This is a genomic window from Candidatus Magnetaquiglobus chichijimensis (genome assembly GCF_045865675.1).
GTDB lineage: Bacteria > Pseudomonadota > Magnetococcia > Magnetococcales > Magnetaquicoccaceae > Magnetaquiglobus > Magnetaquiglobus chichijimensis.
Map to the genome: position 1 here is coordinate 288,358 of NZ_BAAFGK010000002.1, position 115,343 is coordinate 403,700.

Here is a 115,343-nt window from a genome sequence, read left to right on the forward strand (position 1 = left end):
TGGCGGAACACCCAGGCCAGAAACAGGGCGCTCAAGGTGATGCCGAAGATGACCCGGTTTTTGTGGGCATTGGTGATCTTGTCCAGGAACTGGTCCTCGTGGATCACCAGCAGCCGGGCCACGTCCCGCTCCCGGATGTCACGGAGCGGCAGGGTGAAGTGATGCAGATGATTCACCCCCTCGTTGTCGGTCAAAACGGTCTCCAACAGGCCGTCTTTCCACTGGTTGGCGCGCACCTGCCTGGCCATTTCCGGCGGGAGGGTGTGTTTGGATCCCATCGAACGCACCACATCCGGAAAGTGATCCCACTCTTCGGCGGCGGTCGGATAATCGGTGCGCTCCTTCCAGGCGTTCATGTCAAGATATGTTTTGTTCAGGAACAGATACAGATCCGCATGCAGGGTTTTGCGCAAGGTGGGGAGCATGCCGGCCAGATCCTTGCCCATCTCCAGCAGCCCGATCAACTCCCCATCGACCTTCCAGGGCAGCACCACCCGCAGACTCAACTCCCCGTTCAGACCGATCTCCAGACCATGGGCGGTTTGCAGGGATTCGATGGCCAGACGGGTGGAGAGTCGCTGGATGCGATCCCCGTGCAGGGTGGGGTTGTGGACGCGCAGAATGTTGGTACCGGCGTTGTCGTGGAAATAGAGATGGGAGATCGCCTGTTCGCGTTGCCAGTGTTGCAGCATGGGCAGGCTCTTGCGCAGCAGGGCATCGCGCTGACGGGCGCGAAAGAGCGCCTGGATTTCCGGATTGTGGGTGAGTCCGAGCAGTTGACCTTCCATGGCGCGGCGACTCTCTTCGAGCATCAGCCGCAGGGAGGATTCGACCTCCTGGTGGAAGCGGTTGTTGAACCCCTGGTCCTGTTCGGCGAGCATCCAGTTCAAGGAGAGCAGGAACAGCCCCAACAGCGACCCGTAGGCCAACAGAAACGACGCGATGATCGGCTTCTGGATTCGCCAGATGCTGTTGTCTGGAGGTGACGCCATGTCCTGGGATTCCGGTGCGCGGCTGGTGGATTGAATGGAGTGATGGGCGGTCTTGCCATGACCCAACATTATATCATGACAAATTTCTCTAGCTTTGGCCAGAGGGTGTTACAATGTGATACATGGAAGCGTTTGGGGTGCGTGGCCTTTGGGCGGGCGGTTCGGCCAGGATCGGACCGGTGGGGTGACGTCGGTAAACGGCTGATGGGATTGGGGGATGACCAAAAAAATCTTCACTCTGGACGCATGAACCGGATATACTGGCGCTTTGGCGCCGGATTCAGCAAGGAGAGTGAGGCATGACGCGCGGCAAATTATCGCCGAGGCCCGAAGCGGGTCGGGAGTATCCCTTCGAGCTGGTCTCCGATTTTCCGCCGCGCGGGGATCAGCCGGGGGCGATACGGGCGTTGGCCGACGGGTGGCGGGCCGGCAAGCGCGATCAGACCCTGCTCGGGGTCACGGGGTCCGGCAAGACCTTCACCATGGCCCATGTGATCCGCGAGTTGGGCAAGCCGGCCCTGATCCTGGCCCACAACAAAACCCTGGCCGGGCAACTCTACGGCGAGATGAAGGCCTTTTTTCCCGACAACGCCGTCGAATTCTTCGTCTCCTACTACGACTATTACCAGCCCGAAGCCTACGTGCCGCGCACCGATACCTTCATCGAGAAGGATTCGGCCATCAACGACCGCATCGACCGGTTGCGACACGGGGCCACCCGCTCCCTGCTGTCACGCCGCGACGTGATCATCGTCGCCTCGGTCTCCTGCATCTACGGCATCGGTTCTCCCGAGTCCTATCAGGAGATGTCCCTCGAGGTGGCGGTCGGCCAGGAGATCGACCAGCGCACCCTGTTGCGCAAGCTGGTCGAGATGCAATACACCCGCAACGACATCGAATTCGCCCGTGGCGCCTTCCGGGTGCGCGGGGATACCCTGGAACTCTTTCCGCCCCACGAGGAGAATCGCGCCGTGCGGCTGGAGTTCTTCGGCGATCTTCTGGAACGGGTGCGCGCCATCGATGCCCTCACCGGCACGCCGATCCGCGATCTGGAGCGGTTCGACATCTTTCCGGCCAGCCACTACGTCACCCGGCGCGAGGTGGTGTTGCGCGCCATGGAGGAGATCAAACGCGATCTGGCGGCGCGTTTGAAGACGTTCCGTGATCAGGGCAAGCTTCTGGAGGCGCAACGCCTCGAAACCCGCACCGCCCACGATCTGGAGATGATGCGCGAGGTGGGTTACTGCACCGGCATCGAGAATTACAGCCGCTATCTCACCGGACGGGCGCCTGGTGAGGCGCCGCCGACCCTGTTCGAATATCTCCCCGACGATGCCATCCTGTTCGTGGACGAAAGCCATGTGACCCTGCCGCAGGTGCGCGGCATGGCGCGTGGGGATCGCAGTCGCAAGGAGACCCTGGTCGAATACGGCTTTCGTCTGCCGGCGGCCCTCGACAACCGACCGTTGACCTTCGAGGAGTTCGATCGCATGCGACCGCGGACGATCTATGTTTCCGCGACGCCGGGCGAGTATGAACTCGAGCGCAGTCACCGGGTGGTGGTCGAGCAGATCAACCGTCCGACCGGACTGTTGGAACCGGAGTGCGTGGTGGTTCCGGCCTCCGGGCAGGTGGATCATCTGCTGGCCGAGATCCGCATCGTGGTGGAGCGCGGCCAGCGGGTGTTGGCCACCACCCTGACCAAGCGCATGGCCGAGGATCTGACCGAGTATCTGGAGGGGTTGTCGATCCGGGTGCGCTATCTCCATTCCGACATCGACACCCTGGAGCGGTTGGAGATCATTCGTGATCTGCGGTTGGGGGTGTTCGACGTGCTGGTGGGGATCAACCTGTTGCGCGAGGGGTTGGACATTCCGGAGACGGCGCTGGTGGCGATTCTGGATGCCGACAAGGAGGGGTTTTTGCGTTCCGAGACCTCGCTGATCCAGACCATCGGGCGGGCGGCGCGCAACGTCGATGGTCGGGTGATTCTTTATGGCGATCAGATGACCGGCTCCATGGAGGCGGCGTTGCGCGAGACCCGGCGCCGGCGTGCCCTGCAGGAGGCGTTCAACCGGGAACATGGCATCCAGCCGGCATCGGTGCGAAAGCGGGTGATGGATACGCCGGGCGATGTCTTTGGAACGCGCGCGCCCGCCGCGCCGGCGCGTGCGCGCGTTGCCGAGGCGGGGGAGGGGTATCGGATTCCGGCGGTCGATCCGGCCCGCGAGATCAAGCAACTGGAGAAAAAAATGAAGGACGCCGCGGCCAATCTCGATTTCGAGTTGGCCGCGCTCTATCGGGACCGGCTGATCGCTCTGGAAGAGGAGCTGTTTCTTCCTGGGTTGTCGTTGGCCGATGACCCCAGTTTGCCGGACAAACGAGAACGCGCGGGGAAAACCCTTCCGAAGAGATGATATTTTGTTATAATGCGTCCCGCCAGGGGCGCGATGACTGTTGGGGCATGGCGTCGTGGTTCGGCCTGTTCGCGGCTGGAGCGACAATCGGGAACGTTTGCATGGGGAGTGTTCGGGATGAGTGGCGGGTTGGAGAAGATCGTGGTGCGCATCGATGCGGACTTGGCCGAGATCGCGCCGGGATACCTGGAGAATCGCCGCAAGGATCTGGAGCAGTTGCCTTTGGCGCTGGCGAGCGGGGATTTCAATCTGTTGCGCACGCTGGGTCACCGCATGAAGGGTTCCGGGGCCGGCTACGGCTTTGATGCGATCAGCGAGATCGGACGGGCCATCGAGGAGGCTGCCAAGCGTGAGGATCGACCGGGCGTGGAACACGGCATCGCCGAGTTGGTCGCCTATCTGGAGCGATTGGAAGTGGTGTATGCCTAGTTCTCGTCCAGGGATCTTGGACGTTCAACCTTGGGAGGAACCGTGAGATGTCAACTCCGGATCATGTCCTGGTGGTGGACGACGACCCCGACATTCGCACCCTCGTGGGACGGCTGTTGGAAAAGAACGGCTTTCGCGTCAGCAAGGTCGCCGATGGCAAGGGGCTGCGGCAACTGCTCGAAAAGAGTCAACCCGACCTGATCGTCCTGGATCTGATGCTGCCCGACGAGGATGGTCTGGTGTTGTGTCGCAATCTGCGCTCCCGCTCCAACATTCCGGTGATCATCCTGAGCGCCCGCGGCGAGGACATGGATCGGATCATCGGTCTGGAGATGGGCGCGGACGACTATCTGGGCAAGCCGTTCCACCCCCGCGAGTTGCTGGCGCGGGTCAAGAGCGTGCTGCGTCGCGCCCGTTCCCTGCCCGGCGACACCCAGGAAGAGGACGCCAACACCACCTATCGGTTCGCCGGTTGGGTGTTGGACGTGCCCACCCGTCAGCTCTACTCCCCCAAGTCGAAAAAAATCTTCCTGAGCGGCGGCGAATTCTCTTTGTTGCGGGTTTTTTTGAACCATCCCAATCGGGTGTTGAGTCGCGACCAACTCCTGGACTTCTCTCATGGTCGCGAAATCGAACCCTTCGACCGCACCATCGACATGCAGGTCAGTCGCCTGCGACGTCGTTTGGGCGACGATCCCAAAAAACCAGCGTTGATCAAGACCGTGCGCAGCTCCGGGTATGTCCTGGCGGTGCGTGTGGAGCGGGGAGGGGAACAGCACCATGTCGCGGACGATTCAAGTCCTGTTGATTGACAGCGACCGCTTGCGGCACGCCTTGTTGCGTTCCATTCTGGAAGGAGTGGGACTCGAGGTGTTGGGCGCGCCGGTCGAGGGGTTGGGGTGGCGGGTGTTGCGCGCCGCGCCCTGCGATCTGGTGATCACCGATCTGCCGTTGACCGACGCGGAAGGACTGGAAATCCTGCGAGAACTGCCCAGCGCCTATCCCGAAACCCACATCATCGCCTTGATGGATGGCATCGATGCCCACCTCGAAGCCCGCGAGCTGGCCGACGAACGGTTGCGCGATCGGGTGCGGGTGCTGCTCAAACCGGTGTTCCGGGGGCAGTTGTTGACCTCGATCCGGGCGCTGTTCCCGGACTGGCATCCCGACGAGGTGGATTGGAACGAGGATGGGTTGTGATCCGGTTTTTCGGAGGGGTTCGGTGGCTCCGGGATGCCGGAGCGGCGTGAGAAACGGTTGAAAGCGCGATGAAAGCGGTGGTGCAGCGGGTCAGCGAGGCGGGGGTGACGGTCGCCGGCGAGGAGATCGGCGCGATCGGTGCGGGTCTGGTGGTGCTGTTGGCCGTGGAACACGGCGACGGGGAGCGCGAGGTGACCCTCATGGCCCGCAAGATCGCCGGGTTGCGCATCTTTCCCGACGAACGGGGGAGGATGCACCACGCGGTGCGGGATATTCACGGCGGGGTGCTGGCCATTTCGCAATTCACCCTGGCGGCCAATCTCGACAAGGGGTTCCGGCCCTCCTTCGACCGCGCCGAGGAGCCCAATCGCGCCCGGATGCTTTTCGATTCCTTTTGTCAACGCCTGCATGCCGAAGGGGTCGAGGTGGCCACCGGTCGTTTCGGCGCCGACATGCGGGTCCGGCTGATCAACGACGGGCCGGTCACCTTCACGCTCTCCTTCACGCCGGGTGGCGCGGACCGGCATTCGTAACGCGGCCTATCGCGACTCCAGAGGTTTGGAGAGATGGCGCTCCGTGATCAGGGTCGGAGCGAAATGGAGTTCGCCGGATGTGGAGGCATTCCCGCTGGCTTGGGACAGGGTCGGCTTGGGGGGTGGTTCGGCGCGGGCCAGATGGCGTGAGGCGGAGGAGGGGCGGGTGCCGATTTGATCGAGCAGCGCCACCCACTGGATGCTCTTCTCCTTGAAGAGCCGTTCGTGGTGCTCGGCGGTCCAGGAGAGGAACGGCGCCGGGTTGAGATACTGATGGATGAAGCGCACTTCGTAATGCAGGTGGGGCGCGGTGACGATTCCGCTTTGACCGGTCAGACCGATCAGATCCCCTTTGCGGACGAAATCCCCGGCCTTGACGTGAATCTTGTTCAGATGGCTGAAGGTGGTGCGGAAACCGAAATTGTGGTGCAGACTCACCACCTGCCCCAGTCCGTTGAGCCCGAGTCGTCCGTTGTCCACCCCGGCAAACTCCACCACGCCGTCCGCCGTGGCGGTGATCGGCGTGTTCATCGGCGCCTTCAGATCCACGCCGGGATGAAAGCGGGTCTCCTGATGGGTGGGATGCATGCGGAAACCGAACGGACTGTTGATTCCCTGAAAGGGAACCGGATAGCCGGTGGGAATGGCCGAGGCGAAAACCGTCAACTGTTCGCGGTTCATCAGATAAGGGTCGAGGGACTCGAGCAGGGTTTCGTTGACATGCACCTCCATCGGGGAGAGCGCCTTGCCATCGGTGTTGGTGACCGGCAGACCATCGGGTTCGGGTTCCTGGGTGTCGGTCAGGTGACTGGCGAACAGCTCTTCGAGCGACTCCACGGCGGGTGCGAAGGTGGGATCCCCCGCGATCACCTGGAGCGGACGTTGCGTCTCCATTGCGGCTCCGGCGCCTGGTTTCAACCCGCGCGGCGCCTCGCTTGTCACCACCTCAGCCGGCATGGGCGCACCCCGGCTGGTCAACCAGATGATCACCGCCGTGCTGGCCACCAGCGACGGAATGAGCAGGGTCACCAATCTCGGGAAGATCGCGCGCCAGAAGAGATCTGCCATTTTCGCGCTGTTTTTTATCCATGGATGGCGTGAATGGTTGCGCAAGAACGCCGGAATCGGATATATGGATAGCATGCGAAAAACTCCTGAACTCGGAATGATCGTGCCCTCGTACCCATATCGGGCGACAAGAGTTCCGGGTGAAAGATTTTCGCATCACGGTTGAAAATCTTTGTTCCATTCATCATTACCGAAATCAAGGGCTACCGTGAAAATCCTGATTGCCGATGACGATGTCAACAGCCGGGTGATTCTCAATACGATTCTGGCCGAGTATGGGGCCTGCCATGAGGTCGGCAACGGTGTCGAGGCCGTGGAGGCTTTCAAGGTCGCCCTGGAAAAACGGGAACCCTTCCAACTGGTGTGCATGGACATCATGATGCCGGAAATGGACGGTCAGGAGGCGGTTCTGGCCATCCGGGCGCTGGAAAAGACCCATCGGGTCTCTTCCAACGACGAGGCGGTGGTGATCATGACCTCGGCATTGGATACCCTGGATTCGATCATTCGTTCCTTTGACCAGGGCGGTTGCAACGCGTATCTCGGCAAACCGATCCGTCGGGCCTCGTTGTTGGAAAAGATTCGCAATTACGGTTTGATATGAACAGAACCGGCTATTCCAAGACTGCGGTCAAGATCCTGGAGGCATCCCTGCCGTTGTTTGCCGCGCGCGGATACAACGGCGTGGCCATGCGGGACATCGCCCAGACCGTCGGCATCACCGCCGCCGCGCTCTACAACCACTTCTCCGGCAAGGAGACCCTCTACTTCAAGGCCTTGGAGTACGCCTTCGCCGACAAGGTGGATACCCTTTCCGAGTCCTTGCGCGCCGAGGATCATCCCGAGGAACGGTTGCGACAGCTGATCACCTTCTGGATCGAGATCTTCGGTGGGGATGTGATTTTGCGCTCCCTGTTGCAGCGTGAACTCTCCGATGCCGACGAGCAGCGTTTGCGGTTGTTGTTGGATCGGGTTTTTCTGCCGGTTTACGAAGGAAGCACAGACACCCTGGTGTTGCTCTCCCGTGGTGGCACGGACATGGTTCTGCTCTTTTTCACCATCCTGGGCGTGGTTCTCTCCCATTTCCAGCTGGCTCCGATCCGCAGGCGACTGCCGGGTGCCCTGCCCGAGCATGAGGATGTCGAGCGGATTGCCACCCATCTCACCACGCTGCTCTATCACGGACTGTCGCCGGTCGTCGCGGCGCATTGATTCCGATGAGCGGTTCGCAAGCGTCGTTTTCCGGGGAGACCCTCCTGAAGGCGGCCCTGGTCCGTTATCTGGAGCAGGTTTCGGTTCACAAATCCCCCATCCAGCATGCCCGTGAGCGGCGCAAGGCTGGTCAGATCGCCGCCCGTCTGGGGGAACATCCCCTTGGAGAGATCACCGCCCTGGATGTGAGCGGCTATCGTGATGCCCGTTTGCGCGAGGCTTCCGCCGCGATCGTGCAGGGCGATCTGGACCTGTTGCGTGAATTGTTCGAGGTGGCGGTCGAGCGTTGGGGGGTTGCGCTGGAGGGCAATCCGGTGGGTGGGGTGGCGCCGACGCGGGCGGCATCGGATCGCGAGCGCGCGTTCAAACCCGGTGAGTTGGCCCGTTTGTTGGCCGCCTGTGACCGGCGTCCCACGCCGATGTTGGGGTGGATCGCGAGGATCGCCTTGCAGACCGGGATGAGCAAGGAGGAGATCTTGCGGTTGCGGATCGCGGATGTGGATTTGGCGGCGCGGATCGTCACCGTTCCCAGGGTGTTGAGTCGTCCGATGCGGCAGGTGCCGTTGACGCGCGTTCTGGTTGGGGTGTTCCGGGAGGTGTTGGACTATCCGGAGCGTCCGGAAGGGGAGACGTTGTTGTTTTTCGGCTCCATGGGCGCGTTGGGGATCCGGCGTCCGCTGGCGATCGACAAGGCGTTTCGCTCGGCGGTGGTGCAGGCGCGGTTGAAGGGGTGCGCGTTTGGGGATCTGCGGCATGAGGCGGTGACACGCATGGCCGAGGCGGGATTGAGCGAGGTGGAGGTGCATGCGATTGCCGGGATGCCGATGCCGCGTGGGGGGCGGGTGGTGAAACCGACGGTGGTGCAATTGGTGGCGCGGTTGGATGCGGTCGGGTTTGGGGTGGAGGCGGCGCGGCGCGGGGCGGGCAGGCGTGGGCTGGGTTGAGGTGCGTGTCAAGAATGAAGATCCTCGTCATCCTCGGTCCGACCGCCTCCGGCAAAACCCGTCTGGCGGTACGCCTGGCCCAGCGTTTCGACGGTGAAATCCTCTCCGCCGACTCCCGTCAGGTCTACCGCGGCCTGGATATCGGCACGGGCAAGGATCTCGACGAATACGGCGCCATTCCCTACCATCTGATCGATGTGGCCGATCCGGGCGACGGGTTCAACCTGTTCCGCTTTCAACAACTGTGTCTGGCGCGCATCCCGGAGATCCGCGCCCGCGGTCGCCTGCCGATTCTCGCCGGCGGAACCGGCCTCTACCTGGAATCGATCCTGCGCGGCTACCGTCTGACCCCGGCGCGCGTCGATCCTCGTCAACGGGCCGAATGGCACGCACTCCCGGACGACGAACTCATCGCGCGCCTGCTCGCCCTGAAACCGGAGCAACACAACACCACCGACCTGGAAACCCGCGACCGGACGATACGCGCCATCGAGATCGCCCTGGCGAGCCGAAACGACACGGCGCCCGTGGTCACCACGCCCGAGGCGGATTTTCTGGTGCTCGGTCTGCGCTGGGAACGGTCGGTCCTGCGCGAACGGATCGCCGAACGGTTGCATCGGAGATTGCAAGAGGGGATGATCGAAGAGGTGGAAGGGTTGCTGGCGGCGGGCGTCCCGGAGGAGACCCTGGACGGCATGGGATTGGAGTACCGTTTCGTCACCCGGTTCGTGCGCGGCACCCTGACCCGCGAGGCGTGCGAAACGCACCTGGTACAGGCGATCCGCCAGTTCGCCAAACGCCAGGAGACCTGGTTCCGGCGCATGGAACGCCAGGGAGTCCGCATCCACTGGCTCGACGCGACGGCAGATCCGGAAGGGGAGGCCGAGGAACGCGTCGGCTCGTTTCTGGCGTCGGGCGTCCGTCCGTGAGTGGCTGTTTTGGCACATGCCAACCAGCCTCTGAAGATTGGCCAGGCCGGGAGCGGTAGCCGTTCCGCTGCGTGTGAACGAAAGTGCAGAGAGGGGATTGTCAATCCCGCGTGTAACGAAGCGTATACCTGGGCGGGTGAAGTGGTATATAGTGACGGAAACCCGACCGGACCAAAGCCCGGTCAACGCACGGAGCATGGCCTCCGATGCTCTCTCCCGCGCCTCGGCAAGGGGGTGAGGGGCTGAATCCCATCCATCAGAACGGATCGAAAGCACGACATGGCCAAATTCATCTTTGTTACCGGTGGCGTGGTCTCCTCCCTGGGCAAGGGATTGGCCGCCGCCTCCCTCGGCAGCCTGCTCCAGGCGCGTGGCTACTCGGTGACCATCCAGAAACTCGACCCTTACATCAACGTCGATCCGGGCACCATGAGCCCGTTCCAGCACGGCGAGGTGTTCGTCACCGATGACGGCGCGGAGACCGATCTGGATCTCGGCCACTACGAACGGTTCCTCGATATCCCGATGAGCCAGGCCAACAACTTCACCACCGGTCGCATTTACCAGCAGGTGATCCGCAAGGAGCGGCGCGGCGACTACCTGGGTTCGACGGTGCAGGTGATCCCGCACATCACCGATGCCATCAAGGAGGTGATCCTGGATGTGGCGCGCGGCAACAACATCGCCATCATCGAGATCGGCGGCACGGTGGGTGACATCGAATCCCTGCCGTTTCTCGAGGCGATCCGTCAGTTGCGCATCGATCTGGGACGGGAGAACACCCTGTTCATCCACCTGACGCTCCTGCCCTACATCCCCACCTCCGGCGAACTCAAAACCAAGCCCACGCAACACTCGGTGAAGGAGTTGCGGGCCATCGGCATCCAGCCGGACATCCTGATCTGTCGCACCGATCGGGAGATCAACGCCTCGGTGCGCAAGAAGATCGGCCTGTTCTGCAACGTCGATCCGGACGCGGTGATCAACTGTCAGGATCAGGAGTCGATCTACCGGGTTCCGTTCGCGCTCCATCTGGAAGGGTTGGCCCGCAAGACGCTCCAGTTCTTGAACCTGCGCGGTTCGGAACACCGCATGGACGACTGGGAGGTGGTGCTGGAGAAGATCGTCAACCCGAGCCACAAGACCACCATCGGCATCGTCGGCAAGTACGTGGAACTCAAGGATGCCTACAAATCCCTGGTCGAGGCGCTCACCCACGGTGGCATCGCCAACGACTGCCGCGTCTCGCTGCGCTGGGTCAACGCCGACGAGATCTCCCAGGACGATCCGAGCGCGCAATTGAGCGGATTGGATGGGATTCTGGTGCCGGGCGGCTTCGGCGAACGGGGTGCCGAGGGGAAGATCCGCGCGGTGCGCTACGCCCGTGAACGCAAGGTTCCCTATTTCGGCATATGCCTGGGCATGCAGATGGCGGTGGTGGAGTTCGCCCGCAACGTCGCCGGACTGGAAGGGGCCTACTCCTCGGAGTTCTCGGATCACACCCCGCATCCGGTGATCGCCCTGCTCACCGAATGGAAGAGCGGGGTTGAGGTGCAACGTCGCGACTCGGAGGTGGACAAGGGGGGCAGCATGCGTCTCGGCGCCTATCCCTGCCGGCTGGTGTCGGGCAGTCGGGCGGCGCAGGCCTATGGTGGCCACCTGGAGATCTCCGAACGGCATCGGCACCGCTACGAGTTCAACAACAACTACCGGGAACGGCTCGTCGAGGCCGGTCTGCTGATCTCCGGCACCAGCCCCGACGGGGAGTTGGTCGAGGTGATCGAAATGGCCGATCATCCCTATTTCGTCGCCTGCCAATACCATCCGGAGTTCAAGTCGCGTCCGCGTTCGCCCCATCCGCTTTTCGCGGCCTTCATCAAGGCGTCGCTGGCCAACCGGAAGGGGTGAGGCCATGTCCACCCCCGCGCGTGACGTCCAGGTGGGCCACCTTACCCTCGGCAATCGACGGCCCCTGGGGGTGATCGCCGGACCCTGCGTGATCGAGGGCGGGGATTTCGCCGCACGACGGGAGTTTGCCTTCGCCACCGCGCGCGCGATCCAGGCGATCGTGAATCGGGTCGGGGTGCCGTGGATCTACAAGGCCTCCTTCGACAAGGCCAACCGCACCTCTTCCGACGGGTTTCGGGGGCCGGGTCTGGAAGAGGGGTTGCGGGTTCTGGAGGCGGTGCGGATGGAGTTCGGCGTGCCGGTGGTCACCGACATCCACACCCCGGAGCAGGCCGAACCGGTCGCCGCCGTGGTGGACATGCTCCAGACCCCGGCCTTTCTGTGCCGTCAGACCGATCTGATCCAGGCCGCAGCCCGTGCCGGACGTCCGGTGAACATCAAGAAGGGGCAGTTCCTGGCCCCCGCCGACATGGCGCGGGTGGTGGAGAAGGCGCGGGCCACAGGCAACGACCGGATACTGGTGTGCGAACGGGGCTTTGCCTTTGGATACGGCGATCTGGTGGTGGACATGCGCGCCCTGGAGATTCTCGGCGAGGCGGGCGCCCCGGTGGTTTTCGATGCCACCCATTCGGTGCAGAAACCGGGTGGCAAGGGTGACTCCTCGGGCGGGGAACGCCGTTTCGTGGCCGCCTTGGCCAGGGCCGCCGTGGCGGTCGGGGTGGCGGCGCTTTTCCTGGAGACCCATCCGGATCCGGACCGCGCTCCGTGCGACGGACCCAACATGGTTCCGTTTGGCCAGCTCGAAGCTTTATTGCGGCAACTCAAGCGACTCGACGAGGTGAGTAAAGATGCATAAGACCATCCTGCACGATCGACACGTTGGGCTGGCGGCGCGTATGGCGCCTTTCGCCGGCTGGGAAATGCCCCTGGACTACGGCTCGCAGATCGCCGAGCACCACGCGGTGCGTCGCGCCTGCGGGGTGTTCGACGTATCGCACATGGGGGTGGTGGATCTGACCGGCGGCGACGTGGCGGGGTTGACCAGCTGGCTGCTGGCCTGTGATCCGGGCCGTCTGACCGATGGGGCGGGTCAATACGGTCTGCTGCTCAACGAACGGGGCGGGGTGACCGATGATCTGATCGCCTATCGGTTGCGTCCGGATCACTTCATGCTGGTGATCAATGCCGGCAACCGTGAGAAGGATCTGGCCTGGATCCGCATCCACGCGCCGGCCCACAACGTCACGGTGACCGAGCGGATCGATCTGGCCATTCTGGCGCTGCAAGGTCCGGAGGCGGTCCGGCATCTGGCGGATGCGCTCCCTTCGGAGATGGCCGAACGGGCCGCCGCGTTGCCGTCGTTCCACATTCTCGAGGAGGGGGGGCGGCGCGTGGCGCGTACCGGCTACACCGGCGAGGATGGCTTCGAGTTGATTCTGCCGCTGGGCGAGGCGGGCGCCGCGTGGGATCGGCTGCTGGCCGCGGGCGTGGCGCCGGTGGGACTCGGCGCCCGCGACACCCTGCGTCTGGAGGCGGGCCTGAATCTGCACGGACACGACATGGACAGCAAGAGCAATCCTCTGGAGCGTGGTCTCGGCTGGACCATCGCCTGGGAGCCGGAGAGCCGGATCTTCTCCGGTCGGCAGGTGCTCGAGCCGTTTCGGCACGATCCGACGTTGCGCAAACGGATCGGCATCCTGTTGATCGACAAGGGGGTGTTGCGCGACCATCTGCCGGTTTTTGTCGATGGCGATGTGGTCGGCGAGATCACCAGCGGCGGTTATTCGCCGACTCTGGAGCGCGGGATCGCTTTGGCGGTGGTGGATTCCCGTCTGCAACCCGGCGCGGCCTGCCAGGTGGAGGTGCGCGGACGGCGCCTGAATGCCCGCGCCGTGCGTCCGCCCTTCGTGAAGTTCGGCCAGTCGGCGCTGCGGGATTGAGGGCCATCCCGGTGTGGCGGGATTCCGTATGACCTAAGGCTTCCTGGTGACTTGCCTGAGGCGGATCTCCCCATCATGCAAGTCACCGGCGCTCTTTGGAAATGACATCCGCGGGGGGATGTGGTAACGTGATCCCCGGCTGGTCGTTCGGATGCCCGCCCGGATCACCGGCGCTCCCCCGGCCAACCTCTGCGAACGCTTGCCTGGAAGTGACTAAGGTGCCAGGAGGGTGCGTCGATCGTTCGGATTCCGGAACATCGACTCGAGCCGTTTGGTTTCGAGGCCCCCGTCTAGACCCGCCTCTCGATCCTTGGAGTTCGATGGAACTGTTCATCCTGCTGTCGATGGTTCTCCTCAACGGCTTGTTCTCCCTGGCAGAGATGGCCGTGATCTCTTCTCGCAAGGTCCGCCTGCAACAGTTGGCCGATGCCGGATCCAGCGGCGCGCGTATCGCGTTGTCGCTTGGCAACGATCCCAGCCGTTTCCTGGCCACCATTCAGGTGGGCATCACCACCATCGGCATCCTCAGCGGCGCCTACGGCGAGGCGGTTTTTCTCAAGATCCTGATCCCGTGGCTGGAGCCGTTGCCCTTGATCGGCGTCCACGCCACCGAGGCGGGACTGGTGATCATCGTCGTGTCGATCACCTTCGTTTCCCTGATCCTGGGGGAGTTGCTGCCCAAACGCCTGGCCCAGCACCATCCCGAATCCCTGGCCATTTTCGTGGCCAAACCCATGTACTGGCTCTCCCGCGTCGCCGCGCCGTTCATCCGTCTGCTTTCCATGACCACCGAAGGTCTGCTGCGCCTGTTGAAGCTTCATCACCACAATGACCCGCCGGTGACCGAGGAGGAGATCCAGGTCCTGATGCGCCAGGGGGCCGAGGCCGGCGTCTTCGAGGAGCACGAGCAGTTGTTGGTCAAGCGGGTGCTCCAGATGGACTCCCGGCGCATCTCGGACATCATGACCCCGCGCATGGAGATCGATCTGCTGAATTTGCAGGATGATCTGGACGTGAATCTGCGCCGGATCGCCGAAAGCCGTCACAACCGGTTTCCGGTCTGCATCGGGGGGTTGGACGAGGTGGTCGGCGTCCTGGACAGCACCAGCCTGCTCAAGAAGACCCTCATGAACGAGCCCATCGACCTGGCGGCGCTGGTCCGACCACCGGTTTTCGTGCCCGCCACCATCGGCATCACCCATCTTTTGGAGTATTTCCGCCGCAACCGGATGGGCATGGTGCTGGTGGTGGATGAGTTCGGTGGCGTGGCCGGTGCGGTGACCCTGACCGATCTGCTGCAAGAGATGGTCGGCGAGCTGGAGGACTGCGCCACCGCCGAGGATCAATCCGTGGTGCTGCGGGAGGATGGATCCATGCTGCTGGATGGGATGCTGGATCTGGAACGTCTGCGCGAATTGACCGGCATCTCGACCCGTTTTCCCTTCGAAGACGAGGGGGGGTATCATACCCTGGCCGGCCTGGCGATGACCATGCTCGAACGCATTCCGCGCGTCGGGGACTGTTTCACCTGGGAGGGCTACCGCTTCGAGGTGGTGGACATGGATCGCAATCGGGTGGATCGGCTCAGCGTCCAGCATATCGGCAGTGGTCATCAGGCCGGCTACAATACCCAGGATCCGGAGAATCTGCTGCCATCCCCGTGAATCCGCCCTGGCTGGGCGTGCCGGGGCTCTGAATCGGGCCCGTGGCGGCACGGTCCGGGAACTGAAACGGAGTTGGAGAGGAGATTCAGCCGCGGGGATCTGCTCACCGCCTTTCAGAAGGATGGCGACCGGTTGTCATCGTCGATGAGTTCGGCGGGTGCGAGGGGATGGACAGCCTGGAAGACATTCTGGAGTGCGTGGTCGGCGACATGCGCGGCGACCCGAACGAATCCACTGTAGGATGAAACCGGGTTCTCGCAGGAATCATGACTCAGGAATGGAGCGTGCGATGTTACCGGAAAATCAGAGAAACAAGACGAACAGGATGCTGTTCGCCATGCTGCTTGCGATGTGCGCCCCATGGCTTTTTCCCGAGGCGTCATGGGCTGGAGGCGTCGTCACGGACGACAAGATCGATCTGACCGGACACTGGGTCGGGATCGCCTCTCTGCTGCTGTTCGTCGGCGCCTATGCGCTGGTCATGGCCGAAGAGGTGACCCATCTGCGCAAATCGAAACCGGTGATCCTGGCCGCGGGCGTCATCTGGATTTTCATCGCGGTAGCCTATAAAGAGGCGGGATCGCCTGCCGTCGCCGAGGTGGCCATCCGCCACAACATCCTCGAATTCGCCGAACTCTGCCTGTTCCTGCTGGTCGCCATGACCTACATCAACGCGCTGGAGGAGCGGCGCGTTTTCGAGGCCTTGCGCTCCTGGCTGGTGCGGTCCGGGTTCTCGTATACCCGGCTCTTCTGGTTGACCGGCGTGCTGGCCTTCTTCATCTCTCCGGTGGCGGACAATTTGACCACCGCCCTGCTGATGTGTGCCGTGGTGCTGGCCGTGGGCAGAAGCGAACCGGTTTTCGTCTCCCTCTCTTGCATCAGCACCGTGGTGGCCGCCAATGCCGGCGGTGCGTTCAGTCCGTTTGGCGACATCACCACCTTGATGGTCTGGCAGAAGGGGATCGTGGAGTTCTGGACCTTTTTTTTGCTGTTCATTCCCTCGGTCGTCAACTGGCTCGTGCCTGCCGCGATCATGAGTTTTTATGTTCCCAAGGGCAAACCGGCTGCCAGTCGTGAGGTCATCACGATGAAGCCGGGCGCGAAACGGATGATCCTGCTGTTTCTTCTGACGATCGTGACTGCGGTATCCTTTCACAATTTCCTGCATCTGCCGCCCATGGCTGGCATGATGACCGGACTCGGATACCTGATGGTGTTCGGCTATCATCTGAAAAAATCGAGCCACAAGAACGCGCATGCGTCAACCAGGTCCGAAGATGACGCATGCCCGGAAGATCCGTTCGACATCTTCCGCAGCATCAGTCGCGCCGAATGGGATACCCTGATGTTCTTCTATGGGGTCATCCTCTGCGTGGGTGGATTGGGGGTGATCGGCTATCTGGGCAACGTCTCCCAGATCCTCTATGAGGGATGGGGACATACGCCGGCCAATGTCATGGTCGGTTTGCTCTCCGCCGTTGTGGACAACATCCCGGTGATGTTCGCCGTGTTGAGCATGGAACCCGGCATGTCGCTGGGACAGTGGTTGCTGGTCACCTTGACCGCTGGTGTGGGTGGCAGTCTTTTGTCCATCGGTTCCGCCGCCGGTGTTGCGCTCATGGGGCAGGCGCGCGGGGTGTATACCTTTGGCAGCCATCTGAAATGGACGCCTGTCATTGCCTTGGGTTACGCAGCCAGCATCTGGGTCCATTTTCTGATCAACTCCGAAACTTTTGGCGTCTTCGGGGCCAGAATGCCCTGATCGACCGCCTTTTTCCATCTCGGTGTGCTGTTTTGCCCGGTCCGAAACCATTCAGACCGGGCATTTTTGTCCGGCTGTCTTTCGAATGCGGGGTGGCCTGGACCTGCCGGTCCCTTCCTGGATCCGTTGCCATCCGTTCCGTAGCGCATGAAAAATGACCTGAATGCGTCCGGAACGCATCACAATGCGTTCCATCGGACGCGATAATCTGCGATACTACGACAGTCGGGTGATCGTTCAAAATGTCATCTTTCTATCCAACTCATTGAATTTAAAATAAAAAATGCCATTCATTCCCCACACTCCCAGCGATGTCGAGGCGATGCTCGGGGCCATCGGCGTCGCGCACCTGGAGACCCTGTTCGAGGAAATTCCGTCCGAACTGCGCGCTCCACCCCTGGAACTTCCCCCCGCGCTCGGAGAGATGGCGGTCGGGCGACTGATGCGCGAACGGGCCGAAGGCGACGGCTCGGGCCTGTGTTTCATAGGCGCCGGCGCCTACGAACACCACATCCCCGCCGCGGTGTGGGAGATCGCCGGACGCGGCGAGTTCATGACCGCCTACACCCCCTATCAGGCCGAGGCCAGTCAGGGCACCTTGCGACTGCTCTACGAGTTTCAGACCATGATGGCCGGTCTGACCGGCATGGACGCGGGCAATGCCTCGATGTACGACGGGGCCACCAGTCTGGCCGAGGCGGTGCTCATGGCCGCCCGCGCCACCACCAACCAGGGCGGGAAGATTCTCTTGCCCGAGACCGTCCATCCCCACCACCGCGCCGTGGTGCGCGCCATGACGCGGGATCTGGATCTGGAGGTGGTGGAGATCCCCTTTGATCCGGTCGAGGGGCGCGTTTCGCTCAAGGCGCTCAACCGCTTCCATGGTCAGAAGGTGGCCGCGCTGGTCATTCCGCAACCCAACTTCTTCGGCATGCTCGAGGAGGTCGATACCCTCACCGACTGGGCCCGGCACGAAGGGGCGATCGTCGTGGGGCAGGTCAATCCGGTGGCCCTCGGACTCCTCAAACCGCCGGGTCAGTGGGGCGCCTCGGGCGCGGATATCGCCTGCGGAGACGGACAACCGTTGGGCATTCCCCTCTCCTCGGGCGGACCGTACTTTGGATTTTTGTGCTGCAAGCAGGCGCTGATCCGTCAGATGCCAGGTCGCATCGTCGGCAAGACCACCGATCCGGAAGGTCGCACCGGCTACATCCTCACCTTGCAGGCCCGTGAACAACACATCCGTCGCGCCAAGGCCACCTCCAACATCTGCACCAACCAGGGGTTGATGACCGTCGCCGCGTCGATCCATCTCTCCCTGCTCGGACCCGATGGCTTGGCGCGCACCGCCGCCACCTGTCACGCCCGGACCCGCGCCCTGGTGGAGAAACTCACCACCATCCCCGGCGTGACCCGCGTGTTCCAGGGACCGTTCTTCCACGAGGCGGTGCTGCGACTGCCCAAGCCGATCGCTCCGGCCCTGGCCCGTCTGGCCCGTCTGGGCATCAACGGCGGTTACCGTTTGGGCGAGAGCTACCCGGAGTTGGATCAGACCATTCTGGTGTGCGCCACGGAGACCCGTACCGAGGCCGATCTGGACCGTTATGCCGACACCCTGTCCTGGGTGCTCAATGTCAAGGAGGGGTGATGAACCAGACCATCTTCGATGCTTCGCGACCGGAGCGGCGCAACATCCAACACATCCCGGAACTCCCGGAAGGGGGTTCGGATCTGCCGGAGCGTTTCCTGCGCGTCGCGCCACCCCCCTTGCCGCGCGTCTCGGAACTCCAGGTGGTGCGCCACTATACCCGGTTGTCGCAGTTGAACTACTCGGTGGATACCCATTTCTATCCGCTCGGTTCCTGCACCATGAAATACAACCCGCGCGCCTGCCATGTGCTCGCCTCGCTGCCGGGTTTCCTGAATCGCCATCCGTTGGCGCCGGTGGAGAGCGGGCAGGGGGTGTTGCGCTGCCTGCATGAGTTGCAGGAGATGCTCGGCGAGATCGCCGGCATGCGCGCGGTGTCGCTGGTGCCCATGGCCGGCGCGCATGGCGAGTTCGCCGGTGTCGCGATGATCCGCGCCTATCACCGCGCTCGTGGCGACGAGGCGCGGCGCGAAATGCTGGTGCCCGACGCCGCCCATGGCACCAACCCGGCCACCGCCGCCATGTGTGGCCTGTCGGTGCGCGAGATTCCCACCACCGCCGCAGGCGATGTGGATATCGAAGCCCTGCGCGCCGCGGTCGGCCCCCATACCGCCGGACTGATGCTCACCAACCCCTCCACGCTCGGGGTGTTCGAGCGCCGGGTCGGGGAGATCGCGGCGATCGTGCACGAGGCCGGCGGGCTGCTCTACTACGATGGCGCCAACCTCAACGCCGTGGCGGGACGGGTCCGTCCCGGCGACATGGGGTTCGACGCGGTACACTTCAACGTCCACAAAACCTTCGCCACTCCCCACGGCGGCGGTGGTCCGGGCGCGGGACCGGTGGCGGTCTCGGAACGTCTCGCCCCCTACCTGCCGGTGCCGGTGGTGAAAAAAAGCCTCGACGACAAGGGGCGCGAGTGGTTCTCCTGGCAAACCGAGGCCGACCTGCCGGAGAGCATCGGTCGTCTGGCCGGCTTCTCGGGCAACATCGGCATCCTGCTGCGCGCCCACATCTACCTGCGCATGCTCGGCGCCGAGGGGGTGCGGCGGGTGTCGGCGTTCGCCACCCTGAATGCCAACTACCTCATGGCACGGCTCATGGCCGAGGGATTCACCGTCGCCTATCCCGATCGGCGCGCCACCCATGAGTTCATCCTGTCGCTCGAGCCGGAACGGAAACGGCTCGGCATCACCGCCCTGGATGTCTCCAAACGTCTGCTGGAGTTCGGCATCCACGCACCGACCATGTATTTCCCCTCTCTGGTCCCGGAGTGTCTCCTGATCGAACCCACGGAGACCGAAACCAGGGAGACCCTGGACCATTTCGTGGACGCGTTGGTCGCCATCCGCCAGGAAGCGGAGAACGATGCGCGTCGTGTGACCTCGGCACCTCACGCCATCCCGGTGCCGGGCGGCGGGGTTGGGCGTCTCGACGCCACCCTGGCGGCCCGTAAGCCGGATCTGATCTGGAAGGAGCGTTCGTAAAGATGTCCATCAGCATTTCCCATGTTCATGCCCGTGAGATCCTCGATTCGCGCGGCAATCCCACCGTCGAGGTGGAGGTGACCACCTCCACCGGCCTCATCGGACGGGCTGCGGTCCCCTCGGGAGCCTCGACCGGCGCCCGCGAGGCCCTGGAGTTGCGCGACGGCGATGCCAAACGCTATCTGGGCAAGGGGGTGAAGAAGGCGGTCACCGCGGTCAACCAATCCATCGCCCCGGCGATTCGCGGCATGGACATCTTCGGTCAGCGCGCCCTGGATGCCCGCATGATCGCCCTCGACGGCACCGCAGATAAATCCGCCCTGGGCGCCAACGCCATCCTCGGCGTGTCGCTCGCCGCCGCCAAGGCCGGCGCCCTGGTTTGCGGTCAACCCCTGTTCCGCTATCTGGGCGGGGTCAATGCCCATCTGCTGCCCACGCCGATGATGAATATCCTGAATGGCGGCGCCCATGCCGACAACAACGTCGATATTCAGGAGTTCATGATCCTGCCGGTGTCCGCCGCCTCGGTGGCCGAGGCGGTCCGCATGGGCGCCGAGGTGTTCCATCAACTCAAGAAGGTGCTCTCCAAACGGGGACTCAACACCGCCGTCGGCGACGAGGGGGGCTTCGCTCCGAATCTGGCCTCCAACGAAGAGGCGCTCCAGGTGATCCTCCAGGCGATCGAAAACGCCGGCTACGCGCCGGGCGAGGATATTTATCTCGGCCTGGATTGCGCTTCGTCCGAGTTCTTCGTGGCCGATACCGGTCGCTACGACCTCAAAGGCGAGGGGCGGGTGATGAGCCGCGAGGAGTTGATCGCCTATTATCAGGGACTCTGTGCGCGCTATCCGATCCTCTCCATCGAGGATGGCTGCGCCGAGGGGGATTGGGAAGGGTGGCGTCTGCTCACCCAGGCTCTGGGCGACAAGGTGCAACTGGTGGGGGATGATCTCTTCGTCACCAATCCGGCGATTCTCGCCGAGGGGGTGCGCAACGGCATCGCCAATGCCATCCTGGTCAAGGTGAATCAAATCGGCACCCTCACCGAAACCCTGGATGCCGTGGAACTGGCCCGTCAATCCGGGTATCCGTCGGTGATTTCGCATCGCTCGGGCGAGACCGAGGATGTGACCATCGCCGATCTGGCGGTGGCCGTGAATGCCGGACAGATCAAGACCGGTTCGCTCAACCGTTCGGACCGCATCGCCAAATACAATCAATTGTTGCGCATCGAGGAGTCCCTGGGCTCGGCGGCGCGTTATGCCGGGAAACGGGCCTTTTTTAACCTGTTCCCGGGCGTTGTTTGATCGACAGGCTGAAACTGAAAAAAAAGGGGGGGGAGACATGAATCTGAGCACGAATTTCATGCCTGCGGAGAACATGGAAACCGCGGGCATGGTCAAGATCGGCGTGGTGGCCAAGCGATTGGGCATTTCGATTCGCACCATTCACATGTACGAACGGGAGCGGTTGTTCATCTCCCACAAGAACCGCGCCGGCACGCGCCTGTTCAATGAGGATGACATCGCCTGGCTCGTCGAGATCCGGCGCATGATCAAATCGAGCATCAGCATCGCCGGCATCCGTTCGCTGATGACGCTGATCCCCTGCTGGGACGTGACCAAGTGTCAATACGCCTCCCGGAACTCCTGTCCCTCCCTCAAGGATAACAACTATCCCTGCTGGAGCAACAAGGAGAGCCAATGCTTCCAGTCGGCGGATATCTGTCGAGCCTGCAAGGTGTACGCGATGCGGTTTCATGTGAGTGACCTCAAGGAGGTGACCGAAATCCGCATGCGACCCGAACTCCTGCTGCAAGCCTGATCAACCTTTAGCCAAGGGTGAGCCCCCTTGCTCTTCGATCGTGGATCCCTTCCCGGGGTCCGCGGTCGAGTGCGCCGCTCGAGCGACCATGGACAAGAACGAACCGAGTTTTGCCGAGGATCCACCCCTGGTCTCCCCGTCGGAAGAGCATGCGGGCGGGGGCTGGATGCGTCAACTGGAAGCCAACCGCGTCCGCGAACGCGAGGTGTTGGAACGGCTGCTGCTGGCCAACCTCAACGAACAGAAGAGAACCCGCCGGGGGCGCAACTGGTTTCGTTTTTTTATCGCCGCCTACCTGATGGCGTTGTTGTGGATGAGCCATCCGGGCAAGGAGATTCCGCATCTGGATGGGTTGTCGGCCAAACGCAAGCATGTGGCGGTGGTCCATCTGCGCGGCATGATCGTCGATGAACTGCCGGGCTCCGCAGACAACATCATCAAAGGGTTGCGCGAGGCATTCGAACATCCGGATACCGAAGCGGTGATCCTGCGCATCAACAGTCCGGGCGGCACGCCGGTGCAGGCGGGTCGGATCTACGATGAGTTCCTGGGTTTGCAGAAACAGCACGCCGAGATGCCGGTCTATGCCGCGCTCGAGGATCTGTGCGCCTCGGGAGGGTATTGGGTGGCTTCCGCCGCCCCGAAGATCTATGCCGACAAGGCGACCCTGGTGGGATCGATCGGCGTGATCATGCAGGGGTTCGGCTTTCAGCAGACCTTGGAAAAATTGGGCATGGAGAGCCGTCTGCTGACGGCCGGGAAGCACAAGGCGCTGCTCGATCCGTTCACGCCGGTGGAGCCGAACCAGAAGCAGCATGTGCAGAATCTGCTTAACCGCATCCACGAGCAGTTCATCAAGGCGGTCGAGGTCGGGCGCGGGGACCGTCTGAAGGCGGGTCGCGAGGAGTTGTTCCAGGGGTTGATCTGGACCGGCGAGGAGGCGGTGAAACTCGGCCTGGTGGATGGTTTGGGCTCGGTGTCGTTCATCAGTCGGCAGTTGATCCGCAACGAACGGTTGGTGGATTTCACCATCGAGGAGGACGTTCTGACTCGCTTCTCCAAGAAGGTCGCCGGCGCGGCACTGGGCGCCCTGCCGCTGGGCGAGGCTTCCAGGAACGCCCTTTCCGTCGGCGATTCCTCCTGGCGTTGGCAGTGAGGATCACGTCCCGGCTCGGATCCAGGCCGCCGCGCGTCCCTTCACGGGGGTGAGGCCGCTTTCGGACCTGGGCAGGTTCCGATTCGGGATCAATGCGGTCTGGAGGCGGAACCGGGCGGGGCGAAGATCTCTTCGGGCGAGCGGGCATCGAGAAGCCGTTCGCTCCAGATCTCCAGGGAGGCGTGATCCGCCTCCTCCAACCTGGCCTTGACCCAGGCCGGGGGATGCCCGAATTTCTTTTGGAACAGTCGCAGCAGAACGTTGCACTCCCCCTTGCTGATTCCGCGCGCCTCTCCGCGCGCCTCTCCGCGCGCCTCGCCTTCTGCCAACAGTTCCCGCACATAAATGGACAGCATGTCGTGGTCCTCCTCGGGATTGACCCATTCAATAAACTCATGCACCTTCTCTTCCCGCAACAGGTGGAAGGTGGTCATGAGATACAAAACAACCGGTACCAGCAGTTCCGGCGCGTCACGCACTGCCTCGGCGATTTGACCGATGGTGGTCATCTGTTCCGAAGGTGAGCGGGTGCCGTATTTGAGTGCCAACAGTCCGGCCTTCAGGCGGGCATGGCGTGACAACTGGGGGTCGGCGGTGGTGCTCAGATCGACGAGACTATATTGCACGTTCAGCAGCCAGGTATGCAAGTCCGCGTCGGCATCGCACAGGGAGACCAGATCGCATGGGTGACGCCATGGGGTGGCGCCATGATAGATCACCAGAGGGATCACGGCGGGCAGGGTTTGCCAGTCCGGGCCGGATTCGCGGAGGGTCTGTTCGGCAATGGCCATGATGCCGCGCGCGATCTGCCAGCCAACTTTCCGGTCTGGATAGCTCTTGTGTTCGGTCAGTACATGCACGAGCAGGGGGGCCTTCTTGCCGGTCAGGCGTACCCGGAAGAGCTTGTCCGATAGAAACGTACCCAATGCATCCGGGACAAAGGCGCCTTCGACGATCTCCGGCAGATCATCCGTCAGGCGGGCGGCGATCACGGGCGGCAGACGTTCGCGCAGCAGATGGGCCACGGTCTCCGGATGGGAGAGGAGGATCTTGAAGAGGCGGTCGTGGGGTTGGGCCAGATCCAGCATGCTGGCGGGATCGCGTGGCGGATTGGGTGTGGGATGCATGCGGGTTACTTCCATTCCGGGTGGGGATGGGCCTGCTTCCAGACCCAGGGTGGCGTCGGGTTGGGTTCGGACCAGAGGCCGATTCTGCGTTGTCGGGCCTCTTTCTCCAGACGGGTCAGCTCCGGGTTCTTGCCATAACGGACATGGCGCCAGGCCAGGCCGACCCGTACCATCTCCTTGCCGAAATCCTCCAGACCGTCACATTTCACCCAGCCCACCACCCGATCGTAGCGGTCGCGCTCCTTTTCATGGATTTGCACCATCCGCTTGCCGACCAACTGTTCCGCATGGCGGCGCGCCACGTCGGCAAAGGGCTGTCCGTGCTCCGGGGCGTCGATCTCGGCCACTCGCACCTTGATTTTGCGACCATCGCCCCGATCCACCACCAGCGAGTCCCCATCCGTCACCCGGATCACCTGGCCTTGCCATGTCTCGGTGCGCGCGGATGCGGGGATGAACAAACATCCGATCAGCAAAAACTTTGTGAACGCACGCAGAAAAAACCGGTATTTCAGTCCAAAAGCGTGTATGCTGTAAGCTGGCGCTTTCATCGATGATCCCTCTCTTTTCGTTATAAGGACTGCCGCAATGAGAGTCAGCAAGCCGGACGACAATTTCATGGCCGATGTCAACAAACGCGCCAATCTCGCTTTCAGCAACGAGATGGAAATGTTGACCTTTGTCTTGACCGATGGCCAACTCTATGGCCTGAATGTCTTCAAGATCATCGAGATCATCGAGTGTCCCAAAACCATCACCCGTATTCCTCAATCGCACCCGGCCATCAAGGGCACCATCGATTTTCGTGGCCATGCCATCAATCTGCTCGACCTCTCCGAGGCGTTGGGACTTGAACCGGTTGCTTATCTCACGAATTTGAGTTACGTCCTGGTGTGCGAATACAGCACCTCCATCCAGGGATTTCTGGTCAGCGAACCGGATCGACTGATCCAGAAGAGTTGGAACGATGTGATTCGTCCCGACGGGGCGCTCTACGGTGGCAGTTATCTCACCGCGATCACCTATGACAACGATCGAACTGTCCAGATTTTGGATGTCGAAAAAATACTTGGAGATATCGTCGGGATCGAGGATGTCATATCCCAGGATCTCGCGCAACGCGCCAAGAAACTCCGGATCGAAAATTTTCATGTTCTGGCCGTGGATGACTCCACCGCCGCCCGGCAACTCATGGCCTCGGCGTTCAACCAGCTGGGTCTGCGTCACACGATGTTCGACAGCGCGGACAAGGCGTTGGCCGAACTGGAGCGGTGCGTGGCGTCCGGAGAGATCCCGTACAACATCATTTTCTCCGACATCGAAATGCCGGTGATGGATGGTTTCACGTTTACCCGCAAGGTGCGTCAGATCCCCAAACTGGCCAATATCTATCTGGCCTTGCACAGTTCGTTGAGCAACCGTTCGAATCAGGAGAAGGCGGAGCAGATGGGGGCCAATGCCTTCATTCCGAAGTTCCAGCCCAACAAGATCGCCACCGCGATTCTTGAGCAGATCGAGAACGCCGCCTGACGGAGCGATCTCCAGGGCGTGCGCTTCCTGCCCTGGGTCAGAACGTTGCGCGCGCGACGGGAGCGCCGTTGGGGCGCAGTGCGATGCCAGTTTCCGCGCGCAGACGGACTCTGCGGAGTGCGCGGTTTTCCATCCTGGTGTTTGGCGTGCCGTCACGACTTGCCCAGAACCCCGAATTCCACCGGAAGTTTGACGTGGAACAGGGAGAGGTTTTCCCGCCGGATCCGTTCGAGAAAGGCATCCAGCCTGTGCTCGTCGGCCATGAACAGCACCGCCACCGGTTGATCCCCCGCCAGTTCGAAGAATGACTCTTCATGCAGGATTCCGTGTCGTCCGAATCCGGCGATGGAGCGGAACGCGGATCCGCCCGGCAATCCGCATTCCCGCGCCTGCTCCAGAAGCCATTCATGGATAAGAATGCCATGATGGCGTTTATTCTCCCGTACGAAAATGAGAAGGGTGAAGCCTTGCATGGCGTGGTTCCCGTGGGTTCAGGTTGTCAGAAGCTTGAAGGTCCAGATGCCGAGGGCGGTCATGGTGAGGGATCCCAGCAGGTGCCCCCCCGCCGTGGCTGCGGCCCAGCCATACTCCTGGTGTATCAACAATCCCACCACCTCGGCGGAGAAGGTGGAAAAGGTGGTCAATCCACCCAGAAAACCGGTGATCACGAACAGGCGCGCCTCCGGCGGCAGGCCGGAGTGGTGGGAAAAGAGGGCGATGGCCATCCCGATCAGGTAGCCGCCCAGGAGGTTGGCGGTCAGGGTGCCGAGGGGCACGGTGGGGAAGAGCGGATTGAGGAGTATGCCGAGCCACCAGCGCAACCAAGCGCCACAGGCGGCCCCCATGCCGACGGCGAGAATCGCGAGGGGTTCCATGTCGTTATGATCCGGATGGTTGATGGTGTACTACGATGGATCCTCCGCGCATGCCAAAGCGCGGGCCAAAGGCTTTCCGAGCCGTTCCGCCCCCACGAAATCGATGCTGTCCAGGGCCTGGGCTCCGACTATTCGAAAAATCCCGTCATGGCGTAAATCTGACAGATCAACCCTATCGGCTCCCCCCATGATCAAGCTGCTTTCCTTGATTTGCAAGATCGCTTCCACTGTGAGTGGTGTCTGTCGGATCCCCCGGTTTGACCGCTGGCACCTCACCTGTCGTCCAATGACGACGAACAAAGTTGTGATTGATCAAATGGATATCCAACCTCCTTTGCAGACCTTTCGTCGTCTTGGCGTAGGTGTCTGTGCGTCGTCGAAAGGCGCTGTTGCGACGACGGGTGGCCGTATTCTGTCCTTCCAGAGGGTTGGCTCCTGGTCACGGATGTCTTGCACGGTTTCTGGATGTTCGGGTTGCGGGGCTTGGTACTTGGGCCGCTTCGGTCCCCGTTTGTGTTTCTGGCTTCCTTTGTTCTTGATTCTGATTTGACCTTTTTGGGCAGTACATGCCGAGGGTGTCCCCTCTTCCCGGTTTTCAGTGCGTTCGTGCCTCTCAGCCTTCAAGGATTCTGTGACCCGCGCTTCCAAGATCTGGTTCAAAACCGCCTCAACCAGCGTCGCCAGACCGCTCTGCCCGTTCAATAAATCTGGTAACTTAAGTTTCGTTCAACATTCATTTCGTATCCAGCTATCGCTTCGGTTTCTTTTCTTCGGTTGATCAACATTTCAATAATGCCATTCTGCCGAATCGAAGCGGTGGTTGCCCGCCCCCAGTTTTACCGTGGAACTCCTGAAGGGAGGTCCATGGCAAGGGGGGTGAGGAGAATCCCCCCATCAGGCAAGTTACGGCAGTTTATGGACTCAATTTCGGCACGATGGGCAGGTGAGAGCCTCCCGCAGCAAGCCCCTTCACCAGGTATTCATGAAAGACATGGTTTATAAAAATCAACAGGTTGAAAAGTCCGTTTCTTGCCAAGAATGGTTTTTTGCGGGGGACTCAGGTCACGGTTTCATGAATGTTCATGAGACTGGATTACAGTCTCTGCCAGCGTCAGTCAAGGGCGGTCAGAACAGTCGGAGCCCGGTGCCGGGCTTGAATGGTGATAACAAAAACTTGAATCCGGCGCTCCTGGCTTTCGGATGAGGAAGAATTCCGGTCGATCGGTCTGTTTCGCTTGCAATTCGTGAGTCAGAGCGGGTACACTGTGCGGGTTTCAACCTGTTTCCCATTTCACACGCGACCTTGCCGGCGGTCCCGGCTCCCCACGAAAGATGGGGGTGTGGATCTCCTTGCCAACCGGTTGTCGCGGAGGATCAAGCCGAACCTTAAACCGAACAAAGAGGACAAAGAACCATCATGGCAACGTTTTCGATTCGTGAACTCCTGGACGCGGGCTTCCATTTCGGTCACCAGACCAAGCGCTGGAATCCCAAAATGGGCCGCTACATCCATTCGGCCCGCAACGGCGTTCACATCATCAATCTGCAAAAAACCATCTACATGCTGCGTGATGCCTGTCGTTTCGTCACCGAGCGGGCGGGCGGCGGCGGCGTGGTGCTGTTCGTGGGCACCAAACGCCAAGTGGTCGATCTGGTGGCCGAGGAGGCCAAGCGGACCGGTCAGTTCTATGTCAACCACCGTTGGCTGGGCGGCACGCTCACCAACTGGAAAACCATCCAGGAATCCATCCGCCGCCTGAAGGATATCGAGAAGATGCGCGAGGACGGTTCCATGCAGTATCTCCCGAAAAAGGAGGTTCTGCATCTGGATCGCCAGCGCGAAAAGATGGAGCGTTCCCTGGGCGGCATCAAGGATATGAGCCGTCTGCCGGATCTGATCATCGTCGTCGATGTCAACAAGGAGTCGATCGCGGTGGCCGAGGCCAACAAACTCAACATCCCGGTGGTGGCACTGGTCGATTCCAACTGCGATCCGGACCACATCGACTGGGTGGTCCCCGGCAACGACGACGCCATCCGCTCCCTCAAGCTCTTCTTGAACAAGATGGGCGATGCCATCCTCGAGGGTCGCCGCCCGGAGGTGACCGAGGCCATGTTCGATGCCCGCAAGGATGCACCGGTTTCGAACGAAGCGGTGGCCGACACCGTGGTTTCGACGGAATCTTGAGATAAATCCGATATTTGACCCGAAAAGGAAATTCGTGACATGTCTGCTGTCAGTGCAAATTTGGTGAAAGAACTCCGCGAGAAGACCGGAGCCGGCATGATGGATTGCAAAAAGGCGCTCACCGAGACCCAAGGCGACCTTGAGGCCGCCGTGGATTGGCTGCGCAAGAAGGGGATCTCCTCCGCCTCCAAGAAGTCGGGCCGCGTGGCCGCCGAGGGCAAGGTGGTGGTGGCCTCCGAAGGGAATCACGGTCTGCTGCTGGAGGTCAACTCCGAGACCGACTTCGCGGCCAAGAACGAAAAGTTCATGAACTTCATCCAGACCGCCGTTCAGGCCGGTCTCGAGGCGAAGGTGGCCGATATCGAGGCCATGGCCGCCGTGCCGTATCCGGGAGCGGGTCACAGTGTGGGCGAAGAGTTGACCGCGCTGATTGCCGGCGTTGGCGAGAACATGAACCTGCGCCGCGTGGTCCGTCTGGAAGCGGCCCAGGGGGTGGTGGTCGGTTACCTGCACATGGGGGGCAAGATCGGTACGCTGGTGTCGCTGGAGTCCGCCGCCGCCGATCAGGAGGTTCTGCGCGAACTCGGCAAGAAGATCGCCATGCACGTTGCCGCCTCGACCCCGTTGTACCTGAACCGGGACGCGGTGCCGGGTGGGGATCTGGATCGGGAGCGCGATGTGCTGGCCGATCAGGCGCGCGCCTCGGGCAAGCCGGAGAGCATCATCGAGAAGATGGTGCAGGGACGTCTTTCCAAGTTCTACGGCGAGACCTGTCTGGTGGAGCAGCCGTTCGTGATGGATCCGGAGCAGACCGTGCAGGCGGTGGTGGATGCCGCGGCCAAGAGTCTGGGCGCGCCGATCCGCGTGGCCGGCTTCGCCCGTTTCATGATGGGCGAGGGTCTGCAGAAGCGCGACGACGATTTTGCCGCCGAGGTGGCCAAGCAGGTCGGCCAGTAAGGGGCGCTGCCTCTCGCTTCTGACATGCGATGCGCGCGGGGTTCGGGCCTGGGTCCGGCCTGCGCGCATCCGTTTTGGCCGATGTGCGGGATGGGAGGATCCTCTCACCCCGCGACCGTGGATTCCCCCCTTGCAGGCGTTCCACGGTGAACATCGGGATGGCTCCCTCAACCCTGGTTCCCCCGGACGGTCCGTCAAGGAACCCATTCGACATCGATATTTTGGAGTGACCCTGGCGTGGCGAAGCGGCGCATTCTGCTGAAATTGTCCGGCGAGGCTCTGATGGGATCCCAGGGCGAGAGCCTGGATCCGCCATTCCTGCGCGCCCTCGCTGCGGAGATCCGTGAGGTGTGGGGTCTGGGGGTTCAGGTCGGGGTGGTGATCGGGGGTGGCAACATCTTCCGTGGTGCGTATGGCGCATCCCTCGGCATGGAGCGCTCCAGCGCCGATCAGATGGGCATGCTGGCCACGGTGATCAACTCCCTGGGGGTGCAGGCTGCCCTCGAGGGGTGCGGCGTGCCGACGCGGGTGCTGTCGGCCATCCCCATGAGTCCGATCGCGGAGCCGTTCGTGCAACGCGATGCGGTGCGCCATCTCGAAGAGGGGCGGGTGGTGATCTTCGCCGCCGGCACCGGCAACCCCTATTTCACCACCGATACCGCAGCCAGTCTGCGCGCCGCCGAGATCCACGCGGATCTGTTGCTCAAGGCCACCAAGGTGGATGGGGTCTACGACTCCGATCCCAAGAAAAACCCCGATGCCAAACGGTTCACCTCCCTGACCTACGACGAGGTGTTGCGTCTGGGGCTCGGGGTGATGGATCTGACCGCCATCACGCTCTGTCGCGACAACCGCATTCCGTTGTGCGTTTTTTCCATTCTGGAGCGGGGTTGCCTGACGGCGATCCTCTCCGGGGAGCCGAGAGGCACCACCATCGGTTTTGGCGGCGTCGAACGGTCTTGACTTTTGGCGTGACCGATATCCTTGACCGTGGAACTCCCGAAGGGAGGTCCCACGGTCAAGGGGGTGAGGGGGCTCCCCCCTCATGCAAGTTAGACAGACCCTCATTTTACAAGCCTGGGAGAGACCGGATGATCGACCCCGCCGTGATGCAGACCCTGGATCAACGCATGACCAAGACCATCCTGGCGCTCAAGGAGGAGCTGTCCGCCGTGCGCACCGGGCGAGCCTCGACCAACCTTCTGGACCGGATCGTGGTGCAAGCCTATGGTTCGGAGACCCCATTGAATCAGGTTGCCACCCTCAATGTGCCGGAACCGCGTCTGATCACCATCCAGCCCTGGGACAAGAAGCTCATCAAGGCGATCGAGAAGGGGATCCTGGAGTCGGATCTGGGATTGAACCCCTCCAACGACGGGGTGTTGATTCGCGTGCCCCTGCCGGAACTCAACGAGGAGCGGCGCAAGGAGTTGGTCAAAATGGTCCAGAAAACCGGCGAGCAGACCAAGGTTGCCTTGCGCAACGTGCGACGCGAGGCCATGGAGATGTACAAGAAGCAGGAGAAGAACAAGGAGATCTCCCAGGACGATCTGCGCCATCTGGAAAAGGTGGTGCAGGAGCACACCGATCAACGTGTCAAAGAGGTCGATGAGATCGTGGCCCACAAAGAGGCCGATGTGATGCGGGTGTGAGTCTTTTTTGATGGGGGCTCGCATGCTTCGAGCCCGAAACCTCGGGATCCCGTAAGACAAGAGATCGGTCGAAGGATCCTTTAATCCTTCGATCCCGGAACCCCGGAAGGGTGCCCAGGGATCGGTTTTTCTCCAGTAGGGTTGTCACGAAGACGGTCATGACCCCCGTACCTCCAGAGAAGATGCCCCGGCATATTGCCATTGTCATGGATGGCAATCGGCGTTGGGCCAAGGCCCGTTTTTTGCCCAAGATCGAAGGGCATCGGCGCGGGGTCAAGGCGGTGCGGCGCACGGTCGAGGCCTGTCTGGATCTTCGGGTGCCGACCCTGACCCTCTATACCTTCTCTTCGGAGAACTGGAACCGGCCCGAGGAGGAGGTCTCCTCTCTGATGAACCTGCTGGCCATCCATCTGCGCAAGGAGATGGACGAACTGGTCGAAGAGGGGGTACGGTTTCGGGCCCTGGGCCGGATTCAGGAGTTGCCGGGGAATATTCAGTCCCTGGTGCGCGAGTTGGAAGAGAAGACCCGGAACAACACCCGGTTGGATTTCAACATCGCCCTGAACTACGGTGGACGCATCGAACTGGTGGATGCCGCCCGTGCCCTGGCGCGGGAGGTGGCTGCCGGAACCCTTGATCCCGAGGAGATCGACGAGGTTCGGTTGTCCGCCCGTCTGACCACCGCGGGTCAGGTCGATCCGGATCTGCTGATCCGCACCGGCGGCGAACAGCGCATCAGCAACTTTCTGCTGTGGCAGATGGCCTACACGGAGATGGTGTTTTTGCCGATTTTCTGGCCCGAGTTCGATACCGCGCATTTGGAACAGGCCATTCGTGAGTATGCCGGCAGGGATCGCCGTTTCGGCGCGGCCCGATAATTTTTGTTGGATAACCTTGGGATACCACGCCGGATGATCGTTCGCGCCCTGTCCGCCCTGGCCCTGGCACCGCTCCTGATCGGGCTGATCCTGGTCGGTTCCCGAACCGCCCTTTTCGTGCTGCTGGTCGCGGCCAGCGTCCTGTTGCTCTGGGAGTGGCTGCGCCTGCGAGAGCCCTTCCTGCCGATTCCCCATGTTCCGCTGCTTCTGGCGCAGATTCTGATGCTGTACACCGGTTACCGGGGGTATCCAGGCTGGATTGGCATCGAGCTGTCGTTGATCCTGATCGGCCTGTTCGCCTGGTCCCTGGTGGAGTACCAACCTGGCGAGATGGTGTCGCCCAAGGTCGGGTTTCGCTTCATGGGGGTGGTCTACTGCGGCGTGCCGATGATGTTCATCGATGGGCTGCGCGCCATGCCCATGGGGGGCAAACTGATCTGCGTTCTGCTGTTCGTCGTTTGGGCCACGGATACCGGCGCCTATCTGGTGGGTCGCACCTGGGGCCAGGCGAAGATCGTGCCCAACATCAGTCCGAACAAGACCTGGGCCGGCTTTTGGGGTGGCACCGGCGCCGGGGTGGTGATCGGCACGGCGGCTCTCAAGGGGTTCGGCGTGCCGTTCGGCTGGATCGAGAGCCTGGGCGTAAGCCTGCTGCTCGCCCTCTCCAGCCACGCGGGGGATCTGGTCGAATCGGTGCTCAAGCGCGAATCCGGGGTCAAGGATGCCGGTCGTCTGATCCCCGGACATGGGGGGCTCCTGGACCGTTTGGACAGTCTGTTGTTCGTGGCGCCGATCTTCTACGCCTATCTGCGGGTGCGCACGAGCGGCGTGCCGTTGGGAGCGTGGTTCCTTGGCGGTCTGTGATGGGCGCGGGATGATGCGTGTCTGTCGCGTTCTGGATGAGAATCGCGAGGGGCTGTCGTGAAGCGGTTGGCGATCCTCGGCTCCACCGGCTCCATCGGTTTGAGCGCCCTGGATGTGGTCGCGGCCTGTCCGGAGCGGTTCGAGGTCGTGGCTCTGGCCGCGGGAAGCAACGTCCGGGTCATGGTCGAGCAGGCGCGGCGCTTCCGTCCGAAGGTGATCGCCCTGGCGGATGAACAGGCCGCCGATGCGGCGCGTCGGGCGTTGGCCGGGGAGTCGATCGAGGTGCTTTCCGGCATGGCCGGGGTGGAGCGGGTCGGGGGATGGCCGGAGGCGACCATGGTGCTGTCGGCCATGGTGGGCGCGGCGGGATTGCGACCGACCTTGGCCGCCCTGCGCGCCGGCAAGGATGTGGCCCTGGCCAACAAGGAGTGTCTGGTGATCGCCGGATCCCTGTTCATGGCCGAGGCGGTCAAGGGCGGCGCGCGGGTGATTCCGGTGGATTCGGAACACAGCGCGATTTTCCAGGTTCTGGTCAATGGGCGGACCAGGCTCGATGTGGGCCCCCTGACGACCGAGCCGGAGGTGCGGCTGATCCTGACGGCCTCGGGGGGACCGTTCAAGGGGTGGAGCCGGGAGCGGCTCGCCGCCGTGACGCCCGATCAGGCGTTGGCCCATCCCAACTGGAACATGGGTCGAAAGATCACCATCGATTCGGCCAGCTGCATGAACAAGGGGCTGGAGGTGATCGAGGCGCACCATCTGTTCGGGGTGGCGGCGGAGCGGATCGAGGTGGTGGTTCATCCGGAGAGCATCGTCCACTCCATGGTGGCCTATGCGGATGGGTCGGTGCTGGCGCAACTGGGGGTGCCGGACATGCGCACGCCGATCGCGGTGGCGTTGGCCTGGCCGGAGCGGATTTCGGCCCCGGTGCCGGCGCTTGACCTGCCCGCCCTGGGCCGTCTGACTTTTGCCGGTCCGCCCGATCCGGAGGCGTTCCCCTGTCTGGGGTTGGCCTATGCGGCGCTGCGGGCGGGGGGCGTGGCGCCGGCGATGCTCAATGCCGCCAACGAGGTGGCGGTGGCGGCGTTTTTGGAACATCGGATCGGTTTTCTGGATATTCCGCGTCTGATCCAGGGGTGTCTGGAGCGGTCGCATGCGGAGGGAGACGGGGGATCCCTGGAAGGTTTGCTGGCGGTGGATGGTTGGTCAAGGGCTTGTGCCGAGGCGTGGATTCGCCGGCATGCGGATGGCGTGGAGCGGAATTAATCAATGAGTACGGTCTTTTGGGCCATTGTGGTGCTGGGCGCGCTGATTTTCGTGCATGAGCTTGGCCATTTTCTGGTGGCGCGCATGATGGGTGTGCGGGTGCTGGTCTTCTCGTTGGGATTCGGACCACGCATTGCCGGCTGGAGCCGGGGTGCGGGCGAGACCGAATACCGACTCTCGCTGATCCCTCTGGGCGGATATGTGAAGATGCTCGGCGAGAACGAGGAGGAGGATGAGGAGAAAGATCAATCCGGCCATCCGGTCGTGGTCGCCGATGCCCCGGATTCGTTCGCCAATCAGGGGGTGTGGTCGCGCATCGCCATTGTCTTTGCGGGTCCGGCGTTCAACTTCCTGTTTGCGCTGATGGTGCTGGTCATGGCCTTCATGCTCGGGGTGGGGGAGTTGTTGCCGGTGGTCGGCTCGGTGAGTCGCGGCATGCCCGCCGAACAGGCCGGATTGCGGGTCGGGGATCGGGTGGTGGCCATCAACGAACAGCCGGTGACCCGCTGGGAGGTGTTGAGCCAGACCATCAAGCGTTCCGAAGGCGTGCCGTTGCGTTTCACCGTCGAACGACCGGAAGGACCGATCCTTTTGACCATTCAGCCCCGCGTGCAGGAGATGACCAATATTTTCGGCGAGACGGTGCGTACCTGGCTGGTGGGCATCGGACCGGGGAGCGGCACGGAGTTCGTCACCTACGGATTTTTTTCCGCCCTGGTCAAGGGGGTGGAGCACGCCTGGCGCATGACCGACATGATCGTCACCGGGGTGTGGAAGATCATTACCCGCTCGATCCCGGCGGATCAGATCGGTGGACCTCTGATGATCGCGGAGATGGCCGGCAAGACCGCCGAGCAGGGTGCGAGCAGCATGCTTTTTTTCATGGCGCTGATTTCGATCAACCTGGGCATCCTCAACCTGCTGCCGATCCCGGTGCTGGATGGCGGTCATCTGCTCTTTTTCCTGATCGAGGCGGTCAAGGGGTCGCCGCTCTCCGAGCAGGTGCGGTTGCAGGCCAATCGGGCTGGCATGTTCCTGTTGATCGTCCTCATGGCCTGGGCGATGAAGAACGATTTGACCCGGATCTTCTCCGACGGCTAGATCCCCCATTATTGAGCATGCGTTAACGGTGAACTCTTGCCCTGTCGGGTCATGTGGAGTATTTTCCTTGGATTGGTGTCCACGACTTGCCATGAGGACGAAGATCCGCGCATGTTTCCTATTCGTCGATTGTTGAAGATTCCCCTTGGCGTGGTGTTGCTGACCTTCGCGGCCAACGCCTGGACCGGCGAGGTGATCGATTCGATTCGTGTGGAAGGTATTCGACGAATCGAGGCCGATACGGTCAAAAGTCATGTCTCCGTGATTCCTGGACAACCCATGGAACCGGATGCGTTGCGTCGCAGCATCAAGGCGCTGCACGACACCGGACTGTTCAAGGATGTCGCCATCGAACAGCAGGGACGGGAACTCCTGATCCGGGTGGTCGAGAACCCCACCGTGGCCAAGGTCACCTTCGAGGGCAACGACGCCCTGGGTACCGAGGAGCTGCAAAAGCTCGTCCACCTGAAGCCACAGGCCCTGTTCAACCGCTCCACCACCGAACGCGACCTCTCTGCCCTGCGCCAGGCGTTCCGCGTGAAGGGCTTCTTTCTGGCCAAGATCGACATGGTGGTCAAGAACCTTGATCAGAATATGGTCGATGTGGTCTACAAGATCGACCAGGGCGAGAAATCCCGCGTGCAGAAGGTGCGGATCATCGGCAACAAGGCCCTCTCCGAACGGCAACTCACCCGCAAGATGATGATCCACGAATCGGGTTGGTTCTCCTGGTTCACCGAAGACGACGCCTACGACCGTGACAAGTTGCAGTTCGACCAGCAGCAACTGCGCAACGCCTACCTGGATGAGGGCTATGCGCGGGTGCATGTCGATTCTTCGGTGGCCGAACTCACCCCGGATCGCAAGGCCTTCGTGATCACCCACTCGGTGCGCGAGGGCGATCGGTATCGGTTCGGCGCCATCGACGTCAAGGGGGATTTCGACGAACTGCCCAAAGCGCGTTTGATGGAAGAGTTGCGGGTGCGGCAAGGGGAGTGGTACTCCCGCGACCTGTTGCGCCAGTCGATCGAGAAGCTCACCGATCTGATCGGCGACTTCGGTTATGCCTTCCTGGATATCCGTCCCCAGACCGTTTTCGACGACAAAGCCAAGACCATCGACATCACCTTCGAGGTGGTCAAGGGACGGCGTGTCTATGTGAACCGCATCGAGGTGGTCGGCAACACCCGTACCCGCGACAACGTGGTGCGTCGCGAGATCACCATGAACGAGGGGGATCGCTTCTCCTCCACGCAGATGCGTCGGTCCAAGAAGAACGTCACGGATCTGAACTTCTTCGAGAACATCGAAATCACCACCCCCAACACCGGCAATCCGGATCAGGTGGATGTGCGCATCAAGGTCGATGAAAAGGCCACCGGCACCTTCACCATCGGAGCCGGTTACTCGAGCATCGACCAACTCATCGGTACGGCGAGCGTCAGTCAGAACAACTTCCTGGGTCGCGGCCAACGCATGGTGCTCTCGACCACCCTGACCGGCAACAGCACCCAGTTCGACTTCTCGTTCACCGAACCCTATTTCATGGACAAGAACCTCTCGGCAGGGTTCGACCTGTTCGCCAAGGAGTCCGATCGACGCCAGATGGCCACCTACACCGAAAAGGTCTACGGTGGGGCGTTGCGTCTGGGGTTCCCGATCTCCAAGAATCTGCGTGATCAACTCAGCTACAACCTCGCCCAGATCGACATCGCCGCAGACAGCAACGTCACGTCGCGCTCGATTCTCGCCCAGGCGGCGCAGAGCCCCTACCTGCGTTCGATGGTCAGCAACAGCCTGGTTTGGAACGATGTCAACAACAACCTCAATCCCACCCAGGGGCGCGTCCATCGCCTGACCACCGACATCGCGGGGCTTGGCGGCGACATCAGCTTTGCCCGGCTTTTGGTGGACAATCAACTCTACCACCCCATCACGGAAGACGAGGAGTGGGTGGCGCATATCCGTGGTCGCGTGGGTTACATCAACGGTCTGGATAAGGACGTGCCGATCTTCGAGCGGTTCTATCTGGGCGGTTCCACGTCGTTGCGCGGCTTCAAGCCCGGCGGTCTCGGACCGCGCACCCTGACCGAGGACGACGCCTACGGTGGTTTGCACTTCGAGCAGGTCAACGTCGAACTCTTCTTCCCGATCGGCAACCTGAGCGAAAAGGGGGTCAAGGGTGTGACCTTCATCGATGTCGGCTATCTGGGGAATGGGGAACTCCCGGTGGACGTTCGCGAATCGGGTGGTATTCGTGCGGCGGCAGGCATCGGCGTGCACTGGAACTCGCCGTTTGGTCCGCTTCGTCTCTCCTTGAGCCATCCTCTGGTCAAGGAGGAGTTTGATAAAACCAGAGTATTTGACTTTAGCATGGGGACAGCCTTGTGAGCGCGTTATCCTTTTCAAACCGGATCAAGTCAGGTTTCCGTTCCATCTCCCGCAGAACGCTGGCATGGTCGTTGGCATTGGTTTTGGCCGTGGGATGTGGCCTTGTTTCCGCGCCGCTCGAGGCGGCGGGCGGCGGTACGCCGGTGTTTGCCTATGTGGATGTGCCACGGGTGATGGCCTCGTCGTCGGCGGCCCAGCACGCGCGTGAACTGTTGAAGAAGAAGCTGGCATCCAAGCAGCGCGAAGTGGATGTCATGGAGAAGGAGATCAAGGATCTCAAGGCCAAGATCGAGCAGGGTGGCAACGTGATGAATCGCGATGCCCGCGCCGACCTGGAGAACACCACCCGCAACAAGTTTCGCGAGTATCAACGGCTGGTCGAGGACAACCAGGCGGCGATCGATCGGGAGAATGGTGTCTGGACCAAAAAGATCACCGAGGCGTTGCGTACCGTGATCGAGGAGCTGGGGCGCGAAAAGGGGTATACGGCCATTTTCGGCAAGGGGCAGGTGCTGTTCGCCAATTCGACGATCGACATTTCGGATCAGGTGTTGAACCGCCTCAACGAGTACACCAAGAAGTGGTTTTAACCCAGACAGGAGCTGTTCCGTGGAACCATGGCGTGAAATTCTGAAAACCCTGCCGCATCGCTATCCTTTTCTGCTGGTGGATCGGGTCGAGGAGGTGGTGCCGGGTGAGCGTCTGGTGGCGTTGAAGAACGTCACCTTCAACGAACCGTTCTTTGCGGGTCACTTTCCCGGCCATCCGGTGATGCCTGGGGTGTTGATCCTGGAGGCCATGGCCCAGGCTGGCGCCATGCTGGCCGGATACATCGATCCGGTGGCGGTGAAAGGTCGGCTGGTCTACTTCATGGCCATCGACAAGGCCCGTTTCCGCAAGCCGGTGGTTCCTGGGGATCAACTGCTGCTGGAGTTGACGCTGATCAAACGGCGTCGCGAGATCTGGCGTTTCGGCGGGGTGGCGCGGGTGAAGGGCGCGGTGGTCGCGGAAGCGGAGCTGATGGCCATGACCCGGGATGCGGAGAGCGGTGGAGACGAGGGGAACGACCATGGCTGAAGCCGCGATCATCCATGCCACGGCGGTGGTGGATCCCAAGGCCGAGATCGGTGCCGGGGTGAAGGTTGGACCGTATGCGGTGATCGGTCCGAACGTGATTCTGGACGATCACGCCGAGGTCGGCGCCCACGCGGTGATCGATGGCCACTCCACCATCGGTCAGGGGAGTCGGATCTTCAGTTTCGCCTCGATCGGGCAGCCCCCGCAGGATACCCATTACGCCGGCGAGCCGACTCGGGTGGAGATCGGCAAGGGGTGCGCGATCCGCGAGTATGTGAGCATTCATCGTGGCACCGAAAGTGGTGGTGGATTGACGCGGGTGGGCAACCACTGCATGGTGATGGCCTATGCCCATGTGGCGCATGACTGCCGGGTGGGGGATCATGTGATCATGGCCAACGGGGCCACGTTGGCGGGTCACGTCGAAGTGCAGGATTACGCGGTGATCGGCGGTCTGACCGCCATCCACCAGTTCGCGCGTATCGGGCGCAACGCCTTTGTCGGCGGGGCTTCGGCCATTTCGATGGATGTGATGCCCTATGTGTCCGCGGCGGGCAACCGTGCCAAGGTGACCGGGGTGAACGTGGTGGGATTGCGGCGTCACGGTTTCAGCGAAGAGACCATTAAGGCGATTCGTCAGGCCTATCGGATCGTGTTTCGTTCCAACATGCGCATGGAACAGGCGATCGAGGAGCTGGAGCGTCATCTTTCCCAGTTCGTCGAGGTGCAATCCATTCTCGAATTCCTGCAATCCGGCCAGAGGGGGATCTGTCGCTGACCGACTGGTTGTTTCGTATCGATCACCACACGCTGTTTCTCTCTTCGAGTCCTCTTCCTTGAACGCGCGTGTCGGATTGGTGGCGGGTTCCGGGCAGCTGCCGTTGCTTTTCGCGCGTGCCATGCGTCGCGAGTCGGAGTCGCGACTGGTCGCCATCGTGGCCCATGAGGGCGAGAGCGATCCGGCTCTTGCCGCGTGCGCGGACCATCTTCTTTGGGTCAAGCTGGGACAATTTGAACGCATTCTGAGTTTTCTGCGCGAGCATGGGGCGCGGGATCTGGTGCTGGTGGGCGGCATTCGCAAGTCCACGATCTGGCGTGCGCGTCCGGACCGGTTGGCGTTGGGGATGGTGTTCAAGCGTCTGGTCGGCGGGATGGATGACGACCGGTTGTTGCGTGCCGTGGCTGCGGAGTTGGAGGAGCGTGGTTTCTGTTTGCGCTCCGTCACCGATTTCATGCCGGAGTTGTTGGCGCCGCGCGGGGTGTTGAGCCGGCGCGAGCCGAGCGAGGCGGAGTGGGCGGACATCCGGCATGGCTGGCGAGCGGCCAAGGGGTTGGGAGCCTTGGATATCGGCCAGGGGGTGGTGGTGCGGCGTGGCATGGTGGTGGCCGCCGAGGCGATGGAGGGGACCGATGCCATGTTGGCCCGTGCGGGCGGGTTGTTGGACGCGCGGGGGTGGGGTTGGTCTGGGGAGGGGAGTGCGGTATTCGTGAAGGTGGTCAAGCCGATGCAGGATCGGCGGTTGGATCTGCCGACCATCGGGCCGGGAACCCTGGAGAGCATGATCAAGGCTGGGATTCGCGTGGCGGCGGTGGAGGCGGGTGGTGCGATGATCGTGGATCCCGAGGCGACCCGGAGTGTGGCGGATCGGCACGGGTTGGTGTTGATTGGCATCGATGCGGCGGATGTGGTGGAAGTGACGGGTGGGGGGTAACCCTGTTGCGGGGGGCTGAAGCTCTCCGGCGAGGTTCGGAGGCAACGCCTTCGAATTTTTTTTGATTTTATTTTTTACGTTGTCTTGGATGATGGGCACCCATGCAGGCCCCCGCCAAATGTAGGGATCCTGCATGGGTGCCCATTCAAAACCCCAGGGCTTCGCCCCGAATCCTTCCAGGGGCCTTGGGCCCCTGGACCCCGTGGTTGATCGTTCTTGACGGGAGCGTGGTGAAATGAGCGACATGTCGGACTCCGAAGGTATGGCCGCGTTGCGGGCGGCGGTGATCGGCGTTGGATATCTGGGTCGGTTTCACGCCCAGAAATACACCCGCATCCCCGGCGTTCGTCTGGTCGGGGTGGCCGACCTGCATGGGGAACGGGCCAAACGGGTCGCCGAGGAGTTGAAGGTCGAGGCGGTGGAGGATTTTCGCGCGTTGTTGCCGCAGGTGGACATGGTTTCGGTGGTGACCGAGACCGAGAGCCACTATGCGGTGGTGCGTGCCTGCCTGGAGGCCGGGGTGCATGTGCTGGTGGAAAAACCGATCACCGCCAGCCTGGAGGATGCGGATCATCTGGTGGCGTTGGCCGAGGCGCGTGGCCTGATTTTGCAGGTGGGACACATCAAGCGGTTTCATCCGGCGGTGAGCGCGCTGCGGGAGTCGGGCTGGCTGAGCAATCCACGCTTCATCGAGGCGCAGCGTTTCGCGCCGTTCAAGAATCGCGCCCTGGATGTGGACGTGGTGCAGGATCTGATGATCCACGACGTGGATCTGATTCTCCATTTTGTGGACTCCGAAGTGGAGTCGATCGAGGCGGTGGGATCCGGGATCTTTTCCGGCAAGATCGACATCGCCAATGCGCGCATCCGTTTTGCCAATGGTTGCGTGGCCAACGTGAGCGCCTCGCGGGTGGCGCGGGACGCGACGCGCCGGATGCGGATCTTCCAGAAGGACGCCCTGTTCGACCTCGATTTTACTCGTCCTGGCTTGTCGATCCGGCGGCGGGGCACGGGGAACTGGGTGCTGGACGGGGTGACGTTTCCGGCCATCGAAGAGCTGGATGTGCCGTTGCAGAAGGTCGATGCCATGGAGATGGAGGTTCGGGCCTTTTGCGAGGCGGTGCGCGGTGGACGACCGGCGCTGGTGAACGGACGGGCCGGACGGCGTGCCCTTGAGGTGGTGATGGCGATTCGTGCGGCGATCGCCTCCTGGTCCGAGAGTTAGGGGATCACGCGACCATGCCCATCGAGCGGCCACCCAGGATCATGCTGATTGCCGGCGAATCCTCCGGGGATCATCTGGCCGGGGCGCTGCTGGCGGATTTGAAGGCCCACTTTCCGGACCTGGAGAGCTTTGGCGTGGGGGGCGCGCGCATGGAGGAGTCGGGATTCCGCTCCTTGTGTCATCTCAACGAGCTTTCGGTCATCGGACTGGTCGAGGTGGTGCGCCGGCTTCCGACACTCATCCGTCGTTTTCGGCAGTTGGTGGCGTGGATGCGTGAACGACGACCGGATCTGCTGATCACGGTGGATCTGCCGGATTTCAATTTTCTGCTCGCGCGGCGCGCCCGGGTTCTCGGCATTCCGCGCATCCACTATGTGGGGCCGCAGGTGTGGGCGTGGCGCGCCGGACGGGTTCGCAAGCTGGCGCGGCTGTTGGATCAGTTGCTGGTGCTGTTTCCTTTCGAGGTGTCGGCCTACGCAAACACCTCCCTGCCGGTGACCTTCGTGGGTCATCCCCTGGCGCGTCGGACCCTGCCGGGCGTGGCAGAGATCGGGCGGGTCCGTCGTGAGGCGGGCGTGGCGGCGGATGAGAAGCTTTTGCTGCTGCTGCCCGGCAGTCGTCTGGGGGAGATTCGCCGCCATCTCGGGGTGATGGTCGAAGCGAGCCGGCGGGTGGTCGAAGGCCAGAGCCAGGTGCGTTGCGTGCTTGCCCTGGCCGATACCCTGAACGAGGCGGATCTGGCGGCGGTGATGGCCCAGGTGAATGAACCGGCCACGCGGGCCTTTTTTGCGCGTATCGCGGTGCGGTGCGGTCAGACCCGTCTGTTGCTCGCGGCGGCGGATGCGGCGCTGGTGGCCTCCGGAACCGCGACGCTGGAGGCGGCCTTGGCGGGCGCGCCGATGAGCGTGATGTATCGGGTGAACCGCTTGACCTACGAGATCGGTCGGCGGGTGGTTCGCGTGTCGCATATCGCCCTGCCCAACCTGGTGCTTGGTCGCGGGTTGGTGCCGGAGCGGATTCAGAGCGAAGCCACCCCGGAACGATTGGCCGAGGATGCGCGCTTGTTGCTGTTCGACGGGGTAAGCGCCGCGCGGCAGAAGGTCGGATTCGATGAGATCCGCGCGCGTCTGGCGCAGCCGCTCTCCCTACCGGTGGAGGTGGTGCTGAATTGGTTGCGTGCGTTGGGTTTTGAGAGCAGACAAGTGACGGGCGTCCCTCGCCCCGCGGAGGGGTGCGGAGTGCCGGTTGGCGGGTGAGCGGCTTCTAACGAGACTGGAGAGCAATCGATGGCGACCATAGCCTTGAACAAGGATAATTTTGAAGCGACCGTCACCGGAAACGACATTGTGGTGATCGATTTCTGGGCGGACTGGTGTGGCCCGTGCAAGGCTTTCGCTCCGGTTTTCGATCGGGTGTCGGAGAAGTTTACCGATGTGGTGTTCGCCAAGGTGGATACCGATCGGGAGCAGGAGTTGGCGCAGGCGTTCCAGATCCGTTCGATTCCGACCTTGATGATCTTCCGCGAGAGCACGATCCTGTTCATGCAGCCGGGCATGGTTCCGGAGTCGGCGTTGGTGGATCTGGTGGAGCGGGTCAAACAGGTGGACATGGAAGAGGTGCGCAAGAATCGGGTTCCGGCGGATCAGGCCTGAGCCTGTTTTGGATCGATGCCGGCGCGCTTAAGGCCGCGTGGTGGGGAGATTGCAGGGGTGGAATCGGATCGGATCCCCTCTCATCCGACCCGCTGACGAGAAATAGGCGTTGCTTTTGACAAGTGGGTTGAATATACTCCAAAAGTTCAGGTGTCAGGCCTGAACCGGGTCAAAACCGGGTCTGTTCCACCCTTGCGCGGGCAGCGGGTTTCTTGAAACATGCGTCGCAGGATGCTGATCGTTGGCAACTGGAAGATGAACGGGCTGATCGAAACGGCCCAGGAACTCGCGGATGGCATTGTTGCGGGTCTGGGTGCGCGATCGGGTCGTTCGTTGCCGTGCGAGGTGGTGTTGTGTCCGCCGGCCACCGCGTTGTTGACCGTGCATCAGCGGTTGGACGGTTCGGTGGTGAAACTGGGCGGGCAGGATCTCTCCGAGCACGAGAGCGGGGCTCATACCGGTGAGATCTGCGGCATCATGTTGCGCAATGTCGGCTGTCGGCATGTGATCGTGGGTCATTCGGAGCGGCGCGCCGATTGTGGCGAGGATGACGCCAAGGTGGCGCGCAAGATGGCGGCGGCGTTCCGGGATGGTTTGCAGCCGATCGTTTGCGTGGGCGAAACCTTGAACGAGCGGGAGCGCGGTGCCACGTTGGAGGTGATCGGGGCGCAGTTGGCGGCCCTGGTGCCGTATGTGCCCAGGGAGTTGACCAGGCGGCAGACGTTGGTGGTGGCGTATGAGCCGGTCTGGGCGATCGGCACGGGGCGCAACGCGGAGTTGGAGCAGATCCGCGAGGTGCATGGTTTCATGCGGCGTCAGCTCGAGGAAGCGTTTGGCGCGGATGCCGCGCGGATGCGGTTGTTGTATGGGGGATCGGTGAAGCCGGCGAATGCGGGGTCGATTTTTGGTCTCGAGGATGTGGATGGTGGCCTGATTGGCGGCGCGTCGTTGAAAAGCGCCGAGTTTCTGGCGATCATCGATGCGGTGCCGGAGAAGTTTTGATCGTTGTTATTCCATAGAAGGGTCTTACGATGACACTGATTGTGACGGTGTTGCATATCCTGGTCTGCATGGCCTTGGTGTTTGTGGTGTTGCTGCAGAAGGGGAGTGGCGCGGACATGGGCGCGGCCTTTGGTGGCAGTTCGCAGAGTCTGTTCGGCGCGCGTGGTTCCGGGGATTTTCTGAGCAAATTGACCGCCGGTTTGGCGACGGTGTTCATGATCACCAGTCTGACGCTGGCTTTTTATTCGACCCGTCCAGGAAACGAGCGTTCGGTGATGGACAGCGCGCCGGCGACCTCGACCCCGGCCAAGGATGCTGTGCCGGCCAAGGTCAAGGAGGTGGAGAAGAAGGATTCCGAGGCGGAATCCGGTCCGCCGGTTCCGGCCAAGAGCGCGCCGAAGAAGCCGGAGGGTGGTGCGAGCGAGGCGAGTGGTGGCAAGCCTGTGCCGCCCCCGCCGATGCCGAAGGAGGAGACCGCCAAGCCGCCCCAGCCGGCCAAGCCCGCCGAGCCGGTCAAGGTCGAGCCGCCGAAGCCTGCCGAGGCCAAGCGTCCCGAGCCGCCCAAACCGGCGGAGCCGGCCAAGAAGGAGCCGTGAGCGCGCTTTCTGGTGCGGTGACAGATTGGAGGTCGTCTGCTGTTTGACGCATTCCAGATGGGCGTTTTGCCATCCCAGGATACCCGGAAGCTTGGTCTTTCCGGGTTTTCTGTTTGTAGGTGCCTGGTTTGTGTAATCTGAACGTGTGATTCGGGGGCGTTGGGAATGGATCCGGATTATCGCGATGCCGCGGACCGTCACTGGCAAGATGCCGAGTTGCTGGTGGATTTCGAGCGCTTGGCCAATGCCGATCACCTGTTCGGCCAAGTTTGCGAGGTCATCCCAAGGTCAAAACCGCACTTGCCTGGTTCCAGAAGTCAACGGACAAATGTGCTCCCACCGCTGTCCTGACGGATACCGGTGGGGGCACGGAGACGGCGCGCGGCGATTTTTCGCGGTGCGAAAAATCGTTTTTGGGAAGAGCCCGCGCAAGGCAAAGGATACCGATCAGAGCAGGATCAGCATAAAGATTTGAGAACAAAGAAAGGTCACAACCAAACCCTCGGGGTCTCTGCCTCCGGACCTCTGCCGGGGGCCTTGCGGCCCCCCGTCTCCCGCAACAGTGGGAAACCTTTGGCGCCGCGCCGCCAGGTTCGGTTGGCCCTCCCGCGTCCTCAATGCACCAGTTTCTTGTAGTGAACGCGATGCGGACGGTCTGCCTCCGGGCCCAAACGCCGCTTGCGGTCCGCCTCGTACTCCTGATAGTTCCCCTCGATGAACACCACCCGTGAATCACCCTCGAACGCCAGAATGTGGGTGGCGATGCGGTCCAGAAACCACCGGTCGTGGGAGACCACCACCGCGCTGCCGGCGAAGTCGGTGATCGCATCCTCCAGCGCCTGCAAGGTCTCCACGTCCAGATCGTTGGTCGGTTCGTCGAGCAGCAACAGGTTGCCGTTCTGCTTGAGCACCAACGCCAGATGGGCCCGGTTGCGCTCGCCGCCGGAGAGAACCTTGACCTTCTTCTGCTGATCCTGCCCCTTGAAGTTGAACCACGACACATAGGTGCGCGAGTTGATCTCCCGGCCACCCAGATCCAACATGTCCAACCCGCCGCTCACCGCCTCCCACAAGGTTTTGTCCGGCTCCAGCGTGCCGCGGCTTTGATCCACATAGGCCAGCTTGACCGTCTCGCCCAGCTTGATGCTGCCGGAATCGGGCTGCTCGGTGCCGGTCAACATGCGCAGGAAGGTGGTCTTGCCTGAACCGTTGCCACCGATCACCCCGAGAATGGCCCCACGCGGCAGGATGAAGGAGAGATCCTCCATCAAGAGACGTCCGCCGAACCCCTTGCTCAATCCCTCGACCTCGATGACGTTGCCGCCCAAACGCGGACCCGAGGGGATGAACAGCGTGTTGGTTTCGCGGCGCATTTCGCGGGTGCGCGATGCCAACTCCTCATACGCGCTCACACGCGCCTTGCTCTTGGTCTGACGGGCGCGCGGCGAGGAGCGGATCCACTCCAATTCGACCTGCAACCGTTTGTGCAACGCTTCATCCTCGCGTTTTTCCTGAATCAGGCGGGCATCCTTCTGTTCCAGCCAGGAGGTGTAGTTGCCCTTCCAGGGGATGCCGCGACCACGATCCAACTCCAGAATCCAGCCGGCGGCGTTGTCGAGGAAATAACGGTCGTGGGTCACGGCCACGACGGTGCCTGCATAGTTTTGCAGAAATCGCTCCAGCCAGGCCACCGATTCGGCATCCAGATGGTTGGTGGGTTCGTCGAGAAGCAGCATGTCCGGGGCGGAAAGCAGCAACCGACACAACGCCACGCGGCGTTTTTCGCCACCCGACAGCATGGAGACATCCGCATCCCACGGCGGCAGACGCAACGCATCGGCGGCGATGTCGAGTTTGCGGTCCAGATCCCAGCCGTCGATGTGGTCGATCTGCTCTTGCAAGGCGCCCTGTTCCTGGATCAAGGCGTCCATATCCGCGTCCGGGTCGCCGAATTTTTCGGAGACCTCGTTGAACCGTTGCAACAGATCCTTGATCTGCTGGACGCCCTCTTCGACGTTGCCACGCACGTCCTTGGAGGGGTTGAGTTGCGGTTCCTGCGGGAGGAATCCGGCGCGAATGCCGGGCGCGGCCTTGGCCTCGCCGGTGAATTCGGTGTCGATGCCGGCCATGATGCGCAACAACGACGACTTGCCCGCGCCGTTGAGTCCCAATACGCCGATCTTGGCTCCGGGCAGGAAGGATAACGAGATATCCTGTAGGATGACCCGATTCGGGGGGACCGCCTTGGTCATGCGGTACATGGAGTAAATGTATTGCAGTTCAGCCATGCGCGTCGCTCTTGTTGAAGTTGTTTGGTGAGGCCGTTCATGGAATCACCAGATGCACACGGTTCGAACGTCTCGAACCGTGTTTGAACCCATTTCTTTGCGATCTGGCGGGCCATCCAGGCCCCGCGTTCAAACAGGCTGGTTCACATGGGTCAGCCAGCCGAGATGGTCGGGATGGCGGCCATGCACCACGTCGAAGAACCGTTTCTGGATCTCCTTGGTGACCGGTCCGGCGCGTCCGATGCCGATTTTGCGGTTGTCGAGTTCGCGGATCGGGGTGATTTCGGCGGCGGTGCCGGTGAAGAAGGCCTCCTCGGCAAGAATGACCGCGTCACGCGGAAAACGTTGCTCGATTACCGGCAGTTTCATCTCGGCGGCGATGGTGATCACCGTGTCACGGGTGATGCCATCCAGGGCCGAATCGAGCGGCGGGGTGATCAGCCGACCTTTTTGCAGGATGAAGATGTTTTCCCCCGATCCTTCGGACACGAACCCTTCGGGATCCAGCAGCAAGGCCTCCTCGTAGCCGCAGGCGATCGCCTCGGACTTGGCCAGGATCGAGTTGGGGTAGTTGCCGACCCCTTTGGCGCGGGTCATGGTGATGTTGGGATGGTGACGGGTGTAGGAGGAGGTTTTGACGCGGATGCCGTTTTCCATTCCTTCTTCGCCCAGGTAGGCGCCCCACTCCCAGGCGGCCACGGTGGCATGCACATGGCACCTGGCCGGATTGAGTCCCATGCTCTCCGCGCCGTAGAAGGCCAGGGGGCGGATGTAGCCGGATTGCAGGCTGTTGGCCTTGAGCACCGCCAGACAGGCGCCGGCGATTTCGTCTTGGGAGAAGGGCATGGTCATGCCCAGGACGTGGGCGGATCCGAACAGACGCTCGACATGTTCCTTGAGGCGGAATACTGCGGGGCCCGTATCGGTCTTGTAGCAGCGGATGCCTTCGAAGACGCCGAGTCCGTAGTGCAGGGTATGGGTCAGAACGTGGACCTTGGCCTCGCGCCACTCCACGAGTTGTCCGTCCAGCCAGATTTTTCCGTCTTTGTCGTACATGAGCGTAACTCTTTATCCGCGCAGGTTGTGATGGGAACGGCCCGGTTCCGAGATGTATCCTTACGTCCGAACAGCCATTCTAGCACATCGATTTCCGTTTCGGGAGCACTCAAACGCATGAGGCTTGGGATTTTCGGTGAAAATATCCCCGGGGTGTCAAACCTGGATTGGCATCAATGTTGCTCAATCTTCAATAACGCGTGCCTGGAACGGTCGAAAAGCCGTCACGACGGGAACGAAACCATCCGGGACACGATCAGACTATCACGAGATCCGCAATAAAAGAGTTCAACCATGAGCGATGCCTTGTTATCCACCATTCGCACGCTGACCCGGAGCCCGGAAGCGGTGCGCGTGACGAGCGTCGGAAGTGCCCAACGTGGGCGTGTCGGGGATGATGGGGCGTCTTTCCGGGGATACCTGCCGGAAAACGAAAGCATCAAGGAACCCGAAGTCGTCGCGGAAGCTCCGGTCTCCCGCATGACCGGTTCCGCCGGTGATCTGGCCGCCCTGAGTGGTCGCATGGAAGGGGGTGCCGGTTCCCGTTTCGGTCAGGAAGAGGCGGCCATGGCCTCTCTCGAATCCGAACCCGAAGCCTGGACCTTCGTGGCCCCGAGCGTGGCGGCTCCGACCCCGACCCCGGCTTCGCGTCTGAACGCCAATGCTTCATTCAAGATTTACGCCCGCGCCGCGGATCATGGCCTGGACCCTGCACGGGTCTCGGTGATCCCCGAGGAGCGGAGCGCGGAGAAGCGTCGTTGATCGTTTTCCAAGCAATGGAAGGATGACCCATGAACAGCCGTGGCAACGTGACCCAAGCCGAGATCATGATCACGCTCATGCAACTGGAGCGCGACCTGGAAAAGGAGCGTCTGGATTGCGCCCGTCCCCTGATCGAATCGTTGCGTCACGCCCTGGTGCGGGATGCCAAGATGCTCAATACCCCGCCGGGTATCCTGTCGGTTCAGGGATGGATTTCGCTTCTGGGTCGTTGGGAGGAGGATCTCACCCACATCCCGGCACGGCGCATGCGATTCGTGCGCGGCTTTTTCCAGGAGTTGCAGGAACGTGCCGATGTCACCGGCTCCCCGATCGGCATGGCCATCGATGAGCTTTCCGGCCTGATCGAGGTGCAATTCCGCAAGGCCGACGCCCTCGCCGCGGCCTGAGTCGTTGTTCCGGGAGGGAGGGCGCAAACCTTCCCCGCCCACCCCTTTGGACGAGTCTGGCGAGACGCGCCTGGGGGAAAATTGGATTTTTTGGTCTGTCTTGCGTCAATCGTCCTGTCTTGACCGTGAAAGTTTGTGATAGGATGTTCGCCTGTTGATCCTTACAACCAGGCAAACGATCGGCATCCCAAACAGTCATGGAAGCGGTCAGACCAGCGGTTTCCCCCTCCACGCGCTCCGCCGATCCCAGGCGGACGAATCGTCGTCCGCAATTTTTCCAGGCCCCCAGTCATGCCCCGATCTGGCGCACCCTGCGTTCCGCTTTGCTGCGCGCCGAGGGGTTGATCCTTGTCACCGGTCCCGAAGGGAGCGGCAAGAGCGCGCTCGTCAAACGCCTGCCCGGCATGATCCCGGACAATCGCGATCTGGCGGTCATCCAATCCGCAGACCTCAAGGATGCCGAATTCCTGCGTCAACTGATCGCCGCCACCACCCTGGCCAGGGATGAGAGCGGGGCGCTGATTCCCGTCGAGGACGACGCCCTGGTCCCCGAGTCGTGGGAGGAGGGTGGACGGGTTCTCCTGCCCGCCATGAGCATGCAGGATCTCCTGGACGCCCTGGAAGAGCGGGTGGCCATGGGGCGCAAGCTGGTGTTGGTGGTCGATGATGCCCATGCCCTGACGCCGGGCGCCATGACCTGGCTGGACATGCTGGTCCGGTTCGTCTCCGAGGAGATCCGACCCGTGCAACTGGTGCTGGTCGGGCGTCCCGAGCTGCGCGGACTGCTCGACGCCGAGGCGGACATCAACCTGTCGAGTCAACTGGTGGGGAGTTGCGAGGTGCCCCCCCTGACCCGGCGTGAGGTATGGGACTTCTTGCGTTTTCAGCTCGACCGGTTGGTGGAAAGCCCGGTCAAGCTCTCCGTGTTTGCCTGGATGGAGATCTACGGTCACTCCCAGGGGATCCCCCTCAAGATCGAACTGCTGTTGAAACGCCTGCTTCCCCTGATCCGGCAGCGCAACGCCAAGGCGGTCGATCGGGCCATGGTGCGGCTTGCCATGACCATGGGGCGTCCCATGCAACCCGGTTCGTTCGTGGGCTGGACCCAGAGGCAGCGGTTGGCCGCCGTGGCCGGTGGGGTGGTGATGCTCCTGGCGGGGGTGGGGCAGGTGGCCGGCTGGTTCGGCTCCGCACCCGACGAGGGGGAGGCCGTGGTGGTCAAGAAAGGAGGCCCGGGAGAGAGCACCTCCTACGTCAAGATCATCGAACCAGAGACTTCCACCTCGGGCAAGAGCGACAAACCCGCGGACAAGAGCGCCAAATCGGACAAGGCGGACAACAAAACCGGCAAGCCGGTGGAGAAAAGCGACAAGTCTCCCTCCACCAGGGAGGGCAGGCCCGCCGATGACAAGGGGGATGACAAGGGCAACATCGTCAAGAAGCGTTACTGGGAGCCGAACATGCCGGTCCGGCCCGAGACTCCCCCCTCGCCCCAGGCCCTGGAGCGCATGGAGGCGATGGTCGAGGCGATCGACAAGCTCACCGCCGAGCATCAGCCGTCACGACCTACCCCTCCCGTCGATCCCGAGGCGTTTCGCAAGCGCTATCAGACCGCCAGGGTGATCACCTCGACCGCGCCTGCGGATCCGGTCGCCGAGGGTGTGCCCTCTCCGGTCGTCGAAAGTGCCGAGAAGTCGCCGCCCGATCCCAAAAAAGGTGGTGTCGTGTCCCCGCCCACGCCGGTCCCGTTGCGCAATCCCCGTACCGGGCAGGTCTATGATCCCTTCCTGACCCGTTCGGTTCCGGCTGCGGCGCATGTTCCGAGTCCGGCGTCGTCGCCGGCTCCGGCGGCGCATGCCGTGGCGTTGGAGTCGGGCGCGGAGGAGGGAGGCGTGCCGATCCTCAAGGCGCGTGATCTGGGACGCAAGCCGCCACCTCCGGTTCCTCCTCCACCGGCCCCGGTGGCCAAGGTGACCAGCGCCCCGCTTCCCGAAAGAGGTGAATCGCCTGGCAACTCCGACAAGTCCGAGGAGAAGCCGGAGGAGAGCAAGCCCAAGCCCGTCGTGGCCAAGCCGGTTCCGGTCAAGCCCAAGCCGGCGGATCATCCTTTGCCAAAGATCTCCGGGGTGGCGACCGAAAAGTCGTTTCGCTCCGTGGGGCGGGTCTATGTGGTGCAGACCGGCTCGTTTGCCAAGGTGGATGGCGCCGACCAGTTGAAACGGACCTTGGCCGATCATGGTCGGGGCGATCCCTATGTGCATCTTTACGAACGCAAGGGCAAGCGGCTCTATTCGGTGCGTTTCAACTTCCGTTCCCGTGATGCCGCCGAACGCATGGCCAAGACCATTCAGGATCAGGATGGCCTGACTACCAAGGTCATGGAGTTGAATTACGATTGACCGGCCATGTGCCGGTAAGGATGGCGCATTCGTGCAGCACCGTTGGCCGGTCTTCCTATGACCGGCCATGTGCCGGTAAGGATGGCGCATTCGTGCAGCGCCGTTGGCCGGTCTCCCCATTCTCTTCTGCCGTATCCATCTTCTTGGATCGTTTGCTCCTCCCATGACCCATTCCGACGATCCGTCCATCATCCCAACCGCATCCTTTGTCTGGAACCCGGACGGCTCCGGCGCGTTTGCCGCCCTGATGGGCGGTCATGGTCATTGGGATGTTCAGGGGGGGGGCGGCTGGCGTGACGGGCGCGGGGTGGTGGCCAGTTGGCGCGCGGACGGGAGTTGGTGGTTGACATGGGGAGAACGGCGGTGGTCGGGACGCGCGGATGGCGCCTTCGAGATGAAGGACCCCCATTCCGGAACCGCGCGCGCGGATGCGGCGGGTAATGGTCAATGGGCGTCCTTGTCGGGATCCAAGGGGTTGTGGCGCGCGGATGGTTCCGGCCAGATCCAGCATGCCGACGGTGCGGTGGAGAGTTGGAGTTCGTTCGGGGGGCGTGTTTTCATCACTGCGGACGGGGAGGAGCATGCGCCGGGGGAGTGTCGGATAGGGCGGTTCTTGTGCGAGGATGGCTCGGTTGTCGAATTCTTCGCGGATGGTTCCGTCTGTCTGACCGAAGCCGATGGGGATCTCTGGCGTTATCCATCCGGTCGTGGTTGGGCGTGGGAGGGGGCGGATGGCCAGAGGATGCGGTGGGATCCCGAGACGGGGTTCAGTCATGCGACCCCGGATGGCCATCGACTCGTCTTGGGCGTGGACGACCGGTTGATCTGGGAGGAGCCCGGATGCACCAGTTGGTTGCACGAGGATGGGAGCGGCGGTTGGATCGGCGGGGCGGGTGCCTGGGGTGTTTGGAAGGCGGATGGGGCCGCGTGGCATCGTGATGCGGCGGGGCGGGTGGTCTGGCGGGATGGGTGTGGCTTGTTCGGGTGGTCCCTTCCGGATGGTGCGCGGGGTGGATGGGATCCTCAGGGTGGTCAATGGCGTGTGGATGGTGTGTTGTTTTCCTTTTCCGAGGGGGTGTTTTCTCGGGATTGGGAGGGTGGTTCCTTGGTTGGTTCGGGGAAGGGGGCGTCCGATGAGATTATTCTGGCTCGCGATAATGGATTTGTCGAGGTTTGGGAGCCGGGGATTTTCACCATTCAGGATCCGGACGAGTCGATTTGGGTGCGGCGTGCGGATGGTTCGGGATCCTGGTCGAGCACGGCGGGTGAGTTGGATACCTGGGATGCCGAGGGGCGGCATCAACGGGTGTGTGTCGATGGGACGCGCGTGCGTTGGGATTCCGAATCCGGGTATGACGCTCTTGGAGCCGAGGGGAGTTGGCGGGTTGAGTCCGGGCAGGTGACAGTTGAGGAGATCGATCCTGGCGCGTTGTTGGCCGGGGATGGGGAGATGATGGTCCGATTTGGGGCGTTATGGGATGTGATGAAGATGACCGCGCGTCGGGACCGGCTGGCGGGGCGGATGCATACGGTGTTGGAGCGTGTGGTGATGGAGGAGGGGGGGGTGGTGGGGGATCCCGGATTGGCGCATGGGGATGCGTTGTTGCGGCGGATTCGGGTGATGCGGCGGTGGGTGGAGATTCTGAAGCGGTTGAGGTGGTTGGAGCATCAATGGCGTCGGCCTGCGCGGTCGGTGGGGTGAGGGGAACAGGGGATGTTGGACGGATGGGGTCCAGGGGCCAATGGCCCCTGGTGGGGTTCGGGGCGAAGCCCTGAGGTTTTGTTTTTCTGTTTTTAATTCTGCTCTTTTTTTGTTTTTTTTGCACGCTTTACACGATAAACATTTTTCGCGCTTTTTGCGAAAAATGCGCAGCGCGTGGATCTTATGTGTCCAGATTGCGATCGCATGTCAGAACATAAGTTGCCTTTGGCAGCCGGTTTTTTCGGGCCATGTTCGCGGGATTGTTTCGCCAAAGACGCGAAACAATCCCGCGGCCAAGGCGGCGCGCAGCGTTTTTTCGCAAAAGGCGCGAAAAAACGCTTTTTTGAAGAGCGCGCCAAAAGCAAAAGCAAAGAGTTAAAGCAAATAAATAAAAAATAAAGATTAAGAGGTAAAGATCAAAACCTGGAACTCAAGGTCAAAACCTCGGAGGCTCTGCCTCCGAACCTCCGCCGGGGACCTTCGGCCCCCGGTCCCCCGCAACAGTGGGGCCACACCTCCCTCGCTACCGGTTTCCCGGAAACCGCCCCCCCATCCGAAACTGGATCGCCTCGGCCAGATGGGTCGCATGGATCGCTTCGGCCCCCTCCAGATCGGCAATGGTGCGCGATACCTTGAGAATCCGATTGTGCGACCGCGCCGAAAACCCCATCTTGCGACTGGCATGCAACAACAACTCGCGACTCTCCGCATCCAAAGTGGCACAACGGTCCAAGGGGACGCCATCCAACTCGGCATTCAGCACCGCACCACCATTGCGACGCGCCTGCCGGACACGCGCCTCGGTCACCCGCTCGCGCACGATGGCCGAAGACTCCCCGCTGGGCAACTCGGCCATGGTCTCGGGCGGAACCGGGGGAACTTCGACATGCAGATCGATGCGATCGAGCAACGGACCGGAGAGCCGGGCGCCATAACGCTCCACCTGCATCGGCGAGCAGCGACACGAAACGTAAGGATTGCCCCGATGCCCGCACGGACAGGGGTTGCAGGCTGCGACCATCTGAAAACGGGCCGGGAAACGGGTGGAGCGGGCAGCGCGGGAGATGCCGACTTCACCGGCTTCGAGAGGCTCACGCAGGGTCTCCAGAACATACCTTCCGAACTCCGGGATCTCGTCCAGAAACAAGACCCCGCGATGGGCCAGACTCACTTCGCCAGGACGGGGCACCCCACCACCGCCGATCAACGCGACGTGGGAGGCGGTGTGATGCGGCGCGCGAAAAGGACGACGGGTGAGCAAGGGCGCGTTGCCCTCGAGCCGTCCGGCCACCGAGTGGATGGCGGTCACCTCCAGAGCCTCCTCCAGGGAGAGCGCGGGCAGGATTCCCGGCAGACAACGGGCCAGCAGGGTCTTTCCCGAGCCGGGCGGACCGCTCATGATCAGGTTGTGGCCACCGGCGGCGGCCACCTCCAGGGCACGCCGGGCATGCTCCTGCCCTTTGATGTCCGCCAGATCGCGAACCCGCCCGATGCCGCGACTCTCCTGGGCGACCAGGGTCTGCTGCCAATCCAGGGGAGGCACCGGCTCAAGGGGCTTTTCGCCGCTCAGATGACGCATCAGATCCAGGAGCGTCTCCGGAGCGATCACCCGCCCGCCGGCCAAAGCCCCCTCGGGACCGTTGCCAGCCGGAACGATCAACTCCTTGAGATTCAACTCCTTGGCCAAAAGCGCCGCAGGCAGGCAACCGGGGACGGGTTTGATCCGTCCATCCAGGGAAAGCTCGCCGAGAAACAACCGTCCGTGCATCTGTCCGTCCGGCACCAACTCCAGGGCGGCGAGCAGTCCCACGGCCATGGGCAGATCATAGGCGCTCCCCTCTTTGGGGAGATCCGCCGGGGCCAGGTTGATGGTGATCCGACGTGCCGGGAGTTGCACGCCGGAGTTTTTCAAGGCGGAGCGGATCCGATCCTTGGACTCGCGCACCGCGCCGTCCGGCAACCCCACGACGTTGAGCACCGGCAGACCACGCCCCAGATCGACCTCGATTTCGACGGGTATGGCCCGGATGCCGTCCAGGGCGATGGTATCGACGCGGGCAAGCACGGTTCGGAAGGATCCTTGAGCGCGGAAGGGTCGTTAGAAGGTGGCGTGAAACGACGGGTTCACATCCGATAAACCAGCACCCGCTCTTCGAGCATGTCGCGCATGGCGTATTTGACCCCCTCGCGACCCAGACCGGAATCCTTCACCCCGCCATAGGGCATGCTGTCCACCCGGAACGACGGGATGTCGTCGTGGATCACGCCTCCCACTTCCAAGGCGTCGAAGGCACGCATCACGGTGGTGAAATCCCGCGTGAAGAGGCCGCATTGCAGACCGAAACGGGAGGCGTTCACCCGCTCGAAGGCCTCTTCCATGGACTCCACCGGCGAAAGCACCACCACCGGTCCGAATGCCTCCTCGGCCACCACCCGACAAGCGGGCGCGACCTCTTCGAGGATGGTCGCGGTCAGACAGTTCCCCTGGCCCAGGGGCGGAACCTCGTTGCCGGTCACCAGTTGCGCGCCCTGCTCCATGGCCTCGCGGATCCAGAGTTGCAACCGTTCGCGGTTGGGACGGTCGATCATCGGACCCAGGGTGGTGGCTTCGTCGAGCGGATCGCCGGGACGGAGCGCCTCGGCGGCCTTTTTGAAGCGGGCGCGGAACTCGCCCATCACCTCCTGATGCACGAAGATCCTCTGCACCGAGATGCACACCTGGCCGCACTGATAGAAGGCCCCGGTCACCGCCCGATTGATCAGCAGATCCCAATCCGTCACGTCGCGATCCACGATCAGACCGGCGTTGCCACCGAGTTCCAGCACCACCTTTTTGCGTCCGGCCTGCTGTTTCATTTTCCAGCCTACCTCCGGGGAGCCGGTGAAACTGAGCAGCTTGACGCGATCGTCCTCGACCAGCATCTGACCGGCCTGTCGATCGCAGGGCAGAACCGAGAAGGCCTTGAGCGGCCATCCGGACTCCTGGATGATCCCGGCCAGCATCAATGCGGTCACCGGGGTTTTGGAGGCCGGTTTCAGCACGATCGGGCAGCCGGCGGCCATGGCCGGAGCGATTTTGTGGATGGCCAGGTTGAGCGGAAAATTGAACGGCGCCACGCCGGCCACCACGCCGATCGGGTAGTGACGCACCAGGGCGCGGCGTCCGGCGCCCAATGGGTTGATCCCCAGATCATACGCCTCGCCGTAGATGCGGGTCGCTTCGCCCACGGCGATGTCGAAGGTGGCTGCGGCGCGGTCGAGTTCCAGCCGCGATTCGGACAGGGTTTTGCCATTTTCCTGGGAGAGGATGCGCGCGAACGCTTCGCGACGCTCGATCAAGCGGTCGCGCACGAAGGCGAGCGCCTTGGCCCTCTGCCACGGTTCGAGCCGGCGGGTCTCCTCCAGGGACTCGACCGCCGCGTTCAGGGCCCGATCGATCTCCAGGGTTCCGCACAACGCCACGCTGGCCACCCGTTCACCGTTGTAGGGGTTGACCACCTCCAGCGATGCGCCGGTCTCCACCCATTCGCCGGCCAGATAGGCCAGATGCAGGCCCGAGCCGTTTACCGCGCGGCTCATGTCGGTTCACCGCCCAGACGGACCAGGGCGGCCTCGAGTTCGACCACCCGTTTTTCCAACGCCTCGGCGCGGATGCGCGTTTCGCTGAGCATCTCGTTGACCACGTTGAACTCCTCGCGGGTCACCAGATCGAAATGCTCCACACCCTCGCGCACCATGTCGTGGGCCTTGCGACGCAGCTCTTCGCGGGTCTCGCCCACCTTGTTGAACACACCCATCATATTCTGGGTGATCTGATCCAAAATCGCGTTGTCGATCTGCATGGTTGCTGCTCCTTGTGGTGGGTTGACCGCTTGGAAAATGGTTTGGCCGAGGCACTCCCGTCAGGGAGATCCTCGGGTGGGGGGGAGGGGTTCTCCGCCCCTGTCATGATTAAGTCACGCCCGGTGAAACGCCATGCCCGGCTGACCGTGGAAATAGCCGTTGCAGAACGGTTCGTCGCCGTTGTACCCCGCAAGGCGCGTCAGGGCCTCTGCGGGATCCAGATTCCCGTCCAGGGTCTGGCGCCAGATGGCGACAATTTCCGGCATGTGCCGGCTCTGCGGCGAGATGCGGACGATATCGATGCCCAGAGGTGTCAGACGCGGCACGTCGGCGATCAGGGTGTGTACCTTTTCCGACATGGTTTGAATGCCGTTCATGGTCAAAAGTCCCTCGCCTTCCTGGGTACGGGTGATCATGCCGTCTGGGAAGTCCCCGCACTTGTATTGACAGTTTGTCTTGGAGAGCTTGAAGGCCCGCGCGGTGTAACAGCGCGCCGAGAAGGTCAACGGCAGCTTGCCATGGGCGAAGAGTTCGAACTCCACCGGGTTGGCGCGCGGGGCGGAGACGATGCCGCGAATCGACGCTTCGGGCAGCTCCACCGGAAAGACCATGCGCGTGACCCCGACCTCCTGGAGAAAATCGAGGGTCTGCGGGTTGTAGACGTTGACATGGGGACCGGCGACCAGTTTGTGCCCCTCGGCGACGCCGATGCCGGCCATGTCGTTGGCTTCGAGTTTGAGATCCAACGCGATGGCCAGATCCTTCAGGCGGTGGAGATCCTCCTGTTCCGCATCGCTCATCACCAGACCGAGGGTGGAGAGGACCAGTTCCTTGCCGGTCGGTTGGATCTCCCGTGCCAGCTCTTCCACATCCTCCAGGCTCAACCCCTGGCGTTTCGAGCAGACCACCTCGCCCAGATAGAGGATGTCTGCCTGGGACTCCAGGGCCATGCGGCGATAGAATGTTTTCAAGGCCGCGCGTCCCCAGTCGAAGAGCACCGGACCGATGGCGATCTTGATCATTGCCAGCTCCCCTCGTAGGTGCCCAGGGTGTGGGTGGTCCCCTCGGAGGTGGCATTGAGGGTGCGCACCCAGGCCGGCTTGACCCGATAGGCGCCGGGATCGTCGTAATAGGAATCGACCGCCTGACGCAGGGTTTTGGTGACCGTGGCCACGTAGGATTTGGTGCGCTGACGCCCTTCGATCTTGAGCGAGGCCACCCCGGCTTCGATCACCTGGGGCAGGATTTCCAGGATGTTGAGGGAGCCCGGCTCCTCCATGACGTGATACACCCGATCGTTGGCCTCGAACCGTCCCTTGCAGATGGTCGGGTAGGCGGCATCCTCGCCTTCCTGGTATTCGGCGATCAGCGCGCCGCCCAGACGGGTGCGGAGTTTGCCGTTTGAGTTTTCGAACCGGACCGCGCGGGCCGGAGAGCAGACCCCTTCGATGTTGGGCGAGACGCCGGTGACGAACGAGGAGAGGTGACAGCGCCCCTCGGCCATGACACACAGGCCGCCGAAGGCGAACACTTCGAGTTCGACATCCGCGAGTTTGTCGTGCAGGCGGCGGATCTCCGGCGCGGTCAGCACGCGCGGCAGAATGACGCGGGCGATGTTGAAGTGCCGTTTGTAGAAGCGGATCGCCTCGGCGTTGCTGGCCGAGGCCTGCACCGAGAGATGGATCGGCAGTTGCGGGTGGCGCTCGTGGCAGTATTTGAGCATGGCGGCATTGGCCAGGATGATGGCATCGGCCTTGAGGCGCGCCGCGACATCCACCGCGTGGTACCAGGGTTCCGGGTTGCCGACCTGGGGAAAGGTGTTGAGCACCACGTTGGCCTTGACGCCGTGAGCGCGGGCATGGGCGATGCCCTGTTCCGCCTCGCTTTCGGAGAAGTTCAAACCCTCGAAATTGCGGGCATTGGTGGCATCGCGAAACCCGAAATAAACCGCGTCCGCGCCGTTGTCCACGGCGGCCCGCAGGGAGGGCAGATTGCCCGCCGGGGCCAGGACTTCCACTTTCTTCATGGTGCAACTCTCACAGACGCTAAAAGGCGGCTGATCCGGATGGGCGGGGATCGCCTGCCATGTGCAATAATTGGGTACGCAACCAAGGTAGCAGTTTAACACCGCCGTGTCTGGAGTCAAACCTTCTTTAAGATTTGTTGCCAGGTTCGCGTCGGTCCGACGGATCGACGGGCCAGCCGTGGGAGGGGGATTCGACCGGCACGCCGAGGCGCATGAAAATGCGATCGACGATGAAATCGATCAGTTGCTCGATCCGTTCCGGGCGGTGATAGAAGCCGGGGGAGGCGGGAAGGATCACCGCGCCGGCGCGGGTGGCGGCGAGCATGTTTTCCAGGTGGATGGTCGAGAGCGGGGTTTCGCGGGTCACCAGGATCAACGGCCAGCGCTCTTTGAGGGCCACGTCGGCGGCCCGTTCGATGAGGGTGTCGGACAGACCGTGGGCGATGGCGGCGAGGGTTCCCATGGAGCAGGGAGCAACCACCATGGCGCGCGCGCCGGAGGAGCCGGAGGCGATCGGCGCGTGCCACTCCCGCATCCCGAAGTGGCGCACTCCCTCCAGGGGCGGCGTGTGACCGGTGTTGTGGGCGAGATACGCCCCGAGACGCGCCACCACCCCCGCGCCGTTTTCGTCCGCGAGATCCAGCCCGCACTCCTGACGCAGAAGCTCCCGTCCCGCCTCCGAGATCAACAGATCCACGCGCCTGCCGGCCATCAGCAGCCGTTCCAACAGTCGCACGCCGTACAGCGCCCCGGAGGCGCCGGTCATGGCCAGGGTGATCATCTCCATCTCCCAATGGTGAAAGGGCGAATTCTCAAAGATTCAAACAGGTGGTTGGGCGGTTCCGTCGGAATCACCCAACCTGCACGAAGCGAAAAAATCGCTTCGTGCTTTTCAAATTGCTGCACAATCTGACAGGCCATGAATGGCCCGCGTCGGCTGTTTGGTATTTCCCAGACAGCCTCTAACTTGCATAATGGTGGAGCCCCCCTCACCCCCCCCGTACCGTGGACCTCCCTTCGGAAGTTCCACGGTACGGGGGGTGACTGTATCATCTCCGGCGATCCGGCAACAGAATCGTCTGCTCCCGCATGGGAACTTCTCTTTCGCCACCGGATCGATATACCATGATGCTCCCATCCATGCATGAGAATCTGGTGACAACAATGGACACAACGCTCGCTCCATCCTCTCGGTCCGAGGGCTTCAAGGCCGCCGACCTCTTCGTGAAATGTCTGGAAGCCGAAGGGGTGGAACGGATCTTCGGCGTGCCGGGCGAGGAAAATCTCGACCTTCTGGAGGCGATTCGCGCCTCTTCCATCGAACTGGTGCTCACCCGGCACGAGCAGGCCGCCGCCTTCATGGCCGCCACCTTCGGGCGTTTGACCGGCAAGGCCGGGGTGGTGCTCGCCACCCTCGGACCCGGCGCCACCAACCTGATCACCGGCGTGGCCTACGCCCAGCTCGGCGGCATGCCTCTGGTGGCCATCACCGGCCAGAAGCCGATCAAGAAGAGCAAACAGGGCCGCTTCCAGATCATCGACGTGGTGGGTACCATGCGTCCCATCACCAAGATGGCCGAACAGATTCCTTCGGCGGACAAAATCCCCTCCCTGGTGCGCGAGGCCTTCAAGCGCGCCGAGGAGGAGCGACCCGGCGCCACCCATCTGGAACTCCCGGAGGATATCGCCCGCGAGTTCACCGAGGCCATGCCGCTGCGCAAGATCCATTCGCGTCGCGCCGCGCCGGATCCGGATGCGTTGATGACCGCCGCCGAACGGATCGCCACCGCCAGGCGTCCGCTGCTTCTGATCGCCGCCGGGGCCAACCGCAAACGGGTCTCCAAGAGCCTCACCGCCTTCGTGGAGAAGACCGGCATCCCCTTCGTCTCCACTCAGATGGGCAAGGGGGTGGTGGACGAGAACCGGGCCGGCTATCTGGGCACCGCGGCCCTGACCGATGGGGATTATCTCCACTGCGCCATCGAGTGGGCGGATCTGATCATCGCCGTGGGCCACGACGTCACCGAAAAGCCGCCGGCCATCATGGGGCATGGCGGATCGGCGGCGGTGATCCACATCAACTTCACCCCGGCACAGATCGATGACGTTTATTTTCCGGAACTCGAGGTGGTGGGCGACATCGCCCGCGGTTTCGATGCCCTGACCCGGCTGCTGGTCCCGTCGCCGGATTGGGACTTCAGCTATTTTCTCCAGGTCGGCGAGGAGCATGCCCGGCATGTGCTCGATCGCGCTCAGGCCGAAAACTATCCGCTGCTGCCGCAACGGATCGTCGCCGATCTGCGCCGCGCCATGCCCGAGGATGGGATTCTGGCGCTCGATAACGGCATGTACAAACTCTGGATCGCCCGCAACTACCCGGCCCGGCGTCACAACACCGTGCTTCTGGATAATGCCCTGGCCAGCATGGGCACCGGCCTGCCCTCGGCGATCGCCGCCAAGATGGTCCATCCGGGCCGCAAGGTGGTGTCGGTGTGCGGAGACGGAGGGTTCATGATGAACTCCCAGGAGATGGAGACCGCGGTCCGTCTCGGCATGGATCTGGTGGTGGTGATCCTGCGCGATGACGCCTACGGCATGATCCGCTGGAAACAGGAGAGCATGGGGCTGCCGGATTATGGGCTCACCTTCACCAATCCGGATTTCGTGCTTTACGCCCAGAGCTACGGCGCCCGTGGCCATCGGGTGGGAAACGCCGACGAGCTGTTGCCGCTTCTGCTGGGGTGTCTGAATGCCGGCGGGGTCCATCTGATCGACGTGCCGGTGGACTACACCGAAAACGTGCGGGTGCTGACCGAGGAGTTGCAGGCCAAAACCTGTCTGCTGCCGCGTGGCGATACCGGAGGGAGCGCATGAGCGGACGCATCCCCTGTCCGAGAGGCGGTCTGGAGATCGCCAAACAGCCGATGCGGGTCATGGATGGCCCGCCAGATTGCGCGGCGATTCGTTTCGGCCCGGTTCTAGGCATTCGAACCGGGCGCGTTTGGTGAGGCCATGGATGCCCTCCCCAAACGGCCTCTGAGCGTCTCCCAGCTCAACGAGGAGATCCGCGCGCTCCTGGAGGAGGGGTATCCCTATCTTCAGGTGCGCGGGGAGATCGCCGACTGGAAGCCGGCACCTTCCGGACATGTCTACTTCGCGCTCATCGATCCCCAGGCGCGCATCCGCGCGGTGATCTGGAAGACCACCCGCCTGCGCATCCCCACGCTGCCCCGCTCTGGGGACGCGGTGGTGGTGACCGGGCGGATTTCGGTCTATCCGCCGCGTGGCGAGTATCAACTGGTGGTCGAGGGGATCAAATCCGACGGCGCCGGCGACGAACGGGAACGGCTGTTGGCGCTTCATGCCCGTTTGAGCGCCGAGGGTCTGTTCGCGCCCGCGCGCAAACGGGCCCTGCCGCTTCTGCCGCGCGCCATCGGCGTGGTCACTTCGGCCTCGGGAGCGGCCATCCACGACATCACCCGCACGTTGGCGCGGCGTTTTCCGGGCTTCTGTCTGCTGCTGGCCCATGCCCGCGTGCAGGGGGCGGGCGCGGATGAGGAGATCGCCCGCGCCTTGCGACGGCTCGCCGCGGACGGTCGCGCCGAGGTGATCCTGTGCGGACGCGGGGGCGGTTCGGCGGATGACCTGGCCGCCTTCAACAGCGAGATCGTGGTGCGCGCCATCGCCGATTCGCCGGTGCCGGTGATCTCGGCGGTGGGACACGAGATCGATGTGACCCTGGCCGATCTGGTCGCGGATGCCCGCGCCTCCACCCCCACCGCCGCCGCCGAGCTGGCCATGGCGGAGAAGAGCCTGCTGGTGGAGCGTCTGTCACGACTGCGCGAGCGGCTCGCGCTGGCCATGCGCGGGGTGCTTCGGTCGCGTCGGGAAAAAGGGGTGGCCCTGGCCTCCCGTTTGACCCATCCGCGCCGGCGCATCGATCAGGACCGTCTGCGTTGCGACGCGTTGCAGGAGCGTCTGCACGGGGCCATGCGGATGGTGCTGGCGCGCTGGGACAAGGAGGTGGCGTTTCGCGCCGAACGTCTGAATCAATGGGGGCGGGGCCGCCCTCTGGCGTTGCGGGTGGCCCGTCTGGTTTATCTGGAGCAGTTGTTGATTCGGCGCATGCGACAGGAGTTGGCCTTGCATCGCGAGCGGGCGCGTCTGGCCGAGGTCCGACTGCTGGCAATCTCGCCTCTGGGGGTTCTGGCGCGCGGATATGCGCTGGTGCGGGATGAACAGGGGGGGCTTGCCCGGCGCGCCGGAGCCTATCCCGCCGGGAGTCGGCTGCGGGTGACCCTGGCCGAGGGCGAGTTGCGGGTGGTGGTGACGGGTTGAACGGCGGCGACTGGGGGTGGGGGATGCGTGGTGGGTGAAATGTCCGTTTGCAGGTGTTTGAGCGTTAAACATCCGGCGTGATTTCACGCAACAGTCCGAGTTCCAGCAGTCGCCGCGCCCATGCATGCACGTTCCAGATCGGTTCACCGATGCGCTCGGCAATGGAGAGCAGATCATTGCGACCATTGGCATAAACGAGGAGATTTCTCACGGTCGGCATGGAAAATTGATTCTGCTTGAGATGCAACGTGGGATACAAACCATATTTGCCCAATTGGGGCTCCCCAATCCGGGTGGATTGATAGAGGCGGTTGGTCTCCAGGCCCTCAATGCAGCGTTGCACATACCGATAGCCACCGGTCAACCCCGCCGGGGTGACCAGATCCAGATTGTCCAGCGAGGTGTGATACTCTGGATAGTTCCCGAATCTGCTCCGACAAAGCGCAACGACCGGCAAGTCCACGCCAGGGCTGCAATATTGTCGTTCGTCACTTCCCCGCTCCAGAAAGGAGTGGATCCGCGTTTCCCCCTCCTGATGGGCAAGCACATGCCGCGCGATTCGATCCGCCAGGGTATCCGCATACGGTGAGGAGACGCAGGAATACAGGCGCTCATCCCCCAAACAGGAGAGGGTGAAGCCGGCGATCACCCGCTCCTGCATCACCGCCAGATTGCGGCTTAAATAGGTGAGCGAGCCGATGGTTTCTGGAATGAAAATCAATCGATAAGAGTAACGTCGTGGCCTTGACATCAGCCATTGCGCCAGTTCGGTGAGAATCACCGGCCCGGAAAGCTCATTGTTGGCCATGGAGGGGTGACAGATATTGGTCGAGAGAAAAATCTCCCGCGACGATTCACCAGGCAACAACAGTTCGCCATAGGTCAGCGATCCCGCGCTCAACGCGCTGTCAATCACCACTCGATAGGTTCCGGGTTGCAATCCCTCTCTCTGTCGATGGGTCAGGCAGAATCCCCAGCGTGGCGAATAGTAGGAGGTCACATAGGGGATGGCATCCGGCTGTTTTTCCAGGCTGTACAGATGAGGCTGCAACTGTTCCAGGGTGAACCAGCCATCCACGGGTTGCGAATAACCAACCACATGCAGGGTGTTCTGCCGGAAGTCCACCACCCGCGTTCCATCCGCCGTGGCAATGTAGGCATCGCGAATGTTCCATTCCTGGGGAATGGTCCAGTCGAAAACCTGGGTTCCGGATGGGACTTCCAGGTGCTGGATGGGGATCCGTTCCCCGAGGATGCGTAACGTTTCGCGCACCCCGTTTCCGGTGAGACTGCGATAAATGGGGAACAATCGCTGCATCAAGGCGTACATGGGTACGCTGCCCTGACGGAAGATTGGTGGGCAGTCACAGGCAAACAACGGCTCTGCCTGGGGTGTTTCACACCGTATCGTGGTTTCTTCCGGTTCGGGTCCATCTCAGAGGCGCTTGACCGCCTCGACCACAAAGGCCGAACAGAGAAAATACCCCCGCCAGTTCGAGGCCTCATGCTCCAACGCAAGCGCCTCTTCCCGGAACAGGGAGGGATCCTCGGCGGCCAGGTAAGGCATGGCCGGATGATAATGATACCAGCGCAGTTGAATATCGACAAATCCATGCCGTTTGAACAGTTCCGCGACTTCAAACGGATTGTGGAATTTAGAAAGAATTTGATCATACCCTGGTGCGTTGCTTTGATCCACGCGGGTGCGCACCGGTGGCATGTCCATCCGTAAACGCGATTCCAGATCCGTGGCCACCTTTTCTTTCAATTCTGGAGCCACATCGCGCAACAGATCATCCAGAATAAACGATTTGGTCATTCGATTGAATGTGAATAACGAAAACAGTTTGTTGCGAAACTCGATGAAGACGCTTCCGCCGGGCCGAACCAGACCTGCCATGTTTTCCAACACGCTGTCATCGTTGGTCACATGGGGCATCACGCCCATGGCCATCAGGCCATCGAACTGTCCACCGCGTAGAAAGTGGGCATAGGTGACCGGATCCTGGATATCCCCGTAACCGATCTGATCCGGATTCAAGCCGTGTTCGCGCATCCGATCCTTGGAACAGGCGATCATCGGTTCGGAAATGTCGAATCCCCACACGTCCACGCCGGTTTTGGCCAGTGTGGCCAATGGCGTGCCTTCGCCCACGCCCACCTCGATGACCCGTTTCAATCCTTTGTTGATAAAAGCATTCAGCAGTAATTGCAATCGGAAATAATTGGCCGGATAACGCATTGATGGATCGTGCATGAAGGCACGATCGTAACGGGTTTGATAGCTGGCGGCGCTGGCATCGTAATGTTGCGAAACTTGTGGTTTGTTTTGCATGATCTTTTCTTTGATCGGTCAGGTCCGCTCAGGCTTTTGGAGAGGTTTGGCACGAGTTTTGTGGTTAATTTGACCATAGGCCGTCCTCATCGTCAAGGTTGGGTTCAAGCACGGATCCGGGTGGTTTCCATTCGTGCCTGTCACGGATCCATTCCCAGGGGGGCGGGAATCAGAGGGAAGGGGGCGCGGAACGCCCCCCAATGCCTCTGATTCCGGTTAGCGACCGAACGGCAACATCTTCTTCAACTCATCCATTGGCGCGCTCCTGCCTTCGTTTCCGGAGGGGATGGATTTGGCATCCCCCGCAGAAGGAGCCGTTCCCTTGTCCCCCGCCGCCGGTGCGGGCTTCAATCCCAACTTTTCGCCCAGCTTGCCGCCCAGGGCATCCCCGAGTTTGCCGCCCAGCTTCTCCTGCACCTTCTCCATCGCCTTGGTCTTGAGCCCCTCGGCGATCAATCCCTCCAGATCGATCTGTCTGGAAGGATGGGCCAGGTCGCCGTGGATGCGCACCGGAATGGCGATCCCCTTGAGATCCTTGACGCTCTGGGTGTCCACGTCATCCAGGGCCAGCACGTTGGCCTTGAAGGTGAAGTCGAGCTGGTTTTTCGGCAGATCCACCTTGCCGGTCCCGGTCAGCTTCAAGGCGGAGGAGACCGCCTGAATGTTCTTGCTCTCCAACAGGCCGTTGTTGATCTCGGCGGACCCTTCCAGGGTGGTGAAGGGGGTGCGACCGGTATCCTGTCCGACCGACAGGGTGCGTCCCCGGGTCGCGGCATAGGCCCCATAAGCCTGGCGGATCGAGTGGGTGAGATCCATCTTGAGATACGCCCCATCCTTGACTACGAAACCCACCTTGCCATCCAGGTCCTGTTTGATGGCGGCCAGGTTGCGTCCTGTGGCGCTGACATCCACATCCAGATTGGCCGTGCCGGTGAGACTCTCCTCGTTGGCCAGATCCTTGAGCAAGGGCGCCACCTGCACCCCCTGGAGATTCTGCTTCAAGGTCAGTTTGGGCGCCGGACCGCGCACATCCAGGGTGGCATCCATCCGGGTCGTGCCGCCGTAGAGTTTCATCGAGGCCGGCTCGAGTTTCAATACGCCATCCTTGCCCCTCAACACCACTTGGGCATCCTGGAACTTGCCGGATCCGAACTTCAACTGACCGATGCGGATCTTGCCGTCCAGGTCGAGTTTTTTCAGGGACTCGACCGGGATGTCGCCACCTGTGCCGCTGGCGGCGGGCTTGGGCGCGGAATCGGGTTTTGCGCCGGCCTCGGGCGTGGGTGCGGGGTCGGCGGGCTTGGCATCGCCTCCGGAGTTGGCGGCCTTGGGGGGCAGATAGCGATCCAGATCCAGGGTATCCAGATCCAGATCCACCCGCATGGTGTTGCCACCGCCCAGCGGCCAGGTGACGCCGCCCTTGAGACGGGTGTCGTCGAGTTTGGCCTCCAGGCGATTCAGGCCCACCTTCTGTTCGTCCAGCACGAAGCCGGTTTTCATTTTCAGGTCGGTGAGGCTTTTTTCATCGGCGGTCGCCGGGAGTTTCTGACCGAGTTTGGTCAAAAGGGCCCGGAGGTTCAGGGGGTGCAGATCCAGCTCTCCGGAGAGGGTCAGAGGTGCGAAACGGCTCACGTTCAGCTCTCCCTCGGCTTTGAGCTGCTCCAGCCCCTCCACCTTCAAGGCGCTCAGACGGGCGGTCTGCTTGAGCCCATCGACCTCGGCGCGGGCGGTGATTTTCAGATCGACCCCACCGGCGGGCAGGGTGCCCCCATCCGCCTTGATCGCCAGTTCCAGGGCCGGCAGAACCAGGTTCATCCCCTGGCGCTGACCGTCGATATCCCCCTTGTAGAGCGCTTCCAGATGGCCGAAGGCCGCGCCCGGCTTGCCATCCCCCTTGAGATCCAGGCTCGCGCCGGTGAGCCTGATCGTGTTCGAGGTGACCTCCAGTTGGCCACGCAGTTTGGATTCGGCCTTGACCAGAGGCACCGGTCCGCCCTCGCTCTTGACCGTCAGTTCCAGCCCTTGGGCCTTCACCAGCGAGCCGTCGAACAGGGCGTCGATGTCGGCGGCCAGACGCAGGTCGGCGCTGGTCACCGGCGAACCTTCGCCCCCCTTCACCGTCAGGCCGAGGGTGGTCTTGGTGAGTTGCACCCCCTTGCCGTCGGCAGAGGGACGCACCGTGGCGACCAGGCTGACATGGGCGTTGGTGGCCGGCTTGATCCGCTCCACATCGCTGTCGAACTCCAGGGCCACCGGCTGGCCGGGTGCCAGCTCCCCGGTGACCAGACGCACCTTCTTGAATGTGTAGTTGGCCCCGTTGACCGCATTGTTCCAGCTCACCTGGGCGTCGCGAATCTCCACCCCGGCCAGGGTGATCGACGCCAACCCCGCGCCACCCGCGCCACTGGCCTGGGCCTCCGCCGGTCTGGCGGTCTGGGCCTCCGCCGGTTTGGCGGTTTTCTCACCCGGTTGCGCCGGGGATCTCTTCTCGACCGGCACGGAACCCTTCTCCGCCGGCGTGGCGGCGGGGGCGCTCCTGGCGCCGGTCAGATCGCTCCAGTTGGTCTGTCCCTTGGCATCCTTGGCCAATTTAAGCCGCAAACCCTCCACCACCACCTTGTCCGCCTCCACCCGTTTGGACAACAGCGGCATCAGCCTGGCGCGCACATCCAGACGCGCCACCTTGGCCATGGGCTCGCTTCCGAAACCGGGGGCGTCCCCCAGGGTGACATCCTCCAGCGACACCCCGGCGGTGGGGAACACCGTGATCTTGATCGCGCCGTTGACGGTCAGATCCCGTCCGGTCTTCTCTTTTACCAGGGTGGAGATCTGCTGTTTGTACTGATTGGGATCGATCAGGGAGGGGACGACGACCGCCGCGGCCACGATCAGCGCGACGGGTACGAGGAGGATCCAAAGCCATTTTTTCATCGGGGGGCGTCCTGGCGGATGGTGGGTGGATGCGTACCGGAAAACGTGGACCATCGGCGTGGTCACGACCCGGCATGGATCACTATAACTCTGTCAGGGGCGTGGATTCAACCGGAATGCAACTTATGCGAGGGATGGCTTGCCAAAACAATACAGAAACTCCCGGTTGCCCGCCGGGCCGGCGATGGGGGACGGGAGGATCGCAAGGGTGGTCAGGCCGAGCGACTCGCCGGCGGCGCGCACCTTCCCGATCGCCTGTTCGTGGCGTGCCGGATCGCGCACCACGCCCCCCTTGTCGATGTTGTCGCGCGGCAGTTCGAACTGGGGTTTGATCAAGACCACCCCGTGACCGCCGGGTCGCAGACAGGCGATCGACGGGGGCAGGGCGAGGGTCTGGGAGATGAAGCTGATGTCCGAGGCGAGAAAATCGACCGGACCAGGGAGATCCTCGGGGCGCAGATGACGGATGTTGCGGCGGTCCATCACCACCACGCGCGGGTCGGTCTGGAGCTTCCAGGCCAGTTGACCGTGACCCACGTCCACGGCGAACACCCTGGCCGCGCCGTGGGCGAGCATGACATCGGTGAATCCCCCGGTCGAGGCCCCGACATCCAGACACGCCAGTCCGGTCAGATCCCAGCCGCGATCTTCGAGAGCGGCCTTGAGTTTCAAGGCGCCCCGCGACACCCAGGCCAGGGGAGGATCCTTGAGACGAATCCGGGCCTCTCCGGCGATCAGAGAGCCGGCCTTGCCATCCGCCCGATCGTTCACCAGCACCTTGCCGGCCAGAATCAACGCCTGGGCCTGGGTGGCATCCGAGGCCAGACCCCGTTCGATCAACAGCTGATCCAGACGTTTGCGCATCACGTTTCATTCGGCCCGGTCAGGCGGGAGTCATCCGGAATTCCCGTGACCTGCCGGCGGATCAATTGCGTTGGTAGAGGTCGTTTTGCACCGTGCCACAGAAATAGGGGGTGCCGGCCACCGTGGTATCCAGGGTGTAGCGTCCCTCGCCCAGACAGGTGAAGTCGTTGAGACAGTTGACCGAACCGCTCCAGGTGAACGGCCACTGCTTGTCCGCGGTCGCGCCGGTCAGGTTGAAGCTGAAGCCCCGGCTGGTGGTGGTCAAGGTGCCCTGGGAGGGGAGGTTGTTGCCCGCGAACTGGATGGCGTGGACCCCGGAACCATTCTTGGTGATGACCACCGTCACCTCTTGACCGAGCATGCCGCACTCGTTCGCGGTGATGTTCTTGAGTGTGCCGAAGGCCTCGTTGGAGACCTTCATTTTCCAGGTGCCGACCAGATCCATGGCCCTCTCCCCGTTCATCCGGGTGGTCGTACACACCTTGCAACCGACGCTGCCGTCGTGATTGATGCGCAGGAGATCGTTGTCCCCGGCGGTGATGATGCTGTCGGTGCCGCCGGTCAGGGTGATCACCCCGGTGGGGGAGAGGGTGCCGGTGAAGGTGCCGGAGCTGCTTCCCGCGTACTGTCCGCTGGAGAGTGCGCCGTTGGAGATGGTGAACTGCCAGGTGCCGTTCTTGTTGGCGCCGGCGTTGCTCCAGGTGCCGGAGTAGCTGCCGTCGAACCGTTTCTTGATGTTGGCGTCCATGGCCGTGACCGCATTGGCGACGGTCAGGGCGGTGGTGGCACGGCTTCCCTTGTCCTTGTGAACGCTATCCAGGAAAAAGCTCTGGAGCGGCGTATCCCCATCGAAGGGGACCGTGGAGGCGAAGTTGACCAGCAGCTTGTATTGCTTGACCTTGGCGGCATCGATTCCGCTCAGGTCCAGGGTGGCGCCGGTGCCGGCGTTCAAGGCCTGGAGCAGATATGCCATGTTTTTGACGCGCGTATCGGTCAGATCGACCGTTTTCGGGGTGGCCGAGGCGTTTTCTTCCTGCTGCACCAGATCGAGCGGGGTGACGTAATACTTCCCGTCCGTGGCCGTGGTGCCGACGCTGCCGATCAGGGCGCGGCCCAGTTTGAGGCCATCCTGGCCCCCCAGATAGAACTCCACCGTTTCGCCGATGCGGTATTGAAACTCGCCGTTGGCGTTGGTTTTGCCCAGGGAGCCGAGATTGCCGAGGTAATCGATTCCTGCCACCGGGGCATCCAGAAACACGCCGGTTCCCGTGGTGACCACCGTCGCGGAGGGGTTGCTGGAGCTGTTGCCGCCGCCACCTCCGCCACAGGCTTGCGTTCCGAGGGCCAGCGCCGCGCTACCGAGCACGGCCAACCAGGTGGAGTATTGGGACAGATTGATCGACATGACGGCAACCCTATGGTGATGAAGAGGAATCTCACGACACGGGGTTGCACATGCCATTGGCGTGCCAAGAGCGGCGAGGGATGGTTACATGCGTAGCAGATGGATCGTGTGGAGCACGCCCGCGGCGTCGAGTTCCAGTTCGGCGCGCAGTTCGGCCTGGGTGCCGTGGGGGATGAAGCGGTCCGGCAGGCCGATGTTGCGCACCTTGATGCCGGCGTCGAGCAACCCGTCACGGGCCAGAAACTCCAGAACCGCCGCGCCGAAGCCCCCGCACAGGGTGTTCTCCTCGAGGGTGAGGAGCAGACCGGCCTGGGCGGCCTGTCGCAGCAACGCCTCATCCAGGGGTTTGGCGAAACGGGCGTCGTACACCCCGACATCGATTCCATCCTCGGCCAGTTTTTCCGCGACCCGCAGGGCCACATGCACCGGTTGGCCGAGGGCGACCAGGGCGATCTCCCGGCCCTCGCGCAGGATCCGCCCTTCGCCGACGGTCAGTTTGCGCGGGCTCTCCCTGGGGAGGTTCAAGGCCGATCCGCGCGGATAGCGCAACGCCACCGGTCCGCCATGGGCCACGGCGGTGGCCAGCATGTGGCGCAGTTCGTTCTCGTCCGCCGGGGCCATGACCACCAGATCCGGGATGGCGCGCAGGAAGGTGAGGTCGTAGGCGCCGGCATGGGTCGGCCCGTCCGCGCCGACGATGCCGGCCCGATCCAGGGCGAAGACCACCGGCAGTTTTTGCAGCACCACGTCGTGAATCAGTTGGTCATAGGCCCGTTGCAGGAAGGTGGAGTAGATGGCCACCACCGGGATGTACCCCTCGCAGGCCAGTCCGGCGGCAAAGGTGACCGCGTGCTGTTCGGCGATGCCGACATCGAAGCAGCGATCCGGGAACTGCTCGTTGAATTCGTTCAGACCCGTTCCTTCCGGCATGGCGGCGGTGATGGCCATGATGCGCGGGTCGGCGCGTCCCAGTTCCACCAGGGTTTCGGCGAACACCTGGGTATAGGATGGCGTGACATCCCGCGCCGGCGTCACCCCCTGGCGCCGGTCGAAGGGGTTGACCCCGTGGTAGGTGCAGGGATTTTTTTCGGCGGGCATGAACCCCTTGCCCTTTTTGGTGACCACATGGACGAGAATGGGGCCGGGCAGTTCGCGCACGTTGCGCAGCGTGGGGAGGAGTTGATTGAAATCGTGTCCGTCGATGGGGCCGAAGTAGTCGAAGCCCAGCTCCTCGAAGAGGGTACCGGGGGTGAGCAGCCCCTTGACGTGCTCCTCGGCCTTGCGGGCTGCGTCCAGCAGGGGCGGGGAGATGCGACCGAGCATGCGTCCTGTGCCGCCCTTCAGGCGGGTGTAGGTGCGTCCGCTCATGATGCGGCTCAAATAGGCCGAAAAGGCGCCCACATTGGCCGAGATCGACATTTCGTTGTCGTTCAGGATGACGATCAGATTGACCTGTTTCTGGTGGTCTCCGGCGTTGTTGAGGGCCTCGAAGACCATGCCGGCGGTCATGGCGCCATCCCCGATCACGGCGATGGCATGGCGGTCGCTGCCCTGGCGGCGGCTGGCCATGGCCATGCCGAGGGCCGCAGAGATCGAGGTGGAGGAGTGGCCCGCGCCAAACGGATCATATGGGCTTTCCGAACGGTTGGTGAATCCGGACAAGCCGTGCCTCTGACGCAGGGTGGCCATCCGTTCGCGCCGACCGGTGAGGATCTTGTGGGGATAGGATTGATGGCCCACATCCCAGATCAGACGATCCTCTGGGGTGTCGAAGACGTAGTGCAGGGCTACGGTCAGTTCCACCACGCCGAGGCTGGCGCCCAGGTGTCCGCCGGTCTTGGCCACGGTATCGATGGTGAATTCGCGCAATTCGTCCGCGAGTTGTCGCAGCGAGGACTCCGGCAGGGCGCGCAGTTGATGCGGTTCGTGGATGGTCTTGAGCAGGGGGTGCATGATGGGTATCGTCGTCTCTCAATGGGTCCGGTCCAGCAGCAGGCCCGCCAGGGCGCGCAGCGGATCCGCGGAGGCGGAGAAGGAGGAGAGGGCGGTGAGCGACTCGTTGACCATGAGTTCGGCCTCCTGGCGGGCCTGGGGAAGCCCCATCAGGGCCGGATAGGAGGCTTTCTGGTGTTTCTGGTCGTTGCCGGGGCTCTTGCCCATGATGGTGGCGTCGCCGGTCACGTCCAGGATGTCGTCGGTGATCTGGAAGGCCAGGCCGAAGGCCTCGCCGAAGCGGTTGAGGCGTTGGATCTGGCCCTCGTCTCCCCCGCCGAGTCGCGCGCCGATCAGGCACGAAGCGCGAATCAGGGCGCCGGTCTTGTGGACATGGATGTTCTGGAGTTCGGCCAGGGTGGTTTCCCGGTTTTCGGCCTGCATGTCGAGCATCTGTCCGCCCACCATGCCGTGGATGCCGGCATCGCGGGCCAGTTGGGCGATCATGGCCAGCACCACCCCATCGGGTTGACCGGTCACCGGGGTGGCGGCCAGTTCGAAGGCATAGGTCAGCAGGGCATCCCCGGCCAGGATCGCCGTGGCCTCGTCGAACGCCTTGTGACAGGTGGGCACCCCGCGGCGGAGATCGTCGTCGTCCATGGCCGGCAGGTCGTCGTGGATCAACGAGTAGGTGTGGATGCACTCCAGGGCGCAGGCGAACGGCAGCAGGGGTTCGAGACCTCCTCCCACCGCCTCGCCGGCGGCCAGGAGCAGAATCGGGCGCAGCCGTTTGCCGCCCCCGCCGAGCAGACTGTGACGGATCGCGGCGTTGAGCCGTTGGGGAGGACGATGGGCCGCGGGGAGGTGGATGTCCAGGTTCCGTTCCACCAGCTGTTTGCGCGCCTCCAGATAGGTTTTCAAGGCCGCCGGGGTCATCACGGGATCATTCCTTGGCCTGGGCGGCCACCAACTCTTCGATGCGCTGCTCGGCGGCGTCCAGACGTTGCTGACAGTGACGGGAGAGGGTCATGCCCTCTTCGAAGGCGGCCAGGCTCTCCTCCAGGGGGAGATCGCCTTTTTCCAGGCGGGCGACCACCTCTTCCAGGCGGCTCAGAGCCCTTTCGAAGTCGAGCGATGTGGCGGTGGCATCCATGGTGACGGTTTTTCTGCTCCATCCGGATTTGGCATGAGTCGCGTCGGGAAACGGGTGGGAGAAGGGCGATCCCCCATCACCCGGCTCGCCGCGGATCACCTGGGGGGCGTTTTCGTGGCAAGAGGGTGTAGCATAACACCCTAATTTTCGAGAAGCAATCTTCACCTTCACATTGCCGTGGAACTCCCGAAGGGAGGTCCACGGTATGGGGGGGTGAGGGGATTCTCCCCCATCATGCTAAGTTATCGGGAATCAGTCGCGGCCCGGCAGGGCCGTGGGGTTGGCCCGCGCGCCCGTCGGGAATCCGTCGTGGGCCGCGCGAATCCCTGGCAGGGCCATGGGATCGACCCGCGCGCCGCGCACCAGAACCCCCCAGTGCAGGTGGGGACCGGTAGCCCGACCGGTCATGCCGATGGCGCCGATGGGGGTGCCGGCCTCGACCCATTGGCCTTGGGTCACCTCCATGCGGTCGAGATGGGCATACAGGGAGATCACGCCGTGGCCGTGATGGATCACCAGCGTGTTGCCGGTGAAGAAATAGTCGTGACCGGCCAGCACCACGGTGCCGGGGGCGATGGTGGTGACCGGCGTTCCTTTGGGTGCGGCGATGTCCACGCCGTTGTGCGGCTTGCGCGGCTGGCCGTTGAGAATCCGCCGGCTGCCGAACACCCCGGAGAAGCGTCCCGAGGCGGGTTGCCTGAACCCTTTCTCGAACCCGACCCGCCCCTCGCGCAGTCGGTAGGTGGCGCTGATGGCTGCGGTTTCCCGTTCGGCGCGCGACAGGTCCGGCTGGTCGAGATCGACCTTTTTTTTCGGCAGATCGATGTGCTCTTCCTTGTAGGCGCGCTTCGGGACCGTCAACACCTGCGTCAGGGTCTCGGGGGTCCCTTTCGGCGGGGTCACCACCACCTCGAGGGTAACCTTGGCGGGTTGTTTTTCCATGTCCAGGGCGATCAGCGCCACCCCCTGGGGGGTGAGCGGAAAGGGTTCCTTGTCGAGGGACCCCTGGATTCTGGCGCCGGGCGGGAGATCGCGCACCTTGAGCAGAACCGCCATGCCGGGGCGCAGTTCGCCGGAAAGTTCCAGGGAGCTGGCCCGAACCGACCAGGGCCACAGACCGAGCAGACAGGCCAGCAGGGTGAGCGGGAGGCGGGGGCTTGGCGTCGGAGAGGGTTTGAGCATGGACTTTTGGGATCAACGTGGGGGTTGATGATTGTTTAACGAAATCATGAAACACCCATTTCAAGGTCTGGTCAAGGTCTCTCCCGCCAGGCGATCACCTCGTGGAGGATGCCACGCAGGATCGACACCTCGCGGCGGTCGAGTCCGGCGCGCTGGAACATCGCCTTGATGCTGCCCATCATGTGTCGTTTCTGGCCATCCTTCAAGAAGCCGATGGTGGTCAGGGTCTCCTCCATGTGGGCGAAGAGGTGCTCCATGGCGGCGGCGGTGGCGGGGAGATCCTCCCGGAACGGATCGTGGGCCATGCCCCGTTCCCGTTGCAACGCCTGCATCGCCGCATACAGCACGATCAGCACGGCCTGGGCCAGATTCAGGGAGCCCTGTTCGCCGCGCGTCGGGATGTGACAGACCAGATTGGCCCGTTCCACATCCTCGCTCAACAGGCCGGTCCGTTCGGTGCCGAAGAGCAGTCCCACCCGGATGTCCGGCGGAACCAGGGCTTCGCGCAGCCTGATCCCGAGTTCGTCCGGGGTGACCACCACCTGTCGTTGACCGCGCGGACGGTTGCTGGTGGCCACCACCAGATGCAGGTCGGCGAGGGCCGAGGGGAGATCCGCGAAGATCTCCGCATCCTCGAGAATGGCGGTGCAGCCCACCGCGTAGGCCTCGGCATCGGGATGGGGGAACTGGCGCGGGGCCACCAGGCGCAGACGGGTGAATCCGGTGTTGCCCATGGCGCGCGCCACGGCGCCGATGTTGCCCGGATGAGCCGGGCGATCGAGGATCACCACCAGTTGCGCGGAGAGTCGCGCCGGACTCGGATCGGCGTCTGGTCCGGAGGGTTGGTCCGGGTGGGTATCGGTCATGCGCGACCTCCTTGTCGGTCCCGCGAGGGGGTATCTTGCGATAATATTTGGCGTGAATGTTGCTTGAATCTGTTTTGATATCCTGGCATGATGACAAAGATACGGTGTCACAAGAAGGTCCATTTTTCAATGTCCGGCACCCGCGGGCCGCAATCGTCCGCCCCCCTGGAGTCACCTTGAACAGCAAACACCCTTTTTTCGGCACGCGCGGACGTACCAACCGGATCTCCGGCGCGGTTCGTCGTCCCAGACCCGGCGACCCCCCTTCCTCGGGAAGAGGCGCCCCTTCCGGTTCTCCCTCCTGGTGGAGCCGGAACAAAAGGCGTTTGTGGATCGGCCTGGTCGCCCTGATCGCCGTTGGGGTGATTGCCTGGGTGCTGCTGACGCGGCTGGGCAAACCCGATGTCGCGCGGGAGCCTGGCGAGGAGAATCCGACCTGGCAATCCTGTCTGATCGCCCCTCCAGAGGGGGGATCCTATCCCAATCTGCTGCCGGTGCCCGCCGGCGAGTATCGGTTGCGCAACAACTCCCAGGAGCTCAAGCCCTTCCTGGCTCCCCACGGCCTGAGCAAGATCCAGATCAAGGAGCCGTTTCTGATCGAAAAACACGAAGTGACCCTCAAGGCGTTCCGCCGCTACCTGGCCGCCGTGGAGAAGATGCCCGCCGGCGCGGAACGCGACCGGCTCAAGGCCCACATCGGCATGCACTGGAACAAGGACGAGGCCGAAACCGCCTCGGTGAAGGGACTCTCCTGGGAGGCGGCCCAGGATTACGCGGAGTGGCTGGGACGTCAGACCGGCTGCGCCTATGCTCTGCCCACCCGCGAGCAGTGGGGCGCGGCGGCGCTGCTTCTCGACGGGGCGCGGGAGACGGTCTCCAAGGCCGGGGTGTTGAGCAGCGAATCCCTGCGACGTCTGCTCTGGGGTGTGCGCGAATGGAGCGCCACCCCGTGCGCGGGCGGGTATTTCATCGTCGGCGAGGACGACTTCGTGCCCCTGCCGGAAGTTCGGTCCGCAACCTGCATGCCGGCGATGCTGTCCGTGGCCGGATTCCGCGTGGTGCTCAAGGCCTCCACGCCCGGAGCCGCCGGCTCCGACAAACCGGAAACGCGCGAGAAAACCGACAGGAAAGGGGCTTCCGGGGCCAGACCCTGAAGACGATCGGGTGGTTTGATGCCTGCTCCCGCCGGCTGTCTGGCATCGGTCATGCAGACTCGAAAAAACGTCGCGACACATGATATCGGCAGAGGTCGCGACCATCACCGCCTTGGCTGGCATCGGTCATGCAGACTCGAAAAACGTCGCGACCGCGCGACGGGCGACAACCCTTTGACATTTTGATGGGGATTGATATCCGTGAACATCCGCACCATCTCCCGACTCCTCTCCTGGACCCTCTGCGGTCTGCTGTGCGCGGCTCCACCCGCGGCCTGGGCCAAGGAGAGTCAACCGGGCAGTTGCGCGACCTTCGATTTTTCCGGTTTCTACCAGAACGACAAGCTGCAATGGGCCGGCGTGGCGCGGGTGCTGCGCAACAACGCCCCGCTCTTTGATGCCGCCACCGGCGAGAAGAAAACCGGTTCCCTGCCGTTCAATCAGCAGGCGGAGATCCAGGAAGAGAAAAAGGATCGGGTCAAGATTCGTGCCTTCCGCTTCAAGGATCGCCCGGAGACGACCGGCTGGGTGGCCAAAAGCGATCTGTTGTGCCGCAACCTGCCGATCAAGAGCGATTCCGGCCTGGAGATGAAGTTCTTTATCAAGACCTCCACCGTGGCGCGGGACGACTCGGGACAGGAGCCCAAGGTCCAGCCCTATCAGGATCCGGAGTTGAAGGAGTGCGTCGGCGGTGCGGGTCACTGTCGCGAGGGGGCTTCCCGCTTCCACATGTATTTCGTTTTCGACGAGACCGACAAGGCGGTGCTGCTGGCCGATCGCTACCGCCTGGAAGAGGACGGGATCCTGCTCGGCTGGGTGGACAAGGGGAACGGTTTCCTGTGGAACAACGCCTTCAGCCTGCGTCCCAAGGAGACCCTCACCTCCCCCGATCAACAGACGCCGGGCACGCTCTGCACCTACGAGAACCTGGACGACGCGGTCAACCGCAACGCCGCCGCCTGTCAACCCGTGGTCGGCGGCAAGGAGTGGTTCCGCTCCTCGCTGCGCATCCCGGTGCTCGACATGGTGAACGCCAAGAACCAGCACGTCGCCCCCTCCGGGATCGACGGGGAGGGAGGGCAACGGCTGTTCTACAAGGTGGCCCTGGCCCGTCCGGGTCTGGTGGGACGGCGGGTGAACGAGGAGAAGGTGGCCATCTCGCCGACCCTGGCCAGCCGCATCCTGCCGGAATACAAGAATCTCTCCGCCAAGAAGAAGGTGGACATCTTCTTTCTGCTCGACGCCACGGCCAGCATGGAACCGGTGATCGACGCGGTGCGCGGTACCTCGGACAAGAGCGGCGTGATCCAGGAGATCATCCACACCCTCAAGAACACCCAGGGGTTCAAGGAGACCCAGTTCCGCTTCGGTTTCCGGGTCTATCGCGATCCCTACGCGGACAAGCTCTTTCCCGGCACGCCGGGGGACGGTATCGGCGAGGGGCACCCCTTCAACGACCATTGCGAGCAGGACGCGGCCACCCAGAAAACCGAATTCGCGAAGTTCGAGGAGGCGATCGCCAAGGTCAAGGTGACCCAGGGCGATACCGAAGACGACTATCAGGAGAATCTCTACGGTGGTCTGGAACAGGCCTTGAAAAGCGACATGACCGCCTGCCCGGACCATCTGAAACTGCTCTTCGTGATCGGCGACAGCGGCTACACCTCGACGCGCGTCGAATCGGACCGCCGTGGCCGTGGCCATGCCGTGGCCAAGTATGACCATCCGGTGACCCGCGAGGCGCTGGGCAAGCTGCTGCGTGGCGGGGCCGAGGCCGGCGCCAAGAGCAACAACGTCATTCCGTTCTTCATCCAGACCCCCTACAAGGGTGAACTGATGAAGCATGCCCAATCCTACCGGCTCGCCTACGAGCAGTTCGAGGCCCAGACCCGTCATCTGCTCGAACAGAGCCTGCCCGCCACCGATGTGCAGGCCGGCGCGGTGAAGGATCACTGGTTCCGCCTGGAGGAGGAGAAGCTGATCTCCCGTCTGGTGACCAAGGTGGAGACCTTGAGTTCGAGCGCGCTGATCGACGAGATCATTCTGGACGTGCGCGGTGGCGCGGCCCTGAACGCGGTGATCGACCGGTTGAGAAGGGAGAGAATTGACATTCCTGGCGTTTATTGGCACATTCTGCAACGGGGAAGCTGCGGGGAGTTGGGCAGGCAGTGCGAGGATCGGGTCTACGACACCACGCGCATCGGCTACATCGAAGCCGACGACAAGGTGGCCGAGGAGCTTTGGATCAGCAGCGGCGCGCTCTCCTCATGGATTCGTATCCTCAAGGGATTCGAGGGGTATTTCGACCTGCCGGAGAATCAACTCCGTCGCGCGCTCATCAGCGCCATGCTGCTGGGACTCCAACAGGAGATCCGCCGTCCGCCCATCGACGTGGCCGGCGAAACCCCGGCGGAGTACGCGCAACGGCGCGGCGGTCTGCCGGTGCGGCGCCACAGCCCGCTGTTGAGCTATCCGGTCCCCTCGCTTTCGGCGGAAAACACGACGCGCAACAAGGATGGACGGCTGGTGGTGCTCGACGCGAAAAACAACCCGATGAAGGACAAGGCCGGACAGGAGATCCTGGCCGCGCCGGCCTGCGAGCTGCGCCGTCTGGCGTTGTGGGCGATCAAGTCCAAGGAGCTGTTGGAGATCGTCGAGCGCGATCACGTCCGCCCGGTCTACAAGGCCTTGCCCCATCAGCCGCGTCAGTGCCCGGACGCCACGACCAACGGTCGCGCCCTGCCACAGATCAACGAGGCGATCAGCCAAACCCCCCTCGGACCGGACAAGAACTACCGCTTCGGTCATGAGATCGGTGGCATGCGCGGCTACTGGGTGCCGCAGGAATACCTGCCATGACCTGGGGCGTTCAGGTACGCGCCGCGACCGTGGGATGGGGCGATTTCGTCCTCCAGGTCGGCGGATTGACCCTGGACGCCAACGCCATCTCCGGTCGTCTGCCGGTGCTCGGTCGCAGCGGCAGCGGCAAGAGCACCCTGATGTATCTTCTGACCTTCCTCAAGCGGCCACGCGAAGGGTGGGTGCGCTGGAATTTCCCGGACGGATCCCAGGCGGTCTGGGGTCCGAAAGGACTCGACGCCTCCTCCACCCTGTCGCTGACCGACATCCGGCGCCGCTGTTTCGGTTTCGCCTATCAGAGCAGCACCCTGACCCCTTATTTGCGCGTGCGCGAAAATCTGCGTTATCCCCTGGAACAGCGCGGCGGCTACTCCGATGCCGAGATGGATCGCAAGGTCCACGCGGCCATGGATCGGGTGTTGCTGCGCGACAAGAACGGCGCCCGCATCGAGGAGACCACCCCCGAGGAGTTTCTGGAACGCTACCCGAACCAGCTCTCCGGCGGACAGTTCCAGCGGGTGGCCCTGGCCCAGGCGATGATCCATGACCCCTACGTGCTCTTCGCCGACGAACCGACCGGCAACCTGGACTCCGAAACCCGCCGCGAGGTGATGTCCCTGGTCGATCGTTGGCTCACCGTCGGCGATCGCATGGTGATCTGGGTCACCCATCACCAGTCCGATGCCCTGGATCCCCGCGTCAACCACTGGTTGATGGTGGCCAACAACCGCTGCCATCTGCGTCTCAAGGGCGGCGGCAAACTTTCCGAAACCCACTCCGAGCAGGGCTGACCGGGATATGTCCCAGCCACGCGATCCCCCCCTTCCCAATGGTGAAAAAATCAAACGCCGCTGGACTCCGGTCTGGATCTCCCTGGGCGCGCGCGCCTACTGGCGCTCGTTCGGTTGCGGACGGTTCGGCTGCGCCGGCGGCGGACGGGATTTCGCCTGGCTGACCCTGCTGCTGGCCCTGGTCATCTGCATGGCCCTGCTGCTGGTCGGCACCCGCGCCGGTCTGCTGGAACGGTTCACCGATGCCCTGCTTGGCACGCTCCGTCCCCAGGGGGTGCCGGTGTGGGTCACCTCCCACTGGGAGAACCATCAGGGGATCGGTTCGGATCTCCTCGCCCGCCTCAAGGAGATGGAAAAACGCATTCCGGGCGAATCCTTCGGCATCACCGCCTATCCCTATCGTCAGGTCGGGGATGCTTCGCCGAAGATCCGTCTGCCGGGTGGGGGCGCCTGGGATCCGGGCACGCCATGGCTCGGTTGGGCGGTCTATCCGAATGATCCGCTCTGGAACATGGAGATCCCCAGGGAGTGGGTCGAGGAGCAGAACCAGATGGGCGAGGGGTGGATGGGACTTCCCTTGACCGTGGTGTTGAGCGAGTCGCAGTTTGCCGAGAGCTTCAATTACGAAGCCTATCGCGAGGCGGTGCAACCGATTCTGGTGCAGAAGAAACTCCGCCGTCTGCCGGAAAAACCGCCCCAGGATGCGTTGCGCAACGCCCTGGATGCCATCTGGCTGGAGATCAACGTCGGCAACAGCGTGGAACTGGTCCCCTTCCGGGTGCGCTGGGTTCATCACATCCCGGCCATGGAGAAGGTCTCCTTCCTGTTTCCGCTCTCCACCTACCATGCCCTGCTGGCCGCCTTCCACTTTCCGGAGATCCGCCTGGATGTCAAATCCAAGGGGATGGGCGATCCCGAGGAGTATCGCCGGCTGACCGCTTCGAGCTATCCGAGGGGGGAGATCGCCTCCCACGCCCTGTGCCTGACCGAGGAGATCGCCAAGACCGGCCTGACCGGCCTGCCGAAGATCCCGGAGAGCGTCTGCGCCAAGCCGCACCTCCCGCCCGCCGCCAGTTCTGCCAGCCGTCCGGTTTCGGACGATGGCTGGGACGTGCTCAACCACGACGACAACCACCGTTTGTGGATGCCCTGTCACCGCTTTCCGATGGAAAATCCGCTGCGCGACAGCCTCTGTCCCGCCGGACGACCCAAGCCGGGTCAGTCGATCGTCTACGCGCCGTGGGATGTCACCGAGTCGGGAACCAGTTTTTCGGCGGTGCGGGTCTACATGCCCGACCCGACCCGGCTGAGCAAGGGGATCCGCGCCCTGATGGCCGTGCGCACCCGCGACGGACGACCGGCGTTCAACATCCACTCGATGTATCAGGACGCCCTGAACCGCTTCAATCTGTTGAGCGATCTGCTCTCCACCATGACCCCGGCCTATGCGCTCACCTTCGGGATTTTTCTGGGTGCGCTGCTCCTGGCCCAGGCCGGCACCCTGATCGGTCACCGGCGCCATCACTACGGCATTCTGCTCAGTCGTGGCTTCACCTGGACCGGATTGTACGGCAAGCTGTTGTGGCAGATGCTGCTCGCCACCCTGACCGCCGGCACTCTGGCGGTGTTCGGCATGATCCCGGCGCTGCGTCATCTGCTGGATGACGGCTTCAAACGGATCATCTCCCGTTATCAGGATCTGCTGCCCCCCGGTTATGACTTCGAGGCCCTGCCGCTTCCCTGGCAGGAGATCGGGATCACCCTGGGCGAGGTGTACGCGGTGGTGGCCCTGGTGACGATTTTCCTGTTGTTCCGCCTGCCGTTGCGCGGCGACACCGCGCCGTCGGATCTTTTGCACGGGGATGGTCTGGCCCCGCGCGCCCGGGATGGCAACCGCAAACGCGAGGCGTGAGAGGTTCGCCGTCCTTTCGTCATTCGGCCTGCCCGTCCTTGCGTTTCCGACTTTTGCCCGTCAGGGTGTCATTCGGTTTGCCGTGGCGGGAACCAATTCATCCTGCCAGGACTCTATAGAGGGCTGTTGGGCGATTCCACCCGTGAAGAGATCCAACGCTACCGGTTGTTTTTCAATTCATTCGTTACATCGATAATCCAAGGAGCTGGACCATGATCGACACCTCCAATCCCCATGCCCTCAAAAAGAAGGTTTCCACCGACTACGACACCACCATCGGGGCGATCAAGGCCGCGTTGGCCGAGCAGGGTTTCGGGATTTTGACCGAGATCGACGTGGCCGCCACGTTGAAGAAGAAACTCGACGTCGATACCCCGCGCGCCATCATTCTGGGTGCCTGCAATCCCAAGCTGGCCCATCGCGCCATGAGTCTGGTGCCGGATGTGAGCGTTTTTTTGCCGTGCAACGTGGTGGTGCGGGAGAACAATGGGGGTGAGGTGGAGATTGCGGCCCTGAACCCCGAGACCATGGGACAGATGATCGCCAATCCTGGACTGGTCGAGGTGGCCGACGAGGCCAACAAGCGGATCCGCGCGGCCATCGACGCGGTGAATTGAGGCAGACGAAAGGCGGTTGGTCCATCGATTGAAACGCGGGGTCGGATGCGCACCGACCCCGCGCTTTCCCGACGCGTGATGCGGCCTGGGGTGGGTGGCGTCGTCATGATCGCGCTCGCCGCGCTTTTTGGCCCTGGTTCCCGAGGAACTCCCGCCAGGGAGGTCCACGGTACGGGGGGTGAGGGGGTTCTCCCCCCAGCATGCAAGTTCCCGAGGAACTCCCGCCAGGGAGGTCCACGGTACGGGGGGGGGAGGGGGTTCTCCCCCCCAGCATGCAAGTTATCAAGGGTCACCAGGCCAACCAGTCGAAATGCCCGCCCGCGCCACCTCCGGAATCGCCCACGCCGCCGCAAGGTTCGTGACCAATTCGCCTGTTTGCCCCCCCTTCAAGGCTGGGCGCGTGCCCACCTGCCGTGAACAGGCTCCCTCTGGTGCGCGATTGATCTCTGGTCTCGGCGCGCTCATGGCGTGAGCGCGCCCCCTTTCTGGAGCGTCACTTCTCCAGGTTTCCCTGCCACCAGGTGCGCGCCAGCCACCATGGGTGTCGGAACAACCGGCGCCGTTCAAGAATCTGGGCACGATTGCGGATCATGTCGTTGAAGAGTTCCACATAAGCGGAACAGGTGCGCGTGGCGGTGAAGGGGTAGTCCGGCATCCGATCCGCCCAACGCGGATAGGAGGCATACATCTCTTCGAGCTTCTCCGGGAACTGGTCCGGGGTGAAGGGGATTCCCCAGGTGTCGCTGGTCTCCGGCATGGAGGCGTGCGGCACATACAACAGCGGCAGACCGCACAACGCCCCTTCGATGTTGTGATTGCTCCCCGGTTCGTTGCGCGAGGCGGTCAGGTAGACATGATGTCCGCGGATTTCATCAGCGAGCGACTGTCCGTCCAGAGGATCGATATGCTGGGCGTGGGTGAAGGTGAAATCATCCGGGAGTCTGCCGATGTAGGTGAACTCGAAGCGGTCACGACAGGTCGGTTGAGCCAGCATCTGGTCGAGTTGTTCGTAAACGTCGAACCCCTTCATGCGGATCGCGCCCCAATGGTGGGTCACCAGACGCAGCTTGGTGTGTCCATCCCAGCGGACGTAACCGCGAGGGTGAAAAATGGACTGATTCCCGCCATTCAGGATGACGCTGCTCGACTTGACCGGCATGCCTTGCCCGAGATGGAGTTTTTGCAGCCAGGAACTGACAAAAACGGTATGATCGGCCACACGGGTTGCGGAGGCGAGAAGATCATTCAGCCCTGTTGTGCCTTTTCGTTCATCGCATTCATTCACGCGATGAACAACGAGTGCGCTCGGATTGATATGCAGAAGATAATGCAGTATTCCAGAGTGATTGTAGCTGCAACTGGCCAGTTTCAGGCGTGGATCGGTCAGAAGAATCAAATCCAGCTCTGGATCCTTCAAGTCAAACGAGACCTGCCAACCAAGCGTGTCCAGATGGTTGACCAGAGACGACACGAAGCGATTGCCTCCACCCCATGGACCTGTTTGCAGCTTCATGCCAATACTTATTTTCATCCCACAGGATTCTCCTGATGGTTCAGCACAGGGGGTGACGACTTCCTGAAGCGCTCTTGGCGTGAGCTGGAATGTCTGTCCCTGCCAGACAACATTATCATCAAGCGGTATGCATCATTTTGAAAAATAAAGGGTCGTGCAGCCTGATCGCCATGGAATCCCCTCAAGGGGATTTGTGAAGTCTCGGAGGAAGGCTGCATGCTCTTTGTAAGCAAATTGGATTCCAGTTTATGGGTTCTGGTGGAATCCTCGTGCGAATGCGTTCCGTTCTCGAGAGGCTGGCTGATGAGGGCGTGTTCCGGTGGTGTTGATTTTTCGCGCACCTCATGTTCCAGTCAACTTATTATCCATAAAATTGAATCAATGCCAAGTGGCTTGGCACGCTTTACAGAAAAAAAATGGCCCAGCCAGTTCTGGTGTTTATCAGACGCCGGGGGGGTCGGACATGCCATGGAATGTGAGGTTGGCGTAGTTTTATTTTGGGAGCGGCAACAAGTTGGAATGATCGGGAGGTTGTTGACAACCTGTTCCTTATTGTTTAGGCTTGAAAAGCGTATCAAGCATGGGTGAACATCGTGTGGAACGTGGTGTTTAACTGGGAGTCGCGTTGCCAGGAAGGGGGCTTTTTTGTGGGTCGGACCGATTCATCATGGCCCCAGAGGCAACAATCCATCGAGTCCGTTCCGGCGGCGCGACGTCGGCCTCCCTGGTGGATGCGGATGGGCGCGCGTTTTGGGCTCTCGATGGAGCGATGGTTGCGTCCACCAGCCGGCGTCTACATTCTGGCCTATCACAGCGTCGTGGATCCGGAGCGTCGTCAGAGCTGGGAGCATCACTATCGCAAGGGTGAGGTGACGGTCCAAACCCTGGAACGTCAACTCGCCACGCTGCTGACCTGGATGACGCCACTTCCCTTGAGTCAGGTTCCGACGCTTTGGGAACGGGGTGGTCCGGATCGACCCTACCTGGTGGTCACCTTTGACGATGGTTTCGAGAACAACCGTCGCCTGGCCGATCCCGTGTTGCGACGTCTGGGGATTCGGGCGACCCTGTTCGTCAACGGCGCCTTTGCCGACCATCGGGAAGTGTTCTATCGGATTCCTGCGGCCATGCTGGTGGGGATGGGGCATGCCGGGGCGTTGTCCACGGCGCTGCGATCGGCCCTGCCGGAAACGCCCTGGAGCGCGGATCCTCAAGAACTCTTCAATCAGACCAAATCCCGCTATGTTCCGGAGATCATGGAGTCGGTCGTGCTGGCGGTCTTTGCCGAACGGATCGGTCCGTGGCGCGACCTGGGGGTCCATCTGAGCGTCGATGGGGTGCGGGCTCTGCACCGGTCGGGCTGGGAGATCGGCAATCATACCTCAAGCCATCGCATTCTGAGCACCTTGACCACGCCGGAGGTGGTCCGCGCCATCGAAGGGAACGAAACCTTCTGGCGTCAGGCCGGGGTGCCTTTGATCCCCTTTCTGGCCTATCCGGTTGGCCGGGCCTCGGATGTGCATGCCGGGGTCTGGGACTACCTGAACACCCGGCCTGAACTGCACGGACTCTTTTGTGGCGGGGGCGTCAATGTGCGGGCCAGTCGTGGCGAATGGTTGCGTTTCAATCTGGGACGCGCGGAACGGCGCGAGGAGATTCTGGCACGGCTGCGCGACGAGTTGGCGCGGACCCGTGTCAGTTTGAGCGTTTGAACCGTTCCCCGGTCTGGCCGACCGCACCGTTCCCCGACCCCGACCCCGACCCCGACCCCGACCTCGACCCAGACCCGGATCAATCCACCTCCGAAAACGCCTCCGGCGAGCTGTCCAGCAGCTGATCGTTCAGCCGGTAGCCGTGTCCCGGCACGGTGAGGATCAGGGCCGGCCACTTGCCGAGAGGATCGAGCACCTGATCCTGGAGCGGCCCCTTGCTGCTCGACGCGGTGGGTGGATTGATCCGGCGTTTCGAGGCCGGCAACTTTGCGGGGGCCATCGATCTGTTGGCCATTGCCAAAAGCTGGTTGATCGAGCATATCATGGGGTGGACATGCACTTGGGGTCGTTCTTGCGGAGCAAGGGAGTCGAATGATTCGGTGGTGAGAACGGGGACGCGCATCCTGGCATGGCTGCTGACATACTGGTTCATGGGGCCGGGTGGCGGGATTTGCGCCGCGGAGACCATCTTTCCGTTGCGGCTCGCGGCCTACATGGATGGTTTGCCCGCCGGAGGTCATCTGGAGATCCTCGAGGATGCCGAGCGCGCGCTGACCGTCGAGGATCTGGAACGTCCCGAGGTGGACGGACGGTTCCAGCCTGTCGGCGCGATCAGCAGCCGGGGGCTCTCCCGATCCGCCTGGTGGCTCAAGCTCCAGGTGATCAATCCCGAACCCACCGCCGTGACCTGGTACATCCAGACCTTGAGTCCGACCCTGGATTATGTCGATGCCTATCATCGCGTTCCGGGTCGCGTCATTCCGCCCGTGCGGCTCGGCGATCGACGTCCCATCGCCAACCAGATCGTTCCCTTCGAAGTTCCGATCATCCCGCTTGTCAGCCACCCCCACGAAAAGAGCACGGTGTATATCCGTCTGGCTTTCGAGGAGGTCGGCTTCGTTGATGCCGAGGTGTGGATCTGGACCCCGGAAGCCTTTTCGTTGCATCGGGATCGCAACAATCTGGGGGTTGGACTCTATCTGGGCGGTCTGTTCTTCATGACCGTGTACAATCTGTTCCTCTATTTCGCCACGCGCATGCGTGAGTATTTCTGGTATGTCGCCTATGTGGGCGGGTATGCCATTGCCACCACGGCGCTCATGGGGCTGGGACATCGCTATCTCTACGCCGATTCGGTCTGGCTGACCGAATTCGTGCCCACCCTCGCCATTCAGATCTCCCTGATCATAGGGTTGCAGTTCAATCGGGTGTTTCTGGAATCGGCGCGTCTGGCCCCGCGCATGGACCGGCTGATGCGTTTCTACATGCTGGTGATGCTGGGTACGATCGGTCTGGTGTTGTTCGGTTTCAAGGCGGTGAGTCTGCTCACCGTGCTGCTTCTGACCATTCCCATGCTCCCTTCCATGCCGATCATCGGCATCTCCTTATGGCTGCGCGGTCAGGACCGGGCCCGTTTTTTGATCCTGGGTTGGTGTTTTCTGTTGTTGGGCTTTGCCGTCAGCATGGCGCGCATCTACGGCTATTTTCCCACCCAGTTTCTCAGCCTGTGGGCGGGACGCCTCGGTTTGTGGATGGAGGCCCTGTTCCTGTCGCTGGCGCTGGTGGATCACATCAACATCCTGAGGCGCGAGAAGGAGTTGGCCAGCCAGCGCGAGAACGAGGCGATCCGAAGGGTCAAAAGCGAACTGGAAGCCCGCGTCCTGGAGCGTACCCACGATCTGGAGGCGGCCCGCAAGCGCGCGGATGATGCCAATCAGGCCAAGAGTCTGTTTCTGGCCAACATGAGCCACGAAATCCGCACGCCGATGAATGCCATCATGGGGTTGAGCCATCTGGTGTTGCAGGATGACGCGCCGGATCGGCGGCGTCAGCATCTCGAGGTGATCCAGAACGCCTCCCACGCGCTGTTGGGGATCATCGACGACATCCTCGACTTTTCGCGCATCGAGGCCGGGGAGCTGCGCATCGAATGGATCGATTTTTCGTTGCACGCGGTCATCGACGAGATCGTGCTGCTGATGATCCCGAAGGCGGATGAAAAGGGGTTGATTTTCGACCATGAGCTTCCCGACGGGGAGTGGGTGCTGCATGGCGATCCGTTGCGGTTGCGCCAGGTGTTGTTGAATCTGGTGGCCAACGCGATCAAGTTCACCCCGCGCGGCGCGGTGCGTCTGGCGGTGGAACCGGTCGAAACCGGCGCGGGGGACGAGGATGGGCGGTGGATGCGGTTTCGGGTGATCGACCAGGGGATCGGCATCGCGCCCGAGGAGCTGGGCAAACTGTTCAAGCCGTTTCAGCAGGGCGACATCTCCCATGCCCGTCAGCATGGCGGCACCGGGTTGGGGCTGGCGATCTGCGAGCGGCTGGTGACCGCCATGGGCGGTCGGATCCATGTGACGAGCGCGGCGGGGGAGGGCAGTACCTTCACGGTCTTGTTGCCGTGGTCGCGTGGCCTGCTCGTCGGGGATGGAGAGGTTGGGGAGCGGCGTCTTTCCGTCCGGCCTGGAGTGGCCTGGAAACCCGAGGCGCGGGATCTGGCCCGTCTGCGTGGCGCGCGGGTGCTGCTGGTGGATGATGTGGCCCTGAACTGTCAGATCGCCCGGGCCTTTCTGGAGGGGTATGGGATCGAGGTGAGCGTGGCCGGTTCTGGACAACGGGCCGTTGAACTGGCGGTCCTGGAGAGCTTCGATCTGATCCTGATGGATATCCAGATGCCGGGAATGAACGGGTTGGAGGCGACCCGCGCGATCCGGAATCTGCCGGGTCGGGAGGCGTGGCCGATCCTGGCCATGACCGCCCACGCCATGGCCGAGGATCGGCTGGCCTGTCTGGAGGCGGGGATGAACGACCATCTGGCCAAGCCCCTGGAGCCGGAACGGTTTTTCTCCAAGCTGGTCGAGTGGCTTCCGGAACGGGAGATGGACGGGGATCCCGGCGTTTTGGAGCGGAGAGGGGAGGAGCCGGATGGCGAAGAGATCGCCCTGCCGGGTATCGATTGGCGACGCGCGTTGCGGCTGGTGCATGGCAATCGCCGTCTGTTGCGTCACTCGTTGGACGCCTTTGCTGCGGATTACCGGGTGGTGCCGGACGAGTTGCGCGGGGAGCTTTTGCGTGGGGGATTGGCGCGGCTCAAGCCGAAGGTGCATGCCTTGAAGGGGTTGTCCGGCAATCTCGGCATGTTGGATTTGGGCGCGCGCGCGCGTGAGCTGGATGCCGCCCTGGCGCGTGGCGTGGCCGGAGAGGTCGAGGTGGAGGGCGTGGCCCGGGAGTTGGAACGGATTCTGGACGGACTGGCCGGACTCCCGCCGTTGCCGCCTCCCGAGGGCGCGGGCCGTGGAGTCGGTGGCATCGATCCGGAGGCGTTCGAGCGCTGTTGTCGGGAGTTGATTCGTTTGTTGGAGATCGGCGATTTCCGTGCCTCGGAGTTGTTGCCGGCTTTGGCCGGGGCGCTGGCCGGTCACGAGGGGTCGCTGTTCACCCGTCTGGAGAGCCGCGTGGCCGCCTTTGCCAACGAGGAGGCCCTGGCGATCCTGGAGGCGATGCGTTGGGCGGTACGGGAACGTTTTAAAGGTGAGGGGCACGAGGAGTCCGAAGCATGAACCCAGCCAATCTGCCACGTATTCTGATCGTCGATGACGAGCAGCACAACCTGCATGTGCTGGGGAGCGCGCTCAAGTATCTGGCCCAGGTGTTCGTGGCCACCTCCGGCGAGCAGGCCCTCAAGAAACTGGTCTCGGCACCCTATCCGGACATGATCCTGCTGGATATCGTCATGCCGCGCATCAACGGCTTCGAGGTGTGCCGGCGCATCAAGGGGCAACCCCATCTGGCCGACATTCCGGTGATCTTCATCACCGCCATGGACTCCGAGGAGGACGAAACCAGAGGGTTCGAGGTGGGCGCCGTGGATTTTATCGCCAAGCCGATCCGTCCGGCCATCGTCGCCGCGCGGGTTTCCACCCACCTGACCCTTCAGGCGCGCAAACGGGCGCTGATTCAGTCCCACCAGGAGGCCGACGAGGCCAACAAGGCCAAGGGGGCTTTTCTGGCCACCATGAGCCACGAAATCCGCACCCCGCTCAACGGCATGCTGGGTCTGGCCGAACTGCTCTCCGAGATCGATATGCCGGAGAGCGGACGGGAATATGTGCGGGCCATCCTGAACTCCGGACGCTCCCTGCTCACCATCGTCGATGACGTGCTTGACTACTCCAAGATCGAGGCCGACAAGCTGCACCTCGAATCGATCCCCCTGGATCCTCGCGTGTTGCTCAACGATCTGGTGCTGCTGTTCAAGGGGTTTGCCGGCAAGAAACAGATCGCCTTCGAGCCGCGGATCGCCGACAACCTGCCGGATTGGGTGCTTGGCGATCCGACCCGTCTGCGACAGGTGTTGGTGAATCTGCTCTCCAATGCGGTGAAGTTCACCCGCGTCGGGAGCGTGACCTTGAGCGCCGCGCCGGTGAACGATTCCCAGTTGCGACAGGCGTTGCGTTTCGAGGTGCGCGATACCGGGGTTGGGATCAGCCGGGAGCAGTTCGCGCGGCTCTTTCAGGCCTTCGAACAGGCGGATTGTTCCACCACCCGTCACTTTGGCGGCACCGGGTTGGGACTGGCGATCTCCCGCAAGCTGGTGCGGTTGATGGGTGGACGGATCGAGGTGGAGAGCGAACCGGGGGTGGGGAGCCAGTTTGTGGTGCTGTTGCCGATGCGCATCTGCGACCCTCCGGAGACGGCGGTGGCGGCCATGGATGGCGCGCGGGTGGATTCGGATTTCGTGCGCGGGGCGCGCATTCTCGTGGCCGAGGATGATCCGATCAACCGGGCGGTGCTGCGTGGCATGCTCAAACGGTTCGATCTGGAGGTGAGTTTTGCCGAGGATGGTCGTCAGGTGCTGGAAATCCTCGAGAATGCCCGTTTTGATCTGTTGTTTCTGGATTGCCAGATGCCCAGGCTCGATGGTTTCGCCACCTGTCGGGAGATTCGTGAGCGGGAACAGGCCGGAGGACGTCACATGCCCATCGTGGCCATGACCGCCTATGCGATGCAGGGGGATCGGGAACGGTGTCTGGCTGCCGGCATGGATGATTATCTGGCCAAGCCGGTGAGCCGGCGTGGCATGCAGTCGGCGATCATGCGCTGGTTGTCACGGGATGCGCCGCTGGACGGTTTGGCTCTGGATGGGGGATCTGGTCCGATGACGGTGCTCGACCGCCAGGCGGTGGGGCGGTTGCGCGAGGCGTTGGAAGGGGAGTTCGAGACGCTAATTCAGAAGTTTTTCAAGCTGATGCCCGAACGGATCGAGGCGATGCGTCGCGCTGTGGAGCAGGGGCAGTCTGCGGCGTTGATCCGGATGGCGCATGGTTTGCGCGGTGGCGCGTCCCAGTTGGGCGCCTTGGCTCTGGCCCACTGCGCCACCTCTCTGGAGGTGATCGGTGAACGCGGCCAGCTTGCGGAGGCGCTGGCATGGCTGTCGAAACTGGAGGAGGAGTCGGTTCGGTTGCGCGATGCGTTGCATTTGGAGCAGTGTCTGTTCGGGTTTCGTCAGGATTTGGGCGAGGTGCAGTTCGGACGGTTCCTGGGCATGGCCAACGACTCTCTGTCGATGATGCTGGAACGGGTTGGCGCTGAAATCGCGGCGGGATCCTACCGTCGTCTGGCCGAGACGGCACGGGAGTTGTCGGGTTTGGCGGGTCGTTACGGGTTGGCGGAGCTGGAACGGTTGTCGGGTGCGCTGGAGGCAGAGATTTCCCGGACGCATGCCATGCCCGAAGCGGCGCGGGCGTTCGAAGAGTCTGTGCGCCGAGCCGTGACTTTGTTGCGCGGGTATGCGGAGGGGTAGGTGGCGCTGACCTTGCTCTGGCGAAGGGGTAAGAGCAAGTTATTGAATTGGTTATGAAAAAGTTGACAGCCATGCAGGATGCCCGCTATTGCAGGGGACGGGGGACCGAAGGTCCCCGGCAGAGGTTCGGAGACGGAGTCTCCGAGGTTTGGCTTTTGACTTTGGCTTTTGACTTTGGCTTTTGACTTTGGCTTTTGACTTTGGCTTTTGACTTTGGCTTTTGACTTTGGCTTTTGACTTTGGCTTTTGACTTTGGCTTTTGACTTTGGCTTTTGACTTTGGCTTTTGACTTTGGCTTTTGACTTTGGCTTTTGACTTTGGCTTTTGACTTTGGCTTTTGACTTTGGCTTTTGACTTTGGCTTTTGACTTTTGATTTTAGCGCGCTCTTCAAAAAAAGCGTTTTTTCGCGCCTTTTGCGAAAAAACGCTGCGCGCCGCCTTGGCTGCGGCATCGTTTCGCGCCTTTGGCGAAACGATGCCGCGAACATGGCCTGGGAAATGGGCCGTTGGAGAAAGATGAACGTCCCAAGGATTTGGCCCGTAGATCCCATCAGGGGCCAAGATCCCACCAGGGGCCAATGGCCCGATCCCGTCAAGGGCCAATGGCCCGATCCCGCCAGGGGCCAATGGCCCGATCCCACCAGGGGCCAAGATCCCATCAGGGGCCAAGATCCCACCAGGGGCCAATGGCCCGATCCCGTCAAAGGTAGAGAGCCTGAATACAGGCCTTCTGTGAACGCTGGAAGAGTTCGGAACTGGCGCTGAAGCGATCGCGATCATTCAAGTCAAACGCCACCCCCGTTCTTTGAGTGGACCGTTTCCTTACCCTCCACCCTCCACCCGGCGCAACGGTTTGCCATCCTCGACCACGAAACGGGCCAGGGTGGCGATGTCCGATGTCGGATCGCGCACATCGGCCAGCACGCGCAGATCGACCTCGGCCCGTTCCGGGGTCAGGGTCACCACCCCGTAACCGCGTCGCGTGGTGTCCGCCAGCAGACAGTGGGGATTGCGCGCCGCCTCCTGTTGCGCGGATTCGAGCTTGCGTCCCATGTACGAGGAGATGCTGGTGCCGGTGAACTCGCTGGCGATCACCGGCGAGTTCACGTCATACGGATCGCGATGCACCCGTGCCACCCAGTTCTGATGCAGATCCCCGCCGATCACCAGGGTGTTGCGCGGTTTGTGGGCCACCAGGGCATCCAGAATCCGCTGGCGCGCCTCCGGGAACGAATCCCAACGATCCACCGACGCCTTGATCCCCGCCCCATCCGGATAGTTGGCCGGCGTGAAACGACTCTGCTGCACCAGGATGTTCCACGCTTTTCTCTCTCGGGCGCATTGTGCGATCCCCGCTTCCAGCCAGCGTTCCTGGGTCGGACCCAGCATGCTCCGCCTGGGATCCGGCGGCACGCAGAAGGCCCGCAGCACCGGGCCGAACCCCTCCCGGCACACCGGTCCATCCCGGTACTGCCGGCCATCCAGCAGGTGAAAGGTCGCCAGGTCGCCCCATTCGTAGCGGTCGTGAATTTTAAGCTCTGCGCCACGCGCCAGGCCCGCCACCCCCTCGGTGAGCGTCGCGGCCCGCAACGGCATGTGTTCGTAGTAGGCCTGATAGGCCGCCGCGCGCACAGCCGGGAAGTTCTCGGTGCCGCTGGTCGAGTGCAGGTTGATGTAGTCGTTCTCCACCTCGTGATCGTCCCAGGTCAAAAGCCAGGGACAATGGGCCTGCATGCGTCGCAGGTCGGGATCGCTCTTGTAGACCGCGTAGCGGGCGCGGAAATCGTCCAGGGTGCGCGCCACGGGCAGGTTGTGGTGTCGCACCGCCACGGAACTGCTGCTTGAGGCGTATTCGTAGATGTAATCCCCGACGAACAGGACGAAATCGATCCCCTCGTCGAGCATGTGCCGATAGCCCGCGTAATACCCCTGTTCCCAGTGCTGGCAGGAGACGTAGGCAAAGCGCAGTCGCGCCGGCATGGAACCGGCGGGGGGCAGGGTACGGGCGCGTCCCGCGTCGCTGATCTGACCGCCCAGCCGGAAACGGTATCCATACCAGCGATCCGGCGCCAACCCGTTCACCTCCACATGCACCGAATGGGCAAGCTCGGGCAGGGCGACCGTTTGGCCTTGCCGGAGGATCCGCTGGGGATTCCCGTTCTCGAACAGTTCCCACCCGAGCCGCACCGGCTGGTCCGCCGGGATCTCCGGCCCCATCAGCCGGGTCCAGAGCACGAAACCATCCACCGTGGGGGAACCGCTGGCGACGCCGAGGGTGAAGGGGGTATGCGATGGCGCGGGTTCGACCGGTTGCAACCCCGCGCATCCCGCTTCGGGCAGGGCGGCGAGTGTGGCCAGGGCGCCGATCCGGCCCAGGAAGGCGCGGCGGGTCGGATCGGTCCGGCGTGTGGGCGTGATGCGCATGGCGTGGGCGCTCCTGTCGGATCGGAGGGCGATCCGACACCCGTTCCGCGCGGTGGTCCGGAGGGGGGCTGGATGGCCTGAATCTGTTGAAGAAAATGATTCATTTTTATCATGCGTTCACCTTGACCGCAATCGGAATTTAACGCTAAACTCGTGTAAATATTCTCCTTCTTGCCAGGAACGGGGTGGACCCATGCGTGAACAAGCGCTTTTCATCGCCGATGTCGGCGTCGAGCGGTTCAACAACGATCACCAGCGTCTGTTGTTTTATGTGATCGAGTTCGAGCGACTGGCCAAGCGGTTCGTGGAACGGGCCCCCTTCGAGGATGAGTGGGATCAGGTCGATTCGCTCTTTCCACGCCTGGATAAATACACCCATGAACATTTCGAGGCCGAAGAGGCGTTGATGCGCCAGCACGGCTATCCCCATCTGGAGGCGCACATCGGCCTGCACCAGCAGTTGATCCGTCATCTGCGGCAACTGGAGGGGGATGTGGCGGCGCGCCGTTCCGAGGCGATCATCCATCTGGAGAGCTTTCTGCTGGACTGGTTGCAGACCCACATCAACCAGGACGATCGCCAATACCGGGGCTGTTTCGTATGGGCCGAAACCCGCGAGATCACCGAAAAGGCGCTCTTCAACGAGATGATCTCGGTGCAGCATCTGCACCGCGCCATCGAGTTGGGCAAACCCGGCCTGGTGCTGTTGGACCTGCGCACCGAAAGCGAGCAGGCCGAGGGGATCATCACCGGCTCCGAGCTGTTCCCGTGCGACCACAACCTGATCGATCGTCAGGATACCGAACCGTTCCGGCGCTCTTTCGCGACCCGTTTCGATCCGGAGAGGTTCGATCCGGACGCCTTGTACGTGCTGATCTGCCGTTCCGGACCGCGCGCGGCCATTGCCCTGGAGTCCTTTCAGGAACACGACCTCAAGGCGTGCGAGTTGATCGGCGGGATTCAGGAGTGGATCCGGCAGGGATACGGGCTGGTGGAGGCGGGTTGAGGGGGGTGCGGATGGCGTGTCCCTCTGGCGAGGTTGAGAATCAATGAGGGGAAACAGGCCCCGCACAATCAAAACGGGTCAGGCTGGCGAGCCTGACCCGTTGGTGAAAATTCGATACACCTGGAAAGCTCAGGCGGGAGGCTTGGCCGGGACGTAGGCCGCGATGTCCACCTCGTCGATGTACTTCGGATCCATGAACCGCTCCGCATACTGACGGTAGACGCCACTCACCAGGAACAGCTCGAACAGATCCGGATCGATGTGGCCATCCTTGCGCATGAAGCCCATGATCTTCATCGCCTGGCTGAGGGTCTTGGGCTCCTTGTAGGGACGGTCCGTGGCGGTGAGGGCCTCGAAGATATCCGCGATGGCCATGATCCGCGCCGGCAGGGACATCTCCTCGCGCTTGAGCTTGCGCGGATAGCCGGTGCCGTGCATGGTCTCGTGGTGGGCTCCGGCGAACTCCGCCACCCGCGCCATGTTGTCCGGGAAGGGCAGGTTTTCGAGCATGGCCAGGGTCTGGACCACATGCTCGTTGATTTTGTAGCGCTCCTCGGCGGTCAGAGTGCCGCGCTCGATGCAGAGGTTGTACACCTCGCCGAGGTTGTAAAGATGCTCCGGAGCCGGCATCTTGATCCCCAACGACTCGTCGCGGGTCTTGGTGTCGTTTTCGCGCGGGATGATGTGTTCCACCTTGTCGGTCAACAGGAACTCTTCCACGCCGACCGCGTTCTGCATTTCCTTGCGCCGCCTGATCTCCGCATGGGAGAGCCCCAGACTGTCGTCGAAATAGCGGATCCAGGTGCGTTGCGCCAGGGCGCGCACCCGGTCCTTGTCCGCCGCGGTCATGAATTCGCCGCCCACATTGGCCTTGGCAATGAAGGCGAACTCTTCCTGCAACGCCGCCTGGGTGGCCCGCATCTCCTCTTCGCGGGCCTCGCGCGGGGCGCCCCGGTCGATCACATCCTCCAGACAGGCGATGTGGGCGTCGCGATGCAGCACCTCGAAGCGCATCCGTACCTCGTGAATGCGGTTGTAGATGGTTTCGAGCTTGGTGGCCTTGTCCACCACATACTCCGGGGTGGTGACCTTGCCGCAGTCGTGCAGCCAGGAGGCGATCCGCATCTCCTGTTTCTCGTCGTCGGTCATCGAGAAATCGGCGAAATTGGGATGGTTGCTCTCGCTGGCCGCCAGGGCCAGCATTTGCGCCAACTCCGGCACGCGCTCGCAGTGACCGCCGGTGTAGGGCGACTTGGCGTCGATCGCACCCGCGATCAACCGGATGAAGGCGTCGAAGAGATCTTTCTGTGCCTGGAGAAGCAGTTGATTGTCCAGGGTCATGGAGGTCTGGGCGGCCAGGGCCTCGACCAGATTGACGATTTCCGGATCGAAGGGGACCACCTGGCCGGTTTCCGGATCGATGGCGTTGATCAACTGCATCACGCCGATCACCTTGCCCCCGCGCGGGGTCAGGGGCACGGTCAGGAAGGATTGGGAACGGAAGCCGGTGGCCGCGTCGAACTTGCGCACGCCGGAAAAATCGAATTCGGTGTTGTCATAGGCATCGGCGATCACCACCGTGTGACCGGTGTTGGCGGCATAGGCGGCCACATTCACCATGTTGGGGGTGCCATCCTCCTTTTTCATCTGCACCGGGGGGAGGGTGGCCGGTTTTTTGCCTACCCCACCCATGGCGATGCCCAGGGAGTCGGTGCGCACGATGGTGAATTTCAGTTGGTCGTCCTTGGTGCGCAGATAGAGCGTGCCGGCATCGGCATTGGTCAGCTCCTTGCCGCCCAACAGGATGTTCTCGAGCAGGCGGTCGATCTCCCGCTCCTGGGCCAGGGAGATGCCCAGTTGGATGAGTTTCTGCATGCGCGCCTTGGCGCCCACCAGATCCTCGGTGTTCTGGCGAACCGTCTCTTCCAGCAGACGTTCGTGCTCGGAGAGCTTGCGGTTGGCCTCGAGCAGTTCGTTCTGATGCTGCTCCAGGGTGGCTTGCGCCTGGATGAGCAGCTCTTCGTCGCGTTCGTTCTTGCGCAGACTCTTCCTGCTCTCCTTGACGAGTTTTTCGTAGCCCTTGACCATGGCGTTCAAACTGGCGCGCAGGTCGGATTTCGACACCTTGGAGCGCTCCAGCACCCGCAGGGCCTGGATCAAGGCAGAGCCTTCCTCCGCATTCATTTCGAGACTCATCGGGAATCACCTTTTAAAAGCATGCGTTCAAGGTCGTCGCCAAACCATGCCGGCAACAGAAACGCAGGGGAGCAATCGAACCTGCTTGCCTTGCAATCTTTCCTGGATCATCATGTTTAGACTAATAGACTGCATTTCTGCATGCAAGTGTTGATGGTGTCCCTTTTTATCAAGAGTTGGTCATGATCTCCGACAAAACTACCCGAACCCGCAAAAGCGGCAGAACGTTTCCCTCTTGCCTGGCCTGTCACGCGGACCCTGGTTTCACCTGGGCCTGTGGGTGCGGCTTTGCGCTCTGCACCGACTGTTTGAGGCAGAACAACGATCTGTGGATGGGCGGGGGACGAACCTGGCGTTGCCCGCAGTGCGGCAAGGAGCATCTGGGCCCCAATCGGTGATTGTTCGGGCCAATCGGAAGCCCCCAAGGAAGGTCGCTCAGGGGGGGGCTTCATGAGCGGTGGAGTGCGGCACGACCGGGGGACGAGGCGATCACACCCCGCCCCCCGTGAGACTTCAATTCAACGCGATCACGCGGCCAGCGCGCGCAGGCCGGTCAACAACGGCTCCCAGGTGGAGTTGGGCTTGTTGAGCCTTTTTTCCACCAGCATCGCGAAGTAGACCGCACCCTCGGCCATGCGCAGATCCCCGCGTTCCAGGGCGGCCTTGGCCTTCTCCCCCTGTACCGCGGTCTCCTCGCCGGCCTCGGCGACGCTACGCCAGTAGGCCAGCGCCTCCTGACGGTTGACGAACCGGTCCGATTGCGCCCTGGCATCGGGCAGGGAGCCGATCCGGACCGCGTTGCGACCGAACGTCATGGTCCAGCCGTTCGTGGCCCAGCCGCGCGCCTCGGCGATCGCTTCATCCAAACGTTTCAGCATGGCGGATTTGTCCATGTTCTCTCGCTCCTCGACCGATCAGTCCATGCCCATGTCGATGTATCCGGTCGGACAGATCTCCGCACAGATGTGACACCCCACGCAGCGTTCGTAGTAGGTGAACATCACCTCGCCCTCGGGATTGCCGCCGAACTTGGTGATGGCATGCTGGGGACAGAACAGCATGCACTGGTTGCACTCGAAGCACAGACCGCAACTCATGCAGCGTCCGGATTCGGCGGCGGCCTGCTCGCGCGACAACGGGACCAGCACTTCGCGCCATGATCCCTTCACCACCTCCGGATGGTCCACCGAGCGTTTTTGTTGCGGTGACTGGACGAAGTAGTCGGACTTGAGCTTGTCGTATTTGATCACGTCGCGCCGTTGCGGCTTGGCGGGCAGGGTTTTGCCGTTCAACAGCAGATCGATGGACTCCGCAGCCTTGCGGCCATGGCCGATGGCGGTGGTGAGCAGGGTGATGGCCACCGCGTCGCCGCCCCCGAAGACGTTATCCAGTCCTTCGATCTTCTGGTTGTGATCGACCTTCAACCACGGCGTGCCGCCGGTGGCCGACTCGAGACCGGTCATGTCCGTGGACTGGCCGATGGAGGCCACCACCTGGTCCGCCGCGATGATGAACTCGGTACCGGCCTGAGGCTTGAAGCGGAAGAACGGAATCGGATGGTTCCATCCCTCCTCGCCCTTCTCTTTCTTGACCATCTTGATGCACTTCAAGCCGGTCACCCGCTCGCCATCGCGCACCACCTCGACGGTGCCGGACTGGTAGACCATCTCGGTCCCCTCGGCCAGCGCTTCGTCGAACTCGTAGCCGGAACATTTCATCTCCTCGCGTGGCACGGCGGAGATCAAGGTGGCCTTGGATCCCAGACGCAACGCCAGACGCGCCACGTCCATGGCCACGTCGCCATCGCCGATCACCGCCACATGCGAGCCGATCGACATGCTTTCGCCTTCCAGCGCGAACTGGCGCAAAAAGTCGATGGCATTGGTGACATTGGCGCCGTTGGCGCCCGGAATCGGCAGCCCGCGCCCTTTTTGCGCGCCGACCGCCAGGAACACCGCGTCGTAGTCGCGGGAGAGTTGCTCGAGCGACACATCGACGCCCACTTTCACCCCGCATTGGAGTTTCACGCCCAGATCGAGGATCCGTTGGCACTCGGCCTCCAGGATCTCGCGACTGACGCGATAGCCCATGATGCCGTAGCGCATCATGCCGCCCGGCTTGTCATGGGCTTCCAGGATCACCACGTCGTGACCGCGCAGGGCGAGTTGATAGGCGCACGAGAAACCGCCTGGTCCGGAACCGACCACGGCCACCCGTTTGCCGGTTTTTTTCGTCGGTTTCGGGAAGGCGAGCCCCTTTTCGATGGCGTAATTGCCGATCGCTTGTTCCACGGCGTTGATGTGGATGGTCTCGTCCCGATACTGCCGGTTGCAGCCACCCTGACACGGCGCCGGACAGACCCGTCCCATCACCGCTGGAAACGGATTGGTGCGGGTGAGCCGATGGAACGCCGCGGCCCAGGGATCCGGGCCATCCTTCCAGACGCCGCGGATCAGGTTGTGATAGCCGCGAATGTCCTCGCCCGCCGGGCAGGCGTTGGAGCAGGGCGGCACCCGCTCCACATAGGTGGGACATTTGCCGCTGCGGTCGCCATAGGCGACCACGCGGTCCAGTCCCTGCTCAACGACGAAGGGTTGATAAACCCACTCCTTGGCGGACTGATAATAGGGATTGGTCGCGATCATGAGCGCCTCTGTCAAAACCGGATGTGGGCGGATTGATTGAATGAGACGCGCGCATGACGATAGTTGTCGATCATGAACTTGTCAAACGGCAGACCGGTCTCCTCGAAGAACCGCTTCCAGCCGATGCGATCGATCCACTCGCCCAGGCGCTCCCAGTCGCGACCCCCGGCCTTGTAGGCGGCCAGGATGCGCTTGAGAAGTTCGGAGACCTCGGGCCAGCGCGGCGGATTGTTTGGCAGGCCGTGGGCGACCAGTTTCATGTTGCCGGGCTTGGTGCGGGCGTTGGAGTTTTTGCCGCCCACCCAGATGGCCAGCTTGGAGTGTTCCGGATGGTTGATTTCCATGGCCGGGCAGGCGCCGAAGCAGGCGCCGCAATAGATGCACTTCTCCTCGACGACCATCAGCGAGGGCTTGCCGTTGACCGTGGTGGGACGGATGGCGGCCACCGGGCAGCGGGCCACGGTGCTGGGCATTTCGCAGACGTTGGCGAGGATTTCGTGGTTGATGCGCGGCGGACGGGTGTGTTGCACCACCACGGCGATGTCGGCCTGACCCCCGCAGTTGATTTCGCAGCAGGAGGTGGTGAGGCGGACGCGGTTGGGCATCTCCTCGTGGGCGAAGTCGTGGAACAGGGCATCCATGATGCTTTTGGCCACGCCCGAGGCGTCCACGGCGGGGATGTCGCAGTGCAGCCAGCCCTGGGTGTGGGCGATGGCGCTCACCGACGGGCCGGTGCCGCCCACCGGATGACCGGCGGCTTCCAAGGCGGCGATCAGGGGATCGACGTTGGCGGCGTTGGGGGTCATGAACTCGACGTTGTTGCGCACGGTCCAGCGCAGATGACCATCCGCGAAGCGGTCGGCCAGGTCGCACAGGCGCCGCACGATATCGACCGTCACCTGACGATGGGTGGCGGCGCGCACGGTGAAGAGCACGTCACCGCTCTCGGCAACATGCTTCAAGACACCGGGACGGGGCCGTTCGTGATATTTCCATTTGCCATAGTTTTTCAGGCTGACGGGGTGGAGGAACTCGTCCAGCTCGTGTGGACCGTTTTCGATGGTTTTCCAGGTACGCTCGGTAGCCATGGGTGCTGCAACTCCCTAAGATAGGATCGATTCAATGGATCGGGATTGACGGAAAGCGGATGGACGCGCGCCATCAGGCGGCGTCGCGCTCCTCGTCGTCATCCTTCTCGTCGTCGGCCTTGTACTCGCCCGCCTTGAAGAACGGGTTGTCGCGCGGATGGGCGATCATCTCCACCGTGGCCTCCAGGCCGACGGCATCCAGGAACTGTTGAATGCCCACCCGTTCGATGCACTCGCCGATGCGCTCGTGATCCAGACCGTTTTCCGACCAGTAGTCGATCATGCGGTCCACCAGTTCGATGAAGGCATCCACATCCTCGTCGGTCTCCATCTTCATGAAGGGGACCATCACGGAACCGAGCATGTTGCCGACCTTCAGGTGTCCCTTGCCGCCCACCAGCAGGGTGATGCCGCGATCGTCGCCGGGGGAGAGCGCCTTGGGCATGACGTTCAGGCAGTGCATGCAGCGCACGCAGTCCCGGTTGTCGATGACCATCTCCTTGCCTTTCAGGGTGATGGCTTTGGTGGGGCAGCGGGTGATGACGTTGTTGACCAGGTAGTCGAGTCCCTTGGCGTCGATGAAGTTGGCCACCTCGGCCTGATCGATCTTGATGTCGTCGCGCCAGGTGCCGATCACCGAGTAGTCGCTGCGCTGGATGCTGTTGGTGCAGTCGTTGGGGCAGCCGGAGAACTTGAATTTGGCCTTGTAGGGGAGTTGCGGACGGTGGGTGAGATCGGCGTAGTAGGAGAGCACCTTGCCATGGACGTGCAGGGTGTCGTAGCAGGCCTGCTCGCAGCGGGCCTGGCCGACGCAGGAGAGACCGGTGCGCACGGTGGCGCCGGCGCCGCCCAGATCCCAGCCGAGCTGGTTGAGTTCGTCGAAGCAGGCCTGGACGTTTTCGGCCTTGATCCCCTGGAGTTGCAGGTTGCCGGTCTGGCCGTGCATGGAGAGCAGGCCGGAGCCGTATTTTTCCCAGATGTCGCAGATCTCGCGCAGGGATTTGGCGCTGTAGTGCAGACCGGGGGCCGGCTGGATGCGCATGGTGTGGAACTCGGTGGCTTCGGGGAACTTGTCACCGATCATGCTGTAGCGGCTGATGATGCCAGCGCCGTATCCATGCACGCCGACCACGCCTCCTTTCCAGTACCCCATGCGGGTCTCGTAGGAGTAATTGAGCTGATCGAGCACACCGCGCACCATGGTCTTGCCGGTGCGTTGGGCGGTTTCCTTGAACCCCTTGACGAAGCTCGGCCAGGGCCCTTTTTCGAGATCGTCGATCATTGGGGTTGGGTTGAGTTGAAACTTTTCATCATTTTTTTGTTGTTGTTCGCTCATGAGGTCGCTCCCGTGACGCTTATGAAAAACCAAAGACGATTATTATATTGATTCTTATTTTACCGTAAAACTCTCGTCAGAAAGGTCTACGGTCGGGGGTGAGGGGAATCCCCCCATCAGGCCAAGTTCACTTCGCCCCTTCCGCCAGGCGATCTGCGGGTGGGGTGGGGGTGTTTCCCCATCAAGCCGATGTGTTGGCTTGCCAATAATGTTGCATGGTTACATTTCAGAATAGAGTCGATGCTATACCAAAAAGTTCCGCAATTCCACCATCAATATTTTAATTTCAGAATATCATGATAAGCTGATCCGGAAATTTTTGATCTTGCTCGTTTTTTTGCTTGCCTGGGGGGGCGTTCTCGCTTATCAACTAATTTTATCGACTGCACAGACCATTGCGCGCATCATCCTCAACTTGACTCCATCAGGATACCAAGGATAACGGCCATGTGGAAACCGGAATACAGCGTCGGGGTTGGCCCCATCGATGATCAGCATCAACGTTTGTTTCAACTGTTCGGACTGTTGATGGATTCGGTCCACAACGGCGACACCGAATCGACCTTGGACCGGATTTTTGTGCAGTTGCGCGGCTATGTCACCAGCCATTTCCGGTTCGAGGAGCGGTTGATGCGCAAGGCCGGTTATGTGGATCTGGATGAGCACGAGGAACTGCACGACAAGATCCGCGAGAATCTGTGCGAATTCCGTTCCCGTTTCAACAAGGCCCAGGACGATGAAACCCGCAACGCGGTGGTGGACGCGGTGGTGGTGTTTCTGAACCAGTGGCTGGTCGGCCACATCCTCGGCGAGGACAAGAGATATATGCCCTACCTCAACACCCCGGAGATCCAGAAGATCGCCGCGACCTACTACCACGACGAAAAGGGGTGAAGTCGTCCCGGGGCTCCTCGCTGTTTCACGTGGGTAGGGTGTGATAATATGTGCGCTTTGGTAACCATCCAAGGAGGCGCACATGGACCCGTCCACCCTGTTCACACTGGCTTTGGGACTGACCCCACCCTGGGAAGTTTGGAACATCCGCTTCTCTCCAGAGAAGCGCAGGTTGGACATCTCCATCGGTTTTCCTCTTGGAAGCCTTTTCACCTGCCCGGCATGTGGCTCCAAAGGGGCCAAAGCCTATGACACCACCGAGAAGAGTTGGCGGCATCTCAATTTTTTTCAGCATGAGGCGTGGCTCACAGCGCGTGTTCCGCGTGTGGAGTGCGATCAGGGCTGTGGCGTCAAAAAGATCGAGGCCTTTGGTCGCGACCGGGCAGTGGGTTCACGCTGCTGTTCGAAGCATTGATCATGGTGTTGGTTCGTGAAATGCCCGTAGCGCAAGTGGCCTACCTCCTCGGCGTACACGACACCCGCTTGTGCGAATCATTCGGCATCATGTCGCCGCTGCCAGAAAGCGATTGGATCTGTCCAATGTTGGACGGGTAGGCATGGACGAGACAGCCAGCAGGCGCGGACATCATTACATCAGCCTGTTCTTTGACATGGATAAAAGCCAATTGCTCTTCGCAACCAAGGGAAAAGACAAGGAAACCGTGAAAGCCTTTGCCCAGGATCTGACGGCCAGGAAAGGTAAGCCAAAGAGCGTATTGGAGGTCTGCTGCGACATGTCGCCAGCTTTTATATCCGGGGTGCAGGAGCCGTTTCCCAATGCCGAGATCACGTTTGATCGCTTCCATATCATGAAGGTGGTCAAGGATGCTGTGGATCAGGTCCGACGCGAGGAGGTGCGCACGCGCCAGCGCTGTCCAAGACCCGCTACATCTGGCTCAACTACAGCTCAAGAATCCGGGCAACCTGACTGCCAAACAACAAGCCACGCTGGCGACATTGAAGGAGCGTAACCTCAAGACCGCCAGGGCCTATCAGATCCGTCTGACACTCCAGGAACTTTTCCAAACCCGTTCCCGCCAAGAAGGCGAAGCGTTCCTGAAAAAATGGTACTTCTGGGCAACCCATAGCCGTCTGCCGCCCATTGTGGCTGCTGCCAAAACCATCAAGAACCACTGGGATGGTGTACTCAACGGGTTCCATAGCGGCCTGACCACCGTTGGTTGAGGGCTTCAATAGCCTCCTCCAGGCCGCCAAGGCACGGGCCAGAGGCTACCGCTCGGACGCCAACTTCATCACTATGGCCCACCCCATCGGGGGCAAGTTAAACTTCACCCTACCCACGTGAAACAGCGAGGAACCTTTAATTTCTTATGAGCGAGAAATTAAAATTTGTTGACCTTTCATCAATGTATCATTTGACTGATGGACTGACGCTCAAAGTGAGTCGTTGCGCTGAAGTTCTTGACTCATCTCTTGTTGAGTTAAACAAGATAAAAAGCATTCCTTCATCAATAGTTAAATGGAACCAAAGAGGGATGAATCCAGCTCTTTTCCCAAGTTTGCCAATTGATGGTCGATTAATTATTGAAGTTACTCAAACATATAGTGTTGACACAGGTAAAATTTTTTACGCTTGCACTGTTATAAATAAAAAGGACGAGACGCAATCTGCTCCTATTGTATTTTTTATAATGAGATCTCTCGCTCTTGATATTCCGATAAGACTTGAAATCCCACTGCGTGCTCTGTTAAAGGGAGGGAGAAGTTTAAGTGGTACATATTCTGTGTATCTTCACGGTCTGTTTGCTAATAATGGAGAAGAGTTTGTTTATTATGGAATAACGAAGCGCGGGTGGAATAAGCGGTTTATGGAACATGTCACGGCCTCAACTCGTGACCAATCAAAACGATTATTTCCGAGAAAATTAGGTGATCTTATCGCTGCACGAGCAGCAGAATTGAACAATATTTCTGATTCACGCCCAAAATTGTCCGGAATAATTACTGTTCTTTGTGCTGTTGGCCTGTCTGAAGATCAGGCAATGGATACAGAGGAGTATTTGGTTGATAAATACAGCCTTTCCTCAAAGCATGGAAAAGGGTTGAACATGATTCCAGGCGGATATGAGGGGTTGCGTTCATTACATAAACTGTCAATTCAAACCGGGCCAGACTCAATTGACACAGAGTCACGTGAGGAATTGTTGGATAGATACCTCCATGAGCATCCAAGAATTGGAGTTCCTAACCCAGGGGTCGCCGAAAAATGGAATGATCCAGGGTATGCAGAAGCCGTAATTTGTGGCAGAGAAAATAGATTGACTGCTGATCAGGTCCGGGAAATTAGGTATTTATCTGCATTGGGTTATCCAACAGATAAAATCCAAGAAAAGGTTGGGGCAATTGACAACGGCCAAGTACAAAGAGTTCTTAATCAGCGAACCTACTCTCGTATCCATTGAGCATACCCACAATCACCAGTAGTGGGTTCAGATTGTTGAGGCCAAGGAACCGGAACCCCTTATGTGCGGATGGTACGCTGGCGACGTGTCGGGGTCTCGCGGAACCCACCTCCAAGCACCCCAACCAGGACCCGGGCAATTTCCACAGGGTTGGTGGTGGCGACACCCCTGGCCTATTTGGCACAATGGCCCACTAGGACGCAATAGGCTGATATTCAAAGCATTCTGATGGGTCGCCTGTTGGCCCGGTTTGGCCCGTTGGCTGGCCCGATTTGCTGATGGGCCGGGGTGGGCCGCACACTGGCCCATACTATTCCCCTGTATTCACAGGCGGTTGACGGCTGTTAGGTCAATGGGCCAAACGGGCCGCCTTTATGACGCACATGGGGAGGGTTCCATAAACGCCTCCCCCAGCTTGGGGTTCACCAGCCAGACAGACTTTCGCCCACCTGCCGGGGGGCTTGCCGAACCCACGTCATGGATTCCATTTCCTCCAGAAGAATGAGCGCTTCTTTGGTGTTCTTAGCCCGGTGCGGACGGGGGGGGCGTTGTGGTGGGTCAAGTCTCGCAGGGTGGCGGCGAGGGAGTTGTTGGTGGCCCTGGTATCGCGCAACAGGGTGACACACAGGTCAACCAGGGTGTGGATCAGAGTTCGTTCCCATGTTCGACAACCATCTTGACTAGTCGAACTGGTCCAATATTAGAAGCTGGTATTAAACATTGAAATTGCGCATGAAAAGTCTGGTCCACAGCTTTTGGAGAATTCCGGGAGAGAGGAGAAAAAAGAGGGCGTTTCCGACTCCCGCTGGTCTGGACCCCACCGAGTGGTTTTGCGAACCGTAGTGGCTATCTATTGAAAATATTGGAATTTTTTTACACAAAAAAACCGCCTTGTGGGGCGGTCTGGACTCGAAGAAAAACTGTCGAAAAAGAAATGGCGTCCCCAACGGGAGTCGAACCCGTGTTACCGGCGTGAGAGGCCGGCGTCCTAGGCCACTAGACGATGGGGACGTTTGCATGGCAGGCATCCTTTTAACCGATCGGGACGGGTTTGGGCAAGTTTTTTTCAACAGGGGATGGAATTTTTTCTCTGACACCCGGATTCGAAGGCCCGAGGTTGGGGGGGGGTCGGTTCTGCCACCTTTTCATGCCGCGCCTGGATGTGGGGGCGTGGGTAGGGAACGGGCGGGGGGGGGATGTGTCCGCCATGCGCCCCGGTTCGTTTGGACGTGGGGTGCCTGGACGGGGAGTGGGGGGCGGGGGATGATCCGCCCCCCTCCAAAAAAAACGGTTCGTTGGTGCGACTGGAGGCTTTCAGGGTGCCGGCCCGTGTTCAGGTGGCTTGCATGATCGGGATCACGCTGGCCTTGCGGCGCTTGCCGGCGGACTTCAACGCCTCCAGATAATCCTGCCAGATCGCCTCCATGCGCGCGCCCAGATCGAACAGGGTCTCCCAGGAGAACAGACCGCTGTCATGGCCGTCGCTGAAGCTGATCTTGATCGCGTAGTGACCTACCGGTTCGATGGCGCGGATGGTGACGTCCTGCTGACCATCGATCAGTTGCGCCTGATCCGGGGTGTGGCCCACGCATTTGGCGCATGGACAACAGACCCGCAAGAACTCCATGGTGTAGCTGAACTTTTCGCCGGTATCCCAGCTGATCTCGACCAGCCGATCGGCCCGTTTCTGACGGATCTCGGTGGGGATGTGTTGACTGCCGTAGGACATGGTTCACTCGTGATGGGTTCGGGTTGATGGAATGCCAGGTGCGGTGGGATCCACGGCGAACGCCTCTTCGGCGACCGCTTCCACCTGGGCGCGACGTTTGCGATAGCCTGGATCCTTGAGCAAACGGCGGATCGCGCCGGGTTCGAGCCGGTAGGGGGCCAGCACATGGCGAATGCGGCGGCGCGAGGCCTCATCCTCGCCGACATCCAGCGTTCGGCTGGCCCGCTCGATCCCCTCGATGACCGCTTCGTTGTCCTCCATGCGGCCCGTACAGCACAACACCAGATCGCATCCGGCCAGAATCGCCCGACGGGCGCGCTCTTCCATCGAGCCGTTCAACGCCCCCATCTCCAGAGCGTCGGAAACGATGACACCCGGATAGCGCCATTTTTGACGCAACAATTTGTGCAACAGGGATCGCGACCAGGTGGCCGGCACTCCGTCGTCGATCTGCGGCATGGCGATGTGGGCGGTCATCAGGCCGGGCAGAAAGTCCAACATGGCGCGGAAGGGATTCAGCTCCCATTTCTGCAGGGACTTGAGGCTCTTGTCGAGTATCGGCAGGGTGAGATGGGAGTCCGCGCGGGCCGCGCCATGGCCCGGAAAATGCTTACCGATAGCCATGACACCTGTTTGACGGAAGCCGTGCAGCCACGAGGTGGCATTCATGATCACTTCCGAAAAATGGGCGCCGAAGGCCCGATCGCCAATCACCGGATCCGCGCCTGCTTCGCGAATGTCGAGCACCGGGGCGCAGTTGACTCCGATACCCAGGGCGCGTAGCTCCTCGCCGCACAGCCTTCCGGCGGTGAACAGCAGCCGTTCGGCACGAATCGGATCCGTGCGCGCCAACAAGGCGAACTGATAGGGACTGGGATGGCGGGTCAGGGGGTCGCGCAAACGTTGCACCCGTCCCCCCTCCTGATCGATCCAGATCGTCGGCGCTCCGGCGGTCTTGCCGATCGCCTTGATCAGGGCTGTGGTTTGTTTCAGACCGGCACTCAGATTGCGCCCGAACAGGATCACCCCCGCTGGACGAACCCGATTCAAGAAGGTTGTTTCGGATTCTGAAAGTTCCGGTCCCTGGAGTGCGATAATTAGGTGGATTTGTGGTTTCATTCTGCTATAATCTCGACTCGCTCCGCTTGAGTGGCCAAAGGTCATGCGCCTTCAGGATGGCTTCCGCTTCAACACTAGGATATGGTCGGAAAAAATGCAACACGAAGCGATCAATAAACCGGAACTCCCCATGGATTGGAAGAAAAAGGCGCTTTATATCGGACTGTTGATCGGTTACTCGATCGTGCTCTTCCTGCTCTCCACCATCACCGGACAGGAGTTGCCGGGGGCCCTTTTCGAGAACCAGGACAAGCTCGAACACCTCATGGCCTATGGCTTCATGGCCTTCGTCGCCTGGATCGCCATGCGGCAGTTGACCTCCTGGCGTCACCCCTGGCTGTGGGCCTGGGTCTATGCGGTCGGTTACGGCGTCACCGATGAGTGGCATCAACTCTTCGTACCTGGTCGCTATGCGGATCTGCTCGATCTTCTGGCCGACGCCACCGGCGCCGCCCTGGCGATTCTCATCCTCGAGTACCATCGCTCCAGACGGGCCGCCCGCCCCATCCCGGTGTTGACCCCGCCTGTACGCTATTCGGTTTTCTGATTCTCCCGCATGCGCTGCGTCACGGGTGTCGGCTCCCGTGACGCAGCCCTTTCGTCAAGGCAGCCGCACCACTTCCACGCGGTTGTCGTGCAGGGCCGGTCCTCCGTCCGGCGCGACCCGCGTGGCGTGGGAGAGGGCGTTCAATCCGATCCTCTCCGGAAAAGCCGTTGCCGGCTGATTCGATTCGCACAACGTCAAACCCGCACGCACCTCCGTGGTGATCCGCGCCCGCATGGTCAACCGCCCCACGCCGTTGTAGACCGCCACCCGATCCCCATCCTCGATGCCGCGCCTCTGGGCGTCCGCCGGATTGATCCACAACAACGGAGGATGTCTTTGCGCGCGCGCGGTGCCGGAAAAGGTGGAGTTGAGCACCTCCATGGCGGGTGGGGTCATGAAATCCAGTGGATAGGCCGCGGCTTCCGCCGGATCGTCCCGATGGTTGACCGGCCAGTGGTCCGGCAGGCGGGGCATGGCCGGATCGGTCCAGTTGGGCCGGAAATGAAACCGCCGGTCCGGTTGCGGAAAACCATCGCCAAAGTGTACCCCCTCCCAGGAAGGGGCGCAGTCGATCCAGGGGCGCTCCCAGTTTTCGAGCGGCGGCAGCCCGGAGTCCGCCAGAATCCGGGTGATGGTCGCGGCGGTATCGAGTTGGAAACAGGCGTCCCCGAAGCCCATCCTTTGGGCCAGGGCGTTGACGAAATCGTGGTTGCTTTTCGCCTGGCCGGTGGCCGGCAGCAGCGGATGGGCGTGTTGCAGGGCGTAGTGACCGTAGGATTTGTAGAGATCCTCGTGTTCCAGGAAAGTGGTCGCGGGGAGCAGGATATCGGCAAATCGGGCGGTATCGGTCATCACCTGTTCGTGGACCACGCTGAAGAGATCCTCACGGCTCAATCCTACGTAGAGCCGTTGCAGATCCGGGCAGGTGGTCGCCGGGTTGGCGTGGGAGATCATCAGTCCCTGGATGGGCGGGTCGAGTTCGGGATTGGTGAGCGACTCCCCGAGGCGGCTCATGTCGATCAGGCGTGTCGGGTGCGGCGCGTGGGGGGCGGGCATGGGACCGGTGGCGATGTTGAAGGCGCCGCCGGTCGCGAAGAGCGCGCCACCGCCCGGTTTTTTCCAGGCCCCGGTGAGGGCCGGCAGACACGATACCGCATGCACGTTCACGGCGCCGTTGTTCTGGCGGCTCATGCCCAGCCCCAGGCGGATGAACGGAGCCCGCGCCTGACCGTACATCCGGGCGAAGGCGCGGATGGTTTCCGCATCCAGGCCGGTGATCGGCGCGGCCCACTCTGGGGTGCGGGTCGCGAGGTGTTTTTCGATCTCGGCATCGAAATCGGTTCTTTCGGCCAGATAGGCCCGATCGGCCAGTCCTTCGTGCAAGAGCACGTTCATCATCGCCGCGGCCAGGGCCGCATCGGTTCCGGGTCGCAAGGGGAGATGCAGATCGGCAAGCCTGGCGGTCTGGTTGCGGTAGGGATCGACCACCACCAGTTTGGCGCCGTTGCGCCGCGCCTGCTTGACATGCCCCATCAGGGTGATGTGGGTGGACGCCGCGTTGATTCCCCAGAGGATCGGCAGATCGCTTTGCGCGATCTCGACGGGATCGGGTCCGATGGCCAGACCCACGCCGGCTCGCCAGCCAGCCCAACCGATGGCGTAACAGATGTTGCCGTCGAGTCTGGAAAAGCCGGCCCGCGCGGTGAGACGGTCGTGGGTGCGCCGCTGGACGATCCCCATGGTGCCGCCGTAATAGACGGTCAGGATCGATTCCGGCCCCGGATCGCGGCGCAGTTCGTTGAATCGGGTGGCGATGCGGTCGAGAGCCTCGTCCCAGGAGATGGGGCGGAAATCCCCAAGCCCTTTTGGACCGCGCCGGAGCAGCGGTTCGGTGATGCGTGGTCCGTGCTGGATCTCCTGATAGCGGGTCACCTTGCCGCAGATCACGCCACGGGTGAGCGGATGGTCCGGGTGACCGTCGATGGCCACCAGACGGCCCTGGTCAACCGTGACCTTCAGGGCGCAGGCGCCCGGACAGTCGAGGGGACAGACGCTATCGAGGATCGTGGTCATGGAACTCCTTTGCCTATCGGCTGGGATTCGGGGATAATCATCCGGTTATGGATACTTCACACATTATCGCACTTTTCGAGGCCTTTCGGGAAGCCAATCCGCATCCCCGTGGCGCCTTGCTTTTTCGCACGCCCTTTGAACTCCTGGTGGCGGTGGTGCTCTCTGCCCAGTCCACCGACCAGGGGGTGAACCGGGCGACGCCGGCCTTGTTCGCCGCAGCGGGCGATCCCGCGGCCATGGTGGCCCTGGGCGAGGAGGCGATTCGCGAGCATATCCGTTCCCTGGGACTTTTCAACACCAAGGCGAAAAACATCCTGGCCCTCAGCCGATTGCTCGTCGAGCGTCACAACGGTCTGGTCCCCTCGGAACGGGCCGCGCTCGAAGCCCTCCCCGGCGTGGGACGCAAGAGCGCCAACGTGGTCTTGAACATCGCTTTCGGCCAACCCACCCTGGCGGTGGATACCCATGTGTTCCGCGTCGCCCATCGGCTGGGTCTTTCCGCCGGAAAAACCCCGGAGGCGGTCGAACGCGATCTGCTCGCCTGCATCCCGGACGACTTCCTGCTTCATGCCCACCACTGGTTGATCCTGCACGGTCGTCATGTCTGCATGGCCCGAAAACCGGCCTGCGATCGTTGTCTGGCGCGGCCCTGGTGTTCCACGGTCGCGGGGTGAACGCCATGGATGCCCGATTGCGCTTCGCCTCCCTCTCTCCGCTGGAACTGTGCGTCGCACGGTTGATCGCCATTTTTTATCTGCCGGTGACCCGCACGGAGCTTTTCAAGGCGCTGCAAAAGTGCGCGCCCGCCATTGCCGGCGCCCGCGGCACCGGGTTGAGCCATCAGCTCGACCTGGCCCTGGTCGTCTTGAAGGGCGAGGGCATGTTCGTGGATGAGAAGATCTCCCGAGGCGTGAATGGCGTGCGCATGCCGGCGGCCATCTCCTGGGAGGTGATGGAGCGGCTCGCGGAGGATGAGGAGAACTTCGCGCCCCTGGTTGCCGCCGTCCAGGAGACCACTCCCGCCGTGATCCAGTACAGCTGGGGCATGGCGCGCGCGGTATCCCTGGATCTGTGCGTGCGCGAGATCCGCATCGGACTGTTCATGAACGATCTCAACCCGGTGCGCTATTTCCTGAATCTGGCGGAACGGGCCTTTCCCGATTTCGATCGTCCCTCGCTGCTGGTGCGTCTCTGTCTGCAACCGTTCCGTCCCGACTGGTTCGCCGCGCGCGAGCCGGCGCTGCAAGCCGAGGTGCTTGCCGGTCTGATCGCCGAGGTGACCCGTGGCTGTCTGCCGTTCGAGGGGATCATTCCGGTGCTGGAGGCCAGGCGTGCGCTGTCTGATGAGGCGCACGGACCGTTGTTCCGGCATGTGCTGGTGGTGCTGCTGCTTCTTTCCGATCGGTTGGAGGAGGCCGGCGAGATTCTGCGCGGCCCGCTGCCCGTCGATGCCTCGTTGTGCCTGAAAGGGTGGTGGCACGCCCTGCGGGGGGAGTACGAACGGGCGCTCCCGGTCTTCGAGGAGAGTCAGCGCAATTTCGAAAAAAGCAACAAGAGTAAGGGGAAGAAGCCCTTTTTGCGTCACCCTGGCGCCCTTTATTTCATTCTGGCCCTGCTCAAGACCGGCAACCGGCTCCATCGGCGCACCGCCATGGACTATATGGACCGGTTGTTCCGCGCCGGGGACGATCCGCTCCGGGTGGCCTACGAGGGGTTGTTCGCGCTGGCCCTGGTGATGGACAACCGGGTGCGCGCCGCCAAAAGCTGGTTGGATCGCGACGAGAACCTCCCCATGGATGAGGAGGTGTTCGTCCAGACGATCCATCGCCAGCTGGTGAGCGGTCCGGCGAACCGAACCCTTCGATCCATGGCCCCGGCGGGTCGTTTTTTCCAGGTGCTGGCCCAGTATTGGGTCGAGCCCGACAAGGCGCGCACGCAACAGTCCGAACTGGCGGAGTTGATCGAACAGGCCGAGATGAACGGTCACCGCTGGATGGCGCGCGAGGCCAGGGGGCTGCTGGCTGTCCTGGAGGGACGGGAGGTGAGTGAACAGCGCTGCGTGGTCGCGATGCTCCGTCCCAAGGCGACCTGGGAGTGGGCCCTGGAGGCTCTCGAGGATGTGGCTGGCGAGTTGCGCGACAGCCAGGGCGGCGCCAGTGAGGGCGAATCCCGCGAGGCGAGTCGTCTGATCTGGTTGATCAGCGTTCCCAAGAGTGGCCAGTGCTTCGTGACGGCCCGCGAACAGAAGACCACCGTCAAGGGCGAGTGGACCCGTGGTCGCGTGTTGACCCAGCGCACCCTGCGCGGGCTGACCCTGATGCCGGGTCGCCTGTCGCCCCAGGATGCCAAGCTCTGCTCGGCGGTGGAGGTCGATTTCAACCGCTACGGCGCGCGCGAAAGTCGCATGGAGGGGCATCGGTTGCTGCCGCTTCTGGTGGGCCATCCGCTGGTCTTTTGGGAGGAGGAGCCGACGGTCAACGTGGAGGTGGTGGCCGGGGAGCCGGAGTTGTGCGTGCGCGAGGAGCAGGGACGGCTGTTGATCCACTTCTCCGAGGATGCCACCCGCATCGGTGCCTACGCGCTGCGCGAAACCCCGACCCGCTGTCGGGTGGTGGAGATCCTGCCCCGTCACAAGGAGGTGGCCGACATTCTCGGCAAGGGGTTGGAGATCCCGGCGGGGGAGAGGGAACGGGTGCTGCGCATCCTGCCCGGACTCTCCACCCTGGCGACCCTGCAATCCGGGATCGGCGGCGTGGGCGAACATCTGCCGGAGGTCGAGGCCTCATCCAAACCGCGGGTGCAGGTGT

Annotated in this window: 96 protein-coding genes, 1 tRNA gene and 2 pseudogenes (2 of these 99 only partly in view); 61 read left to right on the forward strand and 38 right to left on the reverse strand. The window is 62.2% G+C overall.

The genetic code is table 11. The annotated features are described in order from the left end of the window. Positions 1–992 carry the 5' portion of a PAS domain S-box protein gene (locus ACOY6C_RS03205; protein ID WP_420904032.1) on the reverse strand. It extends 3,193 nt beyond the left edge of the window, so only the first 992 of its 4,185 coding nucleotides appear in the window; the start codon lies at positions 990–992; its stop codon lies beyond the left edge, outside the window. A 299-nt stretch (positions 993–1,291) separates the two neighbouring features. Here ACOY6C_RS03205 and uvrB point away from each other — a divergent pair, with 299 nt between their 5' ends. The 5 genes from uvrB to dtd all read left to right on the forward strand — a co-directional run bounded on the left by uvrB (position 1,292) and on the right by dtd (position 5,571). After that, positions 1,292–3,409 (forward strand): excinuclease ABC subunit UvrB, encoded by a 2,118-nt coding sequence (gene uvrB / locus ACOY6C_RS03210; RefSeq protein WP_420904033.1) that lies wholly within the window; start codon positions 1,292–1,294, stop codon positions 3,407–3,409. A gap of 117 nt (positions 3,410–3,526) precedes the next feature. Beyond that, positions 3,527–3,838 (forward strand): Hpt domain-containing protein, encoded by a 312-nt coding sequence (locus ACOY6C_RS03215; RefSeq protein ID WP_420904034.1) that lies wholly within the window; start codon positions 3,527–3,529, stop codon positions 3,836–3,838. Positions 3,839–3,885: 47 nt separating this feature from the next. Further along, positions 3,886–4,650, forward strand: a complete 765-nt coding sequence (locus ACOY6C_RS03220) for a response regulator (RefSeq protein WP_420904035.1) — start codon at positions 3,886–3,888, stop codon at positions 4,648–4,650. Beyond that, positions 4,619–5,038, forward strand: coding sequence for a response regulator (locus ACOY6C_RS03225; RefSeq protein WP_420904036.1), 420 nt, complete (start codon positions 4,619–4,621; stop codon positions 5,036–5,038). The genes ACOY6C_RS03220 and ACOY6C_RS03225 overlap by 32 nt, the downstream gene beginning before the upstream one ends. 68 nt (positions 5,039–5,106) lie before the next feature. Next, on the forward strand, positions 5,107–5,571 hold the full coding sequence (gene dtd / locus ACOY6C_RS03230) for a D-aminoacyl-tRNA deacylase (protein ID WP_420904037.1): 465 nt from the start codon (positions 5,107–5,109) through the stop codon (positions 5,569–5,571). 6 nt (positions 5,572–5,577) lie between these two features. Here dtd and ACOY6C_RS03235 read toward each other — a convergent pair whose 3' ends face one another. Then, positions 5,578–6,639, reverse strand: coding sequence for a M23 family metallopeptidase (locus ACOY6C_RS03235; RefSeq protein WP_420904038.1), 1,062 nt, complete (start codon positions 6,637–6,639; stop codon positions 5,578–5,580). A gap of 208 nt (positions 6,640–6,847) precedes the next feature. Between ACOY6C_RS03235 and ACOY6C_RS03240 the strand changes: the two genes are divergently transcribed. The 14 genes from ACOY6C_RS03240 (at position 6,848) to sppA (ending at position 23,113) form a co-directional block, all read left to right on the forward strand. Next, a complete protein-coding gene (locus ACOY6C_RS03240; protein WP_420904039.1) occupies positions 6,848–7,243 on the forward strand; it encodes a response regulator in 396 nt (131 codons plus the stop codon). Then, entirely contained in the window at positions 7,240–7,851 is a 612-nt protein-coding gene (locus ACOY6C_RS03245) for a TetR/AcrR family transcriptional regulator (protein ID WP_420904040.1), read from the forward strand. The genes ACOY6C_RS03240 and ACOY6C_RS03245 overlap by 4 nt, the downstream gene beginning before the upstream one ends. Positions 7,852–7,856: 5 nt before the next feature. Further along, positions 7,857–8,795, forward strand: a complete 939-nt coding sequence (locus ACOY6C_RS03250) for a site-specific integrase (protein ID WP_420904041.1) — start codon at positions 7,857–7,859, stop codon at positions 8,793–8,795. A gap of 14 nt (positions 8,796–8,809) precedes the next feature. Beyond that, positions 8,810–9,724 carry a tRNA (adenosine(37)-N6)-dimethylallyltransferase MiaA gene (gene miaA, locus ACOY6C_RS03255; RefSeq protein WP_420904042.1) on the forward strand — a complete coding sequence of 305 codons (915 nt, stop codon included), beginning with the start codon at positions 8,810–8,812 and terminating at the stop codon, positions 9,722–9,724. Between the two features lie 279 nt (positions 9,725–10,003). Further along, a complete protein-coding gene (gene pyrG / locus ACOY6C_RS03260) occupies positions 10,004–11,632 on the forward strand; it encodes a CTP synthase (protein ID WP_420904043.1) in 1,629 nt (542 codons plus the stop codon). Between the two features lie 4 nt (positions 11,633–11,636). Next, on the forward strand, positions 11,637–12,488 hold the full coding sequence (kdsA, locus tag ACOY6C_RS03265; protein ID WP_420904044.1) for a 3-deoxy-8-phosphooctulonate synthase: 852 nt from the start codon (positions 11,637–11,639) through the stop codon (positions 12,486–12,488). Further along, positions 12,481–13,572 carry a glycine cleavage system aminomethyltransferase GcvT gene (gcvT, locus tag ACOY6C_RS03270; protein ID WP_420904045.1) on the forward strand — a complete coding sequence of 364 codons (1,092 nt, stop codon included), beginning with the start codon at positions 12,481–12,483 and terminating at the stop codon, positions 13,570–13,572. The genes kdsA and gcvT overlap by 8 nt, the downstream gene beginning before the upstream one ends. A 320-nt stretch (positions 13,573–13,892) precedes the next feature. Beyond that, complete coding sequence (locus ACOY6C_RS03275; protein ID WP_420904046.1) at positions 13,893–15,236, forward strand: hemolysin family protein; 1,344 nt, start codon at positions 13,893–13,895, stop codon at positions 15,234–15,236. 337 nt (positions 15,237–15,573) lie between these two features. Continuing rightward, complete coding sequence (nhaD, locus tag ACOY6C_RS03280; RefSeq protein ID WP_420904047.1) at positions 15,574–16,998, forward strand: sodium:proton antiporter NhaD; 1,425 nt, start codon at positions 15,574–15,576, stop codon at positions 16,996–16,998. Between the two features lie 283 nt (positions 16,999–17,281). Then, positions 17,282–18,646: an aminomethyl-transferring glycine dehydrogenase subunit GcvPA gene (gene gcvPA / locus ACOY6C_RS03285; protein ID WP_420904048.1), complete on the forward strand. Its 1,365-nt coding sequence runs from the start codon at positions 17,282–17,284 to the stop codon at positions 18,644–18,646. After that, positions 18,646–20,133, forward strand: a complete 1,488-nt coding sequence (gene gcvPB, locus ACOY6C_RS03290; RefSeq protein ID WP_420904049.1) for an aminomethyl-transferring glycine dehydrogenase subunit GcvPB — start codon at positions 18,646–18,648, stop codon at positions 20,131–20,133. The genes gcvPA and gcvPB overlap by 1 nt, the downstream gene beginning before the upstream one ends. A 2-nt stretch (positions 20,134–20,135) precedes the next feature. Continuing rightward, entirely contained in the window at positions 20,136–21,440 is a 1,305-nt protein-coding gene (gene eno / locus ACOY6C_RS03295; RefSeq protein WP_420904050.1) for a phosphopyruvate hydratase, read from the forward strand. 37 nt (positions 21,441–21,477) lie between these two features. Further along, a complete protein-coding gene (locus ACOY6C_RS03300; RefSeq protein ID WP_420904051.1) occupies positions 21,478–21,957 on the forward strand; it encodes a MerR family transcriptional regulator in 480 nt (159 codons plus the stop codon). 88 nt (positions 21,958–22,045) lie between these two features. Further along, positions 22,046–23,113 carry a signal peptide peptidase SppA gene (sppA, locus tag ACOY6C_RS03305; protein ID WP_420904052.1) on the forward strand — a complete coding sequence of 356 codons (1,068 nt, stop codon included), beginning with the start codon at positions 22,046–22,048 and terminating at the stop codon, positions 23,111–23,113. 89 nt (positions 23,114–23,202) lie between these two features. On the opposite strand, the gene ACOY6C_RS03310 is transcribed toward sppA, so the two are convergent. Next, positions 23,203–24,240 (reverse strand): Rpn family recombination-promoting nuclease/putative transposase, encoded by a 1,038-nt coding sequence (locus tag ACOY6C_RS03310; RefSeq protein ID WP_420904053.1) that lies wholly within the window; start codon positions 24,238–24,240, stop codon positions 23,203–23,205. 5 nt (positions 24,241–24,245) lie between these two features. Beyond that, positions 24,246–24,701, reverse strand: coding sequence for a thermonuclease family protein (locus ACOY6C_RS03315; RefSeq protein ID WP_420904054.1), 456 nt, complete (start codon positions 24,699–24,701; stop codon positions 24,246–24,248). Positions 24,702–24,828: 127 nt separating this feature from the next. Here ACOY6C_RS03315 and ACOY6C_RS03320 point away from each other — a divergent pair, with 127 nt between their 5' ends. Then, positions 24,829–25,770, forward strand: coding sequence for a chemotaxis protein CheV (locus ACOY6C_RS03320; RefSeq protein WP_420904055.1), 942 nt, complete (start codon positions 24,829–24,831; stop codon positions 25,768–25,770). Positions 25,771–25,922: 152 nt separating this feature from the next. Here the strand turns inward: ACOY6C_RS03320 and ACOY6C_RS03325 are convergent, their stop codons facing one another. From ACOY6C_RS03325 to ACOY6C_RS03335, 3 genes and pseudogenes are all read right to left on the reverse strand, one after another. Further along, complete coding sequence (locus ACOY6C_RS03325) at positions 25,923–26,243, reverse strand: DUF190 domain-containing protein (RefSeq protein WP_420904056.1); 321 nt, start codon at positions 26,241–26,243, stop codon at positions 25,923–25,925. Between the two features lie 18 nt (positions 26,244–26,261). Then, positions 26,262–26,645, reverse strand: a complete 384-nt coding sequence (gene crcB, locus ACOY6C_RS03330) for a fluoride efflux transporter CrcB (protein WP_420904057.1) — start codon at positions 26,643–26,645, stop codon at positions 26,262–26,264. Between the two features lie 588 nt (positions 26,646–27,233). Continuing rightward, positions 27,234–27,397 (reverse strand): annotated as a pseudogene (locus tag ACOY6C_RS03335) (IS256 family transposase); the annotation flags it as partial. A 665-nt stretch (positions 27,398–28,062) separates the two neighbouring features. On the opposite strand from ACOY6C_RS03335, the gene rpsB reads away from it, so the two are divergent. The 18 genes from rpsB to secG all read left to right on the forward strand — a co-directional run bounded on the left by rpsB (position 28,063) and on the right by secG (position 45,206). Beyond that, entirely contained in the window at positions 28,063–28,833 is a 771-nt protein-coding gene (gene rpsB, locus ACOY6C_RS03340) for a 30S ribosomal protein S2 (RefSeq protein ID WP_420904058.1), read from the forward strand. 39 nt (positions 28,834–28,872) lie between these two features. After that, on the forward strand, positions 28,873–29,790 hold the full coding sequence (gene tsf, locus ACOY6C_RS03345) for a translation elongation factor Ts (protein ID WP_420904059.1): 918 nt from the start codon (positions 28,873–28,875) through the stop codon (positions 29,788–29,790). A 237-nt stretch (positions 29,791–30,027) separates the two neighbouring features. Beyond that, entirely contained in the window at positions 30,028–30,753 is a 726-nt protein-coding gene (gene pyrH, locus ACOY6C_RS03350; RefSeq protein ID WP_420904060.1) for a UMP kinase, read from the forward strand. A gap of 131 nt (positions 30,754–30,884) precedes the next feature. Then, on the forward strand, positions 30,885–31,442 hold the full coding sequence (gene frr / locus ACOY6C_RS03355) for a ribosome recycling factor (protein WP_420904256.1): 558 nt from the start codon (positions 30,885–30,887) through the stop codon (positions 31,440–31,442). Between the two features lie 158 nt (positions 31,443–31,600). Continuing rightward, a complete protein-coding gene (uppS, locus tag ACOY6C_RS03360) occupies positions 31,601–32,320 on the forward strand; it encodes a polyprenyl diphosphate synthase (protein ID WP_420904061.1) in 720 nt (239 codons plus the stop codon). 33 nt (positions 32,321–32,353) lie between these two features. Beyond that, positions 32,354–33,184, forward strand: coding sequence for a phosphatidate cytidylyltransferase (locus ACOY6C_RS03365; protein WP_420904062.1), 831 nt, complete (start codon positions 32,354–32,356; stop codon positions 33,182–33,184). Between the two features lie 57 nt (positions 33,185–33,241). Further along, a complete protein-coding gene (locus ACOY6C_RS03370) occupies positions 33,242–34,450 on the forward strand; it encodes a 1-deoxy-D-xylulose-5-phosphate reductoisomerase (RefSeq protein ID WP_420904063.1) in 1,209 nt (402 codons plus the stop codon). Positions 34,451–34,453: 3 nt separating this feature from the next. Beyond that, positions 34,454–35,551: an RIP metalloprotease RseP gene (rseP, locus tag ACOY6C_RS03375; RefSeq protein WP_420904064.1), complete on the forward strand. Its 1,098-nt coding sequence runs from the start codon at positions 34,454–34,456 to the stop codon at positions 35,549–35,551. A gap of 111 nt (positions 35,552–35,662) precedes the next feature. Further along, positions 35,663–37,942: an outer membrane protein assembly factor BamA gene (bamA, locus tag ACOY6C_RS03380; protein ID WP_420904065.1), complete on the forward strand. Its 2,280-nt coding sequence runs from the start codon at positions 35,663–35,665 to the stop codon at positions 37,940–37,942. A 71-nt stretch (positions 37,943–38,013) separates the two neighbouring features. Next, positions 38,014–38,532 carry an OmpH/Skp family outer membrane protein gene (locus ACOY6C_RS03385; protein ID WP_420904066.1) on the forward strand — a complete coding sequence of 173 codons (519 nt, stop codon included), beginning with the start codon at positions 38,014–38,016 and terminating at the stop codon, positions 38,530–38,532. Positions 38,533–38,551: 19 nt separating this feature from the next. Further along, a complete protein-coding gene (gene fabZ, locus ACOY6C_RS03390) occupies positions 38,552–39,019 on the forward strand; it encodes a 3-hydroxyacyl-ACP dehydratase FabZ (protein ID WP_420904067.1) in 468 nt (155 codons plus the stop codon). Beyond that, entirely contained in the window at positions 39,012–39,797 is a 786-nt protein-coding gene (gene lpxA, locus ACOY6C_RS03395; RefSeq protein ID WP_420904068.1) for an acyl-ACP--UDP-N-acetylglucosamine O-acyltransferase, read from the forward strand. The genes fabZ and lpxA overlap by 8 nt, the downstream gene beginning before the upstream one ends. Before the next feature lie 58 nt (positions 39,798–39,855). Beyond that, on the forward strand, positions 39,856–40,731 hold the full coding sequence (locus tag ACOY6C_RS03400; RefSeq protein WP_420904069.1) for an LpxI family protein: 876 nt from the start codon (positions 39,856–39,858) through the stop codon (positions 40,729–40,731). 235 nt (positions 40,732–40,966) lie between these two features. Continuing rightward, entirely contained in the window at positions 40,967–41,956 is a 990-nt protein-coding gene (locus tag ACOY6C_RS03405) for a Gfo/Idh/MocA family protein (protein ID WP_420904070.1), read from the forward strand. Between the two features lie 14 nt (positions 41,957–41,970). Then, the gene (gene lpxB / locus ACOY6C_RS03410) at positions 41,971–43,212 is read left to right on the forward strand and encodes a lipid-A-disaccharide synthase (RefSeq protein WP_420904071.1); all 1,242 of its coding nucleotides are present in this window, start codon (positions 41,971–41,973) and stop codon (positions 43,210–43,212) included. 30 nt (positions 43,213–43,242) lie between these two features. Next, entirely contained in the window at positions 43,243–43,608 is a 366-nt protein-coding gene (trxA, locus tag ACOY6C_RS03415) for a thioredoxin (protein WP_420904072.1), read from the forward strand. A 219-nt stretch (positions 43,609–43,827) separates the two neighbouring features. After that, complete coding sequence (gene tpiA, locus ACOY6C_RS03420; RefSeq protein WP_420904073.1) at positions 43,828–44,610, forward strand: triose-phosphate isomerase; 783 nt, start codon at positions 43,828–43,830, stop codon at positions 44,608–44,610. Between the two features lie 29 nt (positions 44,611–44,639). Further along, positions 44,640–45,206: a preprotein translocase subunit SecG gene (secG, locus tag ACOY6C_RS03425; RefSeq protein ID WP_420904074.1), complete on the forward strand. Its 567-nt coding sequence runs from the start codon at positions 44,640–44,642 to the stop codon at positions 45,204–45,206. A gap of 614 nt (positions 45,207–45,820) precedes the next feature. Here secG and ettA read toward each other — a convergent pair. Next, positions 45,821–47,494, reverse strand: a complete 1,674-nt coding sequence (ettA, locus tag ACOY6C_RS03430; protein WP_420904075.1) for an energy-dependent translational throttle protein EttA — start codon at positions 47,492–47,494, stop codon at positions 45,821–45,823. A gap of 129 nt (positions 47,495–47,623) precedes the next feature. Beyond that, complete coding sequence (locus ACOY6C_RS03435) at positions 47,624–48,550, reverse strand: branched-chain amino acid transaminase (protein ID WP_420904076.1); 927 nt, start codon at positions 48,548–48,550, stop codon at positions 47,624–47,626. A gap of 294 nt (positions 48,551–48,844) precedes the next feature. On the opposite strand from ACOY6C_RS03435, the gene ACOY6C_RS03440 reads away from it, so the two are divergent. The 5 genes from ACOY6C_RS03440 (at position 48,845) to ACOY6C_RS03460 (ending at position 54,219) form a co-directional block, all read left to right on the forward strand. Then, positions 48,845–49,312, forward strand: coding sequence for a hypothetical protein (locus tag ACOY6C_RS03440; protein ID WP_420904077.1), 468 nt, complete (start codon positions 48,845–48,847; stop codon positions 49,310–49,312). Positions 49,313–49,341: 29 nt separating this feature from the next. Further along, on the forward strand, positions 49,342–49,719 hold the full coding sequence (locus ACOY6C_RS03445) for a hypothetical protein (RefSeq protein ID WP_420904078.1): 378 nt from the start codon (positions 49,342–49,344) through the stop codon (positions 49,717–49,719). Positions 49,720–49,916: 197 nt separating this feature from the next. Then, positions 49,917–52,118 (forward strand): AAA family ATPase, encoded by a 2,202-nt coding sequence (locus ACOY6C_RS03450; RefSeq protein WP_420904079.1) that lies wholly within the window; start codon positions 49,917–49,919, stop codon positions 52,116–52,118. A gap of 163 nt (positions 52,119–52,281) precedes the next feature. After that, positions 52,282–53,820, forward strand: a complete 1,539-nt coding sequence (locus ACOY6C_RS03455; RefSeq protein ID WP_420904080.1) for a hypothetical protein — start codon at positions 52,282–52,284, stop codon at positions 53,818–53,820. 204 nt (positions 53,821–54,024) lie between these two features. Next, the gene (locus ACOY6C_RS03460) at positions 54,025–54,219 is read left to right on the forward strand and encodes a hypothetical protein (protein ID WP_420904081.1); all 195 of its coding nucleotides are present in this window, start codon (positions 54,025–54,027) and stop codon (positions 54,217–54,219) included. A gap of 124 nt (positions 54,220–54,343) precedes the next feature. Here ACOY6C_RS03460 and ACOY6C_RS03465 read toward each other — a convergent pair whose 3' ends face one another. From ACOY6C_RS03465 to ACOY6C_RS03490, 6 genes are all read right to left on the reverse strand, one after another. Then, entirely contained in the window at positions 54,344–55,885 is a 1,542-nt protein-coding gene (locus ACOY6C_RS03465; RefSeq protein ID WP_420904082.1) for a YifB family Mg chelatase-like AAA ATPase, read from the reverse strand. Between the two features lie 59 nt (positions 55,886–55,944). Then, positions 55,945–57,399 carry an aldehyde dehydrogenase family protein gene (locus tag ACOY6C_RS03470; protein WP_420904083.1) on the reverse strand — a complete coding sequence of 485 codons (1,455 nt, stop codon included), beginning with the start codon at positions 57,397–57,399 and terminating at the stop codon, positions 55,945–55,947. Continuing rightward, entirely contained in the window at positions 57,396–57,662 is a 267-nt protein-coding gene (locus tag ACOY6C_RS03475) for an accessory factor UbiK family protein (RefSeq protein ID WP_420904084.1), read from the reverse strand. The genes ACOY6C_RS03470 and ACOY6C_RS03475 overlap by 4 nt, the downstream gene beginning before the upstream one ends. Before the next feature lie 114 nt (positions 57,663–57,776). Further along, positions 57,777–58,685 (reverse strand): ubiquinone anaerobic biosynthesis protein UbiV, encoded by a 909-nt coding sequence (gene ubiV, locus ACOY6C_RS03480; protein ID WP_420904085.1) that lies wholly within the window; start codon positions 58,683–58,685, stop codon positions 57,777–57,779. Further along, entirely contained in the window at positions 58,682–59,680 is a 999-nt protein-coding gene (gene ubiU / locus ACOY6C_RS03485) for a ubiquinone anaerobic biosynthesis protein UbiU (RefSeq protein WP_420904257.1), read from the reverse strand. Before ubiU ends, ubiV begins: the two co-directional genes overlap by 4 nt. Before the next feature lie 136 nt (positions 59,681–59,816). Continuing rightward, positions 59,817–60,470, reverse strand: coding sequence for a UbiX family flavin prenyltransferase (locus tag ACOY6C_RS03490; RefSeq protein ID WP_420904086.1), 654 nt, complete (start codon positions 60,468–60,470; stop codon positions 59,817–59,819). Positions 60,471–60,853: 383 nt separating this feature from the next. Between ACOY6C_RS03490 and ACOY6C_RS03495 the strand changes: the two genes are divergently transcribed. From ACOY6C_RS03495 to xseA, 3 genes are read left to right on the forward strand one after another with little or no spacing between them, the layout of a single operon-like run. Next, complete coding sequence (locus ACOY6C_RS03495) at positions 60,854–62,563, forward strand: acetolactate synthase large subunit (RefSeq protein WP_420904087.1); 1,710 nt, start codon at positions 60,854–60,856, stop codon at positions 62,561–62,563. After that, on the forward strand, positions 62,560–62,697 hold the full coding sequence (locus tag ACOY6C_RS03500; RefSeq protein WP_420904088.1) for a hypothetical protein: 138 nt from the start codon (positions 62,560–62,562) through the stop codon (positions 62,695–62,697). Before ACOY6C_RS03495 ends, ACOY6C_RS03500 begins: the two co-directional genes overlap by 4 nt. A gap of 4 nt (positions 62,698–62,701) precedes the next feature. Further along, on the forward strand, positions 62,702–64,027 hold the full coding sequence (gene xseA, locus ACOY6C_RS03505; RefSeq protein WP_420904089.1) for an exodeoxyribonuclease VII large subunit: 1,326 nt from the start codon (positions 62,702–62,704) through the stop codon (positions 64,025–64,027). Between the two features lie 64 nt (positions 64,028–64,091). Here xseA and ACOY6C_RS03510 read toward each other — a convergent pair whose 3' ends face one another. From ACOY6C_RS03510 to ACOY6C_RS03555, 10 genes are all read right to left on the reverse strand, one after another. Further along, the gene (locus ACOY6C_RS03510) at positions 64,092–65,357 is read right to left on the reverse strand and encodes a DUF4910 domain-containing protein (RefSeq protein ID WP_420904090.1); all 1,266 of its coding nucleotides are present in this window, start codon (positions 65,355–65,357) and stop codon (positions 64,092–64,094) included. Between the two features lie 105 nt (positions 65,358–65,462). Beyond that, the gene (locus ACOY6C_RS03515) at positions 65,463–66,362 is read right to left on the reverse strand and encodes a class I SAM-dependent methyltransferase (protein WP_420904091.1); all 900 of its coding nucleotides are present in this window, start codon (positions 66,360–66,362) and stop codon (positions 65,463–65,465) included. Positions 66,363–66,578: 216 nt separating this feature from the next. After that, positions 66,579–69,293 carry an AsmA family protein gene (locus tag ACOY6C_RS03520; RefSeq protein WP_420904092.1) on the reverse strand — a complete coding sequence of 905 codons (2,715 nt, stop codon included), beginning with the start codon at positions 69,291–69,293 and terminating at the stop codon, positions 66,579–66,581. A 123-nt stretch (positions 69,294–69,416) separates the two neighbouring features. Beyond that, positions 69,417–70,157 carry a TlyA family RNA methyltransferase gene (locus tag ACOY6C_RS03525; RefSeq protein ID WP_420904093.1) on the reverse strand — a complete coding sequence of 247 codons (741 nt, stop codon included), beginning with the start codon at positions 70,155–70,157 and terminating at the stop codon, positions 69,417–69,419. A 61-nt stretch (positions 70,158–70,218) separates the two neighbouring features. Then, positions 70,219–71,562 carry a hypothetical protein gene (locus ACOY6C_RS03530; RefSeq protein WP_420904094.1) on the reverse strand — a complete coding sequence of 448 codons (1,344 nt, stop codon included), beginning with the start codon at positions 71,560–71,562 and terminating at the stop codon, positions 70,219–70,221. Positions 71,563–71,646: 84 nt separating this feature from the next. Then, complete coding sequence (gene dxs, locus ACOY6C_RS03535; protein WP_420904095.1) at positions 71,647–73,515, reverse strand: 1-deoxy-D-xylulose-5-phosphate synthase; 1,869 nt, start codon at positions 73,513–73,515, stop codon at positions 71,647–71,649. Between the two features lie 18 nt (positions 73,516–73,533). Then, positions 73,534–74,430 (reverse strand): polyprenyl synthetase family protein, encoded by an 897-nt coding sequence (locus tag ACOY6C_RS03540; RefSeq protein WP_420904258.1) that lies wholly within the window; start codon positions 74,428–74,430, stop codon positions 73,534–73,536. Positions 74,431–74,437: 7 nt separating this feature from the next. Beyond that, positions 74,438–74,647, reverse strand: coding sequence for an exodeoxyribonuclease VII small subunit (gene xseB, locus ACOY6C_RS03545; RefSeq protein WP_420904096.1), 210 nt, complete (start codon positions 74,645–74,647; stop codon positions 74,438–74,440). A 252-nt stretch (positions 74,648–74,899) separates the two neighbouring features. After that, on the reverse strand, positions 74,900–75,829 hold the full coding sequence (locus ACOY6C_RS03550; RefSeq protein WP_420904097.1) for a M23 family metallopeptidase: 930 nt from the start codon (positions 75,827–75,829) through the stop codon (positions 74,900–74,902). Positions 75,830–75,900: 71 nt separating this feature from the next. Further along, entirely contained in the window at positions 75,901–76,695 is a 795-nt protein-coding gene (locus tag ACOY6C_RS03555) for an RNA methyltransferase (RefSeq protein ID WP_420904098.1), read from the reverse strand. Between the two features lie 176 nt (positions 76,696–76,871). Between ACOY6C_RS03555 and ACOY6C_RS03560 the strand changes: the two genes are divergently transcribed. From ACOY6C_RS03560 to ACOY6C_RS03580, 5 genes are all read left to right on the forward strand, one after another. Next, positions 76,872–77,849: a formylglycine-generating enzyme family protein gene (locus ACOY6C_RS03560; RefSeq protein WP_420904099.1), complete on the forward strand. Its 978-nt coding sequence runs from the start codon at positions 76,872–76,874 to the stop codon at positions 77,847–77,849. 201 nt (positions 77,850–78,050) lie between these two features. Continuing rightward, on the forward strand, positions 78,051–80,708 hold the full coding sequence (locus ACOY6C_RS03565; protein ID WP_420904100.1) for a hypothetical protein: 2,658 nt from the start codon (positions 78,051–78,053) through the stop codon (positions 80,706–80,708). Beyond that, on the forward strand, positions 80,705–81,499 hold the full coding sequence (locus ACOY6C_RS03570) for an ABC transporter ATP-binding protein (RefSeq protein ID WP_420904101.1): 795 nt from the start codon (positions 80,705–80,707) through the stop codon (positions 81,497–81,499). Before ACOY6C_RS03565 ends, ACOY6C_RS03570 begins: the two co-directional genes overlap by 4 nt. A 7-nt stretch (positions 81,500–81,506) precedes the next feature. Next, complete coding sequence (locus ACOY6C_RS03575) at positions 81,507–83,411, forward strand: hypothetical protein (RefSeq protein WP_420904102.1); 1,905 nt, start codon at positions 81,507–81,509, stop codon at positions 83,409–83,411. Between the two features lie 212 nt (positions 83,412–83,623). Further along, a complete protein-coding gene (locus ACOY6C_RS03580; protein WP_420904103.1) occupies positions 83,624–84,028 on the forward strand; it encodes a DUF302 domain-containing protein in 405 nt (134 codons plus the stop codon). Between the two features lie 493 nt (positions 84,029–84,521). Here ACOY6C_RS03580 and ACOY6C_RS03585 read toward each other — a convergent pair whose 3' ends face one another. After that, positions 84,522–85,559, reverse strand: coding sequence for a glycosyltransferase family protein (locus tag ACOY6C_RS03585; RefSeq protein ID WP_420904104.1), 1,038 nt, complete (start codon positions 85,557–85,559; stop codon positions 84,522–84,524). Between the two features lie 719 nt (positions 85,560–86,278). On the opposite strand from ACOY6C_RS03585, the gene ACOY6C_RS03590 reads away from it, so the two are divergent. Next, entirely contained in the window at positions 86,279–87,253 is a 975-nt protein-coding gene (locus ACOY6C_RS03590) for a polysaccharide deacetylase family protein (RefSeq protein ID WP_420904105.1), read from the forward strand. A gap of 79 nt (positions 87,254–87,332) precedes the next feature. Here ACOY6C_RS03590 and ACOY6C_RS03595 read toward each other — a convergent pair whose 3' ends face one another. Then, positions 87,333–87,533, reverse strand: coding sequence for a hypothetical protein (locus tag ACOY6C_RS03595; protein ID WP_420904106.1), 201 nt, complete (start codon positions 87,531–87,533; stop codon positions 87,333–87,335). 100 nt (positions 87,534–87,633) lie between these two features. On the opposite strand from ACOY6C_RS03595, the gene ACOY6C_RS03600 reads away from it, so the two are divergent. Further along, the gene (locus ACOY6C_RS03600) at positions 87,634–90,813 is read left to right on the forward strand and encodes a hybrid sensor histidine kinase/response regulator (RefSeq protein ID WP_420904107.1); all 3,180 of its coding nucleotides are present in this window, start codon (positions 87,634–87,636) and stop codon (positions 90,811–90,813) included. Then, on the forward strand, positions 90,810–93,056 hold the full coding sequence (locus tag ACOY6C_RS03605; RefSeq protein WP_420904108.1) for a response regulator: 2,247 nt from the start codon (positions 90,810–90,812) through the stop codon (positions 93,054–93,056). Before ACOY6C_RS03600 ends, ACOY6C_RS03605 begins: the two co-directional genes overlap by 4 nt. 51 nt (positions 93,057–93,107) lie before the next feature. On the opposite strand, the gene ACOY6C_RS03610 is transcribed toward ACOY6C_RS03605, so the two are convergent. Continuing rightward, complete coding sequence (locus tag ACOY6C_RS03610) at positions 93,108–93,617, reverse strand: hypothetical protein (protein WP_420904109.1); 510 nt, start codon at positions 93,615–93,617, stop codon at positions 93,108–93,110. 261 nt (positions 93,618–93,878) lie between these two features. Next, positions 93,879–95,480, reverse strand: coding sequence for an alkaline phosphatase D family protein (locus ACOY6C_RS03615; protein ID WP_420904110.1), 1,602 nt, complete (start codon positions 95,478–95,480; stop codon positions 93,879–93,881). Between the two features lie 193 nt (positions 95,481–95,673). Here ACOY6C_RS03615 and ACOY6C_RS03620 point away from each other — a divergent pair, with 193 nt between their 5' ends. Next, entirely contained in the window at positions 95,674–96,486 is an 813-nt protein-coding gene (locus ACOY6C_RS03620) for a hemerythrin domain-containing protein (protein ID WP_420904111.1), read from the forward strand. Between the two features lie 129 nt (positions 96,487–96,615). Here ACOY6C_RS03620 and ACOY6C_RS03625 read toward each other — a convergent pair whose 3' ends face one another. From ACOY6C_RS03625 to dsrA, 5 genes are all read right to left on the reverse strand, one after another. Further along, positions 96,616–98,682, reverse strand: a complete 2,067-nt coding sequence (locus ACOY6C_RS03625; protein ID WP_420904112.1) for an HD domain-containing phosphohydrolase — start codon at positions 98,680–98,682, stop codon at positions 96,616–96,618. 527 nt (positions 98,683–99,209) lie between these two features. Then, positions 99,210–99,575 (reverse strand): hypothetical protein, encoded by a 366-nt coding sequence (locus ACOY6C_RS03630; RefSeq protein ID WP_420904113.1) that lies wholly within the window; start codon positions 99,573–99,575, stop codon positions 99,210–99,212. A 21-nt stretch (positions 99,576–99,596) separates the two neighbouring features. Next, complete coding sequence (locus ACOY6C_RS03635) at positions 99,597–101,327, reverse strand: NAD(P)-binding protein (RefSeq protein ID WP_420904114.1); 1,731 nt, start codon at positions 101,325–101,327, stop codon at positions 99,597–99,599. Positions 101,328–101,338: 11 nt separating this feature from the next. Further along, a complete protein-coding gene (dsrB, locus tag ACOY6C_RS03640; protein ID WP_420904115.1) occupies positions 101,339–102,415 on the reverse strand; it encodes a dissimilatory-type sulfite reductase subunit beta in 1,077 nt (358 codons plus the stop codon). Positions 102,416–102,488: 73 nt separating this feature from the next. Continuing rightward, positions 102,489–103,751, reverse strand: a complete 1,263-nt coding sequence (dsrA, locus tag ACOY6C_RS03645; protein WP_420904116.1) for a dissimilatory-type sulfite reductase subunit alpha — start codon at positions 103,749–103,751, stop codon at positions 102,489–102,491. A 447-nt stretch (positions 103,752–104,198) separates the two neighbouring features. Between dsrA and ACOY6C_RS03650 the strand changes: the two genes are divergently transcribed. From ACOY6C_RS03650 to ACOY6C_RS03660, 3 genes and pseudogenes are all read left to right on the forward strand, one after another. Next, positions 104,199–104,645, forward strand: a complete 447-nt coding sequence (locus ACOY6C_RS03650) for a bacteriohemerythrin (protein WP_420904117.1) — start codon at positions 104,199–104,201, stop codon at positions 104,643–104,645. An 82-nt stretch (positions 104,646–104,727) separates the two neighbouring features. After that, positions 104,728–105,951: pseudogene (locus ACOY6C_RS03655) on the forward strand (ISL3 family transposase). 25 nt (positions 105,952–105,976) lie between these two features. Continuing rightward, positions 105,977–107,068: a hypothetical protein gene (locus ACOY6C_RS03660; RefSeq protein WP_420904118.1), complete on the forward strand. Its 1,092-nt coding sequence runs from the start codon at positions 105,977–105,979 to the stop codon at positions 107,066–107,068. Positions 107,069–108,003: 935 nt separating this feature from the next. On the opposite strand, the gene ACOY6C_RS03665 is transcribed toward ACOY6C_RS03660, so the two are convergent. The 3 genes from ACOY6C_RS03665 to nagZ all read right to left on the reverse strand — a co-directional run bounded on the left by ACOY6C_RS03665 (position 108,004) and on the right by nagZ (position 109,916). Next, positions 108,004–108,079: transfer RNA gene (locus tag ACOY6C_RS03665), tRNA-Glu, on the reverse strand. A 322-nt stretch (positions 108,080–108,401) separates the two neighbouring features. Continuing rightward, complete coding sequence (locus ACOY6C_RS03670; protein WP_420904119.1) at positions 108,402–108,797, reverse strand: gamma-butyrobetaine hydroxylase family protein; 396 nt, start codon at positions 108,795–108,797, stop codon at positions 108,402–108,404. Positions 108,798–108,800: 3 nt separating this feature from the next. Continuing rightward, entirely contained in the window at positions 108,801–109,916 is a 1,116-nt protein-coding gene (nagZ, locus tag ACOY6C_RS03675) for a beta-N-acetylhexosaminidase (protein ID WP_420904120.1), read from the reverse strand. 94 nt (positions 109,917–110,010) lie between these two features. Between nagZ and ACOY6C_RS03680 the strand changes: the two genes are divergently transcribed. After that, positions 110,011–110,463: a VanZ family protein gene (locus ACOY6C_RS03680; RefSeq protein ID WP_420904121.1), complete on the forward strand. Its 453-nt coding sequence runs from the start codon at positions 110,011–110,013 to the stop codon at positions 110,461–110,463. Between the two features lie 54 nt (positions 110,464–110,517). On the opposite strand, the gene ACOY6C_RS03685 is transcribed toward ACOY6C_RS03680, so the two are convergent. Then, complete coding sequence (locus tag ACOY6C_RS03685; protein ID WP_420904122.1) at positions 110,518–112,536, reverse strand: molybdopterin-dependent oxidoreductase; 2,019 nt, start codon at positions 112,534–112,536, stop codon at positions 110,518–110,520. Between the two features lie 47 nt (positions 112,537–112,583). Here ACOY6C_RS03685 and nth point away from each other — a divergent pair, with 47 nt between their 5' ends. After that, positions 112,584–113,210 (forward strand): endonuclease III, encoded by a 627-nt coding sequence (nth, locus tag ACOY6C_RS03690; RefSeq protein WP_420904123.1) that lies wholly within the window; start codon positions 112,584–112,586, stop codon positions 113,208–113,210. After that, positions 113,171–115,343 carry the 5' portion of a DEAD/DEAH box helicase gene (locus tag ACOY6C_RS03695; protein ID WP_420904124.1) on the forward strand. 2,093 nt of this gene lie beyond the right edge of the window, so 2,173 of the gene's 4,266 nt are visible here — the first part of the coding sequence; it begins with the start codon at positions 113,171–113,173; its stop codon lies beyond the right edge, outside the window. Before nth ends, ACOY6C_RS03695 begins: the two co-directional genes overlap by 40 nt.

Bases quoted from the DNA above. Each gene is read 5' to 3' on its own strand.
- ACOY6C_RS03215 (WP_420904034.1), top strand. From the start codon at position 3,527: ATGAGTGGCGGGTTGGAGAAGATCGTGGTGCGCATCGATGCGGACTTG.
- ACOY6C_RS03525 (WP_420904093.1), bottom strand. From the start codon at position 70,157: ATGCGCAAACGTCTGGATCAGCTGTTGATCGAACGGGGTCTGGCCTCG.
- ACOY6C_RS03475 (WP_420904084.1), bottom strand. From the start codon at position 57,662: ATGCAGATCGACAACGCGATTTTGGATCAGATCACCCAGAATATGATG.
- miaA (WP_420904042.1), top strand. From the start codon at position 8,810: ATGAAGATCCTCGTCATCCTCGGTCCGACCGCCTCCGGCAAAACCCGT.
- ACOY6C_RS03250 (WP_420904041.1), top strand. From the start codon at position 7,857: ATGAGCGGTTCGCAAGCGTCGTTTTCCGGGGAGACCCTCCTGAAGGCG.
- ACOY6C_RS03510 (WP_420904090.1), bottom strand. From the start codon at position 65,357: ATGTACGCCTTGATGCAGCGATTGTTCCCCATTTATCGCAGTCTCACC.
- ACOY6C_RS03625 (WP_420904112.1), bottom strand. From the start codon at position 98,682: ATGAGTCTCGAAATGAATGCGGAGGAAGGCTCTGCCTTGATCCAGGCC.
- tsf (WP_420904059.1), top strand. From the start codon at position 28,873: ATGTCTGCTGTCAGTGCAAATTTGGTGAAAGAACTCCGCGAGAAGACC.
- ACOY6C_RS03590 (WP_420904105.1), top strand. From the start codon at position 86,279: ATGGGCGCGCGTTTTGGGCTCTCGATGGAGCGATGGTTGCGTCCACCA.
- ACOY6C_RS03455 (WP_420904080.1), top strand. From the start codon at position 52,282: ATGACCCATTCCGACGATCCGTCCATCATCCCAACCGCATCCTTTGTC.
- ACOY6C_RS03310 (WP_420904053.1), bottom strand. From the start codon at position 24,240: ATGCATCCCACACCCAATCCGCCACGCGATCCCGCCAGCATGCTGGAT.
- nhaD (WP_420904047.1), top strand. From the start codon at position 15,574: ATGCTGCTTGCGATGTGCGCCCCATGGCTTTTTCCCGAGGCGTCATGG.
- uvrB (WP_420904033.1), top strand. From the start codon at position 1,292: ATGACGCGCGGCAAATTATCGCCGAGGCCCGAAGCGGGTCGGGAGTAT.
- ACOY6C_RS03325 (WP_420904056.1), bottom strand. From the start codon at position 26,243: ATGCAAGGCTTCACCCTTCTCATTTTCGTACGGGAGAATAAACGCCAT.
- ACOY6C_RS03575 (WP_420904102.1), top strand. From the start codon at position 81,507: ATGTCCCAGCCACGCGATCCCCCCCTTCCCAATGGTGAAAAAATCAAA.
- ACOY6C_RS03365 (WP_420904062.1), top strand. From the start codon at position 32,354: ATGATCGTTCGCGCCCTGTCCGCCCTGGCCCTGGCACCGCTCCTGATC.
- ACOY6C_RS03300 (WP_420904051.1), top strand. From the start codon at position 21,478: ATGAATCTGAGCACGAATTTCATGCCTGCGGAGAACATGGAAACCGCG.
- lpxA (WP_420904068.1), top strand. From the start codon at position 39,012: ATGGCTGAAGCCGCGATCATCCATGCCACGGCGGTGGTGGATCCCAAG.
- ACOY6C_RS03680 (WP_420904121.1), top strand. From the start codon at position 110,011: ATGCAACACGAAGCGATCAATAAACCGGAACTCCCCATGGATTGGAAG.
- nth (WP_420904123.1), top strand. From the start codon at position 112,584: ATGGATACTTCACACATTATCGCACTTTTCGAGGCCTTTCGGGAAGCC.
- tpiA (WP_420904073.1), top strand. From the start codon at position 43,828: ATGCGTCGCAGGATGCTGATCGTTGGCAACTGGAAGATGAACGGGCTG.
- trxA (WP_420904072.1), top strand. From the start codon at position 43,243: ATGGCGACCATAGCCTTGAACAAGGATAATTTTGAAGCGACCGTCACC.
- gcvPB (WP_420904049.1), top strand. From the start codon at position 18,646: ATGAACCAGACCATCTTCGATGCTTCGCGACCGGAGCGGCGCAACATC.
- ACOY6C_RS03635 (WP_420904114.1), bottom strand. From the start codon at position 101,327: ATGATCGCGACCAATCCCTATTATCAGTCCGCCAAGGAGTGGGTTTAT.
- ACOY6C_RS03595 (WP_420904106.1), bottom strand. From the start codon at position 87,533: ATGGCCCCCGCAAAGTTGCCGGCCTCGAAACGCCGGATCAATCCACCC.
- ACOY6C_RS03585 (WP_420904104.1), bottom strand. From the start codon at position 85,559: ATGAAAATAAGTATTGGCATGAAGCTGCAAACAGGTCCATGGGGTGGA.
- bamA (WP_420904065.1), top strand. From the start codon at position 35,663: ATGTTTCCTATTCGTCGATTGTTGAAGATTCCCCTTGGCGTGGTGTTG.
- ACOY6C_RS03630 (WP_420904113.1), bottom strand. From the start codon at position 99,575: ATGGACAAATCCGCCATGCTGAAACGTTTGGATGAAGCGATCGCCGAG.
- pyrG (WP_420904043.1), top strand. From the start codon at position 10,004: ATGGCCAAATTCATCTTTGTTACCGGTGGCGTGGTCTCCTCCCTGGGC.
- gcvT (WP_420904045.1), top strand. From the start codon at position 12,481: ATGCATAAGACCATCCTGCACGATCGACACGTTGGGCTGGCGGCGCGT.
- ACOY6C_RS03570 (WP_420904101.1), top strand. From the start codon at position 80,705: ATGACCTGGGGCGTTCAGGTACGCGCCGCGACCGTGGGATGGGGCGAT.
- ACOY6C_RS03435 (WP_420904076.1), bottom strand. From the start codon at position 48,550: ATGTACGACAAAGACGGAAAAATCTGGCTGGACGGACAACTCGTGGAG.
- ACOY6C_RS03405 (WP_420904070.1), top strand. From the start codon at position 40,967: ATGAGCGACATGTCGGACTCCGAAGGTATGGCCGCGTTGCGGGCGGCG.
- ACOY6C_RS03685 (WP_420904122.1), bottom strand. From the start codon at position 112,536: ATGACCACGATCCTCGATAGCGTCTGTCCCCTCGACTGTCCGGGCGCC.
- ACOY6C_RS03470 (WP_420904083.1), bottom strand. From the start codon at position 57,399: ATGAGCCGCGCGGTAAACGGCTCGGGCCTGCATCTGGCCTATCTGGCC.
- ACOY6C_RS03445 (WP_420904078.1), top strand. From the start codon at position 49,342: ATGAACAGCCGTGGCAACGTGACCCAAGCCGAGATCATGATCACGCTC.
- dsrA (WP_420904116.1), bottom strand. From the start codon at position 103,751: ATGAGCGAACAACAACAAAAAAATGATGAAAAGTTTCAACTCAACCCA.
- lpxB (WP_420904071.1), top strand. From the start codon at position 41,971: ATGCCCATCGAGCGGCCACCCAGGATCATGCTGATTGCCGGCGAATCC.
- ACOY6C_RS03605 (WP_420904108.1), top strand. From the start codon at position 90,810: ATGAACCCAGCCAATCTGCCACGTATTCTGATCGTCGATGACGAGCAG.
- ACOY6C_RS03495 (WP_420904087.1), top strand. From the start codon at position 60,854: ATGGACACAACGCTCGCTCCATCCTCTCGGTCCGAGGGCTTCAAGGCC.
- dxs (WP_420904095.1), bottom strand. From the start codon at position 73,515: ATGCACCCCCTGCTCAAGACCATCCACGAACCGCATCAACTGCGCGCC.
- ACOY6C_RS03520 (WP_420904092.1), bottom strand. From the start codon at position 69,293: ATGAAAAAATGGCTTTGGATCCTCCTCGTACCCGTCGCGCTGATCGTG.
- dsrB (WP_420904115.1), bottom strand. From the start codon at position 102,415: ATGGCTACCGAGCGTACCTGGAAAACCATCGAAAACGGTCCACACGAG.
- ACOY6C_RS03555 (WP_420904098.1), bottom strand. From the start codon at position 76,695: ATGACCGATACCCACCCGGACCAACCCTCCGGACCAGACGCCGATCCG.
- nagZ (WP_420904120.1), bottom strand. From the start codon at position 109,916: ATGAAACCACAAATCCACCTAATTATCGCACTCCAGGGACCGGAACTT.
- ACOY6C_RS03515 (WP_420904091.1), bottom strand. From the start codon at position 66,362: ATGCAAAACAAACCACAAGTTTCGCAACATTACGATGCCAGCGCCGCC.
- sppA (WP_420904052.1), top strand. From the start codon at position 22,046: ATGGACAAGAACGAACCGAGTTTTGCCGAGGATCCACCCCTGGTCTCC.
- ACOY6C_RS03650 (WP_420904117.1), top strand. From the start codon at position 104,199: ATGTGGAAACCGGAATACAGCGTCGGGGTTGGCCCCATCGATGATCAG.
- eno (WP_420904050.1), top strand. From the start codon at position 20,136: ATGTCCATCAGCATTTCCCATGTTCATGCCCGTGAGATCCTCGATTCG.
- ACOY6C_RS03275 (WP_420904046.1), top strand. From the start codon at position 13,893: ATGGAACTGTTCATCCTGCTGTCGATGGTTCTCCTCAACGGCTTGTTC.
- ACOY6C_RS03660 (WP_420904118.1), top strand. From the start codon at position 105,977: ATGAGCGAGAAATTAAAATTTGTTGACCTTTCATCAATGTATCATTTG.
- ACOY6C_RS03620 (WP_420904111.1), top strand. From the start codon at position 95,674: ATGCGTGAACAAGCGCTTTTCATCGCCGATGTCGGCGTCGAGCGGTTC.
- uppS (WP_420904061.1), top strand. From the start codon at position 31,601: ATGACCCCCGTACCTCCAGAGAAGATGCCCCGGCATATTGCCATTGTC.
- crcB (WP_420904057.1), bottom strand. From the start codon at position 26,645: ATGGAACCCCTCGCGATTCTCGCCGTCGGCATGGGGGCCGCCTGTGGC.
- ACOY6C_RS03580 (WP_420904103.1), top strand. From the start codon at position 83,624: ATGATCGACACCTCCAATCCCCATGCCCTCAAAAAGAAGGTTTCCACC.
- ACOY6C_RS03220 (WP_420904035.1), top strand. From the start codon at position 3,886: ATGTCAACTCCGGATCATGTCCTGGTGGTGGACGACGACCCCGACATT.
- dtd (WP_420904037.1), top strand. From the start codon at position 5,107: ATGAAAGCGGTGGTGCAGCGGGTCAGCGAGGCGGGGGTGACGGTCGCC.
- ACOY6C_RS03235 (WP_420904038.1), bottom strand. From the start codon at position 6,639: ATGGCAGATCTCTTCTGGCGCGCGATCTTCCCGAGATTGGTGACCCTG.
- xseA (WP_420904089.1), top strand. From the start codon at position 62,702: ATGGATGCCCTCCCCAAACGGCCTCTGAGCGTCTCCCAGCTCAACGAG.
- ACOY6C_RS03450 (WP_420904079.1), top strand. From the start codon at position 49,917: ATGGAAGCGGTCAGACCAGCGGTTTCCCCCTCCACGCGCTCCGCCGAT.
- gcvPA (WP_420904048.1), top strand. From the start codon at position 17,282: ATGCCATTCATTCCCCACACTCCCAGCGATGTCGAGGCGATGCTCGGG.
- ACOY6C_RS03225 (WP_420904036.1), top strand. From the start codon at position 4,619: ATGTCGCGGACGATTCAAGTCCTGTTGATTGACAGCGACCGCTTGCGG.
- ACOY6C_RS03490 (WP_420904086.1), bottom strand. From the start codon at position 60,470: ATGATCACCCTGGCCATGACCGGCGCCTCCGGGGCGCTGTACGGCGTG.
- ACOY6C_RS03245 (WP_420904040.1), top strand. From the start codon at position 7,240: ATGAACAGAACCGGCTATTCCAAGACTGCGGTCAAGATCCTGGAGGCA.
- rseP (WP_420904064.1), top strand. From the start codon at position 34,454: ATGAGTACGGTCTTTTGGGCCATTGTGGTGCTGGGCGCGCTGATTTTC.
- ACOY6C_RS03540 (WP_420904258.1), bottom strand. From the start codon at position 74,430: ATGACCCCGGCGGCCTTGAAAACCTATCTGGAGGCGCGCAAACAGCTG.
- ubiV (WP_420904085.1), bottom strand. From the start codon at position 58,685: ATGATCAAGATCGCCATCGGTCCGGTGCTCTTCGACTGGGGACGCGCG.
- rpsB (WP_420904058.1), top strand. From the start codon at position 28,063: ATGGCAACGTTTTCGATTCGTGAACTCCTGGACGCGGGCTTCCATTTC.
- ACOY6C_RS03460 (WP_420904081.1), top strand. From the start codon at position 54,025: ATGTCAGAACATAAGTTGCCTTTGGCAGCCGGTTTTTTCGGGCCATGT.
- ettA (WP_420904075.1), bottom strand. From the start codon at position 47,494: ATGGCTGAACTGCAATACATTTACTCCATGTACCGCATGACCAAGGCG.
- kdsA (WP_420904044.1), top strand. From the start codon at position 11,637: ATGTCCACCCCCGCGCGTGACGTCCAGGTGGGCCACCTTACCCTCGGC.
- ACOY6C_RS03500 (WP_420904088.1), top strand. From the start codon at position 62,560: ATGAGCGGACGCATCCCCTGTCCGAGAGGCGGTCTGGAGATCGCCAAA.
- ACOY6C_RS03550 (WP_420904097.1), bottom strand. From the start codon at position 75,829: ATGCTCAAACCCTCTCCGACGCCAAGCCCCCGCCTCCCGCTCACCCTG.
- ACOY6C_RS03320 (WP_420904055.1), top strand. From the start codon at position 24,829: ATGAGAGTCAGCAAGCCGGACGACAATTTCATGGCCGATGTCAACAAA.
- ACOY6C_RS03440 (WP_420904077.1), top strand. From the start codon at position 48,845: ATGAGCGATGCCTTGTTATCCACCATTCGCACGCTGACCCGGAGCCCG.
- ACOY6C_RS03530 (WP_420904094.1), bottom strand. From the start codon at position 71,562: ATGTCGATCAATCTGTCCCAATACTCCACCTGGTTGGCCGTGCTCGGT.
- ACOY6C_RS03615 (WP_420904110.1), bottom strand. From the start codon at position 95,480: ATGCGCATCACGCCCACACGCCGGACCGATCCGACCCGCCGCGCCTTC.
- secG (WP_420904074.1), top strand. From the start codon at position 44,640: ATGACACTGATTGTGACGGTGTTGCATATCCTGGTCTGCATGGCCTTG.
- xseB (WP_420904096.1), bottom strand. From the start codon at position 74,647: ATGGATGCCACCGCCACATCGCTCGACTTCGAAAGGGCTCTGAGCCGC.
- ACOY6C_RS03670 (WP_420904119.1), bottom strand. From the start codon at position 108,797: ATGTCCTACGGCAGTCAACACATCCCCACCGAGATCCGTCAGAAACGG.